Raw genomic sequence first — 115,343 nt, 5'->3', positions numbered from 1 at the left:
AATAAGTCTTGTATCTATTGCAATGGCAGAAGTAAGCGCATGAAATATTACTTTTTTCCATGACGGATACATTAAGAACCAAATCATGGTGAGAGAAGCTAACGAAAATACCGACATAAAGACAATGTCTTTATCGTTATAGAAGGCGTCTGAAAATATTCGTGGGCTAAGGATTAGCATGGAGCATGCTAAAAGACTAATCCGCCAATCTTTAAAACGTAAATTAGCAAGCCCGTATAAGCTAGTTACCCCGAGCAAAAAGTAAAAGTATGTAAGAAGGTGACGCATCAAGTAGATGCCTCTTATGTCTTCTGCATGGAAAAATATTTCCATGAGTGCAGCTGGAAGCTCAAAGATAACCCCGTAATGGCGATCTTCTAAGGTAGCAAGTGTTAGGTTGGAAAAGTTGGTGAAATGCGCATTTCCAATGATTGACTCTATGCCGAATACTTGCCCTACATAATTTAGATTAACTATTCCAATTAGACGCTGGGCGGGCTCATCCAGAGATATGCCGTAGTCTTGGTAAAGAAAAAGCCCCATAGCCAAGACCAAGAGAAAATACCCTATAAGAATAGCTCCCATATGTATTTTTTTTAAATTCATAGGAATATTAAGTGCTCAGATATATAAATTGGGATATCTGCATTAAGAGGGCTTGCATAGCTTGATTTTGCATTAAATCACCCCTTTCTTTGCTTTAGAATGTCCCTTATCTAGAAATTTTGCTATCCCGCATATTTATATTGAGATCACTATGTTATCTGGATTCAAAAATTATCATCTTGTCCCTATATTACTTGCTATGGTCAGCATCATTGCGGGATGCGCTGGAGGCGGCGGGGGAAGTTCTGGCTCATCTGCTAGTACAACACCATTTACCGCCTGGAGTGCAGTTGCACCCAATACAGCAACAGCACTTTCTGGATCTTCCACAACTGCTACGTCCTCAAGCTCAAGTGCGAGTTATGGCGCTAGCGGTAATGTGACATTTGATAGTTCACGAAACTTTACTGCTATCTCTATGACAGCGGGATCTGGGGCTGGGGCATCATTTAGCACTGGTTCAGGAGACACTATTTCTCAGGGTATGGGAAATGGAACAGTTTTTGCAGTAAATAAACAAGGTATTGGCGCAATTATTACGAATCCATATGATGCAGCCTTTGAATACCAAACCTTTGGGGCTTGGGGTGCTTACGCAGGTGGGCCGCAACCTGCTAATGCCAATGCAGTTAGCCTGGGGAGTGCTACCCCCGTAACGGGTATGCCGGCAACTGGTTCTGTTAATTTTGTAGGCTTTGCAAGTGGCCTCTATTACCAGGGAGCGGGGGGTTACTTCACTACTGCGAATATGAATGCTGGAGTAGATTTTGCCGCAAGAACCGTCGCCTTCAATACCAGCAATACTATTGCTACTGGTAGCGCTAATGGAGCAGTAGTTGCTGCACCGTCTTTAAATATGACTGGTTATGGCAACTATTCGACTGGAACATCTAAATTTTCCGGAACCTTATCTACTGCGAACGGGATGATAGGAAATATGACTGGTCAATTCTACGGCCCTAACGCTAATGAAATTGGCGGTACTTACTACGCGACTGGATCGCAGGGTTATACGGTTGGTGGTTTTGGAGGTAAGCGATAAAACGCCCCCTCGTAACTCTCCTGATGAGGGTGCTACTTGTAGCGCCCTTTTTCTTTATAGGAAAACTGTCATATGCTGCGGTTGCCCGTGAGCCTGCGCTTGTGCAAAAAGAGTTTGAACAGGCCGTCGGGATGATGGGTTACAACCCTGAGGCTGCTGCGGCATTGTTTGGTGAGCTTTATCAAGAAACCCTGGCGCCTCGTATCCAACTAGAGTGGGCTAGAAGTTTATATTTAGCAGGGCGCTTATCTGAAGCTAAGGAACAATTCATTGATGTGATTAACAAAGAGATACCCATTGCTGTCAGAGATAAGATTGAGTGGTATTTAAGCGAGATTCAAAAAAGGCAATCCGCTAAGTTTTATGTGGGGATTTATCAGGACTCCAATCCTGGCTATATCACCAGCGCTAGAACAGTTAGTATTTTTGGTCAAACACTGTCTTACCAGCCAGCAGTCAATACCAATTCAGAAACAGGGTTAGGAGTGGGGGTCGAGGCTGAACGAGAACTGGTTCCTCAGTCTGGTTATTTTGCACAAGCAAACGTTAATACTGCTACCTATCAAACTGGCGCCTTTAATAAGCAGGATATGGACGTCAGTTTTGTAAAGCGTTGGCAAGACTACAACTATAAAGATTTGCGAGTGGGCTATGAGCGCATGCTCTATGGTGGAACTACTTTATTTGACTACGCCTATGTTTCTTCTAAATGGGTCTTTAATTTACCCAGTCAAGACTACTATGGTTTTTTTGTAAAAGGTGGTCCTTTAACTTATCCTAATTACACCTATCTATCGGGCTCTCAAACACAGGCAAATCTTTTTTATAACCACAACATCACAAGAGATCTAACGCTCAATTTAGAGGTGGGTGGCGATAAGACTTTTGCTAGCCAGCCCGCTTACACGTCAAATGGTTTTTACGGCACTTTAGGTACTCAAGTGGCTTGGGACTCAACAAATATTCAAGCGAACTTAAAGGCTTCTATATTGCAGCGCAACTACTCGGACTCAGATCCACTGTGGGGTAAGGTAAGAAGGGATTCGGGGCAGCTGTATTGGCTCTCGATTACAAAGAGAGACCTCTACATCCTAGGATTGCGCCCCAGTATTGATATTACCTATCAAACTAATAACTCCAATATCCCCTTTTTTAGCTATAACAAGCTATTTGGTGGTATTTTCTTTAAAAACGTTTACTAGGGAAGATCAGTCTTTACGAGATTCTTTATAGGGTTTATAAACAATTAATACTAATGAGGGAAATGTATTATGAAAAAAATCACTTTAGTGTTTTTGCCAATATTGATAAGCGCTTGCGCTGGAGGCAGTAGCAGCAGTTCTTCAGGAGGCTCAGCCTCAACCAACGCATTTACCTCTTGGTCTGCCACTATTGCTGCCAACACCCCAGCAAGTTTTACGGGGGGAGCAACCTCAACAATGGCATTAGATGGAACCTCAGTTCAGGCGGATTCGGATGGTACGGCAACCTTAACGCTGGGCGGGAATGGTATCTATTCAGCTATTAGTGCAGCGACCCCTACTGGATCGACATCTTTTAGCGCTGCTAATGGGGATACCTTGCAAAGTGGTTTTAGTGGTGCCACTACGATTGCCTTAAATAAATCACAAACTACTGTTGGCTCATTTGCAAATCCAACCTACTTTGGTTTTGAATATCAAACCTTTGGGGCTTGGGGTGCATATGGTAATGCTACTACTCCAGCATATGCTGTGAGTGTAGGAAGTCCATCTCCAGTTAGTGCAATACCTGCAGTAGGCTCTTTAACTTTTACCGGAGGCGCTACTGGATACTATGCTGATCCTGGAAAATTTGGATACGTAACTAATGCAAATATGGTTGCCGTAGTCACTTTTGATAATCGCTCTGTAGCATTTACTACTACCAATACTACGGTGACTGGGGGCCCTGGTGCCGGCACTCTTTCTGCGCCCGCTCTAAATATGACTGGTAATTTAAGTTATGCCGCCGGCACAAATGCAATGACCGGAACCGCCACTACTGCCAATGGTATGTCAGGCAATATGAATGGCAAATTTTATGGACCAGGCATCAATGAAATTGGCGGAACCTACGCGGTTGCGGGGTCGGGAGCAGGATCAATGGTTGGGGGATTTGGAGGTAAGCGGTAAATCACGATGTCTCCCACGGGATCATAAGGGTGCAGTGACAGCACCCTTATCATTTGCTATTAAGTTCTTTCGCTAAATACCCCCCAACAAATATGTTTCCTTCATTATGAAGATGTCCATCATTCAGCCAATATAGTTCTTCAGAACGCTTCTTGGAGGCGTTGAATTGTTGAGTAAGATCGAGGAATCGAACCTTCTTTACAACTAAATAATCTCGAAAACCACCATAAAAATTCGTATTCGCATGATGTATCTTTGGTGGAATCAGAATTATCACTAGTTCATATTTTTGTTTCTTAGCGTCATTAATCCATAAATCCAGACCTTCACGATTCCTCTTGGTTATCTCGGCGGTTCCGTAATCTTTATTTTTGCCATAGTTGACACCTTCGCTAATTCCATAAATGGTTGCGAGATCCTTTCCTTTGGCCTGTTTAGCACCTATCTTAAATAGATTCCACACCAAAGAATGCCCATCTAGCCAAGCATCCACTTGGGTGTTTAAGCTCTGTGTCTCAGGATTTATTCCTCCCACAATATCTTGTTTGATTTGGTTTATATCTCTAGGCACGAGTTGAAATTGGCTAGGATCAAATTTATAGAGATCTACCGCATAGCCATCTATGACAGTGGTATGTGGGTATGCATAGTCATTGGCCACATCATTTTCATAAAAAGTAAGGATGGCTCGTTTTGGAGGGTGTCCAATAAGTTTTACAGTGCGTTGAAATTTTTCAAACTGATGTCTTTGCCCTGAATGGATGATTCCGCACTTGACGGTAAATCGACCGCTTAACTTTTCATAGGTAGAGGGAATATTTTGTTCATAGTTTCCATAACCCCAAGCAAATGAATCACCAGCAAAATAATCATAGGATTTGGCAGCTTTAATTTCAGCTAAGGTGTGGTGATCAAAGCAGCCTATATCGTTTGAGAAGATAGGGAAACTTCCATCCGCCATGTTGAAAGTGACTGGAGCCACATTTTTTGCTATATCAAATCCCATCACTTGGTCAGCAGTGTTGTATCCGCGCGGAAAGTAATGAATTGCTTCTCTTAGTTTTTCCTGAAAGCGATCCTTTTTGTAAGCTGGGACCAGGCCAATTCCTTGGTTTGGTGAGGCTAAATAAGCTATTAGATCGACTACGGTGAGGGTGCATAAAACCACTGCACAGATGATCGCGCAGTTTTTTACTATTTTCTTAAGCGACAGCATGAAAAACTGATTGATTGATTCTGTGGGTATAGTTTGGATAGCCTCTTAGGACGCCTTCCACTCCCCACTCTTGCCACCACTCTTTTCTAAGAGTTTTATATCGCCCATAACCATGCCTCGGTCTACTGCTTTGCACATGTCATAAATTGTGAGTAGTGCAACTTAGACTGCGGTGAGAGCTTCCATATAAAAGCTGATGCGATAGGGCATAGCGGGCGATGAAGAAAATAGTTTCAGTTTGACTAACTCTTGTCAGGGTTAATAAATGCCTGAAATTGATATCCAAAAAGGACAGGATTAGGACAAGATCAGGTGTTGTTAGATTATCACGTTAGGGCTACCCCATCAGTAATTCCGACAATCCAGACCCCACCGTACCCCAACCACCCCTTTTGCTTTTTGGTTCCATACGCCATACCTGCATAGGAATACGCTCAAACAAAGGCTTAGATTTAGTGCTATCTAATGGTCAATTGCTTATGAAGTTCAAATATAATTTCAAGCAATTGGGTTAAACCTGAGACTACAGTCACTACAAAGATATAGATAGGCATTAAACCCATGTTCCATATTGCGCTCAAACCATCAAATAATCGGTACCAAATAAAAGTCTGCAGGACGATTTCATCTCTCAGTTCAATAGCTGCACTATCGTTCTTATTGATGGGCAATAGCATCGCACAATCCTTAAGTGGTGGTGTTGGCGGAGGGGTAAATGGGGCTGGAGGCGCCAGCACGGCAACAGCTACGGGAGGTAGTGGTACTGTCAGTGCTACTCCACCAGAGGGGGGTGCTGGTGGGGGAGGCGGCATTACTGGTGGAGTGGGCGGTGCGGTTAGTGGCGGTGGTAGCGGAGGACTAGGCGGTACCCCCTCTAGTGTGAATGGTGGCAGCGGTGTCAGCAGTGACTCTTCCCATGGCGGTAGTGGCGGTGGTGGGGGAGCCGCAGGTATTGTGATCAATGCAACAGCGGTTAACAATGCTACTGTTAGAGGAGGCACTGGAGGCGCTGGAGGTGCTGGAGGCTCAGGAAGCGGTTTTGATACTGGTGGCGGTGGTGGCGGAGCTGGTGGATATGGTGCCATCATTACCTCTGGAACCACTACAAATAATGGCTCTATTCTAGGAGGCTCAGGTGGTGTTGGAGGCGCTAGTTATGGCTTAATTTACAATGCTAACGGCGGGTCTGGTGGTGTTGGGGTTTATCTAAGTGGCACTTCAAATTTAGTGAATAGCGGCACGGTGAGCGGTGGGGTTGGTGGCGCTGCTGGAACAGGAGGAGTGGGGGGGTCATCAGGATCGAGCGCTCCCGGCATCTATGTAGCTTCAGGAGCTACTTCAACCATAACCAACACCGGCACCATTACCGGTGGTTCAGGTTCATACGGCATTCAAAATGCCGGAACAATTTCTACTCTGAATAATGCCCAAGCAGGATTAACCTACACTGGCATTCTGCCTACTAACTACAACATCATTGTTAATAGCGCCTCATCATTTGGTACCTTTTCTGCAACATCATTTTCCGGGTCAACCACTTTTGGTATTAGCTCATCAACTCTTGCTGCCGGTACTTATGCTTCAGTAATTAGCGGACTTGCAGCTGGCAATCTTGCTGGTGGATTGACAGGCACTTCGGGAGGTTACAACTACTCTTTAGGCTTACATAGCGGATCACTAACCATTTGGGATTTGATTGTCAGTGCCATCAATAATGGCGGCGGTAGTGGTAATGGTGGAGGCTCATCTACAACATCAACACCTCGTTATGGAAATTTAACAATTTCGTATGGAGCTATTACTTCAACTAATAACAACGCAGTAGTTAATGGTACAACCGTAACTATTGCCGCAGGTAGCATGGTGGCGGGTACAACAGCGGTTACGAATACAGGGACTACGCCCGGCATTACCAATAACGGGATTGTGTCTGGAACTTCTTACGGTTTAGTAAACGCCCCCGATGCCACAATCGTCAATCTGACCAACAACGGGATCATCTCTGGTGGTACTGCCGGTATCCAAAACCTCTCACCCCACACGATTGATTTACTAGTTAACGCTGGAACCATCTTAGGCGGTATTGATAACACCCAAGGTCGCATCATCACTTTGCAAAATGCGCAAGGTGGTGCAATCCCTTTAGCCTTATCTGGTAACTTGCCAAATAACTACCAAGTAATCGTCAACGGCTTATCCAGCTACGGTCAATTAGCAGTCACTAAAGCAGCAGGTCAAATGACTTTTGGGATTGCTGCTGGTTCAGTCGTTTACACGGGCTTAACTTACACCTCAGTCTTGACAGGTGTTGGAGCCAACAATCTTCTGAATACTGCTGGTTCATCGGGTGGTTACCTCTTTAAACTCACCCCAGAGACTGGTGGCACCGTTTGGAATATGACTATTGGTGCTTCTGTTGCTGACACGCAGTCTTCCCTACAGTCAACCACTTCATCCCTACAAACCCAGTACGCTTTGCAGTCCAATGGCGTGATTGCTGGACTAACGTATGACTGCTCTCTCTTTGGTGAGAACGGTATCTGTATCTCTGCTGGTGGTCGTCAAACAGGCTCTTCTAGCTTTATCAATGGAACCACTAGTGCATTACTGATTGGCGCTTATAAAGTGAACGATAAGATCAGAGTCGGAGCTTACTTAGATCAAAACCTCTCAGCATCCAATCCAAACGGCATTATCAGTAATAGCAATAACACTCCAATGGGTGGCCTGTTTGCAGTGTGGAATGAGCAAGATGATGGACTGGGAGCAGAAGTGAAAGCCTCTTTGGGTTACAACAACAAAGGCATGACCATTACTCGCCCTGTTGTAGGAACATCTGAACCCGGAAGTGGTTCAACAGCGCTCACTAGCCAAGGTGCTAATGTCGTAGCCAAGTACAACTTTGGCATTGATACCAGAACCACGGTATCGCCTTATGTAGGTGCCAGATACTTATCCACCGTGATGAATGGTTACTCTGAAGGACAAGCGAGTAATGTTCTCGTACCACTAGCCTATAGCTCTTTATCCATGAACGCCACTACGGCTCTTGCAGGGGTTGGAGCAAATCACCGCTTAGATGAAGAAATTACGCTCTCAGCTTCTGCTGGTATGGAAGCTGATGTGCAAACGACTAATGGTAGCTACACCGTAACAAACGTCAATGGTTTATCACCTGTTGCTTTGAATCCCAACCCGAATAAAGTACGACCAACAGCAACGGCTGCTGCTTACTACAAGCTTCATAAAGATGCGCAGATTGGACTATCTGTACTGTATCGTCAAGACTCAATGACGGGCATGAGCAGTACGACTGGGATGGTCACTTATACGATGGGGATGTAAGGTTCATCAAGATTGAATTAGCGACCACCTTCGGGTGGTTTTTTTATTATCGGGTGATTGCCATCCGCTGCTATCAAGATCCACTTTTATAAAGTTTACTATCTTTATAAAATATAGGCATGCCCAAATGTCTAGCCAAGAAGCGATCCGGCGGTTTATGCCAGAACCATGCTATTTCTGGCCGTCAGCGTTGTAAATTTCATGGTGGAATGAGTCTCAAAAATGAATTTCATTGGAACTACCAAGGTAAAGGTTATACCAAAGAAGAGCGTCAAAGATCAGCGGAGGCTAATGCCCGCATCCGGTTGTTAATGCAGATGGCAGTAGATCTAGGAATGATTCCTAAGAAGCGATAGCCGTATTACGATGCAAGGCCATATGGCGAGATATTTTGTTGGCGACAAACGCTTGTCTTGAATCTGCTTCATAGCGGGGGTATGTCTGCTTCATCTATATTCCTCCTTTGTACCCATTGATCTCATGGAGTAGTTATGTCCTAATTCGATTTATGGCAAATAGGGTCGGAAAACATAAAACATATAACCTGCATCTGAAGCATATTCATTTGCCAGGGGATGCCTTCTTTGTTGAAACAATATCCATAGTCCTAGACAGGTTGATTGCTAGGTTGCAGATTCAGAATAAGCCTCAACTAAAAATGCAGATAGCACATGAATTTGCTGCTCGCACAATCATTGAAGGTCTTTATCAAGTTTATGGAAGCAGGCATCGACAATGTAGGCTTGCAGTACCAACTAGTGATGGAGCCTATGGCGATAAATCTCATCAATTAAATGAATTTAGTCATACGGCTGTTTTAAGGGTATTAGATGCCCTTGAGTCCCTTGAGTGGATTGAGCGTAAAAAGGGCTTTAGGAATAAAAGTGGGGAGAATATCCCTACGACTATTAGAGCTGTAGGTGGGCTAATTGAGGAATTTGAGCGCACTAAATATGTATGGCGAAAGATTTTCCCGAAGAAGCAGGATGTAATCGTCCTCAAGGATTTTGATCCTAAGACTAAATCTAAGATTCAATGTTCATTTAAGGACAATAACGATATCCGCAGATGGAGGAAGAATCTTCAGCGCTACAACAGTTTTATCACCCAGAATGCAATTTGTCTCTCCATTGATAAACATCATCTTGACGAAGGTTTAATCGCAAAGATGGCCAATGACAAATATCAGCTTGATTGGGTCTTTGGAGATAACAAGAAGAAGCCACGGATATTTAACTATCTGCATGTTCAATTAAGGCGGATTTTTTCTAGAGGAAGCTTTCAGAAGGGCGGGCGATTTTATGGGGGATGGTGGCAATTTATACCCAGTGAATACCGGAGATACATCACCATCAATGGTCTTCCAACGGTCGAAGTTGATTACTCAGAGCTTCATCCAAGAATGATGTACCGAGATGCCAATTTGCCCCTACCAGAGGGTGATTTATACGATCTTGGGCTTCGTTATGAGGGCATGCAATATGACAAGAATATTGAGCCATATAAATCCAAAAGAAAAGTGATTAAGACTTATATCAATGCCATGATTAACGATGATCGGGGTAACTTTAAGCTCAATAGTCGACAAATTAAAACGATGGAAATGAATACCGCCCAGCTGGAGGCTCTAGTAATCAAGAAGCATCCGATCATTAAGGATATTAAGGGAAAGGGCTTCGGTCTTAGATATCAGTTTATTGATTCTCAGATTGCAGAAATGGTGATGATGAAATTGTTGAGTCAAGAGATTCTCTGTTTACCCGTCCATGACTCATTCATATGCCAAGAACATCATCTGCTGGAGCTAGAGCTTGCCATGCTTGAAGCCTATGAGGCAGCATTAGGCTCGATTCCACAGCTGAAAGAGCCAGAGCAGTTTAGGACTGATTTTGAACCAGTCTACTATCCAAGTGGACAGCTTGACCTCACTTATATGAAGAACAAGTACAAAGATTCTCAGCATGATGAATTCTTGAGTACCTTCTGGAAATTTCAGCAAAAGATCTGAGGAGTCAAACTGCTAGATGCATGTACCACCTTCCTCTCTATTATGTGAAGAAAACTTTGAGAAATTTCAGAAAATGTCAACAAATACAATGATGTACAACGACACTGCTAAATTTGGCGGATACTCATCCCAACTTTAGCGCCAGTTGCTGTGGGTTAGGGCGGTAGTAGCGCTTGAGCATCGCTAGACTTTTGTGACCTGATACCGCTGAGAGTTCTACTAGATTTGGCAGTCTTTCCGCTAGCTTGGTAATGGCGGTTCGTCTTAGATCGTGGAATCGAATGTTCTCAATTCCCGCTTGTTTTCTTGCTCGGTTAAAGGCTTGCGAAACCACTTCATGGGTCACTGGAAATACTCGCCCGTCAATGCTTCTAGGAAGCTTTAAAAGTATCTCTACGGCCTTGGTTGACAGTGGAACAGTTCTTGCTTCACCGTTCTTGGTAAGCTCAATATGAGCTGTTCTATGGACTAAATCTATATGCTCCCAGCGAAGGCTCAATAGCTCACCTCTGCGCATTGCAGTCTCTAAAGCAAGCCGCACCAGTGGTGCCATCCAGATACTTTTTCGACCTACTGGCTTGAGCGCTTCTATCAGTTTGGTTAGCTCATAATCCTCAATGGTTCGAGTTCTGCCTTGCGGCCCGTTAGGTTTCCTTACCAAGAGTATTGGATTGCTGATATTGATTCCCCACTCCCTGCGGGCGTGATTAATGATGGACGAAAAGTATGCCAATTCTCGTATCACTGTTGCGGGCGCCACTTCTTGAAGACGCAGATCTCGATACTCACAAATCCGCTGTGGAGTCAGTGCCAGTAGATTGAGTTTTGCGATGGACTTTCTACTAATGGCAGCTAAACGAATCAGATCAGGTATAGCGCCACGCATAGTTGGCGTCACTTCAGCCATATACCGCTCAATTAGCTCTTTGAAAGTCGTTCGTTCCGCTAGTGATTGGTTGGTAAAACTACCTTTGTCGATGGATGATTCGATACTTCTGGCCCAGCGCTTGGCATCATCTAGTGTGAGGAATGATTTAGATAGGCTGGATTGCCCTTTGCGTTGGACTCGGGCTTGCCACTTGTTCTTGCGATTGCGAAATGTTGCCATGTTGTTCTGCCTCAATAAGGACAGAATTAGGACAAGCTGTAAAACTTACTCTCTTTAAGGTTGAAAGAGCGCAACTAAGTCAGCAACTACTCAGTCGCCTTCCACTCCCCACTCTTGCCACCACTCTTTTCTAAGAGTTTTATATCGCCCATAACCATGCCTCGGTCTACTGCTTTGCACATGTCATAAATTGTGAGTAGGGCGACTTGGACTGCGGTGAGGGCTTCCATTTCAACGCCGGTTGGTCCAGTGGTTTCTGCTCTGACTTGGCAGTTGATGCTGTTATCTGCTTTATTTAGCTGAAATTCTAGGCTGACGTGGGTAAGCGCTAAGGGGTGGCAAAGGGGAATGAGATCTGATGTCCTTTTAGATGCCTGGATGCCGGCAATTCTGGCAATTCCTAATACATCACCCTTTTTATGGTTGCCGGCTTCTACCATCTCAAAGGTTGCTGGGAGCATGGTGATCTTGCCTGTAGCCACAGCCACTCTATGGGTATTAGGCTTATCGCCCACATTTACCATGTGCGCCTGGCCGCTGGCATCAAAATGAGTTAGTTTGTTCATGGGATAAGTTTTACCATATAGGGATGCAAGTGATAAAGCCTGTTGGCAAAATCTCCTTTATTCGACGTTTGGTCGCCATCCAAGTGATGCTGGCCCTCGCTTTTTCTGGTGCTTCTCCAGCTTTTGCTGCTCCTCCTGTTGTTGTTCCAGCTGGAGATGTATCTGTCCAGGGTGATTCCGCTGCATTACAGAATATTGGCAGGGCTATGCAATCCCCGGATGCTCGTCCAGCCAATGCACCAACACGTAATAATGTTCAAAGCCAGCCTACTTTAGTGCTCCCGGATATGGGCGACCCCGGAGGGGATGCCTTAAGCAGAATTGATGAGCGTAAGTATGGCGAGATGATCATGCGCCAGATTCGTCCGGATACAGATTATTCCAATGATTGGCCTATCTATGATTACCTTAATCAAATGGAGCGTCGTTTATTACAAGCTGCTAAGAAGTTGCAACTCGGTGGTGCTAATGAGCAGGGCAGTGGTGCATATAACTTTGAAGTCTTCGCCGTAAAAGATAGCAGCATTAATGCGTTTGCATTACCTGGCGGATTTATTGGCTTTCATACGGGCTTGCTTGTGAGTGCGGAATCTGATGCTGAAGTTGCCTCAGTCATGGGGCATGAGACTGGCCACGTATTGCAGCGTCACTTAGCGCGTCAAATGGATAAGCAGACAACGAATACGATGATTGCCATCGCCGGTATGGTGCTTGGTGCTCTGGCTATGTCTCGCAACCCCTCTGCCGGTGCAGGTCTGATGCAAGGTGGTCAAGCGGCAGCGGTGAGTAATTATTTGTCTTACTCACGAGATGCTGAGCGTGAGGCTGATCGTATCGGCTTTCAGATTCTGGAGGCGAGCGGTTACGATGTTAATGGCGCCCCTGGCTTTTTCCAGAGGCTACAAAAAATCACCGGCATTATGGATCGCGGGGTTCCAGGCTATGTCAGAACTCACCCACTAACAACAGATCGTATTGCAGAAATGCAAGATCGGGTACGCATGGTAGCTGCCCGCAATGTGCCTACTGGTATTGAGTTTTATTTTATTAAAGCGCGTGCACGACTCGAGCAAGCTGGGTCATCGAGTGGTCTCTATGACCTGCGAAATACTTTTGAAAGTTTAAGCAAGCAAGCGCCGATTGGTAAGCAGCTGGAAGGCACTTATGGCCTTGCATTGGTTGCACAGCGCCAAGGCAAAATTGATCAAGCAGAAACCTATTTGCAACAGGCCAAAAAATTGGTGCAGACCGCAAGCGCCCCTGGCTCACCAATTCAGAGGCAAAGCTTATCGCTCGACATTACTTCCTCTGAACTGGCTTTAGCTAAAGGCAAAGGTGAAGAGGCTTTGCAAATTGCCCAGGCAACCCTTAATGCGTATCCGCAGTCCTATGCTGCAGGTGTAGCCATGATTAATGCGGAATTAAAGCTGGGTAAAACCAATGATGCAATTAATTGGCTCAAAGCCAGAACTAGACTGCAACCCAACGAGGTTGTGTGGTGGTCCTTGCTTTCCAATGCCTATGATCAGGCTAAAAACGTGCCTTTGCGGCATTACGCCCTTGGTGAAAAGTACGCGCTGGAAGGTGCTTGGCCTTCAGCTATAGAGCAACTCAAGATTGCTAGATCTTCGGGGGGTGCTGATTTCTATCAGGGTTCGAGTATTGATTCTCGTTTGCGTGAAATGCAAAGACAGTATCAAGAAGAGCTCAAGGAGCAGGCTAAGCAAAAGGGCTAGATTCACCCATTAGTTTTTTCTACTGTTTTTTATTGCGCTGGTTTGGCAATGTACCCAAAGCGTTTGGCTAATTCCAAAGAATGAATCGGGTCTAAAGGTAGTTGCGTGCCATGCCAATTCCAGGAGCCACCAAAGCTGCAAGCTTCTTCACGTAGTGCGGCTAATTCTGAAAAAAGATCTAGATCGTGATCATGTAAGAGCGCAATACTTTCGCTCTCTTGGATAGAGAATTTTCCTCGATCATTATCTTCGTAAATAGTTTGAGAAATATTACCAACGATATAGATATTGCCATTTTCATCGCTGAGGGCCGCAGTAGGATCTAGTTTTGTTTGGCATTGCGTTAGCAGTTGTGTGCCTTGCTCGCTTGGAATCATCCTTGTGATCCAAGGCGTTGCATCTAGGGAAATAAAAACACGCTGTGGACCATTCTGAAAAAAGTATCTGCCTTGAGCATCTCTTGCATAGTTTCTGGAGATAAATTCATTTAAAGCCTGATGCACAATGACTTGGCCGGGCAAATGATTTTTCTGGGTAAATTCATCACGCATACGCCATTGGCCACGGCGATCAAGGGCAAGCCAGCCATAGCAATCCGGAACATTAGGCCACTTGACTAGTGACCGAAGGACTTGCTCATCCATTTTGGGAGAGTGTTGCTGGTTGGGTATTAATGCAAGCCGTGCGGTGTTGAAGGCGCATCAAAAGTATCTTCAGTAGAACGGCTTGCATGGAGATGAGCAATGCGCCATCCTTGGCTATCTTGCAATAAGACGAGAGTAATGTTCAGAAAGAACTCTGCTTCAACCTGATCTGCTCTAAGGTGGACTGCTTCGGTAGTGTCATAAATAGCAGCACCCAAAATAGTATGGCTAATGCAGGCAATCGGTTCTAGAAACAAAGGCTGCTTAGATAAGAGTCTTTCTAGACCCTTGCGAATCTCTGCATGACCACTAAGGCGATGGCCTTCTGGCAGTACACAGGTAATGGAATCATCATCTAGCCAAATATCTAATGCACCCTGAACATCACGATGTTTGAGAGCATCGCGCCAAGCATCAACAACATCATCAGCATTATGAAAAAGTCTGGCAAGTTTTGTCATGGATAGTATTTTGGTTTGAGATGACTTTGGAATAGCTACTGCAATGTATTGAGTGTAGCCAATACTTGTTGCGGAAGAATGTCTTTTAGACACTTTAAGTGGCCTAATGGACAGTCTCTTTTGTGGCAAGGGCTGCAAGGCAGGTTTAGCCAAATCACCTTGGCCTTGTCTGACAAAGGCGGGGTATGGGCTGGGTCGCTAGAGCCAAAGATGGCTACTTGAGGCACTTTCAGGGCAGCGGCTATATGCATCAAGCCCGAATCATTGCTGACAAGGGCTTTACTCATCCCAATCAAGGCAATGGCTTCATCTAAAGAAGTGCTGCCACACCAGTTATGAATATGGGGGTTTTGCTCTGCTTTGAGGGTAATCTCGCTAGCAAGATTGTGATCCCCTTGGCTGCCGATCAAGATGATCTCGTTACTAGGATTTGTTTCGATTAACTCTTTAGCCAGTTCTGCAAAGTGTTCTGTCGGCCAGCGCTTGCTTGGACCATATTCAGCACCGGGACACATGACATAAATAGAGCCATCGATGTTGGCACTTTGCAGTTTGCTTTGAATGGATTGTCTTGCGCTAGGTGATACATTTAAATGCGGTGTAATCTGATTGTTATTACTTTGTGCACTCCCCGTTTGCTCATCATCAACCAGAAGAGTGCTCAATGCTAAGTAGTGCTCGACCATTGGTGGACGATTGATCTTGCTCGGATTATCTAGTGCAACATTAATGAGGCCAAAGCGCATTTCTCCACGATAGCCAATGCGCAGTGGAATATTGGCTAACCAAGGAATGAGTGCCGACTTAAAACTATTAGGTAATACAAAACACGCTTGGTATTTCTGTTTTTCAATTTGCTTTGCGAGCTGCTTGCGTAAAGCCCATTGCAATTGTTTGTGCTCAAACTTTGCTTCGATGACTTCGTTGACTTCTGAGCAAGCGCGATAGATGGGGGCTACCCAAGTGCTAGCAAGTACATCAATTTTGGACTCTGGATATAGCGCTTTGATGCTCGCCAATAAAGGTTGAGTCATCACGGCATCCCCAATCCAGTTTGGGGCAATGATCAGAATACCTGGCATGGGTTGTATCCCGATTCAGCGCTCCATTTTTGATCTGGAGCGCTAATCTGGTTTAGTGTCCGTGTGGCTCGGTGCCAGGAATCAGTTTGTACTCAGTCCCGCAATAAGGACATTTGGCTTCACCTGTTTCGGTGATGTCCAAAAACACACGAGGATGTGAGTTCCATGCTGGAGTCTTATTGGTAGGGCAATGTAATGGAAGATCTTTACCATCCACCATTACTACTGGAGCTTGAGTCATGTTCTGATTCCTGATTACGAAGGATTACTTAACCATTACTTCACGTACGTGAGCCACGATTTGTATTTATCGTTTCTGCCATACACTGCATCAAAGTAGGTCTTCTGAATTTTCTCGGTGATCGGACCACGCTTACCGTCACCAATAGTGCGGTCATCGAGTTCGCGAATTGGCGTCACTTCAGCAGCAGTACCTGTGAAGAAGGCTTCATCAGCAGAATAGATCTCATCACGAGTGATGCGCTTCTCACGCAACTCAAGGCCGAGGTCTTTCACGATCTCGATAATGGAGTCACGCGTAATACCGTCTAAGCAAGAGGCTAAGTCTGGTGTGTACACAATGCCATCACTCACCATAAAGATGTTTTCGCCAGAGCCTTCAGAAACATAACCTTCTGTATCAAGCAGGAGTGCTTCGTCGTAACCGTTTGCGGTCACTTCTTGGTTCGCCAAAATCGAGTTGATGTAGTAACCAGATGCCTTAGCGCGCACTAAGGAAGAATTCACAAAGTGGCGGGTAAAGGAAGAAGTTTTAACGCGAATCCCTTTATTAATACCGTCTTCACCCAAGTAAGCACCCCATTCCCAAGCGGCTACTGCCGTATGGATGGTATTGCCTTTAGGGGAGATGCCTAGTTTTTCTGAGCCAATAAAGATGATTGGGCGGATATAGCAAGCTTCCAGCTTATTGCTATTCACCACATCAATAATGGCCTTGGTAATCACTTCCTGGCTATAAGGCATGTTCATTTGGAAGATCTTGGTGCCGTTAAACAGGCGTTTAACGTGCTCTGGGAGGCGGAAAATGGCAGTTCCTTGGGGGGTTTTATAGGCACGGATGCCCTCAAAAACGCCCATTCCGTAGTGGAGGCTATGGGTTAGCACATGAATATTGGCCTCACGCCAAGGAACTAGCTTCCCATCGGACCAAATAAAACCATCGCGGTCGGACATCGACATTTTCTCTACCTTTTTAGTATCTATTGAATAGGGTCAATCTGGGGCGCCCAGCCAGTCGGTTTTAGGCCTCTAGCTCAGAATGCGTCCATGCTCCTATTGTAGAGCAGGCAGGGTTTTGGCTTACTGAGGTCCTTCGGGGTAGCTAGCCCAGAACATTTAGAATGGAGTACTCAGAAGAATCGACCCTAAACCCCTTAATTACCTTATTTTTGACAAAAAACATGCCGGACTCATTATTTAAAGTGAAGCGTTTAAGTGAATTGGCCGAATCCGGCCTTTTAAAGGGAAAACGGGTTCTGATCCGTGCCGACCTCAATGTTCCCCAAGACGATGTAGGCAATATTACTGAGGACACTCGTATTCGGGCTTCTATGCCAGCAGTGCAGATGTGTTTAGATGCCGGCGCTGCTGTGATGGTGACCTCCCATTTAGGTCGTCCAACGGAAGGTCAATTTAAGCCAGAAGATAGTTTGGCTCCGGTAGCAGATCGCATCGCTACTTTGCTCAATCGTAAAGTACCTCTGATTAGTGATTGGGTCGATGGCGGCTTTGAAGTCAAGCCTGGTGAATTGGTTATTTTAGAGAATTGCCGCTTGAATGTAGGTGAGAAGAAAAATAGTGACGAGCTAGCAAAAAAGATTGCTGCTTTGTGTGATGTATATGTGAACGATGCATTTGGTACTGCGCATCGTGCAGAAGCGACTACTTACGGTGTAGCAAAATTTGCACCAGTGGCTTGTGCAGGCCCATTGATGGCGGCTGAACTCGATGCATTGAGTCGTGCGCTTGCAAGCCCGAAGCGCCCGCTGGTGGCTATTGTGGCGGGCTCCAAGGTTTCTTCTAAGCTCACTATTTTGAAGGCTTTGGCTGACAAAGTGGATGAGTTGATTGTTGGTGGCGGCATTGCGAATACCTTCATGCTTGCTAAAGGATTGCCAATTGGTAAATCTTTAGCTGAGCCTGATTTGGTTGAAGAAGCTAAAGAAATTATGGAGATCATGGAAAAGCGTGGCGCACACGTGCCTATTCCTGAGGACGTAGTTGTTGCGAATGAACTCTCACCTTTAGCTCGTGCCAATCGTGTATCTGCTGATCAAGTGGCAGAAGATGACATGATTTTGGATATCGGCCCTAAAACAGCAGCCCGCCTTTCGATCATGCTCGCTCATGCCGGCACGATTGTTTGGAACGGCCCTTTAGGCGTTTTTGAAATTGATCAATTTGGTGGCGGCACCAAAATGTTGGCTGCAGCCATTGCCCACTCTCCTGCGTTCTCGATCGCAGGTGGTGGCGATACATTGGCGGCCATTGCTAAATACGGTATTGAAAATCAAGTGGATTACATCTCAACTGGTGGTGGCGCTTTCTTGGAATTCCTCGAAGGTAAAACCCTGCCAGCCTTTGCAGTACTAGCTGAAAGAGCGAAAGACTAAATAATGCTTCGAGCAACCAAAATCATTGCCACCCTAGGGCCCGCATCCGAAAAGCCTGAAGTTCTTCGTGACATGATTCGTGCAGGCGTCGATGTAGTGCGCATGAACTTTTCGCATGGCACGGTAGCTGACCACAAAGCCCGCCATGATTTAGTACGCAGTATTTCTGCTGAAGTAGGCAAAGAAGTCGGCATCATGGCTGACCTTCAGGGCCCCAAAATTCGTGTGGGTAAATTTGCAGACAGCAAAATTTTGCTCAAAGAAGGTGAGCAATTTATTTTGGATGTGAACTGTGCCTTAGGAAACCAAGAGCGTGTTGGTCTTGATTACAAAGAATTGCCCAGTGATGTTAAATCCGGCGATCGGCTTTTATTGAATGATGGTTTAGTTGTATTGCGTGTTGAAAGCGTTAAAGGTGGTGAGATTTATACGAGCGTAGAGCAGGGTGGACCACTATCGAATAACAAAGGTATTAATCGTGCTGGCGGAGGTTTAACTGCTCCCGCTTTGACTGAGAAAGATATTTCTGATCTGGATGCAGCCATTGCCATGGGTGTGGACTTCCTGGCGATTAGCTTTCCTAAAGATGGTGCTGATATGGCTTACGCGCGTAAGCTGGCTGATGCTGCTAGCGCCAAATATGGTGTGGGTAAAGTGCGCACCATTGCCAAAGTAGAGCGTGCAGAAGCCATTGAACCTGAAGCACTTAAAAGCATCATTGCTGAGAGCGACGGCATCATGGTTGCGCGTGGTGACTTAGCCATTGAAGTGGGTAATCCTGCTGTGCCAGCATTACAAAAGCGCATGATTAAGTGGGCACTCGAGGCTGATAAATTTACGATCACGGCAACCCAGATGATGGAGTCAATGATCAATGCACCAGTGCCAACGCGCGCTGAAGTGAGTGACGTAGCCAACGCTGTTTTAGATGGTACTGACGCCGTGATGCTCTCCGCAGAATCTGCAGCCGGTATGTATCCAGTGCAGACCATTAAAGCAATGGCAGAGATTTGCGTTGAAGCGGAAAAATCGGATCGTGTGAAACTGGATACCGATTTCTTGGATCAAACCTTTACCCGCATCGATCAAACGATTGCTTTGGGTGCTTTGTTTACTGCCCACCATTTGAATGCCAATGCGATTGCTGCCCTGACTGACTCAGGTTCTACAGCCATTTGGATGAGTCGCCACAATATTCACGTGCCGATTTTTGCACTCACCTCCAAGATTGCTACGCAACGTGCTTTGAGTACTTATCGCAACGTGACTCCAATTGGCTTGGATTACACCAAGGATCGCGATACGGCTTTGCAAGAAGTTGAGGCTTGCCTCAAAAAGTCGGGCGCAGTTAAAAAAGGCGATACCGTGGTGCTTACTTCAGGCGAGCCAATGGGTGAGCCTGGCGGCACCAATACCCTCAAAATTATTCATGTGAAGTAATCATTCATTTACCCATTTAATTAACTTATTCAATTTATTAAGAGAACATCATGGCTTTAGTATCTTTGCGACAACTCTTGGATCATGCTGCTGAAAACGGTTATGGTCTGCCAGCATTTAACGTCAACAACTTAGAGCAAGTGACTGCGATTATGGAAGCTGCGAATGAAGCAGACTCTCCAGTCATCATGCAAGCCTCTGCCGGTGCTCGTAAATACGCAGGTGAAGCATTCTTGCGCCATTTGATTTCTGCTGCGGTGGAAGCTTATCCCCATATTCCAGTGGTGATGCACCAAGATCACGGTCAGAGCCCAGCAGTGTGTATGGCTGCGATTAAGAGTGGCTTTACTAGCGTCATGATGGACGGCTCCTTAGAGGCTGACGGTAAAACCGTTGCTAGCTATGAATACAACGTGGATGTTTCTAAAGAGGTGGTGAAGTTTTCTCATTCCATCGGAGTTACGGTTGAAGCAGAACTTGGCGTGTTGGGTTCTCTAGAAACCATGAAGGGCGACAAAGAAGACGGTCATGGTGCTGACGGCACGATGACTCGCGAACAGTTATTGACTGACGTTGAGCAAGCGGCTGACTTTGTGCGAGCAACCCAGTGCGATGCCCTAGCGATTGCGATTGGTACTAGCCATGGCGCATACAAATTCAGTAAAAAGCCTACAGGCGATATATTGGCAATTGACCGCATTAAAGAAATTCATGCGCGCATTCCAAACACTCATTTAGTAATGCATGGTTCATCAAGCGTTCCACAAGAATTGCTAGCTGAGATCCGCGAATTTGGTGGCGATATGAAAGAAACCTACGGCGTGCCTGTAGAAGAGATTCAAGAAGGTATTAAGAACGGCGTTCGTAAGATCAATATTGATACCGACATTCGTTTGGCAATGACTGGCGCTATCCGTCGCTACTTCATTGAGAACCCAAGCAAGTTTGATCCACGCGATTATTTAAAGCCAGCACGTGAAGCTGCCAAGAAAGTATGTATTGCACGCTTTGAAGCCTTTGGTTCTGCTGGTCAGGCATCCAAAATTAAGCCAATTTCATTAGAGAAAATGGCAGAGCTTTACAAGAGCGGTAAGTTAGCTCAGATCGTGAAGTGAGTTAACGATGGCTGCTTTGTACGCTACTTCTATTAAGTCATTGCCTTTGTTATCCAAAGGTAAGGTGCGTGATGTCTACGCCCTAGGTGATGACAAGCTTCTCATGATCACCACAGATCGCTTATCTGCATTTGATGTGGTGATGGGCGAGCCTATTCCTGAGAAGGGCGTTGTGCTCAATCAGATGGCGAACTTCTGGTTTGAAAAGTTGGGATCTGTGATTCCAAATCACTTAACAGGTATTGATCCGGCAACAGTAGTGGCTACTGATGAAGTTGCGCAAGTGACTGGCCGTGCTGTTGTGGCTAAACGCCTCAAGCCCATTATGGTGGAAGCCGTTGTGCGCGGTTACTTGGCTGGTAGTGGTTGGAAAGACTACAAAGAAACTGGCAAGGTATGCGGCATTGCTTTGCCTGAAGGCTTAGAGAATGCGCAAAAATTACCTGAGCCTATCTTTACTCCAGCTGCTAAAGCAGAAGCAGGTGAGCATGATGAAAATATCTCTTTTGAAAAAGTAATTGAGCTCATCGGTGAAAAATTAGCGAAGCAAATTCGTGAAGTTAGCATCCGTTTGTATAAGGAAGCTTCTGAATACGCAGCCACTCGCGGAATCATCATTGCCGATACCAAGTTTGAATTTGGTCTTGATGACGCAGGTCAGCTAGTTTTGATGGATGAGATTCTGACGGCAGACTCCTCCCGCTTTTGGCCTGCTGAAACTTACTATGTGGGCTCCAATCCACCGTCCTATGACAAGCAATTTGTCCGGGATTGGCTAGAAACAGCGATGGTTGATGGCAAGTTATGGCCAAAAACAGCGCCTGCACCCCAATTACCTGCTGAAGTCATCGAAAAAACCGCTCAAAAGTATCGCGAAGCCTTAACAAGACTGACTCAGGGATAATAGAGCCCTAAACATTTTAGGTATTCGGAGAGCTGCATGAGCAAGAAGCCAATAGTCGGAATAGTGATGGGATCCAATTCAGATTGGGACACCATGCAACACGCCGCCCAAATGCTTGAGCAATTTGGTATCGCTCATGAAGCGCAAGTACTCTCTGCTCACCGTATGCCAGATGACATGTTCCAGTATGCAGAAAAAGCACAAGCCAATGGTTTGCAAGCCATTATTGCTGGTGCAGGTGGTGCAGCGCACTTGCCAGGCATGCTCGCTTCTAAAACCATTGTTCCAGTCTATGGTGTTCCAGTAGCCAGTAAATATTTACGTGGCGAAGACTCTCTCTATTCAATCGTGCAAATGCCTAAAGGTATTCCAGTAGCAACATTTGCGATTGGTGAAGCTGGTGCGGCCAATGCTGCCTTGCATGTGATTGCAGGCTTAGCCTTGCATGATGCAGATTTAGCTAAACGCTTAGAAGAGTTCCGCGTCAAGCAGTCTGAAACTGCACGCTCAATGAATTTGCCGGGATATTAATTACATGGCAGATCATTCAGAACCCATTTTGCCGGGTTCGTATTTAGGAATTTTGGGTGGTGGTCAATTAGGACGCATGTTTACTCAGGCAGCCCAATCTATGGGTTACAAGGTCTGCGTTTTAGATCCAGATGCTGAAAGCCCTGCTGGCTCTATCGCTGAAAAATTTATCAAAGCCGATTACACAGACTCTGCTGCTTTAAAAGAAATGGCATCCCTGTGTACATCAGTCAGTACCGAATTTGAAAATGTTCCCGCACAAGCTTTAGATGAGCTGGAATCTCTCGGCGTGTTTGTTGCACCCCGCAGTAGCTGTGTCTCCTTAGCTCAAAACCGTATTGCCGAGAAAAATTTCCTCGCAACCTGGAAGTCAGAGACCAATATCGGACCAGCGCCAAACTTTGTCATCGAACATGATGCTGATGTGGCACACGTCCCTGCAGACTTATTCCCTGGTATTTTGAAAACGGCGCGCATGGGCTATGACGGCAAAGGTCAAATCACGGTGTATGCCGCAGCGGATCTCCCGGCTGCTTGGGCTGAGCTCGGTAAGGTTCCATGCGTATTAGAAAAGCGTATGGAATTGGATTTTGAAGTTTCCGCATTAGTCGTGCGTGGCTACGATGATGCTGTAGTGGCTTACCCAGTCTCCCAAAACATTCATCGCGATGGAATCTTGCATACCTCTACAGTTCCTGCGCCATCACTAAAGCCTTTGCAAGAAAAGAAAATTATTGATGCTGCTAAAGCATTAATTCGCAAGATTGATTACGTTGGTGTCCTTTGTGTAGAGTTTTTTGTGCTCAAGAATGGCGATATCATTGCTAATGAAATCGCTCCGCGTCCGCACAATTCTGGTCACTACACCATGGATGCTTGTGTCAGCAGTCAGTTTGAGCAGCAAGTGAGAAGTATGGCGCGCTTGCCACTAGGTGACACTCGCTTACTTGCCCCTGTATCGATGCTCAATCTTTTGGGTGATTTATGGTTTGAGGGCAATAGCGATCAAGCTCAAGAGCCTGCCTGGAATAAAGTATTGGCACATCCTGATGCGAAGTTACATCTCTATGGCAAGTCTGTCCCACGTGTTGGTAGAAAGATGGGTCACATCAATTGTCTAGGTGAGGCTTTAAATGAAGCCCGTCAAAACTGCGCAGCAGTTGCTACTGAATTAGGTATCGAGCCCTAGAAATGTCTACTGACAGTACGCCACTGCAATCTTCTGCAGTGATCAATGAAGCAGTGCAAACCTTGCGTGATGGTGGTTTAGTTGCCTTCCCAACTGAGACAGTCTATGGCTTAGGCGCTGATGCTAAAAACCCTGAAGCCATTAAAAAAATCTTTGCTGCTAAAGGCAGACCCCCTAATCACCCTCTGATTGTTCATCTTGCAGCGCCTGATGTATATGATGTTGCCAAAATTGATTGGACTGCTTTGCTCAGTCCCTGGGTGCGTGACTTATCGGAAGACGCATTATTACTGGTCAATACCTTTTGGCCTGGTCCTTTGACTCTAGTATTTAAAAAAGACAAGAGCGTTTTAAATGAACTCACTGGCGGTCAAGATACCGTTGCTATTCGTGCGCCTACCCATCCGATTGCCCAGGAGCTCCTGCGGAAATTTAAGGGTGGAGTGGTAGCGCCTTCAGCCAATCGCTTCGGTAAGGTTTCGCCAACGAGTGCTGCTGATGTGCGAAATGAATTTGAAGGCATGTTGGGTCTGATGGTTTTGGATGGTGGCGATTGTGAAGTCGGTATTGAATCGACCATCATCGATCTGTCTTCTGGCGACAAAGCCATTCTTCTAAGACCTGGTGTGATTACGCCTGGTGAAATCTTGGCAAAGACGGGTATTCAGGTGTATCAGCCTGGAGAAGTTCTCAAAGATGAGAGTGAAGAAGTGCTTCCAAGGGTGTCGGGAAGTTTGCGCGCCCATTACGCACCGACAACACCTTTGCGTCTTTACGCGCCAGGCAGGGTTTTGGATGCCTTGAGTGAGTTCCCAGATATTAAATCGCGCGTAGCAGTTGCAGTATTGGATTCCGAATCCTCTTTAGGTCATGATGGACATCCTTCGGTGCATTTTGAAGAGATCATCATGCCTAGCGATGGCGCTGCTTTTGCAAATCGCCTATATCGTTCATTGCGAGACTTAGATCAGCAGGGCTGGGATCTGATTTTGTTCCCAGAGCCGCCAGCCGGTGAAGAGTGGGATGGGGTGAGAGACCGGCTTCAGCGCGCGTGCTTTGGTTCAGGACCGTCTTCTAGCAGCCACGACAGCAATTGATCGTGGGCCTCTAGGCCTCTCCAGGCATTCGGGTGATTAATAAAAGAAGTCACGGCATAGAGCTTGCCTGATTTACTTAAGACATAACCAGAGATTGCTCTAACATCAGCAAGCGAGCCGGTCTTCATCCGAACTTCCGGTTTCTTTTTCAGGTGCAAAAATTTACGAAGCTGTGTCATGAGGCGATTTCTCATGGTGCCATCGGTTCCTGCAAGCGGCAAACTGTTATAAAAAATCTCTGAGGCGGGTAAGTTGCGGGCTAGTAAAAGGAGTTGGTTCATTTGCCCCGCAGAAATCGCTTCATTGCGTGATAAGCCTGATCCATTCTCAATCACGAGCCCCGGAAAATCTAAACCCATTTGCTTGAGCCAACTCTGAATGACCAGTTCACCATTTTCTTTTGTTGCTGGCTTGCCTATTTTCTCAAGTGCCAAAGTGAGTAGGAGCTGCCGAGCCATGACATTGTTTGAATATTTATTAATGTCTTGCACATCATCAGATAGCTTAATTCCTTCAAACTGCAGCAAGAGTCGGGCGGTGATAGGAACTGTAGCGCTCTGTCCAACAGGGGTCTTAGCCCAAATGCCACCTGCCTGCTCCCATGCGGCAGTAAAGCCTTGAGTTAAGAAGGTATTGGCATCCAAGGCAACAACGTTGTAGTAGACCCCTTTGCAGGTATTCGGAAAAGCCCCTGAAAATTGGGCGGTAAACGCTTGATCGGTCTTGAAGTCACCTCCAGCATTGCTAGCCCCAGCCTCAGGATCTAAGTTGAAACGAAGATTACTTTTCCAGTTATCACAGGGCCGATCCACCAATTGCATTTGATTATCAATTTGTAGTTGAGACATCAATGGGCTATAGCTAATGTCGATAAATTCCGCAGTACGAGATTTGCTTAACTGGAATGAGAGTGTTCTAAAGGCATAGAGCAATGGATCTGGCGGAACGTTATAGGCGCGAAGAGATTCACCATCGATGGTGTTGTGTTCCATGACGCTTGGCGCATAGGCACTACGATCAAAAAATAAATTGCCATCAATTTTCTGAATACCAAGACCTTGCAAGGCTTTCATGAGCTTGGCCAATTCTTCTGGCACTAACTTTGGGTCGCCTGATCCTTGTAGGTAGATATTGCCCTCGAGTACGCCCTGGCGAATGATTCCATCGGTGTAGATATTGGTGCGCCAGCGATATTGAGGTCCTAGGACGTCCAACCCTGTTAGGGTGGTTAAGAGCTTCATGGTGGAAGCGGGATTCATGGGATCGTTTGCACGCCAATCCAAGATGTTTTTAGCAACGGCCTTGCCACTGCGGGGGGTGTCTATTTCTACGACAGAAATACTGACAGCATCTTTTGGAATCTGATTGTGCTCTAAGCTAGTAGCTACTGCCTGAGGCATGGTATTTGCAGAAGACGCATTGGCAAGAAGGCCAAGACCAATTCCAAGAATGGTCATTAATAATCTAGTTGGGCGCCAATAGTGCTTTTGCATTCCCAATAGGATAAACCCAGAAGGAGTGCGGCGGACCCTAAGTCACAGGGCGATACCGTTGCTTATAGCTTTCCAATGCTTGGTTCTGCTCCTGAAGCAGTTTCATAAAGCTTGTTAGTCTCGCTGGTAGAGGACCCTCAACTTCCAATTGTTCGCAGCGCTGGATAAAGTTTTTTGCCTGCAAAAGCTGCGCCCCTCCTTTGACTTTATGAACCATGCTTTTGAAGCTGGCTTCATCGGGGCTATTGCCATGCAGAGCTTCTAAAGTCTCATCGTGAACCCGTCTGATTTCTTCCAGGATGACAATGATTTGATGGGGATTGTTTTGAATGAGATTGCCAAAGGCCTCAAAGGAATAATCATCCTCTAATGGGCTTGCATCTATGGATCTAAAGTAACGAGAGAGCTCATTTTCAAGTGTCATTAAGCTCAGCGGTTTAATCAGCACACCGTTCATTCCTGAAGCTAAAAACTGATGACGAGAATCTAAGGCATAGATGTCTGCAGTGACGCCAATAATGATGAGGTCTCGATATCCCATTTCGCGAAGATGCTTTGCTAAATCTGAACCTTGCATACCGGGAATGGATTGATCAGTCAACATTAGATCAAAATGTTGTTTGGCAATGAACTCTATAGCTAAGTGGGCATTCTCACAAACACAAACCTCAATGCCGAGCGCTTGTAATTGCAGAGAAATAATTTGTCGACTCGCTGGATGGTCTTCAACCACGAGGGCGCGCAGCGTGCGGTATTGCAATTCTGGATTTTTAGAAACGAGCTTTCTGGCGACGGGGGTTTCATCACTAAAGGCGCTTCTGCTGGCGGCAATACTAGTACGAGGAAACGCTACTGAAAAGTGGACATTGCTACCAAAGCCAGGAGCACTCTCAAAGAAGAGTTGGCTATTCATCGAATTGACTAAGTGGCTAGTAATGGTTAGTCCAAGACCAGTACCGCGTTGCTGATCGCTGAGACTTCCCTCGCCTTTGTTGGGCACTTGCTCAAAAGCTTGCAGGGCTAGTTCTATTTCTTCAGCCCCCATACCAATTCCGGTATCAATGACTCGAAATTCAATCAATTGACCAGCGTGATCATCTGCCAAAACAGTGATGGAGAAATAGATTTCACCATGGTTAGTAAATTTAATGGCGTTGCTAATCAGATTCTGAAAGATTTGCCGCAACCTCAAAGCATCCATCATTAAGACTTCTGCAATCCGAGGATCTTTAGAGGTATGTAGTTGAAGTTGCTGCTTAATCGCTACTGTTGAGAACGCAGAATCAATTTCATCAATCAAGGAATTGAGGTTGTAGGGCTCTAGATTTAGTGTCAATTTGCCCGCTTCAATTTTGGAGAGATCTAATACTTGATTGAGGATACCCAAGAGAGATTCTGCTGAAGCGTGAGCGCTTCTGAGTAAAGGCTTCTCGCTAGAGGGAAATTGTTGGCTGCTCAGCAATAACTCCTGAACACCCAGGATCGCATTCATCGGTGTACGAATTTCATGACTCATGGTGGCCAAGAATGCGGATTTAGCTGCGTTGGCTTTTTCAGCAGTCTCCTTCGATAAAAGAAGTGTGGCTGTTTCTTGCTCTAGCGCCGCTTGCTGATGACGAGTGCGCCATATCCAAAAGGCCCCACTCAGAAACAGTGCCAAGCTAATGCTCCATGGAAAGGCTGTCTTCCAGGGGGTAGATGTAGATTCTGAAACTTGGCTAGATGAGTCCAGGGCAAAAAGTTGGCGTGATTCAATGGGATCTAGCGTGCCTAGAAAATTCTGCAGCACTCCATGCAATGGCGCATCTTCATGGGAGATTAGCCAGCGATAGGGGAAGGGCTCTCGGCTATAGATCCCATCGATCTGTATCTTTTCATTACCTACTTGACTAATAAACTGTTGCGCAAGTCTCATAGGCAGAACCAGCGCTTGGATATCGTTCTTGAGTAAATCAGTAATCAACTTTTCTAGATGGCTTGAGGTGTTGCTTTGAGGGTTATTTTGGTTGGGCGGATTCTCAAAACCACGATCAAAATAAGCCACATTGACCAGATCAACTTGAGTTTTAGTGTTGGTGGCTTTTGTCAGAACCGCATCATGTCCCCAAAAGATGGCCTCCGAAAGGGATCCAAACTTCATGACCTCGTCATCAATCTGCGGATCAATCACGAAATCTACTTCGCCCTTGGCCAGTTGTTGTAATCCCTCGTGGTCTGATTTTCTCCAAATAGGAATAAATTCTTGTTGAGTAAATGTCCCTAGTTTTAAGAGTAGTGATTTAAATACGCCTACCTGACCTTTGCTACTTTCCTCTAGATAGGGCGCATATTTTTCGTGAATGCTAAAACGAACAATGGGATGGGCATCGATCCACCCTTTTTCAGATTGACTCAGAGCATTGGCATTTACCAGGCTATGGCTAAGTAAGCACAGGATCATACTGAGCTTCATCATTGGAATATATCGATGCCTCACGTGCTTTAACTTTCGATAATGTTGTTCATACGGCAGAATAAGATGAGGTCAGCAATATTATTAATGCCTAGCTTGTCAAAGACTCTGGTTTTATAAGTGGCTACCGTTTTATTGCTGATATGCAGCATGTCTGAAATTTGTTGGTTGGTATTACCCTTACCAAGGTATTTCATGACTTGTAGTTCCCGATCTGAGATGAGTGCCAGCTTATCGTTATCGCTCAATGAGCTGTTGCCGTTCTTACCGTGGGTAAAAAAGTTATAGCCCTGTGAAATGGCAACGCACGCAGCTAAGATCACGTCGGCACCAGCAGTCTTATTCACAAAGCCATGTGCCCCTAATGAGCGAACTCTGCCTCCATAAACGGCCTCATCTAAGCTAGAGAGTACTAGGATGCGAATATCGGGATACATCAAACCAATCCTGCGAATGACATCAAAGCCATCCGTCTTGGGCATATCGAGATCCAAAATCATCATATTGGGATTGACTTCTTTAATCGAGCGTAGGCACTCCTCCCCGTTCTGGGCTTGCCCCGCAATCTCAAACAGCAATTGGTCTTGCAACATACTTTTTAATGCCATCAGCATTGCTGGATGATCGTCTACTAACATCACGCGTTTTCTCATTACTTGTCTCCGTTTTGGTTTGGTTGTGGATGAGGGTGCAGCGAAAAAATGGCTTTAGCGATTCGGCTGTCATTGATCTGCAGCATTTGGTGCCTACTTAATGGAGGCATCATGAGGCCGCCATAACAGTGATCAGCTTGTAACAATGTTGCGTTTTCTAAATCCCTTACGAGCGTTAAATTGCTAGCGTAGATTTGGATTCTGGATTTTCGGAGCTCCGATAGCAAGTGCGTAGGCAGTGCTGTTTGACGAAAGAGCGTCATATCTAAATGCACACCTTCCATCTGGAGTTCTTCGATCCAATGCAGTTGCTCTACGCTTCCAGAAAATTGCAGCAAATGAATGAGGACGCCTAACCGGCGCAATCGCAATAAACCTTCTTTGCAAGATTCTTCTAATTTGGAATCCGGTAATGTTTGAATTCCTAAAGTAACAAGACCTACCGGTAAGCGAGAGTTCAGAATCAGATCTGATAAGGCATCAATGTATTTACTTGAGGCAAGGGCATGCGCTGGGATCGGCAAAATACCTGGAATAAAGCGACCGCTGCGATACCAATAGGAAACACTATCCAAGCCTTCCATGAATAAGCGCAACAATTGCATGTCGGTGCTGGCCAATAGGGGTCTAAATAAAGTTCCAGTCAGTTTTGTGCCTTTGCCGTTAAAAATGGGTTCATGGCCAATCGCTTGTCTTTTTGACCAGGATTGATGTTCTTCGAGGGCTTGGCTACTCAAGCCAAGCCAGGGGTCGCCACAGGCGTCTCGTACTTCTTGGAAGGGTTTGTTCTTCCATGCCTTTACAAGCGTGTACAGCCGGGATTTCGGGCTCATCAGCATTCTCCAATCTGTGACTATCCAGTCTAGGCAGGACGGATTGGAGCGGTAAGGGCTTAAGGCTGATTTATCTGTAGGAAATGACCTACCAGCCTGTGCTCAGTATAGATAGGGCCTAAATCCTTAAAGAATTTATGGTGATCTGCCCTTGAAATTGCTGGAAATAGACCTATATAATCAGCACTCCCGACACGCGAGTGCTAAAAGGGTGGTTTTGGGTATTTTTCCCTTAGCTTCCGTGTGAAGAGATTACAAAGCATTGATTTATATTGGTTTTTTAATTAGTTAACAATTACTAACATAGGAGAAGGAATGAATCTGCGTCCTTTACATGATCGCGTAATCATCAAACGTTTAGATCAAGAATCAAAAACTGCCTCTGGAATCATCATTCCTGACGCTGCTGCTGAAAAACCTGACCAAGGCGAAGTATTGGCAGTAGGCCCAGGCAAACGTGATGACAGCGGTAAGTTGAATGCACCTGACGTCAAAGTTGGCGATCGCGTGTTATTTGGCAAATATGCAGGTCAAACAGTCAAGGTCGACGGCGACGAGCTTCTCGTAATGCGCGAAGAAGACATCATGGCTGTTGTACAGAAGTAATTTCAGTATTTAAGAAAGGAATTCAATCATGGCAGCAAAAGACGTCGTATTTGGAGATAGCGCCCGTACCAAGATGGTAGAAGGCGTAAACATTCTCGCGAACGCAGTGAAAACAACTTTAGGACCAAAAGGTCGTAACGTTGTTATGGAGCGTTCATTTGGCGGCCCAACCATTACTAAGGATGGTGTATCCGTAGCAAAAGAAATCGAACTCAAAGACAAGCTCCAGAACATGGGTGCGCAGATGGTCAAGGAAGTTGCTTCTAAGACTGCTGACATCGCTGGTGACGGTACAACTACCGCTACTGTGTTAGCTCAATCCATCGTACGTGAAGGCATGAAATATGTTGTTTCAGGCCACAACCCAATGGACTTGAAGCGCGGTATTGATAAAGCAGTAACTGCAGCCCTTGAAGAACTCAAGAAAATTAGCAAGCCTTGCACCACTACTAAAGAAATCGCTCAAGTAGGCTCTATTTCTGCAAACAGCGACCATAGCATTGGTCAGCGCATTGCAGAAGCGATGGAAAAAGTAGGTAAAGAAGGCGTTATCACTGTTGAAGATGGCAAGTCTTTAGAAGACGAGCTCGAAGTTGTAGAAGGTATGCAGTTTGATCGCGGTTACCTCTCTCCTTATTTCATCAACCAACCAGAGAAGCAAGTAGCCGTATTGGAATCACCTTACGTTCTCTTGTTTGACAAGAAGATTGCCAATATCCGTGATTTGCTCCCAGTACTCGAGCAAGTAGCAAAGTCTGGCCGTCCATTGCTCATCATCGCTGAAGATGTTGAAGGCGAAGCCTTGGCAACTTTGGTTGTGAACAACATCCGCGGCATCATCAAGACTTGTGCTGTTAAGGCTCCAGGCTTTGGTGATCGTCGTAAAGCTATGTTGGAAGACATCGCGATTTTGACCGGCGGTACTGTAATTGCTGAAGAAATCGGCCTCACACTCGAGAAAACAACTCTTGAGCATTTAGGTCAAGCGAAGCGTATCGAAGTAGGCAAAGAAAACACTATCATCATTGACGGTGCTGGCGATGCTAAAGCGATCGAAGCGCGCGTGAAGAACATCCGTGTTCAGATCGAAGAAGCGACTAGCGATTACGACAAAGAAAAATTGCAAGAGCGCGTTGCTAAATTGGCAGGCGGTGTTGCAGTGATTCGTGTTGGTGCTGCTACTGAAGTCGAAATGAAAGAAAAGAAAGCCCGCGTTGATGACGCATTGCACGCTACTCGCGCTGCAGTGGAAGAGGGTATTGTTCCTGGCGGCGGCGTAGCTTTGTTACGTGCTATGCAAGGTATCAAAGGTCTTAAAGGCGACAACGCCGATCAAGACGCTGGTATCAGCATCGTATTGCGCGCTATGGAAGAGCCACTCCGCATCATCGTTTCTAATGCTGGTGACGAAGCAAGCGTAGTTGTAAATGCGGTATTGGCTAGCAAGGGCAATAACGGTTATAACGCTGCAACTGGCGAATACGGTGACCTCGTAGCTCAAGGTGTGATCGACCCAACTAAAGTAACTAAAACTGCATTGGTAAATGCAGCTTCTGTTGCAGCCTTGTTGTTGACCACTGATTGCGCTATCTGCGAAGCACCAAAGGATGATTCTACTGGTGGCGGTATGCCTGATATGGGCGGCATGGGTGGTATGGGTGGCATGGGCGGCATGATGTAATTCGCCTTACCTTCCACAGCTTACTTGCTGTAGAAACACAAACGCCTGGTTCACAAAACCAGGCGTTTTTTTGACCCCCAAAAAATGGGCATATGATTCAAAAAGCAGCATAAAGCACCAAGATGGTGATTTATTTAGTAATTACCCCTAGCGAATCTATAAAAATAACTAATCAATAAAAATTGGCTTCAATACATAGGAGATAAATATGAGTACAGCATCAAAGGGAAACCCGCTGAAGTCAAAGTGGGTTCAATTGGCTCTCGGCGTCATTTGCATGATGTCTATTTCAAGTCCTCAATATGTCTGGGCGCTATTCACTAAGCCCATCATGGGTCAACTGGGCGTTACCTTGACTGAATTGCAAGTGACTTTTTCCATTTTGATTGTGTTGCAAACATTCTTTTCACCTTTCCAAGGTTACTTGGTTGAAAAATTTGGCCCACGTTTATTGCTTTCTCTTGGAACAATCTTGACTGGATTGAGCTGGGTTTTATCTGCTAATCTCACCACCGTTTCTAGTCTCTACATTACCTATGGTGTTTTAGGTGGACTTGGAACTGGCATTGTTTATATCGGCGTAGTTGGTTTGATGGTGCGCTGGTTCCCAAATAATCGTGGCTTTGCAGTGGGCATGGTTGCTGCGGGTTATGGAATTGGCGCTTTACTGACTACCTTCCCTATTGCAACCAGCTTAGCTGAGTCAGGCCTGCAGGGGACCTTAACGGTCTTTGGTTACATCATTGGCGCAGTTGGCTTACTTGCAGCTCAAGGTATTCGTATGCCACACGCAGATCGTGTGCAAACAGCGGGTCAAATTGAGGCAGCAGCATCTGGTACATCACCAAAAACTATGCTCAAGACCCCTGTTTTTTGGTTGATGTTTTTGATGATGTCCATGATGTCTACATCAGGTTTGATGGTCATATCTCAAATGGGCGCATTTGCTAAAGATTTTGGAATTACTGCGGCCACGGTATTTGGAATGGCAGCTCTTCCCTTAGCTTTGACAATTGACCGAGTGACTAACGGTTTAACACGTCCTTTCTTTGGCTGGGTATCTGACCGTCTTGGTCGTGAATACACTATGACAATTGCCTTTGGTCTCGAAGCAGTGGCCATGTTCTTTTGGGTAATGACGCGTTCTGACCCTGTTATGTTTGTATTGTTATCCGGCATTGTGTTCTTTGGCTGGGGTGAAATTTTCTCCTTATTTCCATCCACTCTGACGGATACCTTTGGACAGAAACATGCGACTACCAACTATGGCTTCTTATATATGGCACAAGGTGTAGGTTCCATTATTGGAGGTCCTATTGCTGCATATATTCATGGAGCAGCGGATAGTTGGATGCCAGTATTTGCAATCATGATTGCTTTAGATGCTACAGCAGCAGTGCTCGCATTCTTTGTATTGCGCCCAATGCGTGCTAAATATATGAAGTTACAAGCGGCATAATTTAATTTAGTAGAGAATCAAAAGTATCGAAGTAAAAAGGTTGCTAATGGCAACCTTTTTACTTTCTTGCTACCCATATTTTTGCTACAGTAGAAGATCAATACAAAGAGGGTTTATATGATCTTTAATATATCGTGCTTGAAAAGGATCAATGGCTTGTTGTTGCTTCTTGGCTTGATGGCTTGTGCTCTAGGTACTTATGGGCATGCCGCAGAAACGACATCGCCCAAGTTTGAAAAGAGTATTTCCAACTTGCGCAATCAACGTTATTGCGAAGTCCTTTATGGCAAACGTGATTTTTTAAAATTAGAGGTTAAAGTTTTTAATACTCAGGGACTTAATCTTTGCCCTGAAGATCAGTGGAAGACCATTACCAAAGAATCCGTTGAAAAGGCCTATGGCGCTTCCTTCGTGGTTCTGAACGGCCCGCGTTACTGGATGATGGATGAGATTCAGGCGGCGGGTGATACCGTTAATCCAACCAAGGAATCGTTTAGTGGCATGGAGATGCATTTACGGGCCACCGTTCAATTAAATTTACTCAAGCAATTGATGGGCAGTAAGCAATTTTCTCCTAACGAAATTAGCCGCACTACCAACTTTGTCTATAAGGCTGGCACACCCATTTATGAGCTCAAATCACCTGCTGGTGATGCGTATGTCATGCAGTCGTATTCTCAAATCGTCAATCCCAATCTTGCGATGAGTGATTTGCCAGATCTAGCTAAGCAACTCAAGTTACCCGCTGGTTGGACTTATAAATCCAGAGTGTTGGATCAAGAGCTGTCGCTGATTGCAAATGGCATTGCTTATGTCTTGCAGGACAATTTATCCAATAGCTATCAAAGAAGATAAGCAGTAAAAGTATTCAGCCTCAATCAGGCTGAATGCCACCATCCTTAATGACCTTCTTCATTTTTATTAAGCCTTGGGCGATCATATTTTTTAAATGATCTGGGCCTAGCGGAACAAATTCAAAACCTTGAGAAATCAGTTGCTCGCGCAGCTTCGGATCTTTGAGCGCAGTTGCTAAAGATTCATTGAGTTTTTCAATTGCGGCTGGCGGTGTTCCTTTTGGCGCCAGTAACGCACCCCAAGTAGAGAACTCATAACCTTTCACGCTCTCATCAATGGTGGGGGCATTTGGCAAAAGCGGAGAACGGGTTTTACTAGCAACACCCAAGACCTTTAGCTTGCCCGCACGAATGTGGGGAAGGACAACTGAGAGGGCGCTAATCATTATGGGCACTTGTCCAGCCATCACATCAGTGACCGCTGCTGCAGCCCCGCGATAAGGAATATGCACAATGGGTGCGCCGGTATATTGACGAAAGATTTCCATACCAATATGTTGAGGGGATCCATTACCACCAGAGGCGTAGTCAATCTTTCCGGGCTTTTCTTTGGCAATACGCACTAAGTCTGCCGCTGTATTTCCTGGAAAGTTAGGATTCGCAACGAGTACGAAAGTAATAGCCGCTACTTCTGAGATCGGCGCAAAACTTTGCGCTGGATCGTAATCAATCTTTTTATAGAGATTGGGCAGCATCGTCAGAATACTGTCGTTAAAGACTCCTAGAACATAGCCTTCTGCAGGGCTCTGCGCTACCTTTGCGGTTCCAATTAAACCTGCGCCACCGGAAATATTTTCAATCGTGATGGCTTGACCCAAGTTCTCACCCATCTTTTGGGCAATAGGACGAAAGAGAATATCAACACCACTACCAGCTTGAAGCGGCATGATGGTTTGAATCGTTCGATTGGGGTAGTTATTTTGTGCGTTCGCAATGCCAAGGCTGCAGATGCAAATCAAAAAAGTGAGGAGGCTAGAAGATAGGGTTTTCATCGCTAACTCAATCTACCTGAATACCGGCTTTCTCAACTACCTTGCCCCAGCGGCCTTGCTCTACTTTGATGAAGGCAGCAAATTGCTCAGGAGTATCTCCAATTAATACGGCGCCATCTTCTAGCATGCGTTTTGAATCTTCTTTATTTTTAAGAGACTTGGCAATTTCTTTTTGGAGCTTATCAATAATGGGTTTTGGTGTACCTGCTGGTGCCATGATTCCGTACCATTGGGAGGTTTCAAAGCCCTTATAACCAGATTCAGCAATGGTGGGGACATTAGGCAGTACTTTGGATCTTTCTGAGGAGCCTACAGCCAAAGGGCGTAAGGCACCGCCGCTAATTTGTCCCATTAAGGAAGGAAGACCATTAAAGGTAGCTTGGATCTGCCCGCCAATCAGATCGGTCAACATTGGACCAGATCCTTTGTAGGGGACATGAACTAAATCAATACCGGCAACTGCAGAAAAGTATTCCATAGCAAGGTGGCCGGCACTACCATTGCCTGCAGAGCCATAATTAATTTTCCCAGGATTCTTTTTAGCATCGGCTACTAGGTCAGCTAATGTTTTATAGGGGCTCTTACTGCTTACGGCAATCACATTAGGTACTTTTGCAACCAAAGTTACTGGAGCAAAATCTTTATTGGAGTCATATGGTAACTTGCTGCCAAACAAAGCAGGGTTTACTGCAAGGGTGCCAACGTGACCCAAGATGAGGGTGTAGCCGTCCGGGTTGGCGCGCTTGACTTCTTCCATGGCAATGTTTCCAGCGCCACCAGGTTTGTTATCAACATAGACGGATTGACCTAAGCTTGTGGACAGGCTATTTGCCACTGAGCGCGCCACAATCTCCGAGGTGCCTCCTGTGGCGAATGGAACAACCAGGCGAATCGACTTCTCGGGGTAGGCTGCATGTGAAATTTGTGTGAGTACTAGGCCTGTAAACGCGGAAGCAATTAGAATCAGTTTTTTCACAGATGAGACCTTTTCGAGAGTATTTGTCTGACGGGGCAAATTTTGAATTTTGCTTATTTTTATTATGGTTAAAGTAACATTGAACCATGAATCCTGAAATAGGCTCCCTCCTAAATCAAGCACTTGAAGCGCTCAGAAACTCTAATCTAGAGACGGCGGAACTCTATTTAAAGCAGGTCTTGAGCCTAGAGCCAAATAACCCTGATGCATTAAGGTTTTTTGGGGTAGTGGCAGCCCAAAGCGCTCAATATGAAAATGCCAAAGCTTTTTTCTTGGCAACGATCAAGGTGGCTCCTGAATACGCAGTAGCCCATAGCAATCTTGGAAATGTCTATACGAAGTTAAGGCAATTTGATCAGGCGTTGGGCGCATATGAAGAAGCAACTCGTTTAGATCCTCAGAATGCTGAGAGTTGGTCCAATGCTGGGGTTGCCTTTTTTGAATTAAAACGATTCGAAGAGGCAATTGCACTCTATGAAAAAGCACTTGCCATAGATCCTAACTATGCAGAAGCGCTGTGTAATAAGGGCAATGCATTGGATGAGCTCAAGCGCTATGAAGAGGCCATAGGCTGTTATGAGCAGGCGCTATCGCTCAATCCTAATGTTGATTGGGCTGCAGGGGTTTGGATGTATTTGAAGCTCAAGGTTTCTGCATGGGAAAACCTCGAGGGCAATATTCAAGTTCTGCTTGCAAAAGTAGCTGCAGGCGAGAAGGTGAGCAACCCCTTTCCCTTGCTAGCGATGAGCGATGATCCTATGATCCATCGCCAAGCCTCGGCAATTTATGCGCATGATCAATTTCCCGCTAATCCTGCTTTAGGATTAATTCCAAAACATCCCAAAGGAGAGAAGATTCGCATTGGGTATTTTTCAGCGGATTTTCATAATCATGCGACAGGTTATTTATTGGCGGAGCTGATTGAGCTACATGATAAAAATCAGTTTGAGTTTATTGGTATTTCATTTGGACTAAGTCAAGGTGACGAGATGCGAACGCGCCTTGAAAAATCGTTTGATCAATTCATTGATGCCAGTGCAATGTCTGACCTCGAGATTGCGCAGCTGAGCCGTAATCTAAAAATCGATATCGCCGTGGACTTAAAAGGCTTTACGCAGAACTGCAGAGCTGGAATCTTTGCTTGTCGTGCAGCGCCGATTCAGGTAAGTTATTTGGGGTATCCAGGTACGATGAGTGCGAACTATATGGATTATCTGATCGCCGATAAAACTCTGATTCCAAAAGAGCTTCAACAAGCCTATTCGGAAAAGATTGCTTATCTTCCCAATAGCTATCAAGTCAATGATCGTAAAAGAACCATCTCGGATAGGGACTTTACGAGAGCAGAGCTTGGATTGCCAGAACAAGGCTTTGTCTTCTGCTCTTTTAATAACAACTACAAAATATTGCCAGCTATTTTTGAGGGTTGGATGAGAATTCTCAAAGCAGTAGAGGGAAGTGTGCTGTGGCTATATGAAGATAATGCAGCAGCAGTCCATCACTTACGACAAGAAGCAGAAAAGCAAGGCGTCAATCCCAGTAGATTGGTATTTGCCAAAAATATGCTGCTCGCTGAACATTTAGCTCGCCATCGACTAGCCGATTTATTTATCGATGCTTTTCCTTGTAATGCGCACACTACTGCTAGTGATGCTTTGTGGGCTGGATTGCCTGTACTCACATTGATGGGTAACTCTTTTGCTAGTCGCGTCGCAGCCAGCTTGTTAAACGCGATTGGTTTGCCTGAGTTGATTACCCATACTCAAGAAGAATATGAATCATTGGCGATAGCGTTGGGGAATAATCCTGAAAAGCTTGCTGCTCTCAAACAAAAGCTCGTAAACAATAGGCTAACAACCCGATTGTTTGATACCCCCCAATTTACAAAAGACCTTGAGCAGGCTTATGTTCAGATGTTTGAACGGTATCAGGCGGATCAACCGCCAGAAAATATTGAATAATTAAAAATTTCGGTATCAAGACTTAAAAGAACTAATCTTTAGGCACCCAAAACTCAGTTATCCAAGTCTGCCCACCTGTTTGTAGATCAATTGTTTTCAATTTGAAGTAATTGGCTTCTAGGATAGATTGCGGGATCATCGGATGAAAATCTTTAGTGGTGGCAATTAATTTAAATTTTTTATTAGCTATCTGACTATCGATGCCATCAAAATATGTTTTAAAGGCGCTGAAATAGCCATGCCTTCTTGGGAATAGGCTATCCAGTAATGCTGATGGGGTATCTAAGCCTACATAACATTCAGTATGTCCGTTATCTAACAAAATAGCATCGCTCATGACGGGCGCCAAGATGGGTGTAGAGATTAATTTTGGCCCCTGGATATCTGCAATGATTTGCTTTGCAAACACCCATTTCTGCAAAGCCTGTTCACTATAGATTGTGCGAAAGCTCAGTAGCTCTCCATGAAAAATACTAAAGACCAGGATTCCAGTGATAAAAAAAGCACTAGCAGCTTTTGATCTTAATCTAGATAGGGAAATCAATCCAATCACGATCAGGGCAGGTAAGGCTAATTGATAGTAGTAGCTTAAAAAAGATCCAGTATTGCGTCCCAATGGAATGAGGCATAGCGCCGCAATTAATAAGACCAAAAGATATAAGTTTTCTCCAGAGTTATAAGTAGTCTGCTTTTTTACTCTCCCCCAAAGGTAGATAAAGAGAAGAATGATGAGAGGCCAATATTGATTAAAGAAGAGAATCAGTTGAGTGCGAGCATGGCCCCAGCCTCCGCCAACAGCATAGAATTGGGCCAAAATGGTTGCGTAGAAATAGGCTGGAAAGAAGCGGCTTATGAGGAGGCTAGATAGCGCAAGCAGTCCCAAGAAGAGCAAGCCATAAGTTAGGGCCTTTTTAATTCCTGAGCTCGTAAAGAGAAAAAGAAAAATAGGCGCAACAATATAGACAAAATATTGCTTTGTATAAAAGGCCAGAACAGTTCCTAATGCAGCTACTAGGATTGAAGAAAAGCTTTGGGATTTTCTGATTTTGGCTAATACAAGTAAAACAATCAATAAGCCGCAGGAGGCAGGATTCAATATGAAGACTGCATTTGTTGCAGATCCAGTCCAAAGGATCGCAGCAAATCCTAGAATCGCTGGAAATAGTTGACCACTTAGATCAAAAATTTCATAGGCAATGACGAATGCAGTTAGCAAGATACATGCACATATGAATACTTTCGTCAGTAAAAATAGATCAATATGCAGTATGCTGCTTAAGCCTCCAGTCAGTAGCGGAACGACCAAACCATAAATATAAAAAAAGGGCGGTCCAGCAGAGAATGAGTATGGTGAAGACTGGCCATAAAGTGCATTACTGAGATCAATACTGCCCCAGTCTCTGTACTCCGTTGGAATGGGGTATTGGATGAGGTAGATACACTGAAAAATCCAAAAGCCAATAAAGTAGATAACAAAAACTAGGAAAAATTGCTGCAGTCTAGTAAGCGACTTAAATTGGTTGAGGATGAATGCAGACATATGGGACCTTAGATAGGAGATTTCGCCTTTTTAAGACCATTGGCTCGTAAGCGAATGAAATCTTGCATCGGCTTTTCATATCTTAAGTAAGTAACTCGTGACAGGTATAAGACTAGGGCCATATACACAATAAAGAAATACGGAGAATAAAAAGGGATGGCTATCCCAAAAGCTCCAAGCAACAAAACCATCAACAGCTGAAGTGGCAGATGGATGAGGTAGCTCGAATAAGTCATATTTCCCAGGGACTCGATCCAATTCCCAATTTTCTGAGAAACCTTAAACTCGATTGCGCTGATATAAATTAGGGCTGGGGCAAAGATGATTAAGAAAAAATGTTTGATTTGCTTAAAAGAATCTTCATTTAAAAATACAAGAGGGCTAATTACCAGCGCAAGACTTAATGCCAGAATCCATTTTTGGTATTTTGTGTGATCTGTAGCCTTGAATATCTGAGCGGTTAAACCACCTAGATAGAAGTAGATGATGCAATCCACGATAAATGATTCAGTCAGATTCTGGTATTTAATAAGCCCACCAATCAACAATACCAATAGTGTTAACCAAACGGCTTTTCCTAAATATCTCAAAACTAGAAAGAAAAATAGGTATACCAAGACCTCAACTGATATAGACCAAATAGGAGCATTGAAGCTAAATCCCTGACCACCCCAATTGCTTGCTAGGAAAAGCTGCAAAATAAAATGTTTTATGTCATTGTTGTGTTCTACAAAATAACTCCCGTGTTCTCCGAAGTAAATGATTTGTAGGGCCGCAATGATGATCAAGGTTGCAAAATGTAATGGGTAAAGTCTGGAAAGTCTTAGGACAAAAAATTTACTCCCACTAATGACTTTTTGATGGATAGCATCTTGGTATTTCCAGAAGAAAATAAAACCACTAATGCACCAAAAAAACTGAACACCTAATCCACCATAAACATAAAACCACTTAAAAAGTGAATAAAAGGGTTGTTGAGCTGCTTGATAATCCAAGATAAGACCAACATAGGCAAATTGTTGGTAGTGAAAAACTAAAATTGCCATAGCTGAAATAAACCTCAATACCTCAAGGCCAAGCAGTTTTTTCTCAGGGAGGGCAGTATTCACAATTTGTCTCTTATATTTTAGGGATATTGTACGGCGGCTATGATCAGGGCGTCACCATGACCAAGCTCTAGGCCGAGTTGATCCACCACATCTCTTGTATGCTCAGGCCATATCAGGGCAGGCTATTGAGAGTTACTCAAAAGATCCGGTATTTTTATATCAATTCTCTTGGTTTAATATTCAACAATGAATCCACAAATAGGCTTTCTTTTAAATAAATCACTTGAAGCACTGAGAGTCTCGAATTTAGAGTTGGCGGAGTTATATTTAAAACAAGCAAAAAGCATGCAGGCTAGTAACCCGCATGTTTTGAGGCTTCTTGGGGTTATTTGTGCCCAACGTAAGCAATATGCAGAGGCCCTGAAACACCTCAATGATTCCCTTAAAGCACTTCCAAAGAATTCAGTCGCTTTAAGTAATCTCGGTAATGTTTACCTTCAAATAAAAGAGTACGGCAACGCTCTTGAAGCTTATGACAAGTCCATTAGATTAGATGCAAAGTATGAAGAAGCTTGGTCTAATAAAGGTAATGCCCTGCATGAGCTTAAGCGTTATGAGGAGGCGATTGCCTGTCACGATAAAGCGATCAGTCTCAATCCTCACTATGCTGAGGCTTGGTCTAATAAGGGCAACGTCTTGGCTGAACTCAAGCGTTATGAAGAAGCAATTGCCTGTCACGATAAGGCAATTAATCTCAATCCCAACTATGCAGAAGCTTGGTCTAATAAGGGTAATGTTTTAAATGAACTCAAGCGTTATGACGAGGCATTTGCATCCCACGATAGAGCGCTGAGCTTAAAGAGCGACATTCCTTGGATATATGGGGATTTACTGCATACAAAGATGAGGGTATGTAGTTGGCCTGACTTCGAGGGTCACTTGGAAGCTATTACCCATCAAGTTTTAGCAAATGGGGAGGTGATCACTCCCTTGCCACTACTGTCTTTGACAGACAACGCTTTATTGCATAGAAAGTCTTCTGAGATTTATGTTCAATCAAAATATCCAGCTAAATCTGTTTTAGGGCCTATTCAAAAGCGTCCAGGAAGTCAAAAAATCCGCGTTGCTTACTTTTCGGCAGATTTTCATAATCATGCAACTGGGCATTTGATAGCCGAACTTTTTGAGCTGCATGATAAAAGTCAATTTGAATTCATTGGCTTTTCGTTTGGCCCAATAACAAACGATGAGATGCGCCAACGACTGGAAAAATCATTTGATCAGTTTATTGAGGTTGGCCATCAGTCGGATATGGAAATTGCTCAGTTAAGTAGAGAGCTCGGTATCGACATTGCTGTTGATTTAAAGGGTTTCACTCAAGACTCCAGAACCAGTATTTTTGCCCATAGAGCCGCTCCTATTCAGGTGAGCTATCTTGGCTATCCAGGCACCATGGGTGCTGAGTACATGGATTACATTGTTGCCGATAAAATCTTGATCCCTCAAGAAGCACAGCAGGCCTACTCAGAAAAGATTGCCTATTTACCCAATAGTTATCAGGTAAATGATAGAAAGCGCATCATTTCAGATAAACAATGTACAAGACAAGAGCTTGGGCTGCCTGAAAATGGATTTGTATTTTGCTGCTTCAATAATAATTTCAAAATACTTCCCGCAACTTTTGCTGGGTGGATGCGAATACTAAAGTCCGTTGAAGGTAGCGTCTTGTGGTTATTTCAAGATAATGCTTGGGCAGTCGAGAGTCTCAAACAAGAAGCTGCAAATCATGGCGTTGATCCAAGTAGGCTGGTGTTTGCTGAGCGTATGCCACTACCAGAGCATTTGGCTCGTCATCGTCAGGCAGATTTATTTCTAGATACATTTCCTTACAACGCTCACACCACGACTAGTGATGCCTTATGGGCTGGATTGCCTGTACTCACCTTGATGGGTAACTCTTTTGCTAGTCGCGTCGCAGCCAGCTTGTTAAACGCCATTGGTTTGCCTGAGTTGATTGCGAATAGCCAAGAGGAATATGAATCTTTGGCGATAGCGTTAGCTTCTAACCCAGAAAAGCTTGCTGCTCTCAAACAAAAGCTTGCAAACAATAGGCTAACAACCCCATTGTTTGATACCCCCCAATTTACAAAAGACCTTGAGCGGGCTTATGTTCAGATGTATGAACGGTATCAGGCAGATCAGCTGCCAGAACATCTATTTGCGGAATAAAAAAATCCCACCCAGATCCGGGTGGGATTTATATAAAAGCTTTACAGTTTAAGAAACTGACTTCACCATTTCTTCAACGACTTTCTTCGCATCACCGAAGACCATCATCGTTTTGTCCATGTAGAACAGTTCGTTATCCAGACCAGCATAACCAGCAGCCATTGAGCGCTTGTTCACGATGATCGTTTTAGCTTTGAAGGCTTCCAAGATTGGCATACCAAAGATTGGGCTGCCAGGAGTGCGTGCAGCTGGGTTCACCACGTCATTCGCGCCAAGTACTAATACAACGTCGGCTTGACCAAAATCACTGTTAATGTCTTCCATTTCAAATACTTGATCGTACGGAACTTCAGCTTCAGCCAAGAGTACGTTCATGTGACCAGGCATACGACCAGCAACTGGGTGAATTGCGTATTTCACTGTCACGCCATGGTGTGTGAGCTTTTCAGTCAACTCTTTGAGGGCATGCTGTGCACGCGCTACTGCTAAACCATAACCAGGAACGATGATGACAGTGTCAGCATTTTCCATGAGGAATGCAGCATCTTCAGGTGAGCCAGTTTTGTAGTTCTTTGGACCACCATCATCGCCACCACCAGCAGATGCTTCGGCACCAAAGCCGCCTAGCAATACAGCGAGGATGGAGCGGTTCATCGCCTTACACATAATGTAAGACAGAATCGCGCCTGATGAGCCTACGCATGCACCAGCAATAATCAACACTGGGTTGTTTAATGTGAAACCAATACCGGCTGCCGCCCAACCAGAGTAGCTGTTCAGCATTGAGACAACCACTGGCATATCTGCACCACCGATCGGGATGATCAAAGTGACACCCAATACCAACGCAATCGCGCACATTGCCAAGAAGGCTGCGTGGCTATCACCCATGTAATAAGCAATACCAGCACCTACCATGGAGATTGCCAAAACCAAGTTCAGCAAGTGTTGGCCAGTGAAGCTTACTGGCTTGCCACTGACCTTGCCGGATAACTTGCCGAAAGCAATGACAGATGCAGTAAAGGTAATGGCGCCAATGAATGCGCCAATAAAGAGTTCTATCTTCTGCGCGCCAGTATGGTCATGCGCTGGATTAAATACCGCTGCAATAGCGATCAAGACAGCAGACAAACCTACAAAGGAGTGCATCAAGGCAACAAGCTCAGGCATCTTGGTCATCTGGACGCGTTTAGCAGCAATCGTACCGATGATGGCGCCACCAACAATTGCAAAACCAATCAAAGAAAGTACTGGCTTAAAGTCAGGAATGAAGAAGGTGGTAATAACGGCCAAGAGCATACCAATCATGCCGAAGGTATTGCCTTGGCGTGAAGTAGTAGGCGATGACAGTCCGCGCAGTGCCAAAATAAATAGCACTGATGAAATGAGGTAAGAAATAGCGGTGATGTTTGACATTATTTTGGTCTCTATTAGTCTCTATACAGGTCTTGTTCTAGTGTTATTTAGTTCCGGCTGCATCAGCCTTAGGAGCTTTTTTCTTGAACATCTCTAGCATGCGACGGGTGACCATAAAGCCACCAAAAATATTGATAGATGCGAGGAATACTGCTACTGCACCAATGATGCTGGTGAGGGTAATCTCGTCACCACCGATCACTTCAGTTTGCAGCAAGGCGCCAACAATGATGATTCCAGAGATAGCGTTTGTTACGGCCATCAAAGGAGTATGCAGTGCTGGGGTTACGTTCCACACCACGTGGTAGCCAACAAAAATGGCCAATACGAATACAGTGATGTTTTGGACTGTGAGGATGCTTTGAAAGGCAGCGAGATCCATAATATTTCCTTAGAATTTTCTACTATTAGTTTTTACGGATGGCTTGACCATCACGACACATTAAGCAAGCAGTAACGATGTCATCATCGGTTGGGATCACTAACTTTGCATCTTTATCCACAATCAACTTGAGGAAGTCGAGCAAGTTACGTGAGTACAGTGCTGAAGAATCTGCTGCAACCATGCTGGCTAGGTTGGTGTATCCCACAATCTTGACACCATTTGCATCAACCACTTTATCGGCTTGAGTGAGCGGGCAGTTGCCTGATCCGTTATCACCTTTGCCGGCGGCCAAGTCGATCACTACGGAGCCCGGTTTCATATTGGCAACCGTATCGCTGTGCAAGAGAACTGGAGGCTTACGGCCTGGAATCAATGCAGTCGTAATCACGATGTCAGCTTGTTGAGCACGCTCAGCAACTAAAGCTGCTTGACGCTTCATCCAGGCTTCCGGCATTGGACGGGCATAGCCGCCAACACCTTGAGCAATCTCACGCTCTTCATCGGTTTCATAAGGCACATCAACAAACTTTGCACCCAAAGATTCAATTTGTTCTTTAGCGGCAGGGCGTACATCCGATGCTTCAATTACAGCGCCAAGACGTTTAGCGGTAGCAATTGCTTGGAGGCCGGCAACACCAGCACCCAGAATTAATACACGGGCTGCCTTAACAGTACCTGCAGCCGTCATCAACATTGGCATAAAGCGTTGATACTCATTCGCCGCAACCATGACTGCTTTGTAACCAGCAATGTTTGCTTGTGATGAAAGTACGTCCATGCTTTGTGCGCGAGTGGTACGAGGTGCGGCCTCTAATGAGAATGCAGTCACACCTTGAGCAGCCATCGCAGCAATATTGTCGTTATCAAATGGATCGAGCATGCCCATGAGCACGCTACCCGCTTTGATTTGTTTTAACTCTGCCGCTTCAGGAGCTCGTACTTTAAGAACTAGCTCGGCGCTAAATGCATCTGCAGCGCTACCAATAGTGGCACCAACAGCTTCGTATGCGGAGTCAGGTTGACTAGCCTTAACGCCAGCATCCTTTTGAATGACGACGGTGTTACCTTGGCTAATCAGTTTTTTAACGGTTTCTGGTGTAGCGGCTACTCGAGTTTCCCCGGGCCTTGTTTCCAGTGGCACTCCTATGCGCATGGCATGTCTCCAAAAGCAAAATTTATAAAAAATCTATTTTAGTTAAATAGGCAAAATTGCGCCGATTTACTTACCCCCTAGACCATCAGCCCTGTTTTAGGCCAAATTCCTGTGGAATCGGACTAAGACTTCTACAATGGGGTCTGTCAGCTTATATTGAATTTTCGCATTTTTTGATGATCCCGCTCAATTCTTCCTCAATACCGCCCACAAATCCCAAGAAAGTCGTCATTGGCATGTCTGGAGGGGTGGATTCATCGGTTGCCGCCTGGATGCTTAAAGAGCAGGGCTACGAAGTGGTGGGCCTCTTTATGAAAAATTGGGAGGATGACGACAACGATGAATATTGCTCAGCCCGTCAAGATTGGCTGGATGTTGTCTCAGTAGCTGATTTGATTGGCATCGATGTCGAGGTAGTGAACTTTGCCGCTGAATACCGTGAAAGAGTCTTTGCCGACTTTTTGCGTGAATATGCCGCAGGGCGAACCCCCAATCCCGATGTCCTTTGTAATGCCGAAATCAAGTTCAAAGCATTCTTAGATCACGCGATGAGTTTGGGTGCTGATGCGATTGCTACCGGTCACTATGCCAGAGTGCGTCATGTAGCTGGCAAAGTGCAATTATTAAAAGCGGTGGATGCTAGCAAAGATCAAAGTTACTTTTTACATCGCTTGACGCAAAGTCAATTAGCAAATGTTTTATTTCCGCTTGGAGAAATTCCAAAAACCGAGGTGCGCGAGATTGCAGAAAAAATTGCTTTACCGAATGCACGCAAAAAAGATTCCACCGGAATTTGCTTTATTGGCGAACGTCCTTTTAGAGAATTCTTAAACCGTTATCTACCAACTACGCCTGGTCCTATTAAGACGCCAGAAGGTAAAGTAGTTGGTGAACATATGGGTTTGGCTTTCTTTACCTTGGGACAGCGCAAAGGCATTGGACTAGGCGGTAGCCAGGACGGTAATGGCGATGCTTGGTATGTGGCGCGCAAGGATGTCGCAAACAACACTCTCTATGTGGCGCAAGGCCATGAACACCCATGGTTATTGGCTAACAGGCTTGAAGCAATTGATGCAAGTTGGGTTGCAGGAAGTGCACCGGCTTCAGGAAATTATTCGGCGAAGACGCGTTACCGTCAAAGCGATTCTGCTTGCGCAATCAGTGGTGGCAAAGAAGGACCACTCAGTTTTGCATTAAGTTTTCCGGATGCACAGTGGGCAGTCACACCAGGGCAATCAGCCGTTTTATACGACGGTGATATTTGTCTGGGTGGCGGAATTATTTCCGCCTAAAAATTAAAACTTACGCCGCAGGTGGGGCAGTTTCAACAAACGAAGCTCTCTGCATTAATTTTTGATAGAGGCGATCAAGATTGGGGTATTGCGTTTGCCATTTCACTTCTGGAAAGCGCAACAATAAATATCCAATCGCACAACCAACAGCAATGTCTGCCAAAGTCATTTGATTGCCATGACACCAAGCATTTTCACCAAGATGCTCAGACATCTGACGTAATGCAGTGTCAATTTTGCCCATTTGACGATCTACCCACACTTGGCTTTGCTGTTCTGCCGGGCGCAAGGTGAGCTCTAAGCGCGCCAAAATGCCCGCATCCATAATTCCGTCAGATAGGGCTTCCCAAGTCTTTACAGAGGCACGATCACGGGTATCTGCTGGAATAAGCTTAGATACGGGGCTCAGTCCATCAGCGTACTCAGCGATCACGCGCGAGTCATAAATGACCCCGCCATCATCCAAAACCAGGCAAGGAACCTTGCCTAAAGGGTTGGTTTGGCCAATGATGGTGTCGGGAGACCAAACGTTTTCCAGTACATGGTCAACATCAAGCTTTTTTTCCGAGAAAACAATGCGTACTTTGCGTACGTAGGGGCTGGTAAGGGATCCGATGAGTTTCATGGGCACAGTATAGCCATCCTGAGGAAGGCTGGCAGAACGCATTAAAATCAGGTTTTATTGACATATTCAGTGCAAAGGCAATATCCGTGAGTCAGCCGCTTTCAACCCTTAATGCCCTTTCCCCCTTAGACGGCCGCTACGCCGGAAAATTAGATGCGCTTCGCCCTTGGTTATCCGAGGCTGCCTTTATGCGCCAACGGGTATTTGTCGAGATTCATTGGCTGTTGGCTTTGGCATCTGCCGGCCTAGCTGATGTTCCAAAAATCAGCGCTGCCGACGAAGTCTTCTTGCTTTCTCTTACCGAGAATTTCTCGGATGCGGATGCTCAGCGAATTAAAGATATTGAAGCAGTCACCAATCATGACGTGAAGGCTGTTGAATATTTCTTAAAAGAAAAAGTTTCAGGACGTCCCGACTTACTAAAGGCTAGCGAGTTCATTCATTTCGCCTGTACCTCTGAAGATATTAATAACACCTCGCATGGTTTGATGTTGCGTGGCGCACGTGATGAAGTGCTCTTGCCGCAGTTAAACAAGATTTTGTCTGTGCTCACTGATTTAGCGCTTGAGAATGCTAAGGTGCCATTGTTATCGCGTACTCATGGTCAACCTGCCTCCCCAAGCACCTTGGGTAAAGAAATCGCCAATATTGCTAAGCGTTTGGAGCGTGCGATTGCCTCTATCGCTGCCGCACCACTCCTTGGCAAGATGAATGGCGCAGTGGGTAATTACAACGCGCACATTTCTGCGTACCCAGATTTTGATTGGGAAAATTTTTCTAAAGGCGTTGTTGAGAAACGTCTCGGTTTAACGTTCAACCCGTACACCATTCAGATTGAGCCGCATGATGGTATGGCGCAATTGTTTGATGCGATTGCTCGTGCTAACACTATCCTCTTGGATATGGACCGTGATTTCTGGGCTTACATTTCTGTTGGTTACTTTAAGCAACGTACTAAGGCAGGTGAGATTGGTTCTTCAACCATGCCGCATAAAGTAAACCCAATTGACTTTGAAAACTCTGAAGGTAATTTGGGTGTGGCAAATGCCTTGTTGCGCCACCTCGCAGAAAAATTACCTATCTCCCGTTGGCAGCGCGACCTTACTGATTCCACAGTGTTACGCAATTTAGGCCCTGCGTTTGGTCACAGCGTTTTAGCGTATGACAGCGCATTACGTGGTTTGGGCAAACTAGAAGTGAATCATGCTGCTATTGCTGCTGACTTAGGCGCGTGCTGGGAGGTGTTGGCAGAACCCGTCCAGACAGTGATGCGTCGTTATGGCATTGAGAATCCGTATGAGCAGCTAAAAGAACTCACTCGCGGTAAAGGCATCAATCAGGCTGATTTGCAGAACTTCATTCGTGGATTGAAAATCCCCGATGATGCAAAAGCCCGTCTCTTAGAAATGACACCGTCTTCTTATTTAGGTAAGGCGGTCGAGTTGACCGAACGTCTGAAAAAGTGAGTCTGACTCCCGCTTCAGAATACGGGGCACGTCCCCGTGTTTGGTTTGCAGCGTATCAATTGCTTTGGCATCTCTTATTGCCATTAGCTTTCATCCGCCTTGCCTGGCGGTCACGCCATGCTTTTTCTTACTTACACCACATTCCTGAGCGCCTTGGCTTTGGCTATAGCAAGCCCGTTACCAAGGGTGTCGTGTGGATTCATGCGGTATCAGTAGGTGAGACCCGCGCAGCGCAACCCCTGATTGATGCTTATCTTGCCAAAGGCGAATCCATTTTGCTGACGCACATGACGCTCAATGGTCGCCGTACTGGCAAGCAGTTGTTTGGTAAAGAGATCGTAGCAGGCAAGATTCGTCAGGTATATCTGCCTTATGACCTGTGTTGGTCTGTTGAACATTTTTTGAATACCTTCGCACCCAAGCTTGGACTCTTCATGGAAACCGAAGCTTGGCCTACCGTGGTGTTTCGTTGTGCTGACAAAGGTTTGCCTTTGTTCTTAGTGAATGCGCGCCTCTCCGAGCGAAGTGCACGTCGTGTAAATCAATTTGGTAAGGCAGGGCGCGCTTTGTTTCAGGCGTTTGCCGGTATCTTGGCTCAGACAGAATTTGATGCGCAGCGCTACCGCAGTCTTGGCGTTAAAGATATTGAGGTAGTGGGTAATTTGAAGTTTGATGTGCCACTTGATCCTGCTTTAGTGAAGCAAGGTAAAGCATGGCAAGAAAATTTACACGCAAGTCATCGTTTAATGGTGTGTGCTGCCAGTACCCGTGATGGTGAGGAAGCCATCATCTTGAAAGCCTGGAAAGATTTATTGCTCAATCATGCTTTTGATATGCCACCCTTGTTGTGTATCGTGCCGCGTCATCCTGAGCGCTTCACTGAAGTGGCTGATCAGATTCATGCGACTGGATTGAAATTTCGCAGACGCACTGAGTGGCAGGACATTCCTAAAGACAATGCCGACCTAGATGTAGTTTTAGGCGACTCCATGGGTGAGATGCCAATGTATTACAGTGCCGCAGACTTAGTGGTGATGGGTGGAAGTCTCTTGCGCTTTGGTGGTCAGAATTTGATTGAGGCCTGCGCTGCTGGATGCCCAGTCTTGCTGGGTGAGCATACTTACAACTTTCAACAAGCATCTATTGATGCCCTAGATGCAGGTGCTGCGAAACGAATCAAAGGGGATTTGCTACTTGGTGAACCCATCGCATTGATGGAGGCCTTGAAGTCTTTATTACTGAATCCGGCTGAGTTAGCGCAGATGGCGAGTGCTGCAAAGACTTATTCAGTGGAACATCAAGGTGCGACAAATAGAATTATTGCCGCCCTTGATCATCAAAACTTTACGCTTGCTTAGACTCTAGCACCAAAGTTAGGGTCGTCGTTGCGGGAGTTGTCATCTGGTTTTTTGTCGCCCTTGACTAAATCTTCGCGGGTGACACCCAGCCACATTGCCAAGGCTGCGGCAACGAATACTGAAGAGTAAATACCAAACAAAATACCAATGGTCAGTGCCAACGCAAAGTAGAACAGGGTTGGGCCACCAAATATCAACATCGCTAGAACCATCATTTCAGTACTACCGTGAGTAATAACGGTACGGCTGATGGTGCTGGTAATTGCGTTATCAATAATTTCGCGCGTGTTCATCTTGCGGTACTTGCGGAAGTTTTCGCGAATACGGTCAAAGATCACCACAGACTCGTTTACGGAGTAGCCTAAGACTGCCAACACTGCAGCGAGCACTGAGAGTGAAAACTCCCACTGGAAAAAGGCAAAGAAGCCCAAGATGATCACAATGTCATGTAAGTTCGCGATGATGCCGGCTAAAGCGAATTTCCACTCAAAGCGGAATGAGAGATACACCACGATGCCAATGATCACAAAGATCAGCGCTTTCAGACCGTCAATAGCCAATTCTTGACCAACTTGCGGACCTACGAACTCAACGCGCTGAAGCTTAACGCCAGTAGCGCTTGGGTCAAGCGCTTGCATTACCGCAGTGCTTTGATCGGCAGAAGAAATCAGTTTACCTTCAGCATCTTTTTGTAATGGCAGACGAATCATCACATCGCGTGAGCTACCAAAGTTTTGAATCTGCGTATCTGCATAGCCTAACTTTTCTACTTTAGTGCGGATGGAATCGAGCGGAGCTGTTTGGGGATAGCTCACCTCCATTACGGTACCGCCGGTAAATTCGATAGAAAGATGTAAACCGTTATGCCAGAGGAAAAAGACTGCTGCTAAGAAGGTGATGAGAGAAATCGCATTAAGCACCAATGCATGGCGCATAAATGGAATATCTTTTTTGATGCGAAAAAATTCCATGACTTATTTCTCCTGTGGGCGCCAAACTTGGCCAATAGCGAGTTTCTGAATCTTTTTATGTCTGCCGTACCAAAGGTTGACAAGGCCACGTGAGAAGAAGACTGCTGAGAACATCGAGGTCAAAATACCAAGACAGTGAACTACCGCAAATCCTTTGATCGGGCCTGATCCGAAAGCAAGCAATGCCAGACCAGCAATCAAGGTGGTGACGTTAGAGTCCAAAATAGTTGCCCAGGCTTTATCAAAGCCTACTGCAATTGCAGTCTGTGGGCTAGCACCATTGCGCAACTCTTCACGAATACGTTCGTTAATCAATACGTTGGAGTCAATCGCCATACCAAGTGCCAAGGCCATCGCCGCAATACCAGGTAGGGTAAGGGTTGCCTGCAACATGGATAGAACAGAGATCAATAAGAGCAAGTTGACTGCTAGAGCAATCACTGAGAAAAAGCCAAAGAGCAGGTAGTAGACCATCATGAAAATCGCGATAGCAGTAAAGCCGATTAATAGGGATTTGAAGCCCTTCTCAATGTTTTCGGCACCCAAGCTTGGTCCAATAGTGCGCTCTTCAATAATCTCCATTGGAGCAGCTAGTGAGCCTGCGCGAAGCAAGAGTGCTAAGTCATTCGCGCTTGCAGTAGTTGGTTGACCAGTAATTTGGAATTTAGAGCCAAATTCTCCTTGAATCGTGGCAATCGTGAGTACTTCACCCTTGCCTTTTTCAAAGAGAATCATGCCCATCGGCTTACCAATGTTTTCACGAGTTACTTCTTGCATCACTCGGCCGCCAGCAGCGTCCAAGGAGATGTTGACTGCAGGTCTTTGGTTTTGATCAAAGCCAGCACTTGCATCTGTAATGCGATCACCACTGAAAATCACGGATTTCTTGAAAACACCTTGACGGGTTTCGCCAAAGCGGAACACATCCATGCCAGGAGGCGGTGTTTCGCCAATGCCAATCGTAGAAACAATCGGATCCGCTAGACGTGACTCGAGGGTTGCAGTGCGTCCAATGATGTCTTTGGCGCGCGCAGTATCTTGTACGCCAGGTAATTGCACAACGATGCGCTCTGCACCTTGTTGCTGAATCACAGGTTCTTTAACGGCTAACTCATTAACGCGCTTGTTTAAAGTGATGATGTTTTGCTTAACAGCGTTATCTTGAATTTCTTTTAATGCGGCTGGCTTAAATTCACCAAGTAATTTTGGTGAGAGGCCAGTAGGCTTTACTTGCCAAATTAATTCTGGCTGGCTAGTCATCAGCACTGAGCGTGCTGCATCAGCTTCGGTTGTGCTACCAAAATTAATAGTGATGGAATCGGTACCGCGCTCAATGCCTTGGTGGCGCACATTCTTATCGCGCAATTGAGTGCGAATATCGCTTGCTAATGAAGTCACTTTCTTTTGGACTGCACCCTTCATGTCTACCTGCAGCAAGAAGTAAACACCGCCACGCAGGTCAAGACCTAAGGGCATTGGGAGGGCATTGAGTGCATTTAGCCAGCCCGGGGTATTAGAGAGTAGGTTGAGTGCAACAGTAAAGTTGGGGTCGTTTTGATCGATATTTAATTTCTGCTGCAAGAGATCACGAGCACGCAGTTGAATATCGGTATTGTTAAAACGAATTTTAATAGAGCCAACATTACCGGTTGCTTCAAAAAAGATACCGGTGTTGGCGATGTCAGCTTCTGACAGAATTTTTTCAACACGAGACTGTGTCGCCAAATCAACCTTGATGGTTGGTTTGGCGGACGAGACTTGAACCGCAGGCGCCTCACCATAGAAATTGGGTAATGAATACAGTCCGCCGATCAGTAAAGCAACGGCGATAACCAGGTATTTCCAGAGAGGGTAGCGATTCATATTGAGATACTTTTTAACTAACTAATTAAGCGGACTTCAATGTGCCTTTTGGCAAAACTGTGGTGATAGCACCTTTTTGCATCTGCACTGCAGTGCCGGCAGCAATTTCAACAGTGACTACATCATCTTTTAATGCAGTGACTTTGCCCATGATGCCGCCAACAGTAACTACTTCATCGCCAACTGCTAATGCTCCGAGCATTGCTTTAGTTTCTTTTTGACGCTTCATTTGTGGGCGAATCATGATGAAGTACAAAACTGCAAACATCAAAACCAGGGGAAGAAAGCTCATCAAACCACTTGAATCTGCGCCCGCAGCTGGTGCCTGGGCAAAAGCGTTACTAATCCACATACAAAACCTCCGTTAAAGACTATTTGGAAACTGCTTTAGTTTTAGGCTTTTAAGCAAAGCCGTAAACCCGCAATTCTAAACTGTGTGGGGCTTTGGAGGTGATTTGGAGGGGGCTACGCCCTTGTAGGGCTATTAATCCTGCCCGGGCTCTACGCCACGCTGGCGATTGCTGTGGAATTCCTCGCGATAGGCACTAAATCGGTCCTTGCTCAAGGCCTCTCGGACTTCGGTCATTAATTGCAGATAGTAAGAGAGATTGTGAATCGTATTCAGCTGGGAACCCAGGATCTCATTGGCCTTTTGGAGGTGATTTAAGTAGGATCTAGTGAAGTTTTGGCAGGTATAGCAGCCGCAGGTAGGGTCTACAGGGCGATCATCGTCCTTATAGCCTGAATTGCGCAGCTTGAGGTCACCAAAACGGGTAAATAACCAACCATTCCGGGCATTTCGAGTTGGCATAACGCAATCGAACATATCGATGCCAAGGCTGACTCCCAGAATTAAGTCTTCTGGCGTTCCTACTCCCATAAGGTAATGCGGCATGTGCTCTGGGAGTTTGGGTGCTGTGAAATTCAGAATGCGCTCAAATTCAGGTTTGGGTTCCCCGACGGAAAGTCCGCCAATGGCGATGCCATCGAATCCTTGCTGACTTACTGCATCTAAAGAAAATTCCCGCAGGTTTTCAAACATGCCGCCTTGGACGATGCCAAAGAGTCCATTGCCAGTTTCCAGTTCCCGAAAGCGCTTTAATGAACGATCACCCCAGCGAAGGGACATTTCTAGTGAGGCGCGTGCCGTTTTCTCAGAAGTGGCTTGGCCCTTAACTTCATAAGGCGTGCACTCATCAAATTGCATAGCGATGTCGCTATTTAAAACCGCCTGAATCTCCATCGATACTTCGGGGGACATAAATAATTTGTCGCCATTGATAGGGGATGCAAAGGTAACACCCTCTTCAGAAATCTTACGCAATGCACCTAAGCTAAATACCTGAAAGCCACCGGAGTCAGTCAGGATTGGTTTATCCCAACCCATAAAGCGATGTAGGCCACCATGTTTTTTAATAACATCTAGCCCTGGTCTAAGCCATAGATGAAAAGTATTTCCCAAAATAATTTGCGCTTTAGCTTCTTCGAGATCTCGTGGCGTCATCGCCTTCACGGTGCCATAGGTACCTACTGGCATGAAGATCGGAGTTTGTACGCTCCCATGAGGTAGATCGAGTTGACCAAGGCGCGCTGGACTTTGTGAGTCGCGTGCCAAGATATTGAAGTGAACAGGTTTGGTCATAACTTTGTAGTCTCGAGTCGGCGTAAAAACATCGCATCTCCATAACTAAAGAAACGATATTGTTGTTGAATGGCATGTTGATAAGCAGCGCGGATATTATCTACGCCCGCAAAAGCACTGACCAGCATTAATAAGGTAGATTTTGGCAGATGAAAGTTGGTCAGTAAGCAATCAACCGTTTTAAATTGGAAGCCAGGCGTAATAAAGAGATTGGTTTCACCACTGCTTTGGCCGCTGATGGCTTGGCTCTCTAGGGCTCTCAGGCTGGTGGTGCCTACTGCGATGATGCGACCACCATTGCGCTTCGTTTCCTCAATCATCTTTAGGGTGGACTCTGGAATAGAGAACCATTCGTAATGCATTTTGTGTTTTGTGAGATCTTCTTCGCGAACCGGGGTAAAGGTCCCCGCACCAACATGCAAGGTCACTGTCGCATGATTGACGCCTACATCGCGCAGTTGCTGCAGAATAGATTCATCAAAGTGTAAGCCTGCAGTTGGTGCAGCAACAGCGCCTGGGTTTTTAGCAACAACGGTTTGGTAGCGCTGCGCATCTTCTCCGTCAGGTTGGTGCTCAATGTAGGGGGGCAATGGAAGTTCGCCAAAGCGCTCCAGCAGTGCAAACACATTTTCTGGGAAGCGCACTTCATAGAAGCGTCCGTCATACCCAATCATTTCAACATCAAAGGTTTCGCCCGCTTGATTGTGAATATGCACAATAGATCCGGTCTTGGGCACCTTGGATGCACGGATCTGAACCCAGGCCTGTTGTTCGCCGCTAATGCGCTCAATCAAGAGCTCAACCAATCCCCCTGTTTCCTTTTTGCCATGTAATCGTGCAGGAATGACTTTGGTGTCGTTAAATACCAATAAATCCCCAGGCTTCACAAGGTCAAGGATTTCTCTAAACTGACGATCTACCAATTGGACGTGTTGATCCACATCGGGCCTGAGTTCCAGGAGACGACTATCGGTTCTATTCGCCAAGGGATGCTGGGCGATTAGATCGTTGGGAAGTTCGTAATTGAAGTCAGAGAGTTGCATAGCATTACCATCAGGTATGAGATTTTAACGATGACTAGTAAACAAGCGCCAACTTCACTCCAAAAAATGGGTTTAGACAGTCCCATGGCCCTTGCTTTGCATCTTCCATCTCGTTATGAAGATGAAACAGAGTTGCTGACGATTGAGGAGGCCATTAGCCATGGCAGGTTCAATTCTGTTCAAACTCAGGGCGTAGTGATCCGCAATCAAGTGCTCTTTAGACCCAGAAGACAGATGGTGGTCACGATTGAAGATGACTCCCAAACCCTCCAACTACGATTTCTGAACTTTTATCCTAGCCAGCAAAAACAAATGGCGGTTGGCACCCATGTGCGAGTACGTGGCGAAATACGGGATGGATTTCAGGGTTCCGAGATGGTTCATCCTACTGTGCGGGCGCTTGCTCCAGACGCACCCCTGCCGATGAGCCTTACTCCGGTATATCCCGCTAGTGCTGGTATTTCCCAAACTATTATTCGCAAAGCTGTCACACAAGCATTGCGTGATCCAAGTTTGCGGGAGAGTTTGGCAGAGTTCTTGCCAAAGCAATTAATGACTCAGTTGCTTCCAAGTAATGACTGGCCAAGCCTACAAGCGGCTATTACTTATTTGCATCAACCTCCAGCCGATGCCAATACCCAAGCATTGCTAGAGCGGACACATCCAGCGTGGCGTCGTGTGCAGTTTGAAGAGTTACTCGCTCAACAAATTTCTTTAAAGCGAGCTCACGCGATTCGCAGAGAACGTCATGCTCCTAGTTTTGCCAAATTGGGAAAAGATCAAACCAGTATTGAAGCTGGACTCCTCAAGGTATTGCCGTTCACCTTAACTGCCGCACAAGATCGCGTCTGGACTGAGATTGGAAATGACCTATCGAAATCATTCCCGATGAACAGATTATTGCAAGGGGATGTCGGTAGCGGTAAGACGGTTGTGGCTGCCCTGGCGGCTGCACGAGTGATGGATCATGGATATCAGGCTGCTGTGATGGCGCCAACGGAGATCTTGGCTGAGCAACATTTTCTCAAGATGAAAGAATGGTTTGAGCCCTTGGGTGTGAAGATTGCTTGGTTATCCGGTAGCTTGAAAGCAAAAGAAAAAAGACTCGCTCAAGAAATGATTGAAAACGGTGAAGCTCAGCTCATTATTGGGACTCATGCCTTGATTCAGGAGAGCGTGCACTTTTCTAAATTAGGTTTGGCGGTAATAGATGAGCAGCATCGCTTTGGAGTTCGCCAGCGTTTGGAAATTCAACAACGTCTTGGCTCTGAATTGTTCTACTGCCATCAGTTAATGATGTCGGCTACGCCAATACCGCGCACACTCGCAATGACTTACTACGCAGATTTAGACGTCTCTGTGATTGATGAACTTCCTCCAGGACGCAAACCCATCACTACCAAGGTGGTGAAAGCCAGCCGTCGTGATGAAGTCATTAGTGGCTTGCAAAGTTGGCTAGAAAAAGGCCTGCAGGCTTATTGGGTATGCCCCTTAATTGAAGAGTCAGAAGCACTTCAGTTGCAAACAGCGGTTGAAAGTTTTGAGCAGTTAACCCAAGCCTTGCCAAGTTTTAAAGTGGGACTGGTGCATGGGCGACTAAAAGCAGAAGAAAAAGCAGCGGTGATGGCAGCATTTAAGGCAAATGAGATTCAATTATTGGTAGCTACTACCGTCATTGAGGTTGGAGTAGATGTACCTAATGCGGCATTAATGGTCATTGAGCATGCGGAGCGCTTTGGCTATGCCCAAATACATCAATTGCGTGGACGAGTCGGCAGGGGATCGGCTGATTCGGTTTGTATCTTGATGTATGCAGAGCCACTTTCGATGGCGGCTAAAGAACGCCTACAAACCTTGCGCGAAGTCTCAGATGGTTTTGTGATTGCCGAGCGAGATCTATCGCTTAGGGGTCCTGGTGAGTTGTTGGGGGCTAAGCAGTCGGGCGATGCGATGTTGCGTTTTGTGGATTTACAACGTGATGCATGGCTGATTGAGTTGGCGCAACAAGCCGCAGATCGTCTCTTAGCCGATCATGCCGACATCGTAGAGCGCCACTTAGAGCGCTGGCTGGGATCGCGTGCTGAGTTTCTAAAGGCGTGATAATTGCGCTATGGCTTTGATTGACCGTCTCACTTCTTATGCGTACCTGATTAGGTTGGATAAACCGATTGGAACGCTCTTACTCTTGTGGCCTACGCTATGGGCATTGTGGCTTGCGAGTAGTGGTGTACCCGATATTTCTATATTGCTGATCTTTGTTGTCGGCACCTTTTTAATGCGCAGCGCTGGTTGCGCCATTAACGACTATGCTGATCGAGACTTTGATCGGCATGTGATGCGAACGCAAGGACGTCCGGTAACCAGTGGCAAGATCTCCGGTAAAGAGGCAGTGGGTGTGGCGCTGGTCTTGGCTTTGCTCGCATTCTGGTTGATACAACCGCTTAATGCCTTTACTAAACAGTTGTCTGTTCTAGCTTTGCTCGTTGCCTTTATTTACCCTTTTACAAAACGATTTTTTGCAATGCCTCAGGCTGTTCTGGGAATTGCATTTGGTTTTGGTATTCCGATGGCTTACGCTGCTGTCTTGGATTTCATTCCTTTGGAGGCTTGGATTTTATTCATCGGCAATATTTTTTGGGCCATTGCATACGATACCGCTTATGCGATGGTTGATAGAGATGACGACATTCGACTGGGTTTGCGAACTTCAGCCATCACCTTTGGTCGCTACGATGTCCTTGGGATTGGCCTGAGCTACGCCATCTTGTTTCTCAGTCAGCTGTGGGTGGCTAATTTAGCGTGTTTGAGTAATTACTTCTTGATCGGCTGGTTTGCGGCATTAGCTTGTGCCATCTATCACTTGAAGCTGGTTTCTACTCGCAAACGAGAAGAGTGCTTTCAAGCCTTTCGTCACAACAATTGGTTGGGCGGATTTTTATTCTTAGGAATTGTGCTGGGATTGAGTCTGAATTAGTGGGAGCTTAGCTCTTACCCAATTCATCACCCATGACTTTGCCGCGCTGATCTGCCGCAGCAATGGCTTTTTCTAAAATGCCATGCCAGCCATCTTGAGATAAAACTTCTAGAGCAGCGGCTGTAGTGCCGCCTTTAGATGTGACTCTCTCGCGCAATACGCTGGCTGATTCACTCGAGTTTTGAGCCAGCTGTGTGGCACCCTCAAGAGTGGCATATGCTAGCTTGCGAGCAGTTTGTGTATCTAAGCCTAATTTTTCTCCAGCAGATTGCATGGCTTCTAAGAATGCAAATACATAAGCTGGGCCGCTACCTGAAACAGCGGTGACGGCATCCATCAACTTTTCATCTGCAACCCAAACGGATTGACCAACTGCCTTGCATATCGTTTCGGCTAAGGCACGATCATCTGCATGGATATCGGTGTTAGCAAAAAGACCAGTAATACCTTTGCCAATGAGGGCGGGAGTATTTGGCATGGCACGCACGCAACGTTTTTGATCTAACCAACGGCCCATATCTCCCAGGCGAATCCCAGCAGCAATGCTGAGAACTAATGGGCTTGGTGCAGATGCATGTTTTAGTTTGGGCGCTAATCCTTTAGCAACCACATTAAAGTCTTGTGGCTTGATCGCCATTACGACAATATTATTTTTAGAAAAATCAAATGCAATGTTTTCTAAGGCATTAATAATTTGTATCTTGAAATCATTCTGAAGATTTTGTGCAGTAGCCGTATTTGCTTCCACAACAGATATTTGATTGGCATTAAAGCCATTTGCCAATAGGCCACTAATGAGGGCGCGGCCCATATTACCGCCGCCGATGAAGGTGATATGTGCGTTGGTATTGGTCTTTGAGCTCATGCGTTAATTTTATCCCGCTTCCCAAAAATGGCCGTTCCTACGCGAACCATCGTACTACCTTCAGCAATGGCTGACTCTAAGTCGTCAGACATGCCCATGGAGAGGGTGTCAAAAAATTGGAAGCCTGGATCCACGGAATGGGCTGCCAAAATACCAACAAAGCATTCTCTTACAGCGGCAAAGGCTTGATGCTGTAATGCGGTGTCAGGGTTAGGAGCCGGAATCGCCATTAAGCCCCTGAGAACGACATTGGGCAATTTTGAAACTTCATTACAAAGGGCTTCAGCTTGCGCAAGGGGTACACCGCTCTTACTATCCTCGTCACTGACATTGACCTGGATGCACAGTTGCAAAGGCGCCATATTGGGAAATTCACCACGCTGAGAAGATAGGCGTTCTGCAATTTTGAGGCGATCAATACTGTGAACCCAATCAAAATGTTCTGCCACCTCTCTCGTTTTATTGCTTTGGAGCGGACCAATAAAGTGCCACACTAACCAAGGACGCAGTTTTTCGAGCTGGACAATTTTTTCAACGGCTTCTTGCACATAGTTTTCGCCAAACGCAGATTGACCGGCATGCATTGCCTCTTCAATGGCCCTTGCTGGAAAGGTTTTGCTCACCGCCAATAGTTCAACATCTTCAGGCTCGCGTTTTGCAGCCAAGGTAGCAAGTTCAATACGCTGCCGAACTTGCATAAGGTTAGCTATGATGGAGTTCATTAAGACGCTTGTTTACTCAGGAGCTGATCCACAATTTCAATCCAATGCAAAACAGGCTTATTGTCTTGCTGTAGGTGCGTAATGCAGCCAATATTTCCTGAAACAATGACATCGGCATCAAATTCTTCGCACGCAGTATTCAAATGCGCTAATTTATTTTTGCGTAATTGCTCGGAAAGTTCGGGCTGGGTGACTGAATAGGTTCCAGCAGAACCGCAGCACAGATGACTATCGGCACATAAACGTACTCCGATGCCAATACTCGAGAGCAGACCCTCTACTTTTCCGCGAATTTGTTGGCCATGTTGCAGGGTGCAGGGAGGGTGGTACACCACGCCTGGCTTTGGATCGTTGCCGATGAGTTGAACTAATTCAGTTTGTAAGCTAGGTAATATTTCTGAAATATCCTTAGTCAACTCAGAAATGATTTTGGCTTTTTCTGCATATTTTAGATCGTTGGCAAGGAGGTGACCATAGTCTTTCACCATGACGCCACAGCCAGATCCGGTCATCACAATCGCTTCAACACCTTGGTCGACCAGAGGCCACCAAGCATCGATATTTTGTCTCGCGTTATCGAGACCGCCACTTTGATCGTTGAGGTGGTAGCGTAAAGCTCCGCAGCAGGTCGCATTGGGAGCGCTGATCAACTCTATCTTTAGTGCATCCAATACACGGGCTGTCGCCGAGTTGATATTGGGTAGCATTCCAGGTTGCACACACCCCTCTAGCAATAGCATTTTGCGCGCATGGTTAGCGCTTGGTCTTGTATATGGATTGGTGGATGCTGCCAGCGCTTTATTTTTCAGTTCTGGAATCTTGCGCTTTACCCCGCTAGGCATAAGTGGTCGTACCAATCGTCCTAAAGCCATTGCAGAATTAAATAAAGCTGGTTTTGTGAGACCTTCTTTAAGAGCCCAACGAGTTAATCTCTGTCCAAGAGGTCGCTCGGGCGTGTTTTCTTCTGCCCATTTGCGTCCGATATCAATTAAGTTGCCATATTGAACACCGCTTGGACAAGTGCTTTCACAATTGCGGCAAGTCAGACAGCGATCTAAATGAAGACGCGTTTTTTCAGTAGGCGCCTGGCCTTCAGCAATTTGCTTGATCAGATAGATGCGTCCACGCGGACCATCGAGTTCATCACCCAGTATTTGATAGGTAGGGCAGGTTGCCGTACAAAAACCACAGTGAACACATTTGCCTAGGATGCGAGCTGCCTCTATCCCTTCTGGGGTATTGGCAAATTGAGGGGCGAGTTGAGTTTGCATAGAGCTACTTAAGGAAGACGGGAAGTGGCAAATACGCCTGATGGATCGAATGCAGATCGCAGACGTGCCTGAACAAGTTCAAGCGCCTTGGAATGCGCTTGTTCGCTGAGTAAGGTGAAGCGCTGAAAAGCAGGATCAACATTGCTGCCTTGCTTAAAGCGAGTCGCATGCCCGCCATTAGCAGTAGCTAATTTTTTGATCGCTTCAAAAGTAGCAGCATCACCAGGAGCTTTTATCCAACGTTGTTGTCCATGCCACTCCAATACGATTTGAGGATCCGCATTTGGAATGCTTAAAGGACCGCAGGCAGCCGGAAGCGCTAAACGGTATAGCGTTTGGTCTGCTCCAAGAGCATCAAAGGCTGGTAATTGCTGCTCACGCAGTTCATCCCAAAATATTTGAGCTATTTGTGGATCTACTTCAGTCGCAAGAACTAAAGAACTCATTAATGGAATGGCTGCTTTAACTGCTGCAGAGGCGCCAGCCAGGCGAATAGTTAGCTCACCATCTCCACCTGCGGCATTACCGATCCAGCAGCTTGCTGAAATCGGCAACGGTTGACCAGCCCATTCGTTTAATACTTTGAGTGCTTGTGCTTGAGAGATTTGGCAGCGAAGCGTAGCAGTAGCAGCAGGTTTAGGCAGTACTTTGACTGATGCCTCTAAAAGCAATGAGAGTGTGCCCATGGATCCTGGAAGCAGGCGAGAGACGTCATAACCAGCAACGTTCTTCATCACTTTACCGCCAAAAGAGAGGTCTTGACCTTTTCCATCCAGAATACGGGTACCTAAAACAAAGTCACGGAAGTTGCCAACACTGATACGCCCTGGTCCAGCAAGACCTGCAGCAATGGCGCCACCAAAAGTAGTATCAGCACCAAAATGTGGAGGCTCAAACGCGAGAACCTGATTCTTCTCATGCAGGGCTGCTTCAATTTCTTTTAAAGGGGTTCCTGCGCAAGCAGTAATGACTAACTCTTCCGGTTGATATTCCAAAATTCCTGAATATGCGCGGGTATCCAGCTTTGTATATTGATTGACATTGCCATACCAAGACTTTGTTCCCCCGCCTTGAATCGAGAGCGCTTGCTTGCTGCTGACAGCATTCAGAATTTGCTCCTGAAATGCTTTTATCGCCGGATTATGTTGATTGGAGCTCGTCATTAGAAGCGCTCCAATTCTGGGTGAGGGAGCTTGCCGCCGCTGATGCGCATGCGACCATATTCGGCGCAGCGAGTGAGAGTTGGAATCGCTTTATCAGGATTGAGTAATTTTTCCGGATCAAATGCACTCTTGACGCCCCAGAATGACTCGCGTTCACCTTCGCCAAATTGAATGCACATGGAGTTGATCTTTTCGATACCAACACCATGTTCACCAGTAATGGTTCCACCAAGTTCAACGCAGGCTTCTAAAATTTCCGTTCCAAAATCTTCTGCACGATGCCACTCTTCTTGATCAGCACCGTTAAATAAAATCAGCGGATGCATATTGCCATCACCTGCATGAAAAACGTTTAAGCAGCCAAGCCCATATTTTTCTTCCATGCCTGCAATGCGTTTGAGCAAGGTGGCAATGTGTCGGCGTGGAATGGTGCCATCCATGCAGTAATAATCTGGTGCCAGACGGCCTGCAGCCGGGAAAGCGTTCTTGCGACCACTCCAAAATTTGAGGCGTTCGGATTCATCCTTAGAGATCTGAATGCCGCTAGCACCTGACTCTTCTAGTACTTTGGTCATTCGTGCAATCTCTTCTGCAACCTCTTCGGGGGTGCCATCAGACTCACATAACAAAATGGCAGCGGCGTCTAAGTCGTAACCAGCGTGCACAAATTCTTCAACGGCACGGGTAGTGGCTTTATCCATCATCTCAAGGCCTGCAGGAATAATGCCGGCAGCAATAATGGCAGCGACTGCATTGCCACCTTTTTCAATATCGTCAAAGCTCGCCATGATCACGCGCGCTAATTTTGGCTTGGCTACCAATTTAACTGTTACTTCAGTAACTACTGCCAACATGCCTTCGCTACCCATCATGATGGCAAGTAAATCGAGCCCAGGAGAGTCTGGAGCGAGGCTACCAAATTCCACAATCTCACCGTTCATTAAAACGCCGCGAACACGCAGAACATTGTGGAGAGTGAGACCATACTTTAAGCAATGCACGCCACCAGAGTTTTCGTTGACATTGCCACCAATGGAGCAGGCAATTTGAGAGGAGGGATCGGGTGCGTAGTACAAACCAAGATGAGCAACCGCTTCAGAGATTGCCAAATTGCGCACACCGGGTTGAACCACCGCAGTGCGAGTAAATGGATCGATGCTGACAATCTTCTTAAGTTTGGCGAGGGATAGAACTAAGCCTTGAGAAATTGGCATGGCACCACCAGACAGGCCGGTACCGGACCCGCGTGGCACCACCGGAATTTGCATGTCAAAGCAAATCTTCAGAATTTGAGCAACTTGCTCTTCTGTTTCAGGAAGCGCTACCGCTAATGGCATCTTGCGATAGGCTGCCAAACCATCACATTCGTAGGGAATCGTGTCCTCTGGTTCCCATAGCAAAGCGTGCTCTGGAAGGAGGGGTTTCAAGGCAGAAACCAGTTTGGACTGTAGGGCGCTAATAGCGGCTAGTTCGGGGGGTGGGGTCACCATATTCATAAGAATCATTTTAGCCATTTACCTATAATCAAGCTCATGGGAAATCGATTATCAAAAATAGCTACCAGAACAGGTGATGCCGGAATGACTGGTCTAGGTGACGGAAGTCGCGTAGAGAAGGATCATTTGCGGATTTGCGCCATGGGGGACGTCGATGAGCTCAATTCAGAAATCGGTGTTTTGATGACCGAGGACATCCCTGAAAGTATTACCCCTGAATTAAAAACCCTTTTTTTGCAGGTGCAACACGATTTATTCGACTTAGGGGGCGAGCTTTGCATCCCTAATTACAAATTGCTCAATCCAGAGCATGTGGCCCAGTTAGATGTTTGGTTGGAAACTTATAACAAGCAACTTCCTCCTTTAACGGAATTTATTTTGCCAGGTGGTACCCGTGCAGCAGCACAAGCGCATGTCTGTCGTACAGTTTGTAGAAGAGCAGAGCGCTCGATTGTGCGTTTAGGTTGGGCTGAGCCTTTATATGATTCACCACGTCAGTACGTGAATCGCCTGTCTGATTTGTTATTTGTTCTGGCACGTATTCTGAATCGCGCTGCTGGCGGAACAGATGTGCTGTGGAAGCACGAAAAAAAAGAGACTAAATAATTTAGTCTCTTTTCATTTCTTCAGAGTTTTCTGAGGAAGTTTTACTTATTTCTTTTTGCTTCTGCGTTCTTTCACAGCTATCGCAAGACGCTCAAGCACTTTCACTGAATCGTCCCAGTTGATGCAGGCATCGGTAATACTCTTGCCGTATTCCAGATTGGCCGGGTCATCTTTTCCTGGGGTAAATTTTTGTGCACCATCATTGAGATGACTTTCAATCATGACACCAAAGATTTGATTTGAGCCTGATTCAATTTGTGTGGCAATGTCATCAGCAACAATGATCTGGCGCTCATGTTTTTTGCTAGAGTTTGCATGCGACAAGTCCACCATCAAACTGCCTGGAAGCTTTGCTGCTTCTAGCTCTGAGCAGGCAGCCTTAACAAACTGTGCTTCATAGTTAGGTTCTTTACCGCCGCGCAAAATAACGTGACAGTCTTTATTACCTTTGGTTTCCACAACGGAAACTTGACCATTCTTATGAACGGAAAGGAAGTGGTGAGGACGACCGGCCGCTTGAATTGCATCGGTAGCAATTTTGATATTGCCATCAGTACCATTTTTAAATCCAATCGGCGCAGAAAGGCCAGAAGCAAGTTCGCGATGCACTTGGCTCTCAGTAGTACGAGCACCAATGGCGCCCCAAGAAATCAGATCAGCAATATATTGCGGAGAAATTACATCCAAGAATTCGCTGCCAGCAGGCATACCAAGGCGATTAATTTCCATGAGGACTTGGCGTGCAAGACGCAAGCCTTCTTCTATGCGATAGCTTTCATCTAAGTAAGGGTCGTTGATCAAACCCTTCCAGCCAACCGTAGTACGTGGCTTTTCAAAATACACGCGCATCACAATTTCTAGTTCGCCTGCAAAACGCTTGCGCTCTGCTAAGAGGCGATGACAGTATTCCAGTGCCGCTCTTGGATCGTGAATCGAGCATGGCCCAATGATGACCAATAAACGATCATCATTGCCGTGAATAATGTCACGAATTTTTTTGCGAGTTTTGCTAATCAGCGCTTCAGTAGGTGTCCCAGAGATTGGGAAAAAGCGGATCAAATGCTCTGGCGGAGGCAGAACAGTAATATTGTCGATGCGTTGATCGTCGGTATCCGATGTTTTATCAACGGCGGAGTACCAATTGGCGGGATTAGTATTTTGTTGGCTCATACGGCTATTTTAAGCCGTAATTTGCCAATATCAGGCAGTGCCGCCGACAGTAAGGCTATCAATCCGTAAAGTAGGCTGTCCAACTCCCACCGGTACGCTTTGGCCTTCCTTGCCGCAAACCCCAACTCCGCTGTCTAATTTCAGGTCGTTTCCAATCATGGAGACCTGCTTTAAGGATTCTGGACCGCTGCCAATAATGGTCGCCCCTTTGACGGGATACTGAATTTTCCCGTTTTCTACCCAGTAGGCCTCAGATGCTGAAAAAACAAATTTTCCACTGGTAATGTCCACTTGCCCACCGCCGAAATTGACTGCATACAGACCCCGTTTAATACTGGCAACAATTTCTTGAGGATCATCTTTACCTGCCAGCATATAAGTATTGGTCATCCGTGGCATCGGCAAAGAAGCAAAACTTTCACGACGACCATTGCCAGTAAGTGGCATTTTCATGAGACGTGCATTGAGGCTATCTTGTATATAGCCCTTCAAAATACCATCTTCAATCAGGGTCGTGCATTGAGTTGGCGTGCCTTCATCATCAATATTGAGTGAGCCTCTGCGTCCAGAAAGAGTGCCGTCATCTACAACCGTGACGCCTTTAGCGGCAACGCGTTGACCGATGCGGCCCGCAAATGCAGAAGAGCCTTTGCGATTGAAGTCACCCTCAAGTCCATGACCTACCGCTTCGTGCAGAAGCACGCCAGGCCAGCCTGGGCCCATCACTACTGTCATTGGTCCAGCAGGTGCAGGTCGTGACTCTAGGTTTACCAGTGCGCCATCTACCGCTTCATCTACATAGCGATTGATGAGTACTGTATCAAAATATTGGTAGTCATGTCGTGCTCCTCCGCCAGAAGATCCAGATTCGCGGCGCCCATTTTGTTCCGCAATGACATGTACCGAAACTCGCACCAGTGGGCGAATATCTGCTGCTAGTAAACCATCAGCACGTACTACCAAGACCACGTCGAACTCTCCAGCAAGGCTAGCCATCACCTGAATGATGCGTGGGTCACGGGCTTTTGCACGTCGCTCAATGCTCTCTAACAAGGCAATCTTTTCTTTAGGTTGCAAAGAGTTCAGAGGGTTGATATCTGTGTACAGCTTATTGGAAACAGGATTAAAGAGTTTGCTTGCTAACGCTTGTTTGCCACCTTGTGGGCCAATGACACGCGTTGCCTTAGCGGCTTTACTAAGTGCCTCTAGGTTGATTTCGTCTGAATAAGCAAAGGCAGTTTTATCACCATAGATTGCTCGCACTCCAACACCTTGATCGATATTGAAGCTTCCGGATTTAACAATGCCCTCTTCGAGACTCCAACTCTCGCTACGGGTGTGCTGAAAATATAGATCAGCATCGTCTAAACGGTGTGTAAACATATCGCCAAAAGTACGGTGTAAATCTTGTTCTGTAAGGCCAGTTGGCTCAAGCAAAATAGATTTAGCTACTTTGAGTAGATCTGCTTGTTTTTTAGCTTTTGTCCAATTACTGGGAAACAGTGCTTCTGGTGCATTCATTGATTGTGAAGATCTTTCGGTGGTTTACAGCTTGCGGTGTACAAGGGCCGGTAACTTAGAGCGTACATCGTTTAATTTATCTTTGCACAAAACCCCAGAAATAAAGCCTTCGCCTTCAGGAAGATCCGCTAGAACCTCACCCCATGGGTCAATTAACATGCTATGCCCCCAGGTGCGGCGTTGATTCAGATGCGTTCCCCCTTGTGCGGAAGCTAAAACGTAGCATTGATTTTCAATGGCACGAGCACGCAGCAGAATTTCCCAATGGTCCTTACCGGTGGTGTAGGTAAAGGCCGCTGGAATCACATGGCAATCAACTTGTCCGAGCGCGCGATAGAGCTCTGGAAAGCGCAGGTCATAACAAATGCTAAGACCAATAACCCACTCCTGACCACCGATCGCAATTTTCAGTAGCCCAGGCTCATTGCCTGCTTCAATGGTTTCGGATTCTTGATAGCGTTCAGTTTTTGTTTGAAAACCAAATAAATGAATTTTGTCGTAACGCCCAATGCTTTGACCATGTGGATCAAAGACCAGGGTGGTATTGAGAACTTTTTGAGGATTGCTGGCTTCAAGCGGAATCGTGCCAGCAATTAAATACACATTATTTTCTTTGGCAATAGCGGAGAGCCGCTCTTGAATAGGGCCGCTTTGATAGCGTTCGCGAGCATTTACTTTATCGGTATCTTTTAATCCCATTAAGCAAAAGTATTCTGGAAGAACGGCAACTTGAGCGCCTGCATTAGCGGCTGCACTGATCAATCTACTGGCAGTCTCCAAATTTTCTATTACGCTTGGTGTCGACACCATTTGGATGGAGGCTATATTGAGCTCGGCCAAATTATTGTTTGTACTCATAAAGGTCTAGCTGGATTTTGTGGGGCATTGGCAGGGTTGTTAGAGGACGGCTTATTTTGTTCCTTCAACAGATCTTTGCTGCGAATCGTATCCATTGTTTTTGGATCAATTGGTTGCCCCTTTTGATCGAGGGGGATAACCTCGGGGCTTGTCCAGGAGCCCTGAACTAAATAGTCTGACTGGAAATTGCGATTAATTTGACTGGTAATTAAATACTGTCCCACAAGTGCACCTAATCCAACAATAGGATTAATAGCAAAAGCAGCTAAAGAGCCTGCGGTAGCGTCAATCGTTGGGAAGATGGTGATGCGTAGATCTTGAGTTTGTTTAGCAAGATTAATTTGACCATTCATGCCTACACGAGCCTGATCAAGATCCATTGAAAATTCTTTTGTTTGTGCAATCCCATTATTGATGTCAAATGCCCCGGTGATAGAGTTAAAGGTTGTTCCCTTGGTGACGATGCCACCAAGGCTACCTTGTAAATCTAGGGTGGCAAATTTAAAGAGGCTTTGTAAACTCAGTACATCCAAAATTTGAGCGCCGCTGGTATCAACTTCAAGTAAGCGCCCCTTTGTCAGTGTTAGGTTTGCATTTCCTTTAAAGGTTTCATATTGGGGATTGAAAGGAGAACCATCCCATTCAATATTGGCGGTGACCTGTCCTTGGCCGCCAACTATCGACTGCTGAGGGCTCCAGTGAGCAATGAGTTGGCCGGCATCTTTGACATTGCTGTTAACTTTGAGTTGCGTATGGTCGACTTGGTTCTGCGCTCCCCCAATCCATTGACCAGATAAATTGGTGCTGGCCTGTGGATTATTGGTCTGAATGGCATCCAACTTCAAGGCATTGTTATTGGAAATAGCCTTGATTTTGACTTGCCCTAACTGCGCCTTAGACCACGAAAAATCTTCGATCATTAAGTCAAAACTTGGGATATCGTTTGGCTCAAGTGCTTTTTTATTGGAGGTCGTGCTAGCAGGAGTTTTGGATAATTCATTAGTGAGGCTACCAGGAACTTTAAGGCGACTTAACATGCCGCTGACAATACCATTTGGGTGACTTTGACTGGCTTCTTGAAATTGAATTTGCCCTGCAGCTTGCTGTGAGAGAAGACGAATTTGCCAGGCACCATTCTTTTGAGTGCTGATAATGCCAACATCATTCCAATTGCGATCAAACGCAGTGAGTTTTTTAATCTGAGCTGTAATTTGAGTATTGCTATTGCTGGAGTTAGGCACTTTTTGATCAGAGATGGTTTTAGCTTGTCCATTTAAAAAATCATGCCAAGCATCAAAATTCAATTCATTAATCAATAGGTTCAGGCTAAAACCTTGTTGGGGTGGGTTGGCTGGTCCGCCTATGCCTAAGGCGGTACGATATTCGTTATCAGAACCAATTGCACCCTGGAAGGTATACAGATCACCCATTTTTCCAGTCCAGCTGATGCTGCTTGAATTGGATTTATTAGCCTGAGCATTCTTCAAGGTAATTTGCCCGTTCATTGGTATACCAACTGCTTTAGAGGCTGGGTAAGGTGCCGTACTGCCAAAGTCTCGCAAATCAAATTTCAGATTGGTTTCACCACCAGCTTTAGAAAAATTGATGTTGCCATCATATTTCACGGAGCCACTTAAGGCTTGTGTCAGCGCACTTACTTCTTTGTTTGAATGATTTGCAAAATAATTTTTTATAAAGTTTGCTCGAATATCACCAGTAATGCTGTAATTCTGTATTCCTGGAGTCGAAGGCGCTGTAGCAATCTTTAATGATCCCCCTAAAAAATTAGCGGTGACATCTTCAAATTCTGGATTGGTGTCGGTAATACGAATTTTCCCTTTGAGGTTTTCGAGTGGAGGAATCTCTCCCCATTGAACCTTATTGCCTGGAAGGGTCAGTTTCATGTCGACATTTGTGTCGGCATTGCCTGAAAGTGGAATCTTTAGACCAAGATCAAGATTGGCATTCCCAGAGACATGTAAATTCTTCTCTAAGCTCACTTGCTTTTTGCCTACCGGTGAAGCTAGCAGGTAATCGAGCATTTGTGGCGCCTCACCTTGAGCGTTGCCATTTACGCTCAGTACCAATTGCTTGGCACTAACACTTGGGATTTCTGCATGAAATTTGCTGAGGGCTACTTGCTTAAAGTTTCCTTGACTAATATCTACAGTAAATAATTCATTTTTCATGGCAATAACACCATTGACATTGGTGAATGCTGACCATTCACCCTCATTTTTTGGCAAGGTGGGTACTGGGCTATAAGTCACTCCAGTGACTGGAATATTTAAAGTGAACTCTCCATCAACCCCCTTGGGAAATGGGATTTTTTTAGGATCACCTTTAATGTGCAGCTTGCCATTTTGAATGCTGCCTGCACTAAAGGCTTTGTTCAAATAGTGATGGGTATCTTTATCCATATCTATCGGGAGGTATCGGTAAGCTGTGCTGAGTTTGGCAGTTGGAAAACTCATATCTAAGGACAGAAGATCAGATTGCCCGCTGTTTCCAAGAACGTAATTCATATCTAGCTGGGTTGTTACTTCAGAGTTGCTTAAGGAGAGATCTTTCGTGCCTACTACCCAGTTGCCCTTGGTTTTTGCCCAAGTGATTTGGCCTTTTGCTTGATCTAGTTGTATTTTGGGGTCTATCAAGAGCCCCTTAATATCCAAATCCAGCTTTTTAGAATCCACCGTGAAGCTTCCCTGCAGCTGATTGCCAGTCAAAAAGCCAGAGAGATTGGTAACGGACGGCATTGTTTTATCTACGCTCGTAAAGCTGAGATTGATCAGCTTAGCGCTGACATTGAAGTCCAATTTGTTCGATTTAAACCAGCCCCCCGGAATATTTAAGGAGGCTAATGGTGATTTACTTTCAGACCAATTAATGTCCAAGTTTTGTAATTCACCATCAGCATGAGAATCTTTAATCCAGCGATGGACTTTTTTAGAGAGTGGGAGATTTAGCGCAAATAAGGCAACATCTTCTACAAGAATCTTGGGTGAGGAAAAGCCAAACTCTTTGATTTCTCCATCAGCATCGGGTGGGCGCCAGCGGAAAGTCATGGGGCTTAAGATTTCTAAGGGAGCATTCTTTGATGCTTCCATCTCACGCCAGGCAAATGTTTTGGTGGTGATCGAAATCATGCCATCAATCGTTTCTTGGGTGAGATTGGTCTCTAATCTGCCAAGTGCAATTGCATCTTCATCTTTAGATAATTGCAGAATGAGATTATCTGCAGCCAGATAAATTTCACCGCCATCAGGCTTACTGTTATCAATGTTGAGTTTGCCTCTGGAGCTAGCAATACCCTCTAGGGTATTGGGGCGTAGCTTGAACTCTTTCGCAATTTGGGTTAGGTTGACGTCGGATAAGTTCCATTCGATAGCGCCAATCCAGTCATGCCAATTGCCTGCCTGTCCTGTGAGGCGATGAGCAAAATTGACTTTAATCTCTACGGGACCTGAAGTCCAAGGTGTAGTAGCACTTAGTGCACCCTGGTGTTTGCGAATGCCGTTACTCAGCGTTAGGCTTTGAATATCAATGGTGCTTAATTGTTTTTGGCTTTTTTGATCGTCCCAAAATAATTTGACGTCATGAATGTTGATAGCATTTTGTGCAAAGAGCCAATTTTCTGCACTGTAATCATCTGTCTTGCCATAAACGGGCAGTCCTGCGACCGTAATTTGGCCTTTGCTATCACGCCGAACATAAATTTGCGCATCTTGAAAATTGAGCTCATGAAAATACGGCGCGAAATAATAAAAAGAATTCCAGCTGAGCTCGCCATTAATCTTCTGAATAAGCAATAGCGGTTTCGTTTTGTCGGGACTATTAAAGCGAAGACCCTCAAGTTCAAAACTAGGTCGAATGCCAGTCCATGAGACTTCTAACTTATCCATCGTAACCTCAGCACCGATGCGGGCGCTGATAAGTTTTTCTATAGATGCCTTGGATTTTTCAATTTGTGGCCATAGAACAAAGCGAACGCCAAGATGGCCAATGACAAATAAGGCCAAGATAATTCCAGCAAGAATTAAAGCGCGCTTACGCCAAGCTTCGCCCAAACCTTGGGGACGTTTCCTAAATACGCCCTTGAGGCGAGGCGGGATGATGTTTTCCAGCATGGCCTCTATTATCCGTCAGCCCATGGTCGACCGCCAAGCTTCTGCCTATCTTGTTCTAGGCTCGGATTAAGATGGGGGAAATGAATGAATTTTCTCAACAAATCGAGTTTTTGCAGGAGCATTCCACTTATGCCCGCCGTTGGCTAAGTGCGCACCCAGAATGGGTTGAGTGGTTACAGGTCTGCGGATCGAAAAAAATTGATTTTCAAGGTATTGAGGATTTGCTGGCCACCTGCAAGGTATCTCCGGGTGGGCAGGATCAAGATGAGGCTGAGTTCATGGCCAATCTACGTCTAGCCCGACAGCGTTTAATGTTGTGGGTGGCATTTCGTGATCTCAATGGCTTGGCTAGCTTGGAAGAGGTGACGCATAGCCTAAGCCATTTCGCTGAACTGGCAGTTTCGGACTCGATTGCATTTATCCGCATCGATCTCCAAGCTCGGTTTGGGCTGCCATGGAGTAAAACGACCGATTCTGAAATGCCGCTGATGGTAGTAGGCATGGGTAAATTGGGCGGTCTAGAGCTCAACCTTTCCTCGGACATTGATCTTATTTTTCTCTATGAGCATGAGGGCGAGACAGTAGGGGCAGAAAAAAGCCTTTCGAATCATGAGTGGTTTACCCGCATGGGTAAGCGTTTAATCAAGCTTCTCTCAGAGCACGATGCCAATGGCTTTGTTTTTCGGGTAGATATGCGCCTACGCCCAAATGGCGATTCAGGGCCACTTGTATGCAGCTTAGATATGCTTGAAGAATATCTTGTGGTTCAAGGCAGAGAGTGGGAACGCTACGCCTGGATTAAAGGACGCTTAATTGCACCTCTACCTAGCGCTGCTTCCTTCGCCCATTGCGAAAAAGAGCTGGAGCAGCTGATTCGCCCCTTTGTGTATCGGAGGCATCTCGATTACGGAGTGATGGCCTCAATCCGAGATTTGCATGCACAGATTCAACTAGAAGCTGAGAAGCGATCATCAGGTCGACATGGCCGCTCTCGCGATATTAAGTTGGGTCGCGGCGGTATTCGGGAGATTGAGTTTTTAGCGCAAATGTTTCAGTTAATGCGCGGGGGTACGGATCCGCGCTTCAGAATGCGGCCAACCCTAGCTGTGCTCAAGCTGATTGAGCAGTGCGGTATCTTCCCAGCGCAAGAGGTGAAAGATTTGAAGTCTGCTTATGTGTTTCTCAGGCGCCTCGAGCACCGTATTCAAGTTTGGGATGATCAACAAACCCACTATCTTCCCGATGATGAAGTAGCGCGGCATCGATTGGCAATCTCGATGCTGGAGTCTGCTAGATCCACAGATGCTCATCTGTTGGCGGATCTAGAGCGCCATCAAAATAAAGTTGCACATCTTTTTGAAAAAGCCTTCTTGCTAGATGCTGCTGCCCGCTTAGATCTCGCACCTGTTGCGCTCGACTGGGAACCAGATAAAAATTTCTTCCCAGAAACTTTTCAGAGATGGAGTGGATGGGTTAATAGCCCCAAGCAAAGACTGTTGCCTGAAAAAAGCCATCTTATTTTTAACAACCTCATGTCTAAAGCAGCAGAGACTTTGCGGGGTGAGAGCGGATCCCAAGAGGGTGCGGATACTACTTTGCTGCGCTTTTTTGATTTACTGGAAGCGATTGCTCGGCGTAGTGCCTATTTATCTATCTTGGCTGAGTACCCTAGGGCACTCTCCAATGTCTTGGCTTTATTAAAGTCTTCTCAGTGGGGAGCTCAGTACCTTACAAGGCACCCTCATTTATTGGACCACCTGCTCAACTCAAGAACAGAAAAAGCCCTCATTGATCATCCGCAGGAATATTGGCGTGAAGTAAAGACTAATTTAAATATGCGCCTAGACGATGTGATGGCAGATGGAGATGGTTCCGAGCAGGCCATGGACATCCTGCGGGTAACACATCACACCGAAACTTTTATTACCTTGTTGGCAGATTTAGGAATTGGCGTAGAGCAAGCCTTGTCGGTTGAAAAAGTCAGCGATCATCTTTCTGCCTTGGCGGATTTAATTTTGCAAACTACCTTTGAGCGTGTTTGGCCAAGCGTCGCAGCGAAGTTTGACTTGCCAAATGACTTTGATCCACCCTTTGCCATTATTTCTTATGGAAAGCTGGGTGGTAAGGAATTGGGGTACGCATCGGATTTAGATTTAGTCTTTTTGTTTGAGGCCGCCGAAGCAGACTATGCTGCTGGAGAAATCTATGGGCTACTTGCAAAACGGATGATTAATTGGCTCACCGCTTTTACTTCTACTGGTAGCTTATTTGAAATTGATACACGCTTACGGCCTAATGGCTCAGCGGGGTTTTTGGTAACCAATGCCGAAGCATTTAGAAAGTATCAATTACGCGAAGGTGATAACGCTGCTTGGGTATGGGAGCATCAGGCCCTCACTAGGGCGCGTTTCTCCGCAGGCAATGCAAAGGTTGGTATGGTCTTTGATGGTGTCCGTGCCGAGGTTTTAAGTCAGCGACGAAATGTTGAGAACCTGCGCCACGAAATTTTAGAGATGCGTGAGAAGGTTCATGCAGGCCATCCAAATCCTAGCGACGATTTTGACTTAAAGCACGACGCAGGTGGAATGGTTGATATTGAATTTATTGTCCAATTTTTAGTGCTGGCATATGCTCATGAGCACTCTAAGCTCATTGGAAACCTGGGAAATATTGCTTTGCTGCGTATTGCCGGAGAGTTGAAATTGATTGACCCAGTTAGCGCCCAGTTAGTTGGAGATGCTTACCGCTTACTGAGATCCAAACAGCACCGCTTGCGTTTGGATGGCGTAGAAAAAACCCGTATTTCTTTAGAGGACAATGCAGAAATGATTTTGGCTAGGGATGCTGTGCTGGCGCTTTGGCAGGAAATATTTCAGACCACTGCTCATTAATTTAGCCCAACAGCTCACGCGCATGACGACGCGTGGTGTCGGTGATAGTGGCACCGCCAAGCATGCGAGCAACCTCTTCCACTCGATCTGTTCTGCCTAAGGCTTGGACCTGAGATACGGTCTTATCGGCCTGTTGAGACTTGCTAACCTTAAGGTGATGATTTCCTTGTGCTGCTACTTGCGGTAGGTGGGTGACACACAATATTTGGTGTGATTGGCCTAGTTGATGCAAGAGTTTGCCAACAGTTTCTGCTACGGCACCACCAATGCCGGCATCTACTTCATCGAAAATCAAAGTGGGCGTAAATGAGGCTTTGCTCGTGATGACGCTAATGGCTAAGCTAATGCGTGCCAACTCACCGCCTGAGGCGACTTTAGCTAAGGATCGTGGCGTGCTGCCAGCATGACCGGCTACCAAAAATTCAATTTGCTCTAAGCCGTTTGAGCCGCCTTCATTGAGCGGAACTAGTGCAATCTCGAGCTGACCGCCAGCCATGGAAAGGTCTTGCATGGCATCGGTAACCAGCTTACCTAACTCTGCAGCTGCTTTGCTGCGTTTTTGTGAGAGCTGCTTTGCAATCTTTTGATAAGCGGCTTCTTCAGTTTTTACTTTGTCCCGCAGGGCATCAATATTTTGGGAGGCTGTTAGAGCCTCTAAACGCTCAGAGGTATCTAGCAACAACTGGGGTAGCGCATCCGCTTCGGTCCGATATTTTCGAGCGGCACTGTGGAGCGCCTGCATACGCTCTTCCACTTGTGACAATCTCGCCGGATCTAAATCGACTTTTTGTAAGTAGCGGTTAAGACCGTGAATTGCTTCATCGAGTTGAATCTGTGCGGATGCCAAGGCCTCGCTAATCGTGCTCAGCGCTGGATCATGTTCTGCCAAAGCACTGATATTGGTAGAGGTCTTTGATAGTGTGGACTCTACTGAACTTTCTGCATCACTCAAGCTGTCGATCGCCTCTTGGCAACCGCTAATGATTTTGGCGCCATTCGCTAGGCGGGCATGTTCACTTTGAATGCCACTCCATTCGCCTTCTATTGGAGAGAGTTCGGTAAGCTCTTCTAGTTGCCACTCCAGACGCTCTCGCTCTCGCTCAATATCTTGGCCCGCATTTTCAGCTTGCTCTAAACGGCGACGGGAGTCGTTAAGGGTTTTAAAAGATTGCGCTACTTCTATTGCCAGGGAAAGCAGTCCAGCGTGACGATCGAGCAACTCTCGTTGTGCGCCGCCCTTGAGAAGCAGCTGGTGAGCATGTTGACCATGGATATCTACCAACTGGTCGCCAGCTTCACGTAATTGCGTCACTGTAGCAACGCTACCATTAATAAATGCGCGGCTACGACCATTCGCCTCAACCGTTCTTTTGAGTAATAGGCTTTGCCCATCATCCTCTAATGGAAATCCTTGATCGTCCAACCATTGCTTGAAATGCGGGACTTGTTCTAAATCTATTCTGAAGTGCGCAGAAATTTCTGCGCGATTTGCACCTTCACGAATTTGGCTGCTATCTGCGCGCTCACCTAGTACGAGGCTGAGTGCATCTAGAAGGATCGATTTACCTGCACCAGTTTCGCCTGTGAGGACGGTAAAGCCACTCGCAAAATCTAGTTCCAGTTGATCGACGATGACAAAGTCACGAAGAGAGATAGTTTGAAGCATGGTTTAGCGTAGCAAAAAATACGACATCAAAATGTCGATGGATATTCATTCCAGTGAAGCTTCTCGCGCAAAGTCTTGTAGTCACTATGGCTGCGGGGATGCAGGAAAGTAATGGATTTGCTAGATTGGCGCACTTCAATCTTGTCACCACTTTGCAACTCTGTTTGAGACTGCATATCAAAGTTCACAATCACCTCACGACCATCCACTACCTCAATGATAGTTTCGGAATCTGCTGGCAATACGATTGGACGATTGGATAGCGAGTGCGGTGCAATTGGCGCTAACAAGATACCTGCAACACGCGGATGAAGAATGGGGCCGCCAGCAGAAAGGGCGTATGCAGTAGATCCGGTAGGTGTAGACACTATCAAACCGTCAGAGCGTTGGTTGTACATAAACGAGCCGTTAACATGCACGGCTAATTCCACCATCCCTGAAATTCCAGAACGATTTACCACTACATCATTGAGTGCCAGGGCGCGATTGATTTCTTTGCCATGACGCAATACCACGGCATCTAAAAGTGTTCTGGTATCCGCTTCATATTCTCCCGCAATAATTTTCGGGAGAATGGTTTGCACCGACTGAATAGGAATATCGGTCATGTAACCCAGGCGACCCATATTGATCCCGACCAGTGGAACATGCATGCCTGCCAATTGGCGGCCAATGCCCAGCATGGTCCCGTCACCACCTAAGACAACGACTAAATCAATTGCTCCGGCAAAGTCTTCAGCCACCTTGGTTGGAAAGCCTGTCAGCTTGAGGTGTTCAGCTGTAGCCGCCTCAATAAAGACCTCACAGCCCAGTTCAGAAACCAGTTTGGCTAGGTCTTTAAGGCGCTCCTCAATCCCGTCAGCCTGAAATTTGCCGACAAGCGCAACGCGGCTAAATGCCTTATTGGTGGAATTTGGGGATGGGCTTAACATATAACGATTAAACCATAGGCATAAAATCCCTTCCACCATGGATGAACGTTCCCGCGCCTTACTGAAAACCCTCATCGAGCGCTATATCGAGGAGGGTCAGCCTATTGGCTCTCGTACCCTCTCGAGGTTCTCAGGTTTAGACCTTTCTGCGGCCACGATTCGCAATGTCATGGCCGATCTCGAGGATATGGGTCTAGTCACTAGCCCGCATACCTCAGCAGGCCGTATTCCGACGCCAAGAGGCTATCGTTTATTTGTCGACACCATGGTAACGATTCGTCCTTTGGAAGAAATTGCCGCCCGCGAGGTAGAAAAAGGGCTTTTGCCGGATTCACCCCAAAGGGTGCTGAACTCTGCCGCCCAAATGCTCTCCAATCTGACCCATTTTGCTGGGGTAGTGATGACGCCCAAGCGTGCTCAGGTTTTTAAACACATTGAGTTTTTGCGTCTAGGCGAAGGCAAGATTTTATTAATCATGGTCACGCCTGAGGGTGATGTGCAAAACCGCATCCTACCTACAACCCAGGATTACACCCCGAGTCAGTTGGTCGAGGCTGGTAATTTCATTAATGCGCAGTTTGCTGGAAAAAGTTTTGATCAGGTACGTTTACATCTGAAATCCGATCTCGATAATTTACGGACAGATATTTCAGGTTTGATGGCCTTAGCATTACAAAGTGGCGTGGCAGAGTATGACCTTAGTGGTGGTGAGGTTGTGCTCTCCGGTGAGCGTCGCTTACTCAATGTAGGTGATCTGAGTTCTAACCTAGACAAGCTTCGTAAGATGTTTGATATGTTGGAGCAAAAGTCTGTGCTGATGCAATTACTTGATGTATCTAGTCACGCGGATGGTATTCAAATATTTATTGGTGGCGAGAGCGATCTCTTGCCCTATGAAGATTTAGCAGTCATTAGTGCGCCGTATAGTGTTGATGGCCAAATCGTGGGAACACTTGGCGTGATTGGTCCAACGCGCATGGCCTACGACAGAGTGATTCCGATTGTAGATATCACCTCTAAATTATTATCTGGCGCACTAAGCTCCTAAGTAGCATTTACAAATTAATCACTAGAGACACATTATCTTGAATCCGAATCCTCACTTAAGAGCCTCAAAGACTGCAGTGCTGTTACTCAATTTGGGGACACCTTCTGCCCCCACGCCTAAGGCTGTCAGAGCTTATCTCAAAGAGTTTTTATCGGATCCTCGTGTAGTGGAGATTCCACGCATTATTTGGTGGTGTATTTTGAACGGCATTATTTTGCCGATTCGTAGTAGTGCCTCTGCTAAAAAATATGCCTCAATTTGGTTGCCGAAACTAGGCTCTCCTTTGATGCATTACTCACGCTTGCAGACCAAGGAACTTGGTGAAAAATTTGCCCATCAAGGCCATACCGTTTTAGTGGATCTAGCAATGCGCTATGGCCAACCGTCAACGCAAGTAGCCTTAGAGAGTCTTAAGGCACAAGGCATGGAGCGTTTATTGCTATTGCCTTTGTATCCCCAGTATTCAGCTACTACTACTGCTTCCAGTTTTGATGAAGTGTTTCGAGTCCTTGGAACTTGGCGCGATCAGCCAGAGTTGCGTTTGGTTAAACACTATCACGATAACGCTGCTTATATTGATGCCTTGCGCGATCAAGTGCTCAATAGTTGGGACAAAGATGGGCGCCCGAATTTTGCGGCAGGCGATCGTTTTGTGATGTCCTTTCATGGTTTACCAAAACGCAATTTGATGAAGGGTGACCCTTACCATTGTGAGTGTTTAAAAACAGGACGTTTATTGGGCAAGTCTTTGGGTTTAGAGTCTGGCCAATATTTAGTCACCTTTCAGTCGCGCTTTGGAAAGGCTGAATGGTTAAAGCCGTACACAGCACCAACGATAGAAAAGTTAGCCAAAGAAGGGTGTCAGCGTATCGACATCTTCTGCCCTGGCTTTCCAGCGGATTGCTTGGAGACGCTTGAAGAGATTGCGATGGAGGCTCGAGAAATTTTTCTAGAGCATGGTGGCAAAGACTATCGTTACATTCCTTGTCTGAATAGCAATCCCAAGTGGATTGATGCCTTAAGTGATATCGCCTATCAGCACCTCATGGGTTGGTCATTGGGCACGGAGTCTGAAGCAGAATTAGCAAAGCGTAATGAAAGAGCGGAAATAGCCGAAAGAAGTAAGACTTGAAATTCTATAAACCAGCCCCATATTGCAATCAGTAGCCCTTCTTATTTAAAAGTGAACTAGCGTCTATGACACAAGAAAACCAAAACCCAAATCCAGAGCAAGAGAATGTTGAGCAAGCTCAGGCTGATAATGCTGAGGCGGCGACTCCAAAGACGCCGGAGCAAGAGATTGCCGAGCTCAATCAACAATTGACTGAGATGCAAGATAACTATCTGCGCGCCAAGGCTGAAGGTGAAAATATTCGTCGTCGGGCAGTTGAAGATATTGCGAAGGCACATAAGTTCGCCATTGAAAGCTTTGCCGAACATTTGGTCCCTGTGACAGATAGTCTTTACGCTGCCCTGGGTACAGATGCTGGAGATGCAAAAGCCTTTAAAGAAGGCCTAGAAATTACGCTCAAACAACTGATCTCCGCCTTTGAAAAAGGCCGTATGACTGAAATTAACCCTGCAGTAGGGGATAAGTTTGATCCGCACCACCACCAGGCAATTGCTTCTGTTCCTTCCGAACAAGACCCTAATACCGTGGTCTCGGTGTTGCAACGAGGTTATACGGTGGCTGATCGGGTCTTAAGACCTGCTTTAGTGACGGTTAGCGCACCTAAATAAGGGCTTTTTAGAGGGTAAAACCCTCAAAAACCCCCAAAAAGTATAAAAAAGGCAGATTTCTGCCTTTTTTGCTATTTCAGCCCTTGAAATCTACTTTTTGAGCCCCATTTACAGGGTATCGATTTATTCATAGCCGTACAGAAGAATTTAAATAAAACAAGGTAGTTCTTAATTTTTTGGAGCCATTATGGGAAAGATTATCGGAATCGACTTAGGAACCACCAATTCGTGCGTTTCAGTCGTTGAAAACAATGCACCTAAAGTTGTCGAGAACGCCGAAGGCGGTCGCACAACACCATCCATCATTGCTTATGTTGAAGATGGCGAAGTATTGGTTGGCGCGCCTGCAAAACGTCAGTCCGTCACCAATCCTAAAAACACCATTTACGCTGTGAAGCGTTTAATGGGTCGTAAATTTACAGATCCAGAAGTACAAAAAGATATTGGCCTGATGCCTTACGCGATTATTCAAGCGGATAACGGTGATGCTTGGGTTGAAGCACGTGACAAAAAAATGGCACCACAACAGGTGTCCGCTGAAATTTTGCGCAAGATGAAAAAGACTGCCGAAGATTACCTCGGCGAAGAAGTCACTGAGGCAGTGATTACGGTTCCTGCTTACTTCAATGACAGTCAACGTCAAGCTACTAAAGATGCTGGCCGTATTGCTGGTTTGGATGTTAAGCGCATCATTAACGAGCCAACCGCTGCTGCATTGGCATTTGGTCTAGACAAGCAAGACAAGGTTGATCGCAAGATTGCGGTGTATGACTTGGGTGGCGGTACATTTGACGTATCCATCATTGAGATTGCAAACGTCGATGGCGAGAAGCAGTTCGAAGTGCTCTCCACTAACGGCGACACATTCTTAGGTGGTGAAGACTTTGACCAACGCATCATCGATTGGATCATTGCTGAGTTCAAGAAAGAGCAAGGCGTTGATTTGAGCAAAGACGTTTTGGCATTGCAGCGTTTGAAAGATGCTGCTGAGAAAGCCAAGATCGAGTTGTCATCTGCTCAGCAAACGGAAATCAATTTGCCTTATGTGACGGCTGACGCTAGCGGTCCAAAGCATTTGAACTTGAAGCTGACTCGCGCTAAGTTAGAGTCATTGGTAGAAGAGTTGATCAACCGTACTGCTGGTCCTTGTTTAACTGCTATTAAGGATGCTGGCGTTAATGTCGCTGATATCGACGACGTGATTTTGGTTGGCGGTCAGACTCGTATGCCTGCGGTTCAGGACAAAGTAAAAGAAATCTTTGGCAAAGAGCCACGTAAAGACGTTAATCCGGATGAAGCGGTAGCTGTTGGCGCTGCAATTCAGGGTTCCGTATTGTCTGGCGATCGCAAAGACGTATTACTATTGGACGTAACTCCATTGTCATTAGGTATCGAAACCTTGGGTGGCGTGATGACCAAGATGATTCCTAAGAACACCACGATTCCTACTAAGCATTCACAGGTTTACTCTACGGCTGAAGATAATCAGCCTGCGGTAACCATCAAGTGCTTCCAAGGTGAACGTGAGATGGCTGTTGCAAACAAGTTGTTAGGTGAATTTAACCTCGAAGGTATTGCGCCTGCACAACGTGGCATGCCACAAATTGAAGTGACCTTTGATATTGATGCCAACGGTATTTTGCATGTCACCGCAAAAGACAAAACCACTGGTAAAGAAAACAAGATCACCATCAAGGCGAACTCTGGTTTAACTGAAGAAGAAATCCAGCGCATGGTTAAAGATGCTGAAGCCAATGCTGCTGAAGATAAGAAAGCCTTGGAGTTGGTAACAGCACGCAATACTGCTGATGCTTTGGCTCACTCAACCAAGAAAGCCTTAGAAGAGCACGGCGCAAGCTTAGAGGCTTCTGAAAAAGAAGCAATCGAAGCGGCCTTGAAGGAGTTGGACGAAGCCATCAAAGGTAGCGATAAAACCATTATCGAAGCTAAGACCGAAGCTTTGGGCAAAGCAAGTCAGAAGTTGGGTGAAAAAGTGATGGCAGCCGAGCAGGCTAAAGCTGGTGGCGCTGCCGCTGGTGAAGCGCCTGGTGCAGCAGCTGGAGTAGCTCCCGATGCTGATGTTGTCGATGCTGACTTTAAAGAGGTTGACGATAAGAAATAATTCTTCATCAGACATTTCACTAAGGTATTTTTGAAGTACTTAAATAACAAGTCGGCCTCGTGCCGACTTGTGTCATTCAGGTTGTTGAGAGGAATAGGCTGTGCCTAAAAGTAAACGCGATTATTACGAAGTGCTTGGTGTAGCAAAAGGTGCCAGCGATGAAGAACTAAAAAAAGCCTATCGCAAGATGGCGATGAAGCATCATCCTGATCGCAATCCCGATAGCAAAACATCCGAGGCTCAATTTAAAGAAGTTAAAGAAGCCTACGAAACACTTACGGATCCGAATAAGCGTGCTGCTTATGATCAATATGGTCATGCTGGGGTAGATCCATCCATGGGTGGCTTCGGCGGCGGTGGTTTTGGTGGTGGCGGTGGATTTGCTGATGCCTTTGGCGATATCTTCGGTGATATTTTTGGTCAAGGTGGCGGCCGTCATGGCGGTCCGCAAGTCTACAAGGGTGCTGACCTACGCTACAACATGGATATCAGCTTAGAACAAGCTGCCGATGGATACACCACCCAAATTCGGGTACCAAGCTGGAGTAATTGCAAGCCTTGTCACGGCACTGGTGCTGAGCCAGGCAGCAAGGCAGAAAAATGCACGACCTGTGATGGGCATGGTCAAGTCCGTGTGCAGCAAGGCTTCTTCTCCATGCAGCAAACTTGTCCTAAGTGCCGCGGCACCGGCGAGTACATTCCTAAGCCATGCAAAACTTGCCATGGCAGCGGTAAACATAAAGAACAAAAAACCCTTGAGATCAAAATACCAGCCGGTATTGATGATGGCATGCGCGTGCGCTCTGTTGGTAATGGTGAGCCTGGCATTAATGGCGGTCCATCCGGTGATCTCTATGTAGAAGTTCGCGTGAAGCCACACAAGGTGTTCGAGCGTGATGGCAGTGATCTGCATGTGCAAATGCCAATCTCGTTTGCAACTGCAACGATTGGTGGAGAAATTGAAGTGCCTACTTTATCGGGTCGTGTAGAGTTTCCGATTCCAGAGGGCACGCAAACTGGTAAGACATTCCGCTTACGCAATAAAGGAATTAAAGGCTTACGCTCATCTTTAGTGGGCGATCTGTTTGTTCACGTCTTAGTAGAGACACCGATCAAGCTGACAGATGAGCAGAGAAAATTGCTACAGAAATTTGATGACAGCCTGAAGTCTGGGGGCGATAAACACAGCCCTCAACAAAAGGGTTGGTTTGATGGCGTAAAAAGTTTTTTTAGTTAAGCGCTGTTAGCCAGCAAAGCCGTATTCGGGTCCGGGAAACTTCCCGGACTTCACTTCTCTGACGTAAGCTTTGATCGCAGCCTCGATAGAGTGCTGGCCATCCATGAAGTTCTTTACAAACTTCGGCGGCTTGCCTGGGCTGATCCCCAACATATCTTGCAGTACTAATACTTGACCAGAACAATCTGGGCCTGCACCAATTCCAATAGTAGGAATATGCAGTTCGGCAGTAATTCTTTCGCCCAGGGATGAGGGAATAGCTTCAAGCACAACCATTTGCGCACCGGCATGTTGGCAAGCAAGCGCTTGCTCGAGCATGATGCTGGCTGAATCCTTAGATTTGCCTTGTACCTTATAGCCACCCAAAAGATGGACTGATTGGGGGAGTAAGCCAAGATGAGCACACACTGGAACGCTGCGCTCTACTAAATACTGAATAATTTCAACTTGCCAAGGACCGCCACCTTCCAGCTTGACCATGTCAGCGCCAGCGCGCATCAGTTCAGCAGCAGACTCTAGGGCTTGCACAGGATCGCCATAGCTAGCAAAGGGTAAATCCGCAATTAAGAAGGCATGTGAGTTAGCCCGTGTCACACAAGTGGTGTGGTAAGCCATCTGCTCAATCGTTACCGGGGTAGTGCTGGTTTGTCCTTGAATGACATTGCCCAATGAATCACCAATCAGAATGACTTCAATGCCGCAGCGATTGAGTAGTGCTGACATTGTGGAGTCATATGCCGTCAGCATCGTAATTTTCTCCCTCTCAGCATGCATTGAGAGGAGCTTCGTAATCGAGATTGGCTTATCGCCCTGTAAGTAACCCATGGCGTGAGTTTAATGAATTAATGCGCCGATTGGCTATAAACCGGTTTTTCCCCGCAATTGCAGTTGCGGCAGGGGAGTTTGTCAATGCGCTGGTGCGCTACTTTAGGCAAATAAGCCTTTAATTCCCCAAAATCAGGAAGGAAAAAATCGGGAGCAATTTCTAAGAGGGGGAGCAGTACAAATGATCGCTCGGTAATTCTAGGGTGCGGCAGCATGAGCTCAGTTTCATTTTGAGTTACGCCTTCAAAAGAAAGAATATCAAGATCTAATGTACGGGGCGCATTGGTATAAGGGCGTTCACGACCAAATTCTTGCTCCACTGCTTGGCATACGTGCAAAAGACCATAGGGTGACAGCTGGGTATCAATTTCAATAACGGCGTTTATGTAGTCGCCGCCAGCAGCTTCAACGGGCGCGCTTTGATAAAAACAGCTTTTAGCTAGAATTTGTAATTCGCAGCGTTGCGCAAGGCAGATGATGGCGTCAGTGATGAGCTGACGCGTATCGCCAATGTTGCCGCCAAATCCAATATAAGCACGTGCCATACGATTCCGAATCTGTGATGAAACTACTTTACAGAAAATTTTGGAAACGTGCTTAGCTTGGCTCGCCCATGGAAGGGGTTTCTGGTGTGGCGGATTTTGGTTTACGGCGACGACGTCGTTTGGCTGGGGAGGCGCTATTACCAACGGCATTTTTGGCGCTAGCCATTAAAGCGTCCTGTCCATCAGGGTCGGTGGCAATAAAGTCGGTCCACCACTGTCCTAGAGCAGGGTCTTTTTCACCAGTTCCGCAACGCAGAAGTAGGAAGTCATAACCCGCTCTGAAGCGAGGGGATTCAATGAGGCGATAGGGGTAACGGCCTACACGTTTCTCAAAACGGGGCTGCATAGACCAAATTTCACGCATATCACTTTCAAAGCGACGCTGGATGACCATACCACTGCTTTGAGTAGCAATCGTATCGTCCATAGCATCTTGAAGTGCAGGCAAGTTGGACATCCCTTTGGCTATATTGGCATTCCAATTTTTCAGGAGATCAGGCCAAAGCAGTGTGGCAAACAAGAATCCTGCCGAGACACTTTTGCCAGATTGGATGCGTTGATCTGTATTTGCAAGCGCTAACTTAACAAAATGATTGGCATCTTTAGAGCCTTCACCACTATCCAGAATATGATCTAGCAAAGGCAAGACGCCGTGATGCAAGCCCGCCTCGCGTAGACCCTGAATAGCAGCCCAGGAATAACCGGACATCAAAAGCTTGATGATTTCATCAAACAAACGCGCCGCTGGAACATCCTGCAATAAGGCGCTTAATTTAGCGATCGGCGCACGTGTAGCAGTCTCTAAAGTAAAGCCTGTTTTAGCGGCAAAGCGAATTGCTCTGAGCATGCGAATTGGATCTTCGCGATAACGCTTAGTAGGATCACCAATCATCCGTAAAGTCTTTTTCTGAATATCAGCCATACCGCCGTGATAATCGAGTACGGTTTCAGAAGAAGGGTCGTAGTACATAGCATTGATACTGAAATCGCGTCGTGCAGCATCTTCACCCTGAGAACCCCAGACGTTATCACGCAGAATGCGTCCGCTTTCTGCAACATGGTCACCAGCGTTATCCAGCAAGGCCCTAAAGGTCGAAACCTCAATGATTTCTGGATGGCCCTTACCAAAAAAGGTCACGTGAACGATTTGAAAGCGACGCCCAATTAAACGTGCTTTACGAAACAGTTTTTGTACTTGATCGGGAGTTGCGTTGGTCGCCACATCAAAATCTTTTGGGCCTATACCTAGAACCAAATCCCGTACTGCACCACCTACGATAAATGCTTCATAACCAGCTTGTTGCAGGGTATGTGTGACCTTTACCGCATTTTTAGAAAGGAGGTGCGGATCAATTCGATGGGTTTTTTTAGGAATTCGCTTAGGTGCGCCAGTATTGTTTGCTTGCGTGTGTTGGACCATAGGGTCACGACGCAAGATGCGTTTAATAAATTTAGTGATCATGCGAATAACTCAAGAATAGGCCAATTGCGTTTTTGAGCTTCACTGCGCAAACGATCATCGGGATTGGTGGCGATAGGATGGCTGACCTTTTCTAATAATGGAAGATCATTCATCGAATCCGAATAAAAATAACTACGTGGCAAAGTATCTAGGGCAAGTTTTCTAGCGGCTAGCCAGTCATGCAAATTACTAATTTTGCCTTCCCTGAAATTGGGAATGCCTTGCACCTCGCCTGTGAAGCTGGCGAGAGGGTGATTGGTGGCGGTTGCGGGTTCGGTGGCTATTAAGTGCTCAATCCCAAAACTCTCCACAATCGGGCGGGTCACAAAGCTATTAGTAGCAGTGATTACACAACATAGGTCGCCTGCATCTTGGTGGCGTTTCACTAGATCAATCGCTTGTTGGCGTAATTGCCCGTTAATAACTTCTTTCATGAAGGCATCGTGCCACTCTTTAAGTTGCTCACGGGAATGTTCAGATAGGGGCTTTAAAGCAAAGCGTAAGAATTCTTGAATATCTAGCTTACCGTCTTTGTAGTCTTGATAGAAGCGTTCGTTTTGTTTCGCGTAGTACTCGCTGTCTACCACACCAATGCGCGCCAGAAATTGACCCCATTCGTAATCGCTATCGCAGGGTAAGAGGGTGTGATCTAAATCGAACAGGGCTAATTGGGTCACAAATGAATCTTTAATAAATTATTTTGGCTGCAAGAGCTCGCGCACTAGGGGCAAGGTTACAGCACGTTTTGTTTCTAGAGAATAAGCATCTAAAGCATCAATTAGGGCCATCAAATTCGGCATATCACGATAGAAGCGGCTCAGTAGCCAAGGTAAAACATCTGGTGATAGCACTAGGCCGCGTGCTCCTGCTGCTTGTTCCAAGGCTTGTATTTTCGCATCATCGTCTAATAACTCTGTCTGAAATACCAGACCCCAGGCTAGACGGGTGCGTAGATCTTCTCTGAGTTCTAAGGCTGCTGGGGCAGCTTTACCCGCCATAAATATATGAATAGCTTTGCTCGCTTGCACCCCATTGAGTATCCGAAAGAGTGCTCCAACCAAGCGCTCATCGAGGCGATCAACATCATCTGCGGTAATCACCGAAGGGCTATCGCTAGAGGCTAAAGCAGCCATATTTTCTTCTAGGCGCACCCAAGATGCAGGCTCTTGAGGACTTAAACAAAAGGCCTTAATACCAGCGTCGGCGGCAGCATTTGCAATTGCTTCTAGTAAGTGCGTGCGTCCAGATCCTGCTGGGCCCCACCAATACATCCAACGCTGATTCAGAGGGTGAGTGTGAGTATTGCTCGCTTGCTGCCAGGACTTACTTAAGTCTTGCAAGCTAGAGATCAAGGCCAGATCTTTTCCTGGTAGATAGTTTTCTAGACTTGCTTTGGGAGTATGACTTAGGTCTAGAGCAAATTGTTTTGGCAGCGGGGTTTTATTCATTACAACGAAATCTACTTTTGATACCAAGAGCTTTGCGTATAGAGAGACCAAGCGTATTGAACTAAGACCATACTAACGGCGCTGATTGGCAGCGCTAGTAGCACTCCAAAGAATCCAAATAACTTGCCAAAAAATAGCAAAGCAAATAACACGCCAACAGGATGCAGGCCAATGCGCTCGCCTACCAAACGGGGGGTTAAGAAAAAGCCTTCAAGAAATTGGCCAAGTCCAAAGAGGGCCAATACACCCAGAATTTCAGGGCCTGGGCCAAATTGCAGAAGCGCAGAAAGCGTGGATAGCGTCAAACCAATAGTGATACCAACATAAGGGATGATGATCATGATTGCAGTAAATACGCCGAGCGCCGCAGCACCTTTTACACCAATCAAGCTTAGACCGGCGCTATAGAAAATGGCCATGATGGAAATCACAATCAACATGCCACGCAAGTATTGCGATAACAAACCATCGGTGTGCATCGCCAGGTGATGCACAGTTTCTTGCGCGCGATTTGGAACCACTTTTTTTATGAGGGCAAAAAATTGATCCCAATCGATGAGTAGATAAAACATGACAAAAATAATCAAGACCGCATTAACAAATCCTGCAATCACCGAACTGCCTGATACGAGCACGGTTTCGATAGTCGAATTCATGAGTGCATCGGCGTTATCGTTAATGTGCTCGGTAATTTTGTGAGTGACGTTCGCCTTAAGGGTGCTCCAGTCTATATTCATATGGAGTTGCTCTAGTTTTGGGCTAAGCCAAGACTGAGTGTTAGCAATCCATTCTGGAAGTTGGGTTTTGATCAGCGGGATCTCATATTTGAGAAGGCTGATCAGCAGGCTGAAAATGAAAAAAATGAGCCCTAGGCCAATCAGCATGGAAATCAGGGCGGCCAGTGCCCGTGGGATGCGATGGCTCTCAAGCCACAGGCAAACAGGGCGTAGGACGTACGCCAGAATGAATGCCGCGAGAAAAGGGGTAAAAATTTCAGCCATTGCTTGTAATCCTCTAGAATTCAATGATTCTACTGACCCGGTAGCATTTTTTACTAAATTCCGACTCAAATATGACTTCTTCAAGCAATTCGCCATCAAAAGGCCTTTCCTACCGTGACGCTGGTGTCGATATAGACGCTGGAGATGACTTGGTCGACCGCATCAAGCCCTTGGCTAAGAAAACCATGCGGGAAGGTGTTTTAGCGGGTATTGGTGGCTTCGGAGCGCTTTTTGAGGTGCCTAAGCGTTATAAAGAGCCTGTTTTGGTTTCTGGCACAGATGGGGTGGGAACAAAACTTCGTTTGGCCTTTGAATGGAATCGTCATGACACCATCGGCCAGGACTTGGTTGCCATGAGTGTGAACGACATTTTGGTCCAAGGTGCTGAGCCCCTCTTTTTCTTGGATTACTTCGCATGCGGAAAATTGACCGTCGATACTGCTGCCACGGTTGTTGGTGGTATTGCTAAGGGTTGCGAATTGTCTGGTTGCGCATTGATTGGTGGCGAAACTGCTGAAATGCCTGGCATGTATCCACCAGGGGAATATGACTTAGCCGGTTTTGCGGTGGGCGCAGTTGAGAAATCCAAAATTATTACTGGTGCTCGCATTGTTCCCGGCGACACCATCTTGGCAATCGGTTCCAGTGGCGCACATTCCAATGGTTACTCTTTAGTCCGAAAAATTATTGAGCGCGCTGGTGCTAAGCCGAGTGATGACTTAGGTGGTCGCCCTCTCGGTGATGTCGTGATGGCGCCAACCGAAATTTATGTAAAGCCACTCTTAAAGTTGATTTCAGAAATTGACGTCAAGGGAATGGCGCACATTACTGGTGGTGGCTTGGTAGATAACGTTCCACGTGTTCTCCCAGAAAATACCCAAGCTGTTTTGCATCGCGACAGCTGGCAAATGCCAGAACTCTTCCGTTGGTTACAAATGAAGGGTGGTGTAGCTGATGCTGAGATGGTCCGCGTATTTAACTGCGGTATTGGTATGGTGGTGATTGTGTCTCCTGACCAAGCAGATACAGCAATCAAATCATTGACTGCACAAGGCTTAAAAGCATGGACAGTTGGTGAAGTGGTAGATCGTCCTAAAGACGCACCTCAAACTATTGTTGTTTAAAGCAACTTACTTTAAATTCGCTTTGCAGTAATCTAAAGCCGCCTTCAATTCAGATGGATTGAAGGGGTCAAAAGTTTTTCTTCCGGCAATAGCGCGCAGCCAAGTGAGCTGGCGTTTACCAAGCTGTCTCGTAGCAGCTAAAGCTTTGTAACGCATTTGCGCCAAATCTATTTGCCCATCAAGATATTCCCAAACTTGGCGATAGCCTACTGAGCGAATGGCAGGTAAGTCAGCATGTAGGGCGGTATTTTTTCGCAAAGCTTCTACTTCTTCCATTAAGCCACCTGACAGCATTTCATCAAAACGTTTTTCGAGGTTGAGATGTAGGCGTGCTCGATCACTAGGCTCAAGAGAAACTAAATTGATCCATGGTGGAATTGCAGAACCCTCCCGACCATCTTCGCTGGGGGATTCAGCCAATAGAGTGGACATTGGCTTACCAGTAATCTCAAAAACTTCTAGTGCACGTTGCACTCGTTGGGAGTCATTCGGCATGAGGCGTGCGGCAGTCAAGGGATCTACTTGCGAGAGTTGCATATGCATTGCTGGCCAACCGATGGCTTTGGCTTGTTCTTCCAGTCGAATACGAATCTCGGGGTTTGCTGGGGGCAGGGAGGACAAGCCATGAGCCCAGGCCCTCCAATACAACATGGTTCCACCAACCACCACTGGAATATTGCCTCTACTGCGAATCTCTTCACAAAGACGTTTGGCGTCTTTCGCAAAGCGCGCTGCTGAATAGACTTCAGTGGGTTCGAGAATATCAATGAGGTGATGTACTACCGCTGCTTGTTCTGCCTTAGTCGGTTTTGCGCTACCAATATCAAGACCGCGATATACCAGCGCAGAATCCATGCTGATGAGCTCAATATTGAGGCCAATAGATTTCGCATGCTCAGCCAGAGACATTGCTAAATGGGTTTTGCCTGCACCAGTAGGACCAACAATGCAAATTGTTGAAAAAGGCTCTGATGATTGCATAGGCTGAATGTGGGGTTCAGTTTGCATGCCCCATTATAAGAGCCTGTTAATATCCTTATCAAACCAATATTTGGAGTTCAAGTTGATTGATGCACTGATGCAGTTAGGCGATTTATTACTTCACGTTGACCGTCATTTAGACGTCGTGATTCAGCAATATGGTGCCTGGGCGTATGGCTTGTTATTTGCTATTGTGTTTGCCGAGACTGGTTTGGTGGTTGCACCATTCTTGCCGGGAGATTCTCTCTTGTTTATTGCTGGTGCGTATTGCGCCACAGAGCATTTCAATGTCTGGACCTTGACCATTGGTCTTTTGATTGCTGCGGTTGCCGGTAACACTGTGAACTATTTCATTGGCCGCTGGATCGGACAAAAAGTATTTAGCAGTCAATCGCGCTGGATTGATCAAAACGCTTTACGTAAGACCCATGCGTTCTATGAGAAGCATGGCGGCAAGACCATTATCTTGGCGCGTTTTTTACCGATCATTCGAACTTTTGCGCCATTTATTGCTGGCGTATCAGAAATGAATTTCTCACGCTTCCAGTTTTTCAATATCACTGGCGCTGCACTTTGGGTATTTGGTTTAGTTATTGCCGGATATTTCTTTGGCAATATTCCAATCATTCGCCAAAATCTGAATGTGATCGTCTTAGTCGGTGTTGGCGCTGCAGCTATTCCGGTTGTGCTGGCTGCTCTGTATAAGATTTTCCAGCGCAAGCAAAAGTAAATCAATAGCCAAACTGCATACTAAAAATTAGTGCAGTTTGGTTTGACTTTCTAAAGTGGCGATGTGCTCACGAATATCGCTAGCGTCTTCAGCCCCCGGTGCTTCACTCAGATAGTGATGCATATCTGCCAAGGCTGGACGGAAATATTCCAACTGCGCAAAGATCAGGCCTCGGTCGCGAATCTCTTCTACAGAGTCTGGCAATAGGATGACTAGGCGCTCCTGAATGCCTAGTAGTCTTTCCCAGCGCTCATGTTCTGAATAAATCATTTTGAGGTTTCTCAAAAAGCGCGAGAGAATTTCTCGAGAGCTAGAAGCCCGTAAGAACACATTCAGCGGTAAGCTGAGTTCACCACGATAGCCTTTGGCATCTAGATAAGGATCTAACATCTCTTGTAGCTGATGCTTAGAGAGGGATTCTCCTGTCAGGGGATCCATGATGATTTCACCTTGTTGCAGAGAGATGCGCATCATGAAGTGATTCGGAAACGATACACCTCGAATCTTGAGCCCAATTTGATTGCCAAGCTCCATCATCAAGATCGCCAATGAAATGGGAATGCCTCTACGATTCTCTAGGATGTAATGCAGGTAAGAATTTTCAGGAGCGTAGAAATCATTTGGGTTTGGACCAAAGCCAAGCTCGGTATAAAAGAAATGCTTCAGAATTTGCAGGCGCTGAATAGGGGATGTATCCGGTGTAATGCGGGTTTTGAGTTTGTTGCCCATCTCATCAATTTGATCGAGGACGCCTTGTACATCCAAGTCAGGATAGGCGTGCTGAGCAACTGCAATCGCCGCCTCGGTTAAAGGCAGGTGTTCGTCTTCAGCAACTAGGGAGGTGAAATAGTCGAGTTGTTGTGTTGGCATACAAGCTATTTTGCATGACGCAAGAATTTTTGCCAGCGAATTCCAACTAAAGCTAGGGATGCAAAGTAGACAATGGCTGCCAATGCTAGCCATCCGGCTAGCAAGCCAATCCGAACCCAAGGCTCCGCCTGGAGAGCAATCCAATTATGGGCACTGGCGGCATAAAACAGAATTCCTGCCAAGGGAATCAGCGCCAAGAACAATTGCCCCAAATACTTCGCCCATGCAGAATCAGGAAGCGCCCCGCGTTTGCGTAAGCCAAACCAAAGCAATGCCGCATTGAGGCAGGCCCCAGTTCCCACGGAGAGCGCTAATCCTGCGTGCCCTAGCCAGGGTACAAATACCAGGTTGGCCAACTGAGTGGCTACCAGTACAAGCAAGCCAATTTTGACGGGTGTACGAATATCTTGGCGGGAATAAAAACCTGGCGCCAGAATTTTTACCAAGATGAGGCCGATGAGGCCAACGCCATACGCAGCGAGCGCGCGCTGTGTCATCAGGACATCGAGCGCATTAAATTTTCCGTAGTGATACAGAACTGCTGCAATAGGCTCGCCGAAAATAAACAGTGCAATCGCACAAGGCGCTGCTAGCAAGAATGTTAGTTGCAATCCCCAGATGAGCAGTTCGCCGGCATGTAACAAATCATTTTTGGCATTCGCCTTGCTTAAGCTAGGCAGTAGAACTGTGCCCAGGGCAACGCCAAGCAAAGCGGTAGGAAACTCCATTAAGCGATCAGCATATGAAAGCCAAGAAACACTCCCTGCTTGTAAGCGTGATGCAATATTGGTGTTGATGATTAATGAAATTTGCGCAACGGATACCGCAAACACCGCAGGCCCCATCAGTTTTAAAACGCGTCTTGCATCGGGATTGCGAATGGCGGACTTGATGGCGCCGGGTAGTAGCCCAACGCGTGGCAATAGGCCTAAGCGAGATAACGCTGGAACCTGAATTGCTAACTGCAGCACACCGCCCAAAAGCACACCAATACTCAAGGCGTAAATCGGCTGCTCTAGATGTGGCGCCAAAAAGACGGCCGATCCAATGAGGGCGAGATTGAGTAAAACCGGGGTAAAGGCGGGAATGGCAAAACGCCCAAAGGTGTTCAAAATCCCGGCAGATAGTGAAACCATGGAAATTAACCCGATATAAGGGAACATGATGCGGGTCATGACAACGCTGGCCTCATAGGCTGGACCGCCACTAAAGCCTGTGGCAATCACCAGAATGAGCACTGGGGCGCCAATCACGCCGAGCAATACCGTGAGCAGCAAAGCCCAAAATAAGAGGGTGGCGACCGCATTTACGAGGATTTGGGCCTGTTTTTGGTCTCCATTGCTGGAAATTTCACCCAAAATCGGCACAAAAGCCTGAGAAAAGGCCCCTTCAGCGAATAATCTGCGCAGGAGATTCGGTAGTCTAAAAGCCACATTAAAGGCATCTGTCCACTCGGAGGCCCCGAAACTACGGGCTATTAGGGTCTCCCGGAGGAGGCCCGTAATACGGGAAAGCATGGTTAGGGAACTAACCTTGGCGGCAGCAGAAAGCAGATTCATGAGCCGATTTTCCCCTATTTATCAGGCAACTGGGCTTTTTTGCCCCTTTAATGTAAAATCTTGGGTTTTGGTGAGCTGGCTTACAAATCCGGCGTATCCGACAAGATTTTCAACTAATCGCATTTTGCAATTTATAGAGGCAAGGTTTAAAGATGGCCAATACAGCACAAGCGCGCAAGCGCGCACGCCAGGCAGTAAAACAGAACGAGCATAACTCCAGCTTGCGTTCAAAGCTCCGCACATCCATTAAGGCTGTTCGTAAAGCGATCGACACTGGTGATAAAGCAGCTGCTGCAAAAGTATTCGCAGCAACTCAAGCAACAATCGACAAGATTGCCGATAAAAAGATTGCGCACAAAAATACTGCTGCTCGTCAGAAGTCACGTTTGTCAGCAGCCATTAAGGCGATGGCAGCGTAATTTAGTAATTGTTGTAGGCTGGTCGAATAGATTTCGACCTATGCCCGCTCCTGATCAGAGCGGGTTTTTGTTTTTAGGGCTAGGTTTGGGGTTTGGGTTCAAACTCACATGCCTCTTCGATCGGTAGGCTGTTGTCTTTGGCAAAGTTCATCACAAAGTCCAGCGCTCTTGGATCGAGATCACCTAGTCTGGTATCAATAACAACGCATTTCACTTTTGCAATCAGTACAGGTCTGACGTAGGGCGAGTAAGTGAAGCGTGGGTCTCCAGAATCTCCTGGAGGGCGAAAAGTAGCCATCACCCCGCACAGACGCTCCGCCCAATCACTGGGCCGAAAAGGCTTGCCAGAAGTGGTAATGCCTTGAATGAAAAGCTTTTTGTGGTTCAAGTTGGCTTCGGGATCGTGGTAGAAATAAGTGGTATTTAGCCCTCTAGCTTAACAGCCCGAGTTGGCCGTAAGATGACTTTAGGATCTATTTTCGTGCAGTCGAAAGCTTTGAGAAAAAAATGCAAGCTAAAACTTTAGTAGAACGCTCAACTATGACTTCTCTGGCAAAGCCTCAAGTGCCTGGTCAGGTCAAGCACTACCTCCAGTTTTCAGACCTGACTCGTGAAGAGTACGAGTACTTGCTCAAAAGAACGGCTTGGCTCAAATCCAAATTTAAAAGTTACGAGACTTGGCATCCTTTGCATGACCGTACCTTGGCAATGATTTTTGAAAAGCATTCCACGCGTACACGCCTTTCCTTTGAGGCAGGCATCCACCAGCTTGGCGGCCATGCGGTATACCTAAACACCAGAGATACCCAATTAGGTCGTGGCGAGCCTGTAGAAGACGCTGCGCAGGTTATTTCTCGGATGACCGACATCATCATGATTCGTACCTTTGGTCAGGAAATTATTGAGCGGTTTGCAGCGAACTCTCGTGTGCCAGTAATTAATGGACTGACCAATGAGTTTCATCCTTGCCAAGTCCTTGCCGATATCTTTACTTACGTAGAGGCGCGCGGCCCCATTCAAGGAAAAACAGTGGCTTGGGTGGGTGATGCCAACAATATGGCTTACACCTGGATACAAGCTGCCGAGTGTTTAGATTTTCAATTTCGTTTCTCTGCACCAGCAGGGTATCAACTCGACTCCAGTCGTCTAACTGATAAAGCAGCGAAACATTTAACCGTATGTGCCGACCCTAAAGACGCTTGTAAGGGTGCTGATTTGGTCACAACCGATGTATGGACCAGCATGGGCTATGAAGATGAAAATACCTCACGCATGAAAGCATTCCAAGACTGGATGGTTGACGAGGAGTTAATGGCGGTAGCAAAACCGGATGCCTTGTTTATGCATTGCTTGCCAGCGCATCGCGGAGAGGAAGTTTCTGCTGAAGTGATTGATGGCCCACAAAGTATTGTTTGGGAAGAAGCAGAAAATCGCCTACATGTTCAAAAGGCCTTGATGGAGTACTTGCTCTGCGGTCGTCTGGAATAAATAGTTTTTCAAGTATTGATTGAGTTTTGTAATTTGTTTTGATTATTTTTTGATTGAATAGAAAACATGTCTGATATTAAAAAAGCAGTATTGGCTTATTCCGGTGGTTTAGATACAAGCGTGATCTTGAAGTGGCTTCAAGATACCTATGGCTGTGAGATTGTGACTTTTACGGCTGATTTAGGTCAAGGCGAAGAGTTAGAGCCAGCACGCGCCAAGGCTTTGCAGTTTGGTATCAAGCCAGAAAATATTTTTATCGATGACTTGCGTGAAGAATTTGTACGCGACTTTGTATTTCCGATGTTCCGTGCAAACACTATCTATGAAGGCGAATATTTATTAGGCACTTCAATTGCCCGCCCTTTAATTGCCAAGCGCCAAATTGAAATTGCGCGTCTGACAGGTGCAGATGCTGTATCTCATGGAGCAACCGGCAAAGGTAACGATCAAGTTCGCTTTGAGTTGGGTTACTACGCATTAGAGCCAGGAATCAAAGTAATTGCCCCATGGCGTGAATGGGATCTGCTCTCCCGTGAAAAACTCATGGCCTATGCTGAAAAGCACGGTATTCCTGTGGAGATGAAGCACAAGCAAGGCGGCTCACCTTATTCAATGGATGCCAACTTACTGCATATCAGTTACGAAGGTCGTCATTTAGAGAATCCCAATTCCGAAGCTGAAGAGTCCATGTGGCGTTGGACCGTTTCTCCTGAAAAAGCACCTGATGCCCCAGAAATTATTGAAATTGAATTTAAAGCAGGTGACCCCGTTGCGATCGATGGAAAAGCCTACAAGCCCCATGACTTGTTAGCAGAGTTAAACCGCATTGGCGGCAAGCACGGCATTGGCCGCTTGGATCTGGTGGAAAACCGCTTTGTTGGCATGAAGAGCCGTGGCTGTTATGAAACCCCTGGCGGCACCATTCTTCTCAAGGCGCACCGCGGTATTGAAAGTATTACCCTTGATCGCGAAGTAGCCCACCTGAAAGATGACTTGATGCCACGTTATGCAAGTTTGATCTATAACGGCTTGTGGTGGTCGCCTGAACGCATTGCTTTGCAAACCTTGATTGATCATACGCAGCAGATGGTGAATGGTGTAGTTCGCTTGAAGCTCTACAAGGGTTCTGTGTCGGTGATCTCGCGTGATTCAGCAAATACTTTGTTTGATCAAAACATCGCTACCTTTGATGATGACGGCGGCGCATATAACCAGGCTGATGCTGGCGGCTTTATTAAGCTTAATGCTCTGCGTATGCGTATTGCAGAAATCGCTAAGCGTAAGCGTGCTAAGAAATAACGAAATAAAAAACCTAAATTTAGATTAGAGGAAATTCAGATGCAATTTGATCAAGTTTCAGTAGGCAAAAAAGCCAATGTATTTTTCGATGGTAAATGCGTATCCCATACCGTGACTTTGCCTAACGGTATTCGTAAATCAGTAGGCGTGGTATTGCCAAGTACTTTACGTTTTGATTTGAGCACTAAAGAAATCATGGAAGTGGTAGATGGCAACGCGTTCGTAAGCATTAATGGTGCTCCAGAGCAAGAGTTCAAAGCAGGTCAAAGCTGGGAAGTAGAAAAGGGTGGGTATTTCATCGTTCGTGCTGAGCAACCAGTTCATTACGTTTGCCACTTCGAATAAGTCAGGCGCATGTAAAGCAAAACGCAGACCTCGGTCTGCGTTTTTTATTGGCAACTTCTTTAATGTTTAGCTCTTAGGTAGTCCAGTGATTACGGTTCCCGGTACGATGACTCGCTCTGAGAACCATTGCTTATTCATTTCTAGCGCATAACGCACCGCTGCCTTTGGACAATGGTTATTGGTCGTATCTGCTTGCATCTCTTCGATATTCACAATCTTGCCGTCATCAGCAATAAAGGCGATAGACAGGGGGATCTTGGTATTGTTCATCCAAAAGCAATGGCCAGCCTTTTGTTCAAAGACAAATAACATGCCAGAGTTCGGTGGCATGGTGGTGCGATTCATCAAACCCACTTCCCTTGCTTTGGGGTTATCAGCGAGCTCTGCCTGAATGCGATAAATACCCGTTTTTAATTCAATCGTGGGCAAACCAACATTTACTTGTGCTAGCGCTAATCCTGATGCAGCTAGAAAGAGAGAGGTAAGTAGAGTGGCGCAAGAGTGGCGCAAGAAATTTTTAGATGTAGACATGTATTGAATTTTAAGCGAGAAAAAATGCAGACGAAAAAAAACCCAGGAACAAGTCCTGGGTTTTTAGATAATGATCTAAGAGACGATTAAGCCGCTTGGATATTGGTAGCTTGCTTGCCTTTAGGGCCTTGGGTAATGTCAAACGTTACCTTTTGGTTTTCCTTAAGGGTTTTGAACCCAGGCATAGTAATTGCGCTGAAATGCGCGAACAACTCTTCTTCACCATCATCAGGTTTGATAAAGCCAAAACCTTTTGCATCATTGAACCACTTAACAATTCCGGTCGCCATGCGAACTCCATTACATAAACTTAAAACAACCGTGATGAGGGTAAATACTTTTTAATCAGTCTCGCTCCACAACACGCCTAAATAGAACCTCAATAAGGCCTACCCCCCGATTGTTTGCCCTTTTTGTAGGGGTGTCAAGGAGTTATATGTGCTTACCCCCTAGTAATTACCCCTTTTTTTCTCGAAAAATGCCCCAATATGGGTTAAACAGGGGTTTTTGCGGGGTTTTTGCAACAAGACCCCGTTAATTAAAGTTTTGATATCTGTGTTTAGAATGTTTCTCATGAGTCGCACACCTAAGAATCCCACGACCGGTAATCCGGCCAATCCTTACGTCGAGGATACGATTCTGCTCGAAAAGCAGGCAGAAAAAGTTAAAGCACCATCGATGTTTAAAGTATTGTTATTGAATGACGATTACACCCCAATGGAATTTGTGGTGATGGTGATTCAAGAGTATTTCAATAAAGATCATGAAACTGCTACACGCATCATGTTGCAGGTTCATTTGGTTGGTAAGGGTATCTGCGGAGTTTTTACTCGCGATGTTGCTGCCACGAAAGTGCATCAAGTTGTTGAATTATCCCGTGAAGCGGGCCACCCACTACAGTGCACTATGGAGGAAGCATGATTGCCCAGGAACTAGAAGTCAGTTTGCACATGGCGTTCGTTGACGCAAGAGCTTCTCGTCACGAATTCATTACGGTGGAACATTTGTTGGCTGCGTTACTTGATAACGCTACTGCAGTCGAGGTGCTGAAAGCTTGCGCCGTCAACATTGCAGAGCTACGCGCACAACTGAAAAATTTTATTAATGACAACACGCCTGTGGTGCCTGGTACGGATGAGGTGGATACGCAGCCTACCTTAGGCTTCCAACGTGTGATTCAGCGCGCCATCATGCACGTGCAATCCACATCTAATGGCAAAAAAGAAGTTACGGGCGCAAATGTACTTGTAGCAATCTTTGGTGAAAAAGATTCTCATGCGGTTTACTTCTTGCAACAGCAAGGTGTCACACGTCTAGACGTGGTGAACTTCATTAGTCATGGTGTACGTAAAGACCAGACTGAGCACGTCAAGCCGGCTGACCAAGCGCAAGAGACTGAAGAGTCTGCTGCCTCTGGAAAAGAAAGTCCTTTAGATCAGTACACCCAAAATCTCAATGTTTTAGCTCGTCAAGGAAAAATTGATCCGCTGATTGGGCGCGATAGTGAGGTCGAACGCGTTATTCAGGTGCTGTGCCGTCGCCGCAAGAACAATCCCTTGCTGGTAGGCGAAGCTGGTGTTGGTAAGACTGCGATTGCGGAGGGCTTAGCCTGGCGTATTGTGAAGGGCGATGTGCCTGATATTTTGGCTGACGCAACGGTCTACTCACTCGATATGGGTGCGCTCTTGGCTGGTACTAAGTATCGTGGCGATTTTGAACAGCGTCTCAAGAGTGTTTTGAAATCATTGAAAGATCATGCGCATGGCGTTTTGTTTATCGATGAAATTCATACTTTGATTGGTGCTGGTGCGGCATCTGGTGGAACGCTCGATGCAAGTAACTTATTGAAGCCTGCTTTATCTAACGGCCAGCTCAAATGTATTGGCGCAACTACCTTTACTGAATACCGCGGTATTTTTGAAAAAGATGCTGCGTTATCTCGTCGCTTTCAGAAGGTCGATGTTGTCGAGCCAACGGTAGATCAGACAGTGCAAATTTTGCGCGGTCTCAAATCACGTTTTGAAGAACACCATAGCGTGAAATACGCAGCCGCTGCATTAGTAGCTGCCGCAGAACTTTCTTCACGCTATATCAACGATCGTCATTTGCCAGATAAAGCGATTGACGTGATTGATGAGGCGGGAGCTGCGCAACGCATTTTGCCGAAGTCTAAGCAAAAGAAAACAATTGGCCGTCCTGAGATTGAGGAGATTGTTGCTAAGATTGCCCGCATACCGCCCCAATCAGTCACCGTGGACGATCGTAGTAAGTTGCAAACCTTGGACCGCGATATTAAGAGCGTGGTGTTTGGACAAGACCCTGCTATTGAGGCCTTGGCTAGCGCCATTAAGATGACCCGTGCCGGTCTCGGTAAGATCGATCGCCCAATCGGATCATTCTTATTCTCTGGGCCTACTGGCGTTGGTAAGACTGAGGTTGCTAAGCAGCTTGCCTATATTTTAGGAATTGAGCTACTACGTTTTGATATGTCTGAGTACATGGAGCGTCATGCTGTTAGTCGTTTGATCGGCGCCCCTCCAGGTTATGTCGGCTTTGATCAAGGCGGACTGCTGACTGAGGCTGTTAATAAGAAGCCCCATTGCGTACTCTTGCTTGATGAGATTGAAAAAGCCCATCCGGACATTTTTAATATCCTCTTGCAAGTGATGGATCATGGGACTTTGACGGATAACAACGGTCGCAAAACGGATTTTCGCAATGTCATCATCATCATGACAACCAATGCTGGTGCAGAGGCAATGCAGAAATCGACTATCGGCTTTACCAATGCTCGTGAGTCTGGCGATGAGATGGCTGATATTAAGAAATTCTTCACGCCTGAGTTCCGTAACCGTTTAGATGCGATTGTTTCCTTCAAGGCGCTGGATGAGACCATCATCATGCGTGTAGTGGATAAATTCTTAATGCAATTAGAAGAGCAGTTGCATGAGAAAAAAGTTGACGCTACTTTCAGCCCAGCTTTGCGAGCTCACTTAGCGAAGCATGGATTTGATCCGCTGATGGGTGCTCGACCAATGCAGCGGATTATTCAAGATACTGTTCGTAAGGCGCTTGCCGATGAATTACTATTTGGTAAGTTAGCTCAAGGTGGTCACGTAGCAGTAGATATTGATGCGGATGGCAAGGTGCAGTTAGAGTTTGATGCGCCGACCCTTCCACGCAAAGCGCCTAAGACTGATATTGCTTCAGCCGAAGAAATTTAAATCTTTCAATACCTATAAAAAAGGAAAACATGTCCCATCACGATAAATTACTCGAAGCTTTTGAAACTTACAAAGCCGAAAATGAAAAGTTTCAAGGTAAGGGCGTAAAGGCTTCTGCTGCTCGTGCTCGTAAAGCACTGCAAGAGATTGCCGGTTCTTGTAAAGAGCGCCGTAAAGAAATCACTGCAGAAAAAGAATCTCGTGAAGGCGCTGGAGCTGGTATGTCACAAGATGCAGCTCGTCATGCGCATGTCCGCAAGTAAGACGGTAAAGCTTTAATGAAGAGCCACCCTAGGGTGGCTTTTTCTTTGTCCGCCTGATAAATGATGTCCATTTGGTGATACATTGATTGATCTTTCATGGAGAACGCTATGTCACAGTTAACCCGCCCAGAACATGACCTTTTGGGAGATGCGCAAGTTCCGGCAGATGCATATTGGGGTATCCATACCCTCAGGGCGATCGAGAACTATCCCATTACGGGAAAAATGATTGGCACATACTCTGATTTGATTAAGTCTTTGGCTTATGTGAAAGAGGCTGCTGCAAAAGCAAACTTAGAGATGGGACATTTGGACCCCAAAAAAGCTGAAGCAATTATTACGGCCTGCCACGAAATTGAATCTGGAAAGTGGCATGATCAGTTTGTTGTCGATGTCATTCAAGGCGGTGCAGGTACTTCTACCAATATGAACGCCAATGAAGTGATTGCCAATCGTGCTTTAGAAATCCTGGGCTATCCCAAAGGAGACTATGCACATCTGCACCCCATTAATGATGTCAACATGTCGCAAAGCACCAATGACGTTTATCCCACTTCATTAAGGCTTGCAACTTGCCTTGCCATCCCAACACTTTTAAAAGCAATGGAATCTTTAAGTAACGCCTTTGCTGATAAGGCTGAAGAATTTAAAGATATTTTAAAAATTGGTAGAACTCAGCTACAAGATGCCGTTCCGATGACGCTAGGTCAAGAGTTTTCAACCTACGCCGTCATGATTCGGGAAGATGTGGAGCGATTAAAAGAGGCAATCTCATTGATCGCGGAAATTAATTTGGGGGCAACAGCAATTGGCACCGGTATCAATACCGACGTGCGGTATTCGAAGCTAGCGATTGCAAATCTCAAGAAGATCTCAGGAGTCGATGTCATTGTTTCGCCGAATCTGATCGAGGCTACCCAAGATTGCGGTGCTTTTGTTCAGCTTTCTGGGGTATTGAAGCGAGTGGCGGTAAAGCTATCCAAAATTTGCAATGATTTGCGCTTACTCTCCAGCGGTCCACAGGCGGGCCTCAATGAGATTCGCCTTCCTGCTCGCGCTGCTGGTTCATCCATCATGCCCGGTAAGGTAAATCCAGTTATTCCAGAGGTGGTTAATCAGATTGCCTTTGAGGTCATTGGTAATGATGTGACTATTACGATGGCGGCAGAGGGTGGTCAATTGCAGCTCAATGCATTTGAGCCCATCATTGCGCATAGTCTGTTTAAGAGCATTGAACATTTGGCGGCAATTGTAATACTTTAAAAACCCATTGTGTGGTGGGTATTACAGCTAATCGTGAGGTATTGGCTGAGCGCGTTCGTACTTCAGCCGGCTTGGCAACAGCTCTCAATCCTTATCTTGGTTATGAAAATGCCACCATGATTGCGAAGCGGGCCCTACAAGAAAATTGCTCAGTAGCCGATTTAGTCTTAGAGCTTGGCCTCATGGATAAAGAAACTCTAGATAAAATCCTAAGTCCAGCAGTACTCACCGCCCCTGGCATCCAGTCAAAGTAAACAAGGAAAACCATGTCGTCAAAAAAACTCACCCACTTTATCCTTGGCGCGATGATCCTGGGGATCATTAGCGGCTTTCTCGTTAACCGTTATGGTGCGACTTCAGGATTTGCTGTGCAGTATGTTGAATATATCTCGGTGCTCACCGATATCTTCTTACGCTTGATCAAAATGATTATTGCGCCATTAGTCTTCAGCACTTTGGTGGTAGGTATCGCCAGAATGGGCGATGCCTCAGCGATTGGCCGGGTAGGATTGAAAACCTTCGGTTGGTTCATTTCCATGTCAATGGTGTCATTGCTATTGGGTTTATTCATGGTCAATTTGCTGGATCCGGGTATTGGCGTTAACTTGCCTATACCCGAAGTAACAGCGAGTACTGGCTTAGATAAGGGTGGCTTTCATGTACGTGAGTTTTTTCAGCACATCTTCCCCAGCAGTATTTTTGAGGCGATGAGCAAGAATGAAATCCTACAAATCGTAGTCTTTGCAATCTTTTTTGGTGTGGCTGCTGGTAGTTTTGGACAGCGTGCTGAAGAGTTCGTTCGGAATCTGGATATGCTGTCGCACATCATGCTCAAGATCACTACAGCGGTCATGAAGTTTGCTCCAGTGGCTGTATTTGCAGCCGTCTCTTCGGTGATTGCAGAAAATGGCTTAGATATTCTGTTTACTTATGGCAAGTTTATGGCCAGTTTCTATGCCTCGATATTGATGCTCTGGCTAGTGATCATCTTAATTAGCTCTCTGGTTCTCAAAAGACGTGCCTTTCATTTGGTATCTATGTTGCGTGAACCAATTCTTCTGGCCTTCACTACCGCAAGTTCGGAGGCTGCTTATCCAATGACGCTAGAGCAAGTTGAGCGTTTTGGTTGTAAAAATAAAATTGCCTCCTTTGTATTGCCAATAGGCTACTCATTTAATTTAGATGGCTCGATGATGTACTGCTCATTCGCAGCAGTCTTTATTGCGCAGGTATATGGGATTGATATGCCTCTATCGCAGCAACTCATTATGTTGCTCGTTTTAATGATTACCTCTAAAGGGATTGCGGGCGTCCCACGCGCATCACTAGTGGTGATTGCAGCAACCCTTTCACAATTTAATTTGCCTGAAGCAGGCGTCTTATTGATCCTGGGAATTGATCACTTCTTAGATATGGCGCGCTCTGCTACCAATGTGCTCGGTAATGGCCTGGCTACTGCAGTGATCTCCAAGTGGGAGGGGGAGTTAGATCCTCACGGATCGCATTCCTAATAATGTAAATTCTAGAAGTTAGACAATAAAAAACCACCTCCGGGTGGTTTTTTATCTCACAGTAATTGCGAATGCTTAACTTCTACCAGTGCTTCCAAAGCCGCCTGCGCCACGACTGCTTTCGGTAAATTCTTCCACGACTTTGAGCTCCACCTGCATCACGGGCATCACAACCAATTGCGCTAAACGCTCCATCGGCTCTAGCTTGAAAGGAGTTGAGCCGCGATTCCAAGTGCTCACCATGAGTTGACCCTGGTAGTCAGAATCAATTAGGCCAACAAGATTGCCGAGCACGATGCCGTGTTTATGACCCAGTCCTGAGCGCGGCAGAATAAAGGCCGCATAACGGGGGTCTTCAACATAAATGGCTAGACCAGTTGGTATCAACACAGTTTGGCCGGGAGCAATTTCAATAGTTTCATCAATACAGGCTCTTAAGTCGAGTCCTGCACTGCCAGATGTGCCATAACTAGGCAGCTGATCGCGCATGCGTTCATCGAGAATTTTGACTTGAAGTGATTGCATGAGATTTCCTAAAGCGGGGTAGAAGTAATAGCGGGGATTAAAAAGAAGATGCTTATATTTTCTTGGCAAGCAGTTGAATCAGTTGCCGTGCTAATTGCAGCTTTTCAGCTTTCGCCAGTTTTTTGTTGCCCTGAGCATCGATTACCAAGAGTTGATTTAAGTCGCTACCAAAAGTGTCCGGACCAATGTTGCCTACAATCATCGGAATACCTTTGCGCTTGCGCTTCTCTTCGGCATGCGCTTCTAGGTTGGTGGACTCTGCTGCAAATCCAACACAATAAGGGTGAGGCTTGCCACCCTTGGTTTTCACGGTCTTAGCAACATCCAGAAGTATGTCAGGGTTGGCAATAAATTCTATTGAGGGCGCTTTTTGTCCCTGACGCTTCATCTTTTCTTTAGCAGGCTTGGCAATTCCCCAGTCCGCTACCGCAGCAACAGCGAAGAAGATGTCGCTATCGGTTGATTTAAGGGCTGCTGCATGCATTTCTTTGGCACTGACGACGTCGGTACGGATAATTTTTCCAGTCGCTGCCAGGGGAGTCTCAAGGTCACAGGGGCCAGCAATGAGATGGACTTCTGCGCCAGCCTCCACTGCCGCGCGAGCAATCGCAAAACCCATCTTCCCCGAGCTGTGATTAGTAATTCCGCGAACGGGATCAATCGCCTCAAAGGTAGGGCCGGCAGTAATGAGTACTTTTTTACCCAGCAAAGTCTTTTTCTGAAAGAAGGCGACCACTTGTTCGCGGATTTCTGCTGGCTCGAGCATTCTGCCCATGCCCACTTCACCGCATGCCTGAAAGCCACTGGCAGGTCCTAATAAGGTCACGCCGTCATTCAACAATCTTTCTGCACTTCTCTGAGTAGCAGCGTGATCCCACATTTGTTTATTCATTGCCGGCGCAAGTAAGAGGGGGCAGTCTCTTGCTAGGCACAGAGTGCTGAGTAAATCATCCGCTAGACCCAAGGAAAGTTTAGCCATGAGGTCAGCGCTGGAGGGCGCAATCAAAATAGCATCTGCAGATCTAGATAATTCAATATGCGCCATATTGTTGGGGATGCTGCTATCCCACTGACTCTTATATACCGGATTGCCTGTGAGGGCTTGCATCGTCACTGCAGTCACAAACTGTCCCGCCGCTTCAGTCATGACTACTTGCACTGAGGCACCTTCTTGCATGAGCTGGCGTGCAAGCTCTGGAGTCTTGTAGGCAGCGATGCCACCAGAGATACCCAGAACAATTTTTTTATTTAAAAGTGATTGCATGGCGCCAGCTTAATGGGATTGGGCGGATTTGCCAAATGACTTACGAAATTCACCCCAAATAATGAGGGTAGCACCAATGCAAATAGAACTGTCAGCAATGTTGAATGCAGGCCAGTGCCAATTTGCGTAATAAAGGTCGATGAAGTCGACTACAGCACCAAACATCACTCGATCTAAAACATTGCCAAGGGCCCCGCCCAAAATAAGGCTCAGTGCGATGCACAGTATTTTTTCATCTTGGTTTTTATAGAGCAGATAAACGATATAGATTGCCGCTCCAAGACCGAGGGCCGTAAAGAACCAGCGTTGCCAGCCAGAGCCCTGTGCTAAAAAGGAGAAAGCGGCGCCTGGATTAAACAACAATAGCCAATTTAAGAATGGGAGCACTGGTTCAGGAACCCCCATCTGTAAATTACTCAATGCGGACCATTTGCTCAATTGATCAAGCAATAGCACCAAAATGGCAATTGCAAGATAACGTAGAAATGTCAGTTTCATGTAGTCCGCTTACGCAAATAGACGGTGATCGCCATCACCAAATAGGTTGCTGATACAGCGCCCACAAAGATCGGCATGTTCAGCATTGCCGCCAACATCAGCAGTGTGGTGCCAGCAACGGCCACACTTCTTATATTGGCTGCCTCGAACTAAAACTTCTAGTCCAGCATTGCTCAATTCAATATTGGCGCTGGAGGTGATGGTCACAAAGCGTAAGTCATCTTCTAGCGAGTGCAGAATGGCGAAGTCGACATCGCCAACCTTGATGGTGAGCTCAGCCTGTAAAGATGAGCCTACATGCCCAGCTTCACGTTCGATCTCAATGGCTTTGGTCACTTCAGAGCGAATTTCTCGGATACGATTCCATTTGGCCAGCAACTCTTCCGCATTCGCAACTTCTGGGAAGCTTCCAAACTCTTCCATGAAGATGGATTCTTTTGCTTTGTCATTCGAGCCATGAGGGAAGGACTGCCAAGCTTCCTCGGCGGTAAACGACAGGAATGGAGACAGCCACTTCAAGAGATTGCGAGTGATATGAAATAGTGCATTCTGTGCGGCACGACGATCGGCTGAGTCTGGTGCACTCGTATAGAGGCGATCCTTCAGAATGTCTAAATAGAATCCACCTAAATCTTCGGAGCAGAAAGTGAGCATGCGAGCAACTGCTGGCTGGAACTCATAAGCCTGGTAATGCGCTTCAATATCAGCTTGCAACTGATTGGCCAGTGCAACTGCATAGCGATCAATCTCAAGCCACTGATCTCCAGGCATTGAGTGCTTGCTTGGATCAAAGTCAGAGAGATTCGCGAGCAAGAAGCGTAAGGTATTGCGAATACGACGATAACTTTCGGTGACGCGCTTGAGAATCTCATCCGAAATCGTCATCTCACCTGAGTAGTCAGTTGAAGCTACCCATAAGCGAATGATTTCAGCGCCGAGTTTGTCTGCTACCTGTTGTGGAGCAATCACGTTACCAACAGACTTGCTCATCTTGCGGCCTTGGCCATCGACAGTAAAGCCGTGCGTCAACAGCGCCTTATAAGGAGGCTTGCCATCGAGCATTGCGCCTGTCAGCAATGATGAGTGGAACCAGCCGCGGTGTTGATCTGAGCCCTCGAGATACAAATCAGCCAAACGTCCTTTAGGTGTCTGCGCTTCAGCGGTGAGTAACTCATCGCGATGTGAACCGCGAATGACATGCCAGTGAGTTGTTCCTGAATCAAACCAGACATCCAATGTGTCGCGATTCTTTTCATAATGAGCAGCTTCATCGCCGAGCAATTCAGCTACTTCTAATTTTTGCCAAGCTTCAATACCTTCCTTTTCAACACGCTTAGCCACTTCTTCAAGAAGTTCTACAGTGCGTGGATGTGGTTCGCCACTTTCTTTATGAACAAAGAAGGCCATTGGCACACCCCATTGGCGTTGACGGGATAAGGTCCAATCTGGGCGATTGGCAATCATGCTGTGTAAACGCTGTTGACCCCATGCTGGGAAGAACTGGGTGTTTTCAATGCCTGCCAGTGCTGTTTCGCGCAAGCTTGTTGTGCCATCGGATGGTTTCTTATCCATACTGGCAAACCATTGTGAGGTAGCACGATAGATGATGGGTGACTTGTGGCGCCAGCAATGCATGTATGAGTGGGTATACGTTTTGTCGCGCAATAGACTGCCTGCTTCACGCATCGCTTCAACGATCTTTGGATTTGCCTTCCAGATGTATTCATTAGCAAAGAGAGGTAACCAAGATGCATAGACGCCATTACCCATAACTGGGTTCAAGATGTTTTTGTCATCCAAGTGATTTGCTTTACAAGATTTAAAGTCTTCCTCACCATAGGCAGGTGCTGAGTGAACAATACCTGTACCGGTATCAAGGGTCACATATTCAGCGGGATAGATTGGGGAGAGACGCTTATATCCCTCATGCAATGGCGCAAGCGGATGCCAGAAAGAAATATTCGCAAGTTGTGCGCCTGGGCATGTGGCAATGACTTTGCCTTCGAGACCATAGTCTTGTAAGCAAGTCTCAACACGATCTTTTGCCAAGATGAGTAACTTATCGCCAACATCTACTAGGGCATAGATCAGTTCAGGATGAACGTTCATCGCTTGGTTGGCAGGTATAGTCCAAGGCGTAGTCGTCCAGATCACAATCTGACCTGGTTTATTAGGTAACTCAGATAGTCCAAATACTTTGGCAAGTTGAGGGCGCTGCGCATCATCAAATGCAAAACCTACATCCACTGTTGGATCCGTCTTATCTTGGTATTCCACTTCGGCTTCAGCCAATGCAGAACCACAATCAAAGCACCAGTTCACGGGTTTTAGTCCGCGGAAGACGTAACCCTTTTCCCAGATCTTGCCGAGTGCACGAATTTCATCGGCCTCATTACGATAGCTCATAGTGAGGTAGGGATTATTCCAGTCACCCAATACTCCTAAGCGCTCAAAATCTTTCTTTTGTTTTTCAACTTGCACCAATGCATAAGCACGTGCTTTTGCCTGCACTTCTGCAGTCGGTAAATTTTTACCAAACTCTTTTTCAATCTGAATTTCAATCGGCATGCCATGACAATCCCAGCCTGGGACATATACGGAGTCAAAGCCCATTAACCAGCGAGATTTCACAATCATGTCTTTCAAAATCTTATTGACTGCATGACCAATGTGAATATCACCATTTGCATAAGGAGGGCCATCATGCAAAATGAACTTAGGTTGGTTGGCATGTGCAGCACGAATCTTTTCGTAAAGCTTATTTTTTTGCCATTGAGCAACCCATTGAGGCTCACGCTTGGCAAGGTCGCCTCGCATCGGAAACGATGTGTCTAGTAGGTTAACGGGATAGTTGTTTTCTTTTTCAGACATACGCTTTTTTCTGGAAATAATTTCTGGCATGCACTGCATCGGCTGCAATGGCTTTTGTGAGGGTGTCGAGATCCGAATACTTCTCCTCGTCACGAATTTTTTCTAAGAGTTCTACAGTAATAATTTTTCCATAGACGTCTTGTTGGTAGTCAAAGATGTGGGTTTCGAGCAATACGCGGCCTTCGTCTTCCACTGTTGGTCTTACACCCAAGCTAGCAACTGCAGCGAGCGGTTTTTCAGCAAGACCTAAGACTCGCGCAGTAAAGATACCAGTTGTTGCTGGCTTGCGATAGTGCAAGTGATTGGCTACTGCTAAGTTCAAAGTAGGAAATCCTAATTGCCGTCCCAACTGCTGTCCATGAATTACGTGACCAGAAATTCCATAAGGACGACCTAATAATTTTTCAGCCTGTTGCATGTCACCATTGGCTAGAGCAGTTCTTAAAGCGGAACTCGAAATGCGTTCACCGTCTTCAGCAATAGTTTGAATGCTAGAAACTTCAAAACCGTATTTTTCTCCAGCAGCTTTGAGACTGGCAAAATCACCGGCACGTTTTGCGCCATAGCAAAAGTCATCGCCAATCAAAATCCATTTGGCATTTAAGCGCTTCACAATAATTTCAGAGACAAACTCTTCGGGTGATAGGCGCGCAAACGCTGCGTTGAAATGTTCCACTACCACTCGGTCAATACCGATGTTGGCAAGCGCTGCTAATTTGTCGCGTAAATTCAGAATGCGGGGTGGGGCTTGTTCGGGAGAAAAGAATTCTTTGGGATGAGGCTCGAATGTCATGACACAGCTAACTAAGCCTCTTTCTTTGGCGCCATCCACGAGTTGCTTCAGCAGGGCGCGATGACCCCTGTGCACGCCATCGAAATTGCCGATGGTTAAGGCACAAGCCGGTCCTGCAGAAAACTGGGTGGGGCCACGGAATACGTTCACAAAATCGCTTTCAGGGTAGCCATCAATTATATTGTGGGCATGCTTTCAATCGTCACCTTAATCTCAGGCCGCGGATCTAATTTCGAGGCCATCGTTAAAACAGCCCAAAAAGAACAGTGGCCAGTCAAATTTGCGGGGGTGATTGCAAACCATTCTGCCGCTAAGGGCCTTGATTTTGCTCGCTCCCAGGGTATTCCGGCGTACGCCATAGAGCACAAAGAACATCCATCCCGCGAGTCCTTTGATGCGGCGCTAATCAAGCAAATTGACGAGTTAGGGGCTGATTTGGTGGTTTTGGCTGGGTTCATGAGAATCCTGACCCCAGGATTTATTCGCCATTTTGAGGGTCGTTTGATCAATATTCACCCAGCGCTCTTGCCTGCTTTCCCTGGCTTACATACCCATGAGCGGGCTTTAGAGGCTGGAGTTCAGGAACACGGCGCCACCGTGCACTTTGTTACCGAAGGTGTGGATGAAGGCCCCATTATTTTTCAGGCATCCGTTCCAGTCTTGCCAGGGGATGATGCAGATGCTCTGGCGGCACGTGTTTTGGCTGCGGAGCATCAGATTTACCCGCGGGCCGTAAAATGGTTCCTTGATGGACGATTGCGAATAGAAGGTAATCAAGTGAAGCTACAACCCCCAGAGTCGCAATTATTGAAATTATGAGTACAGAACGTCCACCCCGAAAATCTGCCAGTGGTTCACGAACCGGCAGCAGGCTAGCCCCTCATAAAAGTTACGCAGCAAAATCTAAAGATCCTTTGCGTTGTCCCGAGAGACGTAATGCTGGTGGCAACTTAATTGCTCCTGAAGGTCAAAAGAATTTTTCCAATGCAAAAGCGCTTCCCCAGCATGCGATTCATTTAGAGCGCTTGCTTCCGGAATTACTCAGTTTTGAACAGCCGGCAGATCGCGTTGTCAGTCGCTATTTTCGAGCTGAGCCTCAACTAGGAAATCGCGATCGCGCATTGATCGCAGAGAGTGCATTTGCTATCTTGCGTCGTAAAAATGAGTTCTCACAATTTGCTTCAAGCGGAGAAGGCTCTCAGGCTAGACGCTTAGCCCTATTGGGTTTGCTGTCTGCTCTCTCTGAAGGTGGGCTTGGCTCTGCCAATCGCGCTGAAAGTGCAATTGCCGATTTAGCGCATGTGCTCAAGACCGGTGAATACGAATGGTTGCAACGTTTTGCGACCGTTGATCCCACTGCTTTAAATCCTTTGGTTCGTAATAATTTGCCAGAGTGGTTGTGGGATGCATTCGGAAAATATCCCGGTGAAGAAACACGTGAAGCGTTGGCTAAATCATTGATGCATCCAGCGCTTTTGGATTTGCGTGCGAACACCATGAAAACGAATCGCGAAGAATTGCTTGCGCAGATGAATGCCTTAGGTGGACGTTATCAAGCAATTCCAACTCCTTATGCACCTGATGGTGTGCGCATCATGGGTAAGCCAGCCTTACAAAATACTGCAGGCTTTAAAGCGGGAATGTTTGAAGTCCAAGATGAAGGTAGTCAACTCTTGGCTTATTTGCTTGCGCCAAAGCGCGGTGAGATGGTGGTGGACTTTTGCGCAGGCGCTGGTGGTAAGACATTGGCGATTGGTGCCTTGATGCGCTCTACAGGCCGCTTATATGCTTTAGACACATCAGAACGTCGTTTGGCTAACTTAAAGCCAAGACAGGCCCGTAGCGGACTCTCAAACGTCCATCCTGTGTGGATCGATAGCGAGAATGACACCAAGATCAAGCGCTTGGCTGGAAAGATCGATCGCGTCCTGGTTGATGCCCCTTGTAGCGGTATGGGTACTTTGCGTCGTAATCCAGATTTGAAATGGCGTCAGACGCCCACTGGAGTGCTAGAGCTCAACGTGAAGCAAATGAATATCTTGACCTCTGCAGCCCGTTTATTAAAGCCAGGTGGTCGCTTGGTCTATGCAACCTGCAGCCTTTTGCCTCAAGAGAATCAAGGGATTGCAGAAGCTTTTCTGGCAAATCATCCTGAATTTGAGGCAGTGCCGGCAGCGGAGGTATTACAGCCCTTGTTTCCAAAAGACAAAATGCCTTTAGGTTGTAGTCCAGACAACCCATGGTGGCAGTTGTGGCCACATATTCATGGAACGGATGGCTTTTTTGGGGCGGTATTTCAAAAGAAGGCTTCCGCAAAAGCCTTAGACCCTGAAAAAGTAGGGGAAAAAGAGATCAAGGTCAAAAACAAGAAAGCACCTAAAGAACTAAAATAAGGTTTTAGACCTTTGGGGCTTCACTTTTGAATTTATCTGCAAATATCGGCTTTGATTCTTTTCTGAACTGGCTTGCCAACGGCTATTTAGATTGGTCTTGGTGGCAAATCACCATCTTCACTCTCGTGGTGACGCATATTACGATTGCAGCAGTCACCATCTTCTTGCATCGTTGCCAAGCACATCGCGCTTTGGAGCTTCACCCAATCGCTTCTCATTTTTTCCGTTTCTGGCTTTGGCTAACGACGGGCATGGTTACTAAGGAATGGGCGGCTATTCATCGCAAGCATCACGCTAAATGCGAGACCGTGGATGATCCTCATAGCCCGCAAGTACTCGGCATTAAAACGGTTTTGAGTCGTGGTGCTGAGCTTTATAAAAAAGAAGCTGCTAATCAGGAAACCTTAGATAAGTTTGGTCACGGCACTCCAGATGATTGGGTTGAGCACAATGTGTATTCCAAATTCTCTTGGCAAGGTGTTGGGCTAATGCTCATCATTGATGTGTTTTTATTCGGCGGTATTGGACTAACAGTATGGGCAGTACAAATGTTGTGGATTCCAATTACGGCCGCTGGTGTGATTAACGGGATTGGGCACTTTTGGGGTTATCGCAATTACGATTGTGAAGATGCTTCAACTAACATTGTTCCCTGGGGAATTTTAATTGGCGGCGAAGAGTTGCATAACAATCACCATACCTTTGCAACGAGCGCTAAGCTCTCTAACAAATGGTATGAGTTTGATATTGGCTGGCTCTACATTCAAATGATGAGTGCGGTAGGCTTGGCCACTGTGAAGAAGACGCCACCTAAACCGGTACTAAGCGACTTGC

The 115,343-nt window shown here is 46.1% G+C and carries 99 protein-coding genes and 2 pseudogenes (2 of these 101 cut by a window edge); 46 read left to right on the top strand and 55 right to left on the bottom strand.

Annotated features, from left to right (window positions below; all coding sequences use genetic code 11):
* On the bottom strand, nucleotides 1-606 hold the 5' portion of the coding sequence (locus ICN47_RS08495) for a hypothetical protein (protein ID WP_216219498.1). It extends 1,500 nt beyond the left edge of the window; the window shows 606 of its 2,106 coding nt (coding positions 1-606); its start codon is at nucleotides 604-606; its stop codon lies off the left edge, out of view.
* A 199-nt stretch (nucleotides 607-805) separates the two neighbouring features.
* Here ICN47_RS08495 and ICN47_RS08490 point away from each other — a divergent pair, with 199 nt between their 5' ends.
* The 3 genes from ICN47_RS08490 (at nucleotide 806) to ICN47_RS08480 (ending at nucleotide 3,801) form a co-directional block, all read left to right on the top strand.
* Entirely contained in the window at nucleotides 806-1,648 is an 843-nt protein-coding gene (locus ICN47_RS08490; RefSeq protein ID WP_216219497.1) for a transferrin-binding protein-like solute binding protein, read from the top strand.
* A gap of 23 nt (nucleotides 1,649-1,671) precedes the next feature.
* Complete coding sequence (locus tag ICN47_RS08485; RefSeq protein ID WP_216219496.1) at nucleotides 1,672-2,850, top strand: surface lipoprotein assembly modifier; 1,179 nt, start codon at nucleotides 1,672-1,674, stop codon at nucleotides 2,848-2,850.
* A gap of 69 nt (nucleotides 2,851-2,919) precedes the next feature.
* Nucleotides 2,920-3,801, top strand: a complete 882-nt coding sequence (locus tag ICN47_RS08480; RefSeq protein ID WP_216219495.1) for a hypothetical protein — start codon at nucleotides 2,920-2,922, stop codon at nucleotides 3,799-3,801.
* A 49-nt stretch (nucleotides 3,802-3,850) separates the two neighbouring features.
* Here ICN47_RS08480 and ICN47_RS08475 read toward each other — a convergent pair whose 3' ends face one another.
* Together ICN47_RS08475 and ICN47_RS08470 are read right to left on the bottom strand one after the other, a co-directional pair.
* Entirely contained in the window at nucleotides 3,851-5,017 is a 1,167-nt protein-coding gene (locus ICN47_RS08475; RefSeq protein WP_216219494.1) for a hypothetical protein, read from the bottom strand.
* A 45-nt stretch (nucleotides 5,018-5,062) separates the two neighbouring features.
* A pseudogene (locus tag ICN47_RS08470) lies at nucleotides 5,063-5,203 on the bottom strand (cyclic pyranopterin monophosphate synthase MoaC); the annotation flags it as partial.
* Nucleotides 5,204-5,680: 477 nt separating this feature from the next.
* Between ICN47_RS08470 and ICN47_RS08465 the strand changes: the two are divergent.
* The 3 genes from ICN47_RS08465 (at nucleotide 5,681) to ICN47_RS08455 (ending at nucleotide 10,370) form a co-directional block, all read left to right on the top strand.
* Nucleotides 5,681-8,362 carry an autotransporter outer membrane beta-barrel domain-containing protein gene (locus tag ICN47_RS08465; protein ID WP_216219493.1) on the top strand — a complete coding sequence of 894 codons (2,682 nt, stop codon included), beginning with the start codon at nucleotides 5,681-5,683 and terminating at the stop codon, nucleotides 8,360-8,362.
* A 119-nt stretch (nucleotides 8,363-8,481) separates the two neighbouring features.
* Nucleotides 8,482-8,718 carry an HGGxSTG domain-containing protein gene (locus tag ICN47_RS08460; RefSeq protein WP_216219492.1) on the top strand — a complete coding sequence of 79 codons (237 nt, stop codon included), beginning with the start codon at nucleotides 8,482-8,484 and terminating at the stop codon, nucleotides 8,716-8,718.
* Nucleotides 8,719-9,020: 302 nt separating this feature from the next.
* Nucleotides 9,021-10,370, top strand: coding sequence for a hypothetical protein (locus ICN47_RS08455; protein WP_216219491.1), 1,350 nt, complete (start codon nucleotides 9,021-9,023; stop codon nucleotides 10,368-10,370).
* A gap of 124 nt (nucleotides 10,371-10,494) precedes the next feature.
* Here ICN47_RS08455 and ICN47_RS08450 read toward each other — a convergent pair whose 3' ends face one another.
* Nucleotides 10,495-11,478, bottom strand: a complete 984-nt coding sequence (locus ICN47_RS08450; RefSeq protein ID WP_216219490.1) for a site-specific integrase — start codon at nucleotides 11,476-11,478, stop codon at nucleotides 10,495-10,497.
* Nucleotides 11,479-11,564: 86 nt separating this feature from the next.
* Entirely contained in the window at nucleotides 11,565-12,044 is a 480-nt protein-coding gene (gene moaC, locus ICN47_RS08445) for a cyclic pyranopterin monophosphate synthase MoaC (RefSeq protein WP_216219489.1), read from the bottom strand.
* A 23-nt stretch (nucleotides 12,045-12,067) separates the two neighbouring features.
* Here moaC and ICN47_RS08440 point away from each other — a divergent pair, with 23 nt between their 5' ends.
* Nucleotides 12,068-13,780: a M48 family metalloprotease gene (locus ICN47_RS08440; RefSeq protein WP_216219488.1), complete on the top strand. Its 1,713-nt coding sequence runs from the start codon at nucleotides 12,068-12,070 to the stop codon at nucleotides 13,778-13,780.
* Between the two features lie 29 nt (nucleotides 13,781-13,809).
* On the opposite strand, the gene ICN47_RS08435 is transcribed toward ICN47_RS08440, so the two are convergent.
* The 5 genes from ICN47_RS08435 to ICN47_RS08415 are packed head-to-tail and all read right to left on the bottom strand — an operon-like array spanning nucleotide 13,810 to nucleotide 17,167.
* Entirely contained in the window at nucleotides 13,810-14,424 is a 615-nt protein-coding gene (locus ICN47_RS08435) for a DUF2946 family protein (protein ID WP_216219487.1), read from the bottom strand.
* A gap of 26 nt (nucleotides 14,425-14,450) precedes the next feature.
* The gene (locus ICN47_RS08430) at nucleotides 14,451-14,885 is read right to left on the bottom strand and encodes a nuclear transport factor 2 family protein (protein ID WP_216219486.1); all 435 of its coding nucleotides are present in this window, start codon (nucleotides 14,883-14,885) and stop codon (nucleotides 14,451-14,453) included.
* A gap of 35 nt (nucleotides 14,886-14,920) precedes the next feature.
* Complete coding sequence (waaF, locus tag ICN47_RS08425; RefSeq protein ID WP_216219485.1) at nucleotides 14,921-15,967, bottom strand: lipopolysaccharide heptosyltransferase II; 1,047 nt, start codon at nucleotides 15,965-15,967, stop codon at nucleotides 14,921-14,923.
* Nucleotides 15,968-16,019: 52 nt separating this feature from the next.
* Entirely contained in the window at nucleotides 16,020-16,208 is a 189-nt protein-coding gene (locus tag ICN47_RS08420) for a zinc-finger domain-containing protein (protein WP_216219484.1), read from the bottom strand.
* A gap of 35 nt (nucleotides 16,209-16,243) precedes the next feature.
* Nucleotides 16,244-17,167 carry a branched-chain amino acid transaminase gene (locus ICN47_RS08415; RefSeq protein WP_216219483.1) on the bottom strand — a complete coding sequence of 308 codons (924 nt, stop codon included), beginning with the start codon at nucleotides 17,165-17,167 and terminating at the stop codon, nucleotides 16,244-16,246.
* Nucleotides 17,168-17,388: 221 nt separating this feature from the next.
* Here ICN47_RS08415 and ICN47_RS08410 point away from each other — a divergent pair, with 221 nt between their 5' ends.
* The 7 genes from ICN47_RS08410 to ICN47_RS08380 are packed head-to-tail and all read left to right on the top strand — an operon-like array spanning nucleotide 17,389 to nucleotide 24,876.
* Complete coding sequence (locus ICN47_RS08410) at nucleotides 17,389-18,600, top strand: phosphoglycerate kinase (RefSeq protein ID WP_216219482.1); 1,212 nt, start codon at nucleotides 17,389-17,391, stop codon at nucleotides 18,598-18,600.
* Between the two features lie 3 nt (nucleotides 18,601-18,603).
* Complete coding sequence (gene pyk, locus ICN47_RS08405; protein WP_216219481.1) at nucleotides 18,604-20,040, top strand: pyruvate kinase; 1,437 nt, start codon at nucleotides 18,604-18,606, stop codon at nucleotides 20,038-20,040.
* Nucleotides 20,041-20,090: 50 nt separating this feature from the next.
* Entirely contained in the window at nucleotides 20,091-21,155 is a 1,065-nt protein-coding gene (gene fba / locus ICN47_RS08400) for a class II fructose-bisphosphate aldolase (protein WP_216219480.1), read from the top strand.
* A 7-nt stretch (nucleotides 21,156-21,162) separates the two neighbouring features.
* Complete coding sequence (locus tag ICN47_RS08395; RefSeq protein WP_216219479.1) at nucleotides 21,163-22,059, top strand: phosphoribosylaminoimidazolesuccinocarboxamide synthase; 897 nt, start codon at nucleotides 21,163-21,165, stop codon at nucleotides 22,057-22,059.
* 36 nt (nucleotides 22,060-22,095) lie between these two features.
* Nucleotides 22,096-22,590 (top strand): 5-(carboxyamino)imidazole ribonucleotide mutase, encoded by a 495-nt coding sequence (gene purE, locus ICN47_RS08390; protein ID WP_216219478.1) that lies wholly within the window; start codon nucleotides 22,096-22,098, stop codon nucleotides 22,588-22,590.
* A gap of 4 nt (nucleotides 22,591-22,594) precedes the next feature.
* Nucleotides 22,595-23,779: a 5-(carboxyamino)imidazole ribonucleotide synthase gene (locus ICN47_RS08385; RefSeq protein WP_216219477.1), complete on the top strand. Its 1,185-nt coding sequence runs from the start codon at nucleotides 22,595-22,597 to the stop codon at nucleotides 23,777-23,779.
* Between the two features lie 2 nt (nucleotides 23,780-23,781).
* Nucleotides 23,782-24,876, top strand: coding sequence for an L-threonylcarbamoyladenylate synthase (locus ICN47_RS08380; protein ID WP_216219476.1), 1,095 nt, complete (start codon nucleotides 23,782-23,784; stop codon nucleotides 24,874-24,876).
* Here the strand turns inward: ICN47_RS08380 and dacB are convergent.
* The 4 genes from dacB to ICN47_RS08360 form a co-directional block, all read right to left on the bottom strand.
* The gene (gene dacB / locus ICN47_RS08375; RefSeq protein ID WP_255538973.1) at nucleotides 24,822-26,333 is read right to left on the bottom strand and encodes a D-alanyl-D-alanine carboxypeptidase/D-alanyl-D-alanine-endopeptidase; all 1,512 of its coding nucleotides are present in this window, start codon (nucleotides 26,331-26,333) and stop codon (nucleotides 24,822-24,824) included. The two genes, ICN47_RS08380 and dacB, sit on opposite strands and share 55 nt — an antisense overlap.
* A gap of 73 nt (nucleotides 26,334-26,406) precedes the next feature.
* Nucleotides 26,407-28,824, bottom strand: a complete 2,418-nt coding sequence (locus ICN47_RS08370) for an ATP-binding protein (RefSeq protein ID WP_216219474.1) — start codon at nucleotides 28,822-28,824, stop codon at nucleotides 26,407-26,409.
* 26 nt (nucleotides 28,825-28,850) lie between these two features.
* On the bottom strand, nucleotides 28,851-29,474 hold the full coding sequence (locus ICN47_RS08365) for a response regulator transcription factor (protein WP_216219473.1): 624 nt from the start codon (nucleotides 29,472-29,474) through the stop codon (nucleotides 28,851-28,853).
* A complete protein-coding gene (locus tag ICN47_RS08360; protein ID WP_216219472.1) occupies nucleotides 29,474-30,307 on the bottom strand; it encodes a diguanylate phosphodiesterase in 834 nt (277 codons plus the stop codon). The genes ICN47_RS08365 and ICN47_RS08360 overlap by 1 nt, the downstream gene beginning before the upstream one ends.
* Nucleotides 30,308-30,622: 315 nt before the next feature.
* On the opposite strand from ICN47_RS08360, the gene ICN47_RS08355 reads away from it, so the two are divergent.
* From ICN47_RS08355 to ICN47_RS08340, 4 genes are all read left to right on the top strand, one after another.
* Nucleotides 30,623-30,913, top strand: coding sequence for a co-chaperone GroES (locus ICN47_RS08355; protein ID WP_087909492.1), 291 nt, complete (start codon nucleotides 30,623-30,625; stop codon nucleotides 30,911-30,913).
* Nucleotides 30,914-30,941: 28 nt separating this feature from the next.
* Nucleotides 30,942-32,594 carry a chaperonin GroEL gene (groL, locus tag ICN47_RS08350; RefSeq protein ID WP_216219471.1) on the top strand — a complete coding sequence of 551 codons (1,653 nt, stop codon included), beginning with the start codon at nucleotides 30,942-30,944 and terminating at the stop codon, nucleotides 32,592-32,594.
* Between the two features lie 208 nt (nucleotides 32,595-32,802).
* On the top strand, nucleotides 32,803-34,053 hold the full coding sequence (gene oxlT, locus ICN47_RS08345) for an oxalate/formate MFS antiporter (protein ID WP_216219470.1): 1,251 nt from the start codon (nucleotides 32,803-32,805) through the stop codon (nucleotides 34,051-34,053).
* A gap of 156 nt (nucleotides 34,054-34,209) precedes the next feature.
* A complete protein-coding gene (locus ICN47_RS08340; RefSeq protein ID WP_216219469.1) occupies nucleotides 34,210-34,908 on the top strand; it encodes a hypothetical protein in 699 nt (232 codons plus the stop codon).
* A 19-nt stretch (nucleotides 34,909-34,927) separates the two neighbouring features.
* On the opposite strand, the gene ICN47_RS08335 is transcribed toward ICN47_RS08340, so the two are convergent.
* On the bottom strand, nucleotides 34,928-35,899 hold the full coding sequence (locus ICN47_RS08335; protein ID WP_216219468.1) for a tripartite tricarboxylate transporter substrate binding protein: 972 nt from the start codon (nucleotides 35,897-35,899) through the stop codon (nucleotides 34,928-34,930).
* Between the two features lie 7 nt (nucleotides 35,900-35,906).
* The gene (locus ICN47_RS08330) at nucleotides 35,907-36,875 is read right to left on the bottom strand and encodes a Bug family tripartite tricarboxylate transporter substrate binding protein (protein ID WP_370626290.1); all 969 of its coding nucleotides are present in this window, start codon (nucleotides 36,873-36,875) and stop codon (nucleotides 35,907-35,909) included.
* An 86-nt stretch (nucleotides 36,876-36,961) separates the two neighbouring features.
* Here ICN47_RS08330 and ICN47_RS08325 point away from each other — a divergent pair, with 86 nt between their 5' ends.
* Nucleotides 36,962-38,836 carry a tetratricopeptide repeat protein gene (locus ICN47_RS08325; protein ID WP_216219467.1) on the top strand — a complete coding sequence of 625 codons (1,875 nt, stop codon included), beginning with the start codon at nucleotides 36,962-36,964 and terminating at the stop codon, nucleotides 38,834-38,836.
* Between the two features lie 31 nt (nucleotides 38,837-38,867).
* On the opposite strand, the gene ICN47_RS08320 is transcribed toward ICN47_RS08325, so the two are convergent.
* On the bottom strand, nucleotides 38,868-40,376 hold the full coding sequence (locus tag ICN47_RS08320) for a hypothetical protein (RefSeq protein ID WP_216219466.1): 1,509 nt from the start codon (nucleotides 40,374-40,376) through the stop codon (nucleotides 38,868-38,870).
* 8 nt (nucleotides 40,377-40,384) lie between these two features.
* Nucleotides 40,385-41,485, bottom strand: a complete 1,101-nt coding sequence (locus ICN47_RS08315; RefSeq protein ID WP_216219465.1) for an acyltransferase — start codon at nucleotides 41,483-41,485, stop codon at nucleotides 40,385-40,387.
* A gap of 186 nt (nucleotides 41,486-41,671) precedes the next feature.
* Here ICN47_RS08315 and ICN47_RS08310 point away from each other — a divergent pair, with 186 nt between their 5' ends.
* Entirely contained in the window at nucleotides 41,672-43,654 is a 1,983-nt protein-coding gene (locus tag ICN47_RS08310; protein ID WP_216219464.1) for a tetratricopeptide repeat protein, read from the top strand.
* 48 nt (nucleotides 43,655-43,702) lie between these two features.
* On the opposite strand, the gene ICN47_RS08305 is transcribed toward ICN47_RS08310, so the two are convergent.
* From ICN47_RS08305 to ICN47_RS08295, 3 genes are read right to left on the bottom strand one after another with little or no spacing between them, the layout of a single operon-like run.
* Nucleotides 43,703-45,070, bottom strand: coding sequence for an NAD(P)(+) transhydrogenase (Re/Si-specific) subunit beta (locus ICN47_RS08305; RefSeq protein WP_216219463.1), 1,368 nt, complete (start codon nucleotides 45,068-45,070; stop codon nucleotides 43,703-43,705).
* Nucleotides 45,071-45,113: 43 nt separating this feature from the next.
* Complete coding sequence (locus ICN47_RS08300) at nucleotides 45,114-45,452, bottom strand: proton-translocating transhydrogenase family protein (RefSeq protein WP_011903634.1); 339 nt, start codon at nucleotides 45,450-45,452, stop codon at nucleotides 45,114-45,116.
* 25 nt (nucleotides 45,453-45,477) lie between these two features.
* Nucleotides 45,478-46,608 (bottom strand): Re/Si-specific NAD(P)(+) transhydrogenase subunit alpha, encoded by a 1,131-nt coding sequence (locus ICN47_RS08295; RefSeq protein WP_216219462.1) that lies wholly within the window; start codon nucleotides 46,606-46,608, stop codon nucleotides 45,478-45,480.
* A 176-nt stretch (nucleotides 46,609-46,784) separates the two neighbouring features.
* On the opposite strand from ICN47_RS08295, the gene mnmA reads away from it, so the two are divergent.
* The gene (mnmA, locus tag ICN47_RS08290; protein WP_216219461.1) at nucleotides 46,785-47,900 is read left to right on the top strand and encodes a tRNA 2-thiouridine(34) synthase MnmA; all 1,116 of its coding nucleotides are present in this window, start codon (nucleotides 46,785-46,787) and stop codon (nucleotides 47,898-47,900) included.
* Between the two features lie 10 nt (nucleotides 47,901-47,910).
* Here mnmA and ICN47_RS08285 read toward each other — a convergent pair whose 3' ends face one another.
* Complete coding sequence (locus ICN47_RS08285) at nucleotides 47,911-48,525, bottom strand: glutathione S-transferase N-terminal domain-containing protein (RefSeq protein WP_216219520.1); 615 nt, start codon at nucleotides 48,523-48,525, stop codon at nucleotides 47,911-47,913.
* An 86-nt stretch (nucleotides 48,526-48,611) separates the two neighbouring features.
* On the opposite strand from ICN47_RS08285, the gene purB reads away from it, so the two are divergent.
* Together purB and ICN47_RS08275 are read left to right on the top strand one after the other, a co-directional pair.
* Nucleotides 48,612-49,991, top strand: coding sequence for an adenylosuccinate lyase (gene purB, locus ICN47_RS08280; protein WP_216219460.1), 1,380 nt, complete (start codon nucleotides 48,612-48,614; stop codon nucleotides 49,989-49,991).
* Entirely contained in the window at nucleotides 49,988-51,349 is a 1,362-nt protein-coding gene (locus tag ICN47_RS08275) for a 3-deoxy-D-manno-octulosonic acid transferase (RefSeq protein WP_216219459.1), read from the top strand. Before purB ends, ICN47_RS08275 begins: the two co-directional genes overlap by 4 nt.
* On the opposite strand, the gene secF is transcribed toward ICN47_RS08275, so the two are convergent.
* The 5 genes from secF to queA all read right to left on the bottom strand — a co-directional run bounded on the left by secF (nucleotide 51,346) and on the right by queA (nucleotide 56,868).
* Nucleotides 51,346-52,320, bottom strand: coding sequence for a protein translocase subunit SecF (gene secF / locus ICN47_RS08270; RefSeq protein WP_216219458.1), 975 nt, complete (start codon nucleotides 52,318-52,320; stop codon nucleotides 51,346-51,348). The two genes, ICN47_RS08275 and secF, sit on opposite strands and share 4 nt — an antisense overlap.
* A gap of 3 nt (nucleotides 52,321-52,323) precedes the next feature.
* Complete coding sequence (gene secD, locus ICN47_RS08265; RefSeq protein WP_216219457.1) at nucleotides 52,324-54,183, bottom strand: protein translocase subunit SecD; 1,860 nt, start codon at nucleotides 54,181-54,183, stop codon at nucleotides 52,324-52,326.
* A 25-nt stretch (nucleotides 54,184-54,208) separates the two neighbouring features.
* Nucleotides 54,209-54,535, bottom strand: a complete 327-nt coding sequence (yajC, locus tag ICN47_RS08260) for a preprotein translocase subunit YajC (protein ID WP_216219456.1) — start codon at nucleotides 54,533-54,535, stop codon at nucleotides 54,209-54,211.
* Between the two features lie 132 nt (nucleotides 54,536-54,667).
* The gene (gene tgt / locus ICN47_RS08255; RefSeq protein ID WP_216219455.1) at nucleotides 54,668-55,825 is read right to left on the bottom strand and encodes a tRNA guanosine(34) transglycosylase Tgt; all 1,158 of its coding nucleotides are present in this window, start codon (nucleotides 55,823-55,825) and stop codon (nucleotides 54,668-54,670) included.
* On the bottom strand, nucleotides 55,822-56,868 hold the full coding sequence (queA, locus tag ICN47_RS08250; protein WP_216219454.1) for a tRNA preQ1(34) S-adenosylmethionine ribosyltransferase-isomerase QueA: 1,047 nt from the start codon (nucleotides 56,866-56,868) through the stop codon (nucleotides 55,822-55,824). Before queA ends, tgt begins: the two co-directional genes overlap by 4 nt.
* Before the next feature lie 9 nt (nucleotides 56,869-56,877).
* On the opposite strand from queA, the gene recG reads away from it, so the two are divergent.
* A complete protein-coding gene (gene recG, locus ICN47_RS08245) occupies nucleotides 56,878-58,968 on the top strand; it encodes an ATP-dependent DNA helicase RecG (RefSeq protein WP_370626296.1) in 2,091 nt (696 codons plus the stop codon).
* A 10-nt stretch (nucleotides 58,969-58,978) separates the two neighbouring features.
* Nucleotides 58,979-59,842 carry a 4-hydroxybenzoate octaprenyltransferase gene (gene ubiA / locus ICN47_RS08240; RefSeq protein WP_216219452.1) on the top strand — a complete coding sequence of 288 codons (864 nt, stop codon included), beginning with the start codon at nucleotides 58,979-58,981 and terminating at the stop codon, nucleotides 59,840-59,842.
* A 7-nt stretch (nucleotides 59,843-59,849) separates the two neighbouring features.
* On the opposite strand, the gene proC is transcribed toward ubiA, so the two are convergent.
* From proC to ICN47_RS08215, 5 genes are read right to left on the bottom strand one after another with little or no spacing between them, the layout of a single operon-like run.
* A complete protein-coding gene (proC, locus tag ICN47_RS08235; protein WP_216219451.1) occupies nucleotides 59,850-60,707 on the bottom strand; it encodes a pyrroline-5-carboxylate reductase in 858 nt (285 codons plus the stop codon).
* On the bottom strand, nucleotides 60,704-61,429 hold the full coding sequence (locus tag ICN47_RS08230; protein ID WP_216219450.1) for a YggS family pyridoxal phosphate-dependent enzyme: 726 nt from the start codon (nucleotides 61,427-61,429) through the stop codon (nucleotides 60,704-60,706). Before ICN47_RS08230 ends, proC begins: the two co-directional genes overlap by 4 nt.
* Nucleotides 61,429-62,700: a glycolate oxidase subunit GlcF gene (gene glcF / locus ICN47_RS08225; protein ID WP_216219449.1), complete on the bottom strand. Its 1,272-nt coding sequence runs from the start codon at nucleotides 62,698-62,700 to the stop codon at nucleotides 61,429-61,431. The genes ICN47_RS08230 and glcF overlap by 1 nt, the downstream gene beginning before the upstream one ends.
* 8 nt (nucleotides 62,701-62,708) lie before the next feature.
* Complete coding sequence (glcE, locus tag ICN47_RS08220; RefSeq protein WP_216219448.1) at nucleotides 62,709-63,863, bottom strand: glycolate oxidase subunit GlcE; 1,155 nt, start codon at nucleotides 63,861-63,863, stop codon at nucleotides 62,709-62,711.
* Nucleotides 63,863-65,353: an FAD-linked oxidase C-terminal domain-containing protein gene (locus ICN47_RS08215; protein WP_216219519.1), complete on the bottom strand. Its 1,491-nt coding sequence runs from the start codon at nucleotides 65,351-65,353 to the stop codon at nucleotides 63,863-63,865. The genes glcE and ICN47_RS08215 overlap by 1 nt, the downstream gene beginning before the upstream one ends.
* Nucleotides 65,354-65,395: 42 nt before the next feature.
* Between ICN47_RS08215 and ICN47_RS08210 the strand changes: the two genes are divergently transcribed.
* Entirely contained in the window at nucleotides 65,396-65,965 is a 570-nt protein-coding gene (locus ICN47_RS08210) for a cob(I)yrinic acid a,c-diamide adenosyltransferase (protein WP_216219447.1), read from the top strand.
* Nucleotides 65,966-66,010: 45 nt separating this feature from the next.
* Here the strand turns inward: ICN47_RS08210 and ICN47_RS08205 are convergent, their stop codons facing one another.
* From ICN47_RS08205 to ICN47_RS08190, 4 genes are read right to left on the bottom strand one after another with little or no spacing between them, the layout of a single operon-like run.
* On the bottom strand, nucleotides 66,011-67,135 hold the full coding sequence (locus ICN47_RS08205; protein ID WP_216219446.1) for a 3-deoxy-7-phosphoheptulonate synthase: 1,125 nt from the start codon (nucleotides 67,133-67,135) through the stop codon (nucleotides 66,011-66,013).
* 30 nt (nucleotides 67,136-67,165) lie between these two features.
* Nucleotides 67,166-68,656: a metalloprotease TldD gene (tldD, locus tag ICN47_RS08200; RefSeq protein ID WP_255538971.1), complete on the bottom strand. Its 1,491-nt coding sequence runs from the start codon at nucleotides 68,654-68,656 to the stop codon at nucleotides 67,166-67,168.
* Between the two features lie 24 nt (nucleotides 68,657-68,680).
* Entirely contained in the window at nucleotides 68,681-69,514 is an 834-nt protein-coding gene (locus tag ICN47_RS08195; RefSeq protein ID WP_216219445.1) for a carbon-nitrogen hydrolase family protein, read from the bottom strand.
* Nucleotides 69,511-73,641 (bottom strand): YhdP family protein, encoded by a 4,131-nt coding sequence (locus ICN47_RS08190; protein WP_216219444.1) that lies wholly within the window; start codon nucleotides 73,639-73,641, stop codon nucleotides 69,511-69,513. The genes ICN47_RS08195 and ICN47_RS08190 overlap by 4 nt, the downstream gene beginning before the upstream one ends.
* A gap of 80 nt (nucleotides 73,642-73,721) precedes the next feature.
* On the opposite strand from ICN47_RS08190, the gene glnE reads away from it, so the two are divergent.
* Complete coding sequence (gene glnE / locus ICN47_RS08185) at nucleotides 73,722-76,532, top strand: bifunctional [glutamate--ammonia ligase]-adenylyl-L-tyrosine phosphorylase/[glutamate--ammonia-ligase] adenylyltransferase (RefSeq protein WP_216219443.1); 2,811 nt, start codon at nucleotides 73,722-73,724, stop codon at nucleotides 76,530-76,532.
* 1 nt (nucleotide 76,533) lies between these two features.
* Here the strand turns inward: glnE and recN are convergent, their stop codons facing one another.
* Both recN and ICN47_RS08175 read right to left on the bottom strand, forming a co-directional pair.
* The gene (gene recN, locus ICN47_RS08180) at nucleotides 76,534-78,198 is read right to left on the bottom strand and encodes a DNA repair protein RecN (RefSeq protein ID WP_216219442.1); all 1,665 of its coding nucleotides are present in this window, start codon (nucleotides 78,196-78,198) and stop codon (nucleotides 76,534-76,536) included.
* A 26-nt stretch (nucleotides 78,199-78,224) separates the two neighbouring features.
* Entirely contained in the window at nucleotides 78,225-79,130 is a 906-nt protein-coding gene (locus ICN47_RS08175; RefSeq protein ID WP_216219441.1) for an NAD kinase, read from the bottom strand.
* A 37-nt stretch (nucleotides 79,131-79,167) separates the two neighbouring features.
* Between ICN47_RS08175 and hrcA the strand changes: the two genes are divergently transcribed.
* The 5 genes from hrcA (at nucleotide 79,168) to dnaJ (ending at nucleotide 85,277) form a co-directional block, all read left to right on the top strand.
* Entirely contained in the window at nucleotides 79,168-80,178 is a 1,011-nt protein-coding gene (gene hrcA, locus ICN47_RS08170) for a heat-inducible transcriptional repressor HrcA (protein WP_216219440.1), read from the top strand.
* Nucleotides 80,179-80,209: 31 nt separating this feature from the next.
* Nucleotides 80,210-81,310, top strand: a complete 1,101-nt coding sequence (gene hemH / locus ICN47_RS08165) for a ferrochelatase (RefSeq protein WP_370626295.1) — start codon at nucleotides 80,210-80,212, stop codon at nucleotides 81,308-81,310.
* Between the two features lie 65 nt (nucleotides 81,311-81,375).
* Entirely contained in the window at nucleotides 81,376-81,918 is a 543-nt protein-coding gene (grpE, locus tag ICN47_RS08160; RefSeq protein ID WP_216219438.1) for a nucleotide exchange factor GrpE, read from the top strand.
* Between the two features lie 187 nt (nucleotides 81,919-82,105).
* Nucleotides 82,106-84,040, top strand: a complete 1,935-nt coding sequence (dnaK, locus tag ICN47_RS08155; protein ID WP_216219437.1) for a molecular chaperone DnaK — start codon at nucleotides 82,106-82,108, stop codon at nucleotides 84,038-84,040.
* Between the two features lie 100 nt (nucleotides 84,041-84,140).
* Nucleotides 84,141-85,277 carry a molecular chaperone DnaJ gene (gene dnaJ / locus ICN47_RS08150; protein ID WP_216219436.1) on the top strand — a complete coding sequence of 379 codons (1,137 nt, stop codon included), beginning with the start codon at nucleotides 84,141-84,143 and terminating at the stop codon, nucleotides 85,275-85,277.
* Between the two features lie 6 nt (nucleotides 85,278-85,283).
* On the opposite strand, the gene panB is transcribed toward dnaJ, so the two are convergent.
* The 6 genes from panB to ICN47_RS08120 are packed head-to-tail and all read right to left on the bottom strand — an operon-like array spanning nucleotide 85,284 to nucleotide 90,558.
* A complete protein-coding gene (gene panB / locus ICN47_RS08145) occupies nucleotides 85,284-86,102 on the bottom strand; it encodes a 3-methyl-2-oxobutanoate hydroxymethyltransferase (RefSeq protein WP_216219435.1) in 819 nt (272 codons plus the stop codon).
* 17 nt (nucleotides 86,103-86,119) lie between these two features.
* Nucleotides 86,120-86,647, bottom strand: coding sequence for a 2-amino-4-hydroxy-6-hydroxymethyldihydropteridine diphosphokinase (gene folK, locus ICN47_RS08140; protein ID WP_216219434.1), 528 nt, complete (start codon nucleotides 86,645-86,647; stop codon nucleotides 86,120-86,122).
* Between the two features lie 52 nt (nucleotides 86,648-86,699).
* Nucleotides 86,700-88,109, bottom strand: a complete 1,410-nt coding sequence (gene pcnB / locus ICN47_RS08135; RefSeq protein WP_216219433.1) for a polynucleotide adenylyltransferase PcnB — start codon at nucleotides 88,107-88,109, stop codon at nucleotides 86,700-86,702.
* Nucleotides 88,106-88,786 (bottom strand): HAD-IB family hydrolase, encoded by a 681-nt coding sequence (locus tag ICN47_RS08130; RefSeq protein ID WP_216219432.1) that lies wholly within the window; start codon nucleotides 88,784-88,786, stop codon nucleotides 88,106-88,108. The genes pcnB and ICN47_RS08130 overlap by 4 nt, the downstream gene beginning before the upstream one ends.
* 18 nt (nucleotides 88,787-88,804) lie before the next feature.
* Nucleotides 88,805-89,557 carry a DnaA regulatory inactivator Hda gene (hda, locus tag ICN47_RS08125; protein ID WP_216219431.1) on the bottom strand — a complete coding sequence of 251 codons (753 nt, stop codon included), beginning with the start codon at nucleotides 89,555-89,557 and terminating at the stop codon, nucleotides 88,805-88,807.
* 11 nt (nucleotides 89,558-89,568) lie between these two features.
* On the bottom strand, nucleotides 89,569-90,558 hold the full coding sequence (locus tag ICN47_RS08120) for an AI-2E family transporter (RefSeq protein WP_216219430.1): 990 nt from the start codon (nucleotides 90,556-90,558) through the stop codon (nucleotides 89,569-89,571).
* A gap of 71 nt (nucleotides 90,559-90,629) precedes the next feature.
* Here ICN47_RS08120 and purM point away from each other — a divergent pair, with 71 nt between their 5' ends.
* Entirely contained in the window at nucleotides 90,630-91,682 is a 1,053-nt protein-coding gene (gene purM, locus ICN47_RS08115) for a phosphoribosylformylglycinamidine cyclo-ligase (protein ID WP_216219429.1), read from the top strand.
* A 6-nt stretch (nucleotides 91,683-91,688) separates the two neighbouring features.
* Here the strand turns inward: purM and miaA are convergent, their stop codons facing one another.
* Nucleotides 91,689-92,690 carry a tRNA (adenosine(37)-N6)-dimethylallyltransferase MiaA gene (gene miaA, locus ICN47_RS08110; protein WP_216219428.1) on the bottom strand — a complete coding sequence of 334 codons (1,002 nt, stop codon included), beginning with the start codon at nucleotides 92,688-92,690 and terminating at the stop codon, nucleotides 91,689-91,691.
* A 70-nt stretch (nucleotides 92,691-92,760) separates the two neighbouring features.
* Here miaA and ICN47_RS08105 point away from each other — a divergent pair, with 70 nt between their 5' ends.
* Nucleotides 92,761-93,393: a VTT domain-containing protein gene (locus ICN47_RS08105; protein WP_216219517.1), complete on the top strand. Its 633-nt coding sequence runs from the start codon at nucleotides 92,761-92,763 to the stop codon at nucleotides 93,391-93,393.
* Nucleotides 93,394-93,420: 27 nt separating this feature from the next.
* On the opposite strand, the gene ICN47_RS08100 is transcribed toward ICN47_RS08105, so the two are convergent.
* Together ICN47_RS08100 and murJ are read right to left on the bottom strand one after the other, a co-directional pair.
* Nucleotides 93,421-94,263 carry a SirB1 family protein gene (locus ICN47_RS08100; RefSeq protein ID WP_216219427.1) on the bottom strand — a complete coding sequence of 281 codons (843 nt, stop codon included), beginning with the start codon at nucleotides 94,261-94,263 and terminating at the stop codon, nucleotides 93,421-93,423.
* A 5-nt stretch (nucleotides 94,264-94,268) separates the two neighbouring features.
* Nucleotides 94,269-95,822 carry a murein biosynthesis integral membrane protein MurJ gene (gene murJ, locus ICN47_RS08095; protein ID WP_216219426.1) on the bottom strand — a complete coding sequence of 518 codons (1,554 nt, stop codon included), beginning with the start codon at nucleotides 95,820-95,822 and terminating at the stop codon, nucleotides 94,269-94,271.
* 152 nt (nucleotides 95,823-95,974) lie between these two features.
* Between murJ and rpsT the strand changes: the two genes are divergently transcribed.
* Entirely contained in the window at nucleotides 95,975-96,241 is a 267-nt protein-coding gene (gene rpsT, locus ICN47_RS08090) for a 30S ribosomal protein S20 (protein ID WP_068949332.1), read from the top strand.
* Between the two features lie 79 nt (nucleotides 96,242-96,320).
* Here rpsT and ICN47_RS08085 read toward each other — a convergent pair whose 3' ends face one another.
* Nucleotides 96,321-96,629, bottom strand: coding sequence for a DUF3579 domain-containing protein (locus ICN47_RS08085; protein WP_215365619.1), 309 nt, complete (start codon nucleotides 96,627-96,629; stop codon nucleotides 96,321-96,323).
* Nucleotides 96,630-96,781: 152 nt separating this feature from the next.
* On the opposite strand from ICN47_RS08085, the gene argF reads away from it, so the two are divergent.
* From argF to ICN47_RS08070, 3 genes are all read left to right on the top strand, one after another.
* Nucleotides 96,782-97,729 carry an ornithine carbamoyltransferase gene (gene argF, locus ICN47_RS08080; protein ID WP_216219425.1) on the top strand — a complete coding sequence of 316 codons (948 nt, stop codon included), beginning with the start codon at nucleotides 96,782-96,784 and terminating at the stop codon, nucleotides 97,727-97,729.
* 66 nt (nucleotides 97,730-97,795) lie between these two features.
* A complete protein-coding gene (locus ICN47_RS08075) occupies nucleotides 97,796-99,028 on the top strand; it encodes an argininosuccinate synthase (RefSeq protein WP_216219424.1) in 1,233 nt (410 codons plus the stop codon).
* 39 nt (nucleotides 99,029-99,067) lie between these two features.
* A complete protein-coding gene (locus tag ICN47_RS08070) occupies nucleotides 99,068-99,373 on the top strand; it encodes a pyrimidine/purine nucleoside phosphorylase (RefSeq protein WP_216219423.1) in 306 nt (101 codons plus the stop codon).
* Between the two features lie 66 nt (nucleotides 99,374-99,439).
* On the opposite strand, the gene ICN47_RS08065 is transcribed toward ICN47_RS08070, so the two are convergent.
* Complete coding sequence (locus tag ICN47_RS08065; protein WP_216219422.1) at nucleotides 99,440-99,904, bottom strand: DUF192 domain-containing protein; 465 nt, start codon at nucleotides 99,902-99,904, stop codon at nucleotides 99,440-99,442.
* A gap of 86 nt (nucleotides 99,905-99,990) precedes the next feature.
* Nucleotides 99,991-100,194 (bottom strand): cold-shock protein, encoded by a 204-nt coding sequence (locus tag ICN47_RS08060; protein ID WP_011903586.1) that lies wholly within the window; start codon nucleotides 100,192-100,194, stop codon nucleotides 99,991-99,993.
* 274 nt (nucleotides 100,195-100,468) lie between these two features.
* Between ICN47_RS08060 and clpS the strand changes: the two genes are divergently transcribed.
* The 5 genes and pseudogenes from clpS to ICN47_RS08035 all read left to right on the top strand — a co-directional run bounded on the left by clpS (nucleotide 100,469) and on the right by ICN47_RS08035 (nucleotide 106,165).
* On the top strand, nucleotides 100,469-100,825 hold the full coding sequence (gene clpS / locus ICN47_RS08055) for an ATP-dependent Clp protease adapter ClpS (RefSeq protein ID WP_255538974.1): 357 nt from the start codon (nucleotides 100,469-100,471) through the stop codon (nucleotides 100,823-100,825).
* Entirely contained in the window at nucleotides 100,822-103,128 is a 2,307-nt protein-coding gene (gene clpA, locus ICN47_RS08050; RefSeq protein ID WP_216219421.1) for an ATP-dependent Clp protease ATP-binding subunit ClpA, read from the top strand. The genes clpS and clpA overlap by 4 nt, the downstream gene beginning before the upstream one ends.
* A 29-nt stretch (nucleotides 103,129-103,157) precedes the next feature.
* Complete coding sequence (locus tag ICN47_RS08045; protein ID WP_216219420.1) at nucleotides 103,158-103,391, top strand: hypothetical protein; 234 nt, start codon at nucleotides 103,158-103,160, stop codon at nucleotides 103,389-103,391.
* A gap of 108 nt (nucleotides 103,392-103,499) precedes the next feature.
* Nucleotides 103,500-104,908: pseudogene (gene aspA / locus ICN47_RS08040) on the top strand (aspartate ammonia-lyase).
* Between the two features lie 12 nt (nucleotides 104,909-104,920).
* Nucleotides 104,921-106,165: a dicarboxylate/amino acid:cation symporter gene (locus tag ICN47_RS08035; protein ID WP_216219419.1), complete on the top strand. Its 1,245-nt coding sequence runs from the start codon at nucleotides 104,921-104,923 to the stop codon at nucleotides 106,163-106,165.
* Between the two features lie 75 nt (nucleotides 106,166-106,240).
* On the opposite strand, the gene dut is transcribed toward ICN47_RS08035, so the two are convergent.
* The 5 genes from dut to ICN47_RS08010 are packed head-to-tail and all read right to left on the bottom strand — an operon-like array spanning nucleotide 106,241 to nucleotide 112,266.
* Nucleotides 106,241-106,690 (bottom strand): dUTP diphosphatase, encoded by a 450-nt coding sequence (dut, locus tag ICN47_RS08030; protein WP_216219418.1) that lies wholly within the window; start codon nucleotides 106,688-106,690, stop codon nucleotides 106,241-106,243.
* A gap of 52 nt (nucleotides 106,691-106,742) precedes the next feature.
* On the bottom strand, nucleotides 106,743-107,954 hold the full coding sequence (gene coaBC / locus ICN47_RS08025) for a bifunctional phosphopantothenoylcysteine decarboxylase/phosphopantothenate--cysteine ligase CoaBC (RefSeq protein ID WP_216219417.1): 1,212 nt from the start codon (nucleotides 107,952-107,954) through the stop codon (nucleotides 106,743-106,745).
* A gap of 9 nt (nucleotides 107,955-107,963) precedes the next feature.
* Nucleotides 107,964-108,452, bottom strand: a complete 489-nt coding sequence (gene lspA / locus ICN47_RS08020; protein WP_216219416.1) for a signal peptidase II — start codon at nucleotides 108,450-108,452, stop codon at nucleotides 107,964-107,966.
* A gap of 9 nt (nucleotides 108,453-108,461) precedes the next feature.
* Nucleotides 108,462-111,341, bottom strand: coding sequence for an isoleucine--tRNA ligase (ileS, locus tag ICN47_RS08015; protein ID WP_370626294.1), 2,880 nt, complete (start codon nucleotides 111,339-111,341; stop codon nucleotides 108,462-108,464).
* The gene (locus ICN47_RS08010) at nucleotides 111,316-112,266 is read right to left on the bottom strand and encodes a bifunctional riboflavin kinase/FAD synthetase (protein ID WP_216219414.1); all 951 of its coding nucleotides are present in this window, start codon (nucleotides 112,264-112,266) and stop codon (nucleotides 111,316-111,318) included. Before ICN47_RS08010 ends, ileS begins: the two co-directional genes overlap by 26 nt.
* 39 nt (nucleotides 112,267-112,305) lie before the next feature.
* Between ICN47_RS08010 and purN the strand changes: the two genes are divergently transcribed.
* The 3 genes in view from purN to ICN47_RS07995 are tightly spaced (at most 26 nt apart) and all read left to right on the top strand, a layout consistent with a single transcriptional unit that may run on beyond the window.
* Nucleotides 112,306-112,935: a phosphoribosylglycinamide formyltransferase gene (gene purN, locus ICN47_RS08005; RefSeq protein ID WP_216219413.1), complete on the top strand. Its 630-nt coding sequence runs from the start codon at nucleotides 112,306-112,308 to the stop codon at nucleotides 112,933-112,935.
* On the top strand, nucleotides 112,932-114,509 hold the full coding sequence (locus tag ICN47_RS08000) for an RsmB/NOP family class I SAM-dependent RNA methyltransferase (protein WP_216219412.1): 1,578 nt from the start codon (nucleotides 112,932-112,934) through the stop codon (nucleotides 114,507-114,509). The genes purN and ICN47_RS08000 overlap by 4 nt, the downstream gene beginning before the upstream one ends.
* 26 nt (nucleotides 114,510-114,535) lie before the next feature.
* On the top strand, nucleotides 114,536-115,343 hold the 5' portion of the coding sequence (locus tag ICN47_RS07995; RefSeq protein ID WP_216219411.1) for an acyl-CoA desaturase. Its footprint extends 392 nt past the window's final position; 808 of the gene's 1,200 nt are visible here — the first part of the coding sequence; it begins with the start codon at nucleotides 114,536-114,538; its stop codon lies off the right edge, out of view.

It is taken from the genome of Polynucleobacter sp. AP-Latsch-80-C2 (genome assembly GCF_018882185.1).
Lineage (GTDB): Bacteria > Pseudomonadota > Gammaproteobacteria > Burkholderiales > Burkholderiaceae > Polynucleobacter.
This window is presented reverse-complemented; position numbering and strand designations above follow the sequence as displayed.

Bases quoted from the DNA above. Each gene is read 5' to 3' on its own strand.
- ICN47_RS08490 (WP_216219497.1), top strand. From the start codon at position 806: ATGGTCAGCATCATTGCGGGATGCGCTGGAGGCGGCGGGGGAAGTTCT.
- ICN47_RS08485 (WP_216219496.1), top strand. From the start codon at position 1,672: ATGAGGGTGCTACTTGTAGCGCCCTTTTTCTTTATAGGAAAACTGTCA.
- ICN47_RS08480 (WP_216219495.1), top strand. From the start codon at position 2,920: ATGAAAAAAATCACTTTAGTGTTTTTGCCAATATTGATAAGCGCTTGC.
- ICN47_RS08475 (WP_216219494.1), bottom strand. From the start codon at position 5,017: ATGCTGTCGCTTAAGAAAATAGTAAAAAACTGCGCGATCATCTGTGCA.
- ICN47_RS08465 (WP_216219493.1), top strand. From the start codon at position 5,681: ATGGGCAATAGCATCGCACAATCCTTAAGTGGTGGTGTTGGCGGAGGG.
- ICN47_RS08460 (WP_216219492.1), top strand. From the start codon at position 8,482: ATGCCCAAATGTCTAGCCAAGAAGCGATCCGGCGGTTTATGCCAGAAC.
- ICN47_RS08455 (WP_216219491.1), top strand. From the start codon at position 9,021: ATGCAGATAGCACATGAATTTGCTGCTCGCACAATCATTGAAGGTCTT.
- ICN47_RS08450 (WP_216219490.1), bottom strand. From the start codon at position 11,478: ATGGCAACATTTCGCAATCGCAAGAACAAGTGGCAAGCCCGAGTCCAA.
- moaC (WP_216219489.1), bottom strand. From the start codon at position 12,044: ATGAACAAACTAACTCATTTTGATGCCAGCGGCCAGGCGCACATGGTA.
- ICN47_RS08440 (WP_216219488.1), top strand. From the start codon at position 12,068: ATGCAAGTGATAAAGCCTGTTGGCAAAATCTCCTTTATTCGACGTTTG.
- ICN47_RS08435 (WP_216219487.1), bottom strand. From the start codon at position 14,424: ATGGATGAGCAAGTCCTTCGGTCACTAGTCAAGTGGCCTAATGTTCCG.
- ICN47_RS08430 (WP_216219486.1), bottom strand. From the start codon at position 14,885: ATGACAAAACTTGCCAGACTTTTTCATAATGCTGATGATGTTGTTGAT.
- waaF (WP_216219485.1), bottom strand. From the start codon at position 15,967: ATGCCAGGTATTCTGATCATTGCCCCAAACTGGATTGGGGATGCCGTG.
- ICN47_RS08420 (WP_216219484.1), bottom strand. From the start codon at position 16,208: ATGACTCAAGCTCCAGTAGTAATGGTGGATGGTAAAGATCTTCCATTA.
- ICN47_RS08415 (WP_216219483.1), bottom strand. From the start codon at position 17,167: ATGTCGATGTCCGACCGCGATGGTTTTATTTGGTCCGATGGGAAGCTA.
- ICN47_RS08410 (WP_216219482.1), top strand. From the start codon at position 17,389: ATGCCGGACTCATTATTTAAAGTGAAGCGTTTAAGTGAATTGGCCGAA.
- pyk (WP_216219481.1), top strand. From the start codon at position 18,604: ATGCTTCGAGCAACCAAAATCATTGCCACCCTAGGGCCCGCATCCGAA.
- fba (WP_216219480.1), top strand. From the start codon at position 20,091: ATGGCTTTAGTATCTTTGCGACAACTCTTGGATCATGCTGCTGAAAAC.
- ICN47_RS08395 (WP_216219479.1), top strand. From the start codon at position 21,163: ATGGCTGCTTTGTACGCTACTTCTATTAAGTCATTGCCTTTGTTATCC.
- purE (WP_216219478.1), top strand. From the start codon at position 22,096: ATGAGCAAGAAGCCAATAGTCGGAATAGTGATGGGATCCAATTCAGAT.
- ICN47_RS08385 (WP_216219477.1), top strand. From the start codon at position 22,595: ATGGCAGATCATTCAGAACCCATTTTGCCGGGTTCGTATTTAGGAATT.
- ICN47_RS08380 (WP_216219476.1), top strand. From the start codon at position 23,782: ATGTCTACTGACAGTACGCCACTGCAATCTTCTGCAGTGATCAATGAA.
- dacB (WP_255538973.1), bottom strand. From the start codon at position 26,333: ATGACCATTCTTGGAATTGGTCTTGGCCTTCTTGCCAATGCGTCTTCT.
- ICN47_RS08370 (WP_216219474.1), bottom strand. From the start codon at position 28,824: ATGATGAAGCTCAGTATGATCCTGTGCTTACTTAGCCATAGCCTGGTA.
- ICN47_RS08365 (WP_216219473.1), bottom strand. From the start codon at position 29,474: ATGAGAAAACGCGTGATGTTAGTAGACGATCATCCAGCAATGCTGATG.
- ICN47_RS08360 (WP_216219472.1), bottom strand. From the start codon at position 30,307: ATGAGCCCGAAATCCCGGCTGTACACGCTTGTAAAGGCATGGAAGAAC.
- ICN47_RS08355 (WP_087909492.1), top strand. From the start codon at position 30,623: ATGAATCTGCGTCCTTTACATGATCGCGTAATCATCAAACGTTTAGAT.
- groL (WP_216219471.1), top strand. From the start codon at position 30,942: ATGGCAGCAAAAGACGTCGTATTTGGAGATAGCGCCCGTACCAAGATG.
- oxlT (WP_216219470.1), top strand. From the start codon at position 32,803: ATGAGTACAGCATCAAAGGGAAACCCGCTGAAGTCAAAGTGGGTTCAA.
- ICN47_RS08335 (WP_216219468.1), bottom strand. From the start codon at position 35,899: ATGAAAACCCTATCTTCTAGCCTCCTCACTTTTTTGATTTGCATCTGC.
- ICN47_RS08325 (WP_216219467.1), top strand. From the start codon at position 36,962: ATGAATCCTGAAATAGGCTCCCTCCTAAATCAAGCACTTGAAGCGCTC.
- ICN47_RS08320 (WP_216219466.1), bottom strand. From the start codon at position 40,376: ATGTCTGCATTCATCCTCAACCAATTTAAGTCGCTTACTAGACTGCAG.
- ICN47_RS08310 (WP_216219464.1), top strand. From the start codon at position 41,672: ATGAATCCACAAATAGGCTTTCTTTTAAATAAATCACTTGAAGCACTG.
- ICN47_RS08305 (WP_216219463.1), bottom strand. From the start codon at position 45,070: ATGTCAAACATCACCGCTATTTCTTACCTCATTTCATCAGTGCTATTT.
- ICN47_RS08300 (WP_011903634.1), bottom strand. From the start codon at position 45,452: ATGGATCTCGCTGCCTTTCAAAGCATCCTCACAGTCCAAAACATCACT.
- ICN47_RS08295 (WP_216219462.1), bottom strand. From the start codon at position 46,608: ATGCGCATAGGAGTGCCACTGGAAACAAGGCCCGGGGAAACTCGAGTA.
- mnmA (WP_216219461.1), top strand. From the start codon at position 46,785: ATGATCCCGCTCAATTCTTCCTCAATACCGCCCACAAATCCCAAGAAA.
- ICN47_RS08285 (WP_216219520.1), bottom strand. From the start codon at position 48,525: ATGAAACTCATCGGATCCCTTACCAGCCCCTACGTACGCAAAGTACGC.
- secF (WP_216219458.1), bottom strand. From the start codon at position 52,320: ATGGAATTTTTTCGCATCAAAAAAGATATTCCATTTATGCGCCATGCA.
- secD (WP_216219457.1), bottom strand. From the start codon at position 54,183: ATGAATCGCTACCCTCTCTGGAAATACCTGGTTATCGCCGTTGCTTTA.
- yajC (WP_216219456.1), bottom strand. From the start codon at position 54,535: ATGTGGATTAGTAACGCTTTTGCCCAGGCACCAGCTGCGGGCGCAGAT.
- tgt (WP_216219455.1), bottom strand. From the start codon at position 55,825: ATGACCAAACCTGTTCACTTCAATATCTTGGCACGCGACTCACAAAGT.
- queA (WP_216219454.1), bottom strand. From the start codon at position 56,868: ATGCAACTCTCTGACTTCAATTACGAACTTCCCAACGATCTAATCGCC.
- ubiA (WP_216219452.1), top strand. From the start codon at position 58,979: ATGGCTTTGATTGACCGTCTCACTTCTTATGCGTACCTGATTAGGTTG.
- proC (WP_216219451.1), bottom strand. From the start codon at position 60,707: ATGAGCTCAAAGACCAATACCAACGCACATATCACCTTCATCGGCGGC.
- ICN47_RS08230 (WP_216219450.1), bottom strand. From the start codon at position 61,429: ATGAACTCCATCATAGCTAACCTTATGCAAGTTCGGCAGCGTATTGAA.
- glcF (WP_216219449.1), bottom strand. From the start codon at position 62,700: ATGCAAACTCAACTCGCCCCTCAATTTGCCAATACCCCAGAAGGGATA.
- glcE (WP_216219448.1), bottom strand. From the start codon at position 63,863: ATGACGAGCTCCAATCAACATAATCCGGCGATAAAAGCATTTCAGGAG.
- ICN47_RS08215 (WP_216219519.1), bottom strand. From the start codon at position 65,353: ATGGTGACCCCACCCCCCGAACTAGCCGCTATTAGCGCCCTACAGTCC.
- ICN47_RS08210 (WP_216219447.1), top strand. From the start codon at position 65,396: ATGGGAAATCGATTATCAAAAATAGCTACCAGAACAGGTGATGCCGGA.
- ICN47_RS08205 (WP_216219446.1), bottom strand. From the start codon at position 67,135: ATGAGCCAACAAAATACTAATCCCGCCAATTGGTACTCCGCCGTTGAT.
- tldD (WP_255538971.1), bottom strand. From the start codon at position 68,656: ATGAATGCACCAGAAGCACTGTTTCCCAGTAATTGGACAAAAGCTAAA.
- ICN47_RS08195 (WP_216219445.1), bottom strand. From the start codon at position 69,514: ATGAGTACAAACAATAATTTGGCCGAGCTCAATATAGCCTCCATCCAA.
- ICN47_RS08190 (WP_216219444.1), bottom strand. From the start codon at position 73,641: ATGCTGGAAAACATCATCCCGCCTCGCCTCAAGGGCGTATTTAGGAAA.
- glnE (WP_216219443.1), top strand. From the start codon at position 73,722: ATGAATGAATTTTCTCAACAAATCGAGTTTTTGCAGGAGCATTCCACT.
- recN (WP_216219442.1), bottom strand. From the start codon at position 78,198: ATGCTTCAAACTATCTCTCTTCGTGACTTTGTCATCGTCGATCAACTG.
- ICN47_RS08175 (WP_216219441.1), bottom strand. From the start codon at position 79,130: ATGTTAAGCCCATCCCCAAATTCCACCAATAAGGCATTTAGCCGCGTT.
- hrcA (WP_216219440.1), top strand. From the start codon at position 79,168: ATGGATGAACGTTCCCGCGCCTTACTGAAAACCCTCATCGAGCGCTAT.
- grpE (WP_216219438.1), top strand. From the start codon at position 81,376: ATGACACAAGAAAACCAAAACCCAAATCCAGAGCAAGAGAATGTTGAG.
- dnaK (WP_216219437.1), top strand. From the start codon at position 82,106: ATGGGAAAGATTATCGGAATCGACTTAGGAACCACCAATTCGTGCGTT.
- panB (WP_216219435.1), bottom strand. From the start codon at position 86,102: ATGGGTTACTTACAGGGCGATAAGCCAATCTCGATTACGAAGCTCCTC.
- folK (WP_216219434.1), bottom strand. From the start codon at position 86,647: ATGGCACGTGCTTATATTGGATTTGGCGGCAACATTGGCGATACGCGT.
- pcnB (WP_216219433.1), bottom strand. From the start codon at position 88,109: ATGATCACTAAATTTATTAAACGCATCTTGCGTCGTGACCCTATGGTC.
- hda (WP_216219431.1), bottom strand. From the start codon at position 89,557: ATGAATAAAACCCCGCTGCCAAAACAATTTGCTCTAGACCTAAGTCAT.
- ICN47_RS08120 (WP_216219430.1), bottom strand. From the start codon at position 90,558: ATGGCTGAAATTTTTACCCCTTTTCTCGCGGCATTCATTCTGGCGTAC.
- purM (WP_216219429.1), top strand. From the start codon at position 90,630: ATGACTTCTTCAAGCAATTCGCCATCAAAAGGCCTTTCCTACCGTGAC.
- miaA (WP_216219428.1), bottom strand. From the start codon at position 92,690: ATGCAAACTGAACCCCACATTCAGCCTATGCAATCATCAGAGCCTTTT.
- ICN47_RS08105 (WP_216219517.1), top strand. From the start codon at position 92,761: ATGCAGTTAGGCGATTTATTACTTCACGTTGACCGTCATTTAGACGTC.
- ICN47_RS08100 (WP_216219427.1), bottom strand. From the start codon at position 94,263: ATGCCAACACAACAACTCGACTATTTCACCTCCCTAGTTGCTGAAGAC.
- murJ (WP_216219426.1), bottom strand. From the start codon at position 95,822: ATGAATCTGCTTTCTGCTGCCGCCAAGGTTAGTTCCCTAACCATGCTT.
- rpsT (WP_068949332.1), top strand. From the start codon at position 95,975: ATGGCCAATACAGCACAAGCGCGCAAGCGCGCACGCCAGGCAGTAAAA.
- argF (WP_216219425.1), top strand. From the start codon at position 96,782: ATGACTTCTCTGGCAAAGCCTCAAGTGCCTGGTCAGGTCAAGCACTAC.
- ICN47_RS08075 (WP_216219424.1), top strand. From the start codon at position 97,796: ATGTCTGATATTAAAAAAGCAGTATTGGCTTATTCCGGTGGTTTAGAT.
- ICN47_RS08070 (WP_216219423.1), top strand. From the start codon at position 99,068: ATGCAATTTGATCAAGTTTCAGTAGGCAAAAAAGCCAATGTATTTTTC.
- ICN47_RS08065 (WP_216219422.1), bottom strand. From the start codon at position 99,904: ATGTCTACATCTAAAAATTTCTTGCGCCACTCTTGCGCCACTCTACTT.
- ICN47_RS08060 (WP_011903586.1), bottom strand. From the start codon at position 100,194: ATGGCGACCGGAATTGTTAAGTGGTTCAATGATGCAAAAGGTTTTGGC.
- clpS (WP_255538974.1), top strand. From the start codon at position 100,469: ATGTTTCTCATGAGTCGCACACCTAAGAATCCCACGACCGGTAATCCG.
- clpA (WP_216219421.1), top strand. From the start codon at position 100,822: ATGATTGCCCAGGAACTAGAAGTCAGTTTGCACATGGCGTTCGTTGAC.
- ICN47_RS08045 (WP_216219420.1), top strand. From the start codon at position 103,158: ATGTCCCATCACGATAAATTACTCGAAGCTTTTGAAACTTACAAAGCC.
- ICN47_RS08035 (WP_216219419.1), top strand. From the start codon at position 104,921: ATGTCGTCAAAAAAACTCACCCACTTTATCCTTGGCGCGATGATCCTG.
- dut (WP_216219418.1), bottom strand. From the start codon at position 106,690: ATGCAATCACTTCAAGTCAAAATTCTCGATGAACGCATGCGCGATCAG.
- coaBC (WP_216219417.1), bottom strand. From the start codon at position 107,954: ATGCAATCACTTTTAAATAAAAAAATTGTTCTGGGTATCTCTGGTGGC.
- lspA (WP_216219416.1), bottom strand. From the start codon at position 108,452: ATGAAACTGACATTTCTACGTTATCTTGCAATTGCCATTTTGGTGCTA.
- purN (WP_216219413.1), top strand. From the start codon at position 112,306: ATGCTTTCAATCGTCACCTTAATCTCAGGCCGCGGATCTAATTTCGAG.
- ICN47_RS08000 (WP_216219412.1), top strand. From the start codon at position 112,932: ATGAGTACAGAACGTCCACCCCGAAAATCTGCCAGTGGTTCACGAACC.